This is a genomic window from Hymenobacter cheonanensis (assembly GCF_030581075.1).
Taxonomy (GTDB): Bacteria; Bacteroidota; Bacteroidia; order Cytophagales; family Hymenobacteraceae; genus Hymenobacter.
Genome location: NZ_JAUQSW010000002.1, coordinates 285495 through 400837, shown reverse-complemented (window position 1 = coordinate 400837; position 115343 = coordinate 285495). Strand labels below are relative to the sequence as shown.

The 115343-nt window shown below is 63.2% G+C and carries 99 protein-coding genes and 2 pseudogenes (2 of these 101 cut by a window edge); 54 read left to right on the top strand and 47 right to left on the bottom strand.

From position 1 onward, the window contains the following. From Q5H89_RS05305 to Q5H89_RS05250, 12 genes are all read left to right on the top strand, one after another. On the top strand, positions 1–78 hold the final stretch of the coding sequence (locus tag Q5H89_RS05305; RefSeq protein WP_305018260.1) for a S1/P1 nuclease. Its footprint begins 708 nt before the window's first position; 78 of the gene's 786 nt are visible here — the last part of the coding sequence; the start codon falls outside the window, past its left edge; its stop codon occupies positions 76–78. A 682-nt stretch (positions 79–760) separates the two neighbouring features. Continuing rightward, positions 761–1516: an orotidine-5'-phosphate decarboxylase gene (pyrF, locus tag Q5H89_RS05300; RefSeq protein WP_305018259.1), complete on the top strand. Its 756-nt coding sequence runs from the start codon at positions 761–763 to the stop codon at positions 1514–1516. Between the two features lie 6 nt (positions 1517–1522). Beyond that, entirely contained in the window at positions 1523–1819 is a 297-nt protein-coding gene (locus Q5H89_RS05295) for a hypothetical protein (RefSeq protein ID WP_305018258.1), read from the top strand. Between the two features lie 13 nt (positions 1820–1832). Beyond that, positions 1833–2456 carry an orotate phosphoribosyltransferase gene (gene pyrE / locus Q5H89_RS05290; RefSeq protein WP_305018257.1) on the top strand — a complete coding sequence of 208 codons (624 nt, stop codon included), beginning with the start codon at positions 1833–1835 and terminating at the stop codon, positions 2454–2456. 68 nt (positions 2457–2524) lie between these two features. After that, positions 2525–5569, top strand: coding sequence for a phosphoribosylformylglycinamidine synthase subunit PurL (locus tag Q5H89_RS05285; RefSeq protein WP_305018256.1), 3045 nt, complete (start codon positions 2525–2527; stop codon positions 5567–5569). A 43-nt stretch (positions 5570–5612) separates the two neighbouring features. Then, entirely contained in the window at positions 5613–6947 is a 1335-nt protein-coding gene (locus Q5H89_RS05280) for a phosphoribosylformylglycinamidine synthase subunit PurQ (RefSeq protein WP_305018255.1), read from the top strand. Positions 6948–7034: 87 nt separating this feature from the next. Then, positions 7035–8435 carry a phosphoribosylaminoimidazolesuccinocarboxamide synthase gene (locus Q5H89_RS05275; RefSeq protein ID WP_305018254.1) on the top strand — a complete coding sequence of 467 codons (1401 nt, stop codon included), beginning with the start codon at positions 7035–7037 and terminating at the stop codon, positions 8433–8435. Positions 8436–8536: 101 nt separating this feature from the next. Continuing rightward, entirely contained in the window at positions 8537–9820 is a 1284-nt protein-coding gene (gene purD / locus Q5H89_RS05270; RefSeq protein ID WP_305018253.1) for a phosphoribosylamine--glycine ligase, read from the top strand. Further along, positions 9821–10441 carry a phosphoribosylglycinamide formyltransferase gene (gene purN / locus Q5H89_RS05265; protein ID WP_305018252.1) on the top strand — a complete coding sequence of 207 codons (621 nt, stop codon included), beginning with the start codon at positions 9821–9823 and terminating at the stop codon, positions 10439–10441. A 21-nt stretch (positions 10442–10462) separates the two neighbouring features. Next, entirely contained in the window at positions 10463–11959 is a 1497-nt protein-coding gene (gene purF / locus Q5H89_RS05260) for an amidophosphoribosyltransferase (RefSeq protein ID WP_305018251.1), read from the top strand. Positions 11960–12474: 515 nt separating this feature from the next. Then, positions 12475–13572 (top strand): AIR synthase-related protein, encoded by a 1098-nt coding sequence (locus Q5H89_RS05255; RefSeq protein WP_305018250.1) that lies wholly within the window; start codon positions 12475–12477, stop codon positions 13570–13572. A 33-nt stretch (positions 13573–13605) separates the two neighbouring features. After that, positions 13606–14184: a hypothetical protein gene (locus Q5H89_RS05250; protein WP_305018249.1), complete on the top strand. Its 579-nt coding sequence runs from the start codon at positions 13606–13608 to the stop codon at positions 14182–14184. Positions 14185–14199: 15 nt separating this feature from the next. Here Q5H89_RS05250 and Q5H89_RS05245 read toward each other — a convergent pair whose 3' ends face one another. Further along, on the bottom strand, positions 14200–15696 hold the full coding sequence (locus Q5H89_RS05245) for a nicotinate phosphoribosyltransferase (protein ID WP_305018248.1): 1497 nt from the start codon (positions 15694–15696) through the stop codon (positions 14200–14202). A 93-nt stretch (positions 15697–15789) separates the two neighbouring features. Here Q5H89_RS05245 and Q5H89_RS05240 point away from each other — a divergent pair, with 93 nt between their 5' ends. Next, positions 15790–16476: a DUF1345 domain-containing protein gene (locus tag Q5H89_RS05240; protein WP_305018247.1), complete on the top strand. Its 687-nt coding sequence runs from the start codon at positions 15790–15792 to the stop codon at positions 16474–16476. A 37-nt stretch (positions 16477–16513) separates the two neighbouring features. On the opposite strand, the gene Q5H89_RS05235 is transcribed toward Q5H89_RS05240, so the two are convergent. Continuing rightward, a complete protein-coding gene (locus Q5H89_RS05235; protein WP_305018246.1) occupies positions 16514–17428 on the bottom strand; it encodes a DUF72 domain-containing protein in 915 nt (304 codons plus the stop codon). Positions 17429–17837: 409 nt separating this feature from the next. Between Q5H89_RS05235 and Q5H89_RS05230 the strand changes: the two genes are divergently transcribed. Further along, the gene (locus Q5H89_RS05230; RefSeq protein ID WP_305018245.1) at positions 17838–18767 is read left to right on the top strand and encodes a septal ring lytic transglycosylase RlpA family protein; all 930 of its coding nucleotides are present in this window, start codon (positions 17838–17840) and stop codon (positions 18765–18767) included. An 80-nt stretch (positions 18768–18847) separates the two neighbouring features. On the opposite strand, the gene Q5H89_RS05225 is transcribed toward Q5H89_RS05230, so the two are convergent. The 6 genes from Q5H89_RS05225 to Q5H89_RS05200 form a co-directional block, all read right to left on the bottom strand. Further along, the gene (locus Q5H89_RS05225) at positions 18848–19084 is read right to left on the bottom strand and encodes a hypothetical protein (protein ID WP_305018244.1); all 237 of its coding nucleotides are present in this window, start codon (positions 19082–19084) and stop codon (positions 18848–18850) included. Between the two features lie 126 nt (positions 19085–19210). Then, entirely contained in the window at positions 19211–20788 is a 1578-nt protein-coding gene (locus Q5H89_RS05220) for a DUF1501 domain-containing protein (RefSeq protein ID WP_305018243.1), read from the bottom strand. A 161-nt stretch (positions 20789–20949) separates the two neighbouring features. Further along, complete coding sequence (locus Q5H89_RS05215; protein ID WP_305018242.1) at positions 20950–22677, bottom strand: DUF1800 domain-containing protein; 1728 nt, start codon at positions 22675–22677, stop codon at positions 20950–20952. Between the two features lie 119 nt (positions 22678–22796). Beyond that, entirely contained in the window at positions 22797–23687 is an 891-nt protein-coding gene (locus Q5H89_RS05210; protein WP_305018241.1) for a hypothetical protein, read from the bottom strand. 125 nt (positions 23688–23812) lie between these two features. Then, positions 23813–24970, bottom strand: coding sequence for a S1C family serine protease (locus tag Q5H89_RS05205; RefSeq protein ID WP_305018240.1), 1158 nt, complete (start codon positions 24968–24970; stop codon positions 23813–23815). A gap of 45 nt (positions 24971–25015) precedes the next feature. Then, positions 25016–25612, bottom strand: coding sequence for an RNA polymerase sigma factor (locus tag Q5H89_RS05200; RefSeq protein ID WP_369810638.1), 597 nt, complete (start codon positions 25610–25612; stop codon positions 25016–25018). Between the two features lie 146 nt (positions 25613–25758). Here Q5H89_RS05200 and Q5H89_RS05195 point away from each other — a divergent pair, with 146 nt between their 5' ends. Then, entirely contained in the window at positions 25759–26022 is a 264-nt protein-coding gene (locus Q5H89_RS05195) for a hypothetical protein (RefSeq protein ID WP_305018239.1), read from the top strand. Between the two features lie 115 nt (positions 26023–26137). Here Q5H89_RS05195 and Q5H89_RS05190 read toward each other — a convergent pair whose 3' ends face one another. Together Q5H89_RS05190 and Q5H89_RS05185 are read right to left on the bottom strand one after the other, a co-directional pair. Beyond that, positions 26138–27169, bottom strand: a complete 1032-nt coding sequence (locus tag Q5H89_RS05190) for a 5-methylcytosine restriction system specificity protein McrC (RefSeq protein WP_305018238.1) — start codon at positions 27167–27169, stop codon at positions 26138–26140. Next, entirely contained in the window at positions 27170–28468 is a 1299-nt protein-coding gene (locus Q5H89_RS05185; protein ID WP_305018237.1) for an McrB family protein, read from the bottom strand. A gap of 112 nt (positions 28469–28580) precedes the next feature. On the opposite strand from Q5H89_RS05185, the gene Q5H89_RS05180 reads away from it, so the two are divergent. Beyond that, positions 28581–29978 carry a sensor histidine kinase gene (locus tag Q5H89_RS05180; RefSeq protein WP_305018236.1) on the top strand — a complete coding sequence of 466 codons (1398 nt, stop codon included), beginning with the start codon at positions 28581–28583 and terminating at the stop codon, positions 29976–29978. 6 nt (positions 29979–29984) lie between these two features. Next, positions 29985–31640: an FAD-dependent oxidoreductase gene (locus tag Q5H89_RS05175; RefSeq protein ID WP_305018235.1), complete on the top strand. Its 1656-nt coding sequence runs from the start codon at positions 29985–29987 to the stop codon at positions 31638–31640. Between the two features lie 24 nt (positions 31641–31664). Here Q5H89_RS05175 and Q5H89_RS05170 read toward each other — a convergent pair whose 3' ends face one another. The 3 genes from Q5H89_RS05170 to Q5H89_RS05160 all read right to left on the bottom strand — a co-directional run bounded on the left by Q5H89_RS05170 (position 31665) and on the right by Q5H89_RS05160 (position 34764). Continuing rightward, positions 31665–33014, bottom strand: a complete 1350-nt coding sequence (locus Q5H89_RS05170) for a lysophospholipid acyltransferase family protein (RefSeq protein ID WP_305018234.1) — start codon at positions 33012–33014, stop codon at positions 31665–31667. 78 nt (positions 33015–33092) lie between these two features. Then, on the bottom strand, positions 33093–33932 hold the full coding sequence (locus Q5H89_RS05165) for a hypothetical protein (protein ID WP_305018233.1): 840 nt from the start codon (positions 33930–33932) through the stop codon (positions 33093–33095). Positions 33933–34026: 94 nt separating this feature from the next. Continuing rightward, entirely contained in the window at positions 34027–34764 is a 738-nt protein-coding gene (locus Q5H89_RS05160; protein WP_305018232.1) for a DUF421 domain-containing protein, read from the bottom strand. Between the two features lie 141 nt (positions 34765–34905). Between Q5H89_RS05160 and Q5H89_RS05155 the strand changes: the two genes are divergently transcribed. Then, a complete protein-coding gene (locus tag Q5H89_RS05155; protein ID WP_305018231.1) occupies positions 34906–35637 on the top strand; it encodes an SDR family NAD(P)-dependent oxidoreductase in 732 nt (243 codons plus the stop codon). 30 nt (positions 35638–35667) lie between these two features. Here Q5H89_RS05155 and Q5H89_RS05150 read toward each other — a convergent pair whose 3' ends face one another. Continuing rightward, a complete protein-coding gene (locus tag Q5H89_RS05150; protein WP_305018230.1) occupies positions 35668–35976 on the bottom strand; it encodes a hypothetical protein in 309 nt (102 codons plus the stop codon). 321 nt (positions 35977–36297) lie between these two features. Between Q5H89_RS05150 and Q5H89_RS05145 the strand changes: the two genes are divergently transcribed. Continuing rightward, a complete protein-coding gene (locus Q5H89_RS05145; RefSeq protein WP_305018229.1) occupies positions 36298–36996 on the top strand; it encodes a C40 family peptidase in 699 nt (232 codons plus the stop codon). Between the two features lie 115 nt (positions 36997–37111). Further along, positions 37112–37522: pseudogene (locus Q5H89_RS05140) on the top strand (YkvA family protein); the annotation flags it as partial. A gap of 554 nt (positions 37523–38076) precedes the next feature. Here the strand turns inward: Q5H89_RS05140 and Q5H89_RS05135 are convergent. The 5 genes from Q5H89_RS05135 to Q5H89_RS05115 form a co-directional block, all read right to left on the bottom strand. Further along, entirely contained in the window at positions 38077–38337 is a 261-nt protein-coding gene (locus tag Q5H89_RS05135) for an acyl carrier protein (protein ID WP_305018228.1), read from the bottom strand. Positions 38338–38452: 115 nt separating this feature from the next. Continuing rightward, positions 38453–41893, bottom strand: coding sequence for an efflux RND transporter permease subunit (locus Q5H89_RS05130; protein ID WP_305018227.1), 3441 nt, complete (start codon positions 41891–41893; stop codon positions 38453–38455). A gap of 45 nt (positions 41894–41938) precedes the next feature. Further along, on the bottom strand, positions 41939–43066 hold the full coding sequence (locus Q5H89_RS05125) for an efflux RND transporter periplasmic adaptor subunit (protein WP_305018226.1): 1128 nt from the start codon (positions 43064–43066) through the stop codon (positions 41939–41941). Positions 43067–43189: 123 nt separating this feature from the next. Beyond that, the gene (locus Q5H89_RS05120; protein ID WP_305018225.1) at positions 43190–44860 is read right to left on the bottom strand and encodes a TolC family protein; all 1671 of its coding nucleotides are present in this window, start codon (positions 44858–44860) and stop codon (positions 43190–43192) included. Positions 44861–44905: 45 nt separating this feature from the next. Next, positions 44906–45520, bottom strand: a complete 615-nt coding sequence (locus tag Q5H89_RS05115) for a TetR/AcrR family transcriptional regulator (RefSeq protein ID WP_305018224.1) — start codon at positions 45518–45520, stop codon at positions 44906–44908. 315 nt (positions 45521–45835) lie between these two features. On the opposite strand from Q5H89_RS05115, the gene ispF reads away from it, so the two are divergent. The 7 genes and pseudogenes from ispF to Q5H89_RS05085 all read left to right on the top strand — a co-directional run bounded on the left by ispF (position 45836) and on the right by Q5H89_RS05085 (position 57760). Then, entirely contained in the window at positions 45836–46315 is a 480-nt protein-coding gene (ispF, locus tag Q5H89_RS05110; protein ID WP_305018223.1) for a 2-C-methyl-D-erythritol 2,4-cyclodiphosphate synthase, read from the top strand. A gap of 35 nt (positions 46316–46350) precedes the next feature. Continuing rightward, complete coding sequence (locus Q5H89_RS05105) at positions 46351–48027, top strand: M28 family peptidase (protein ID WP_305018222.1); 1677 nt, start codon at positions 46351–46353, stop codon at positions 48025–48027. A 204-nt stretch (positions 48028–48231) separates the two neighbouring features. Then, a pseudogene (locus Q5H89_RS23240) lies at positions 48232–48873 on the top strand (Ig-like domain-containing protein); the annotation flags it as partial. Positions 48874–48999: 126 nt separating this feature from the next. Continuing rightward, the gene (locus tag Q5H89_RS05100; RefSeq protein ID WP_305018221.1) at positions 49000–53847 is read left to right on the top strand and encodes an FG-GAP-like repeat-containing protein; all 4848 of its coding nucleotides are present in this window, start codon (positions 49000–49002) and stop codon (positions 53845–53847) included. Between the two features lie 133 nt (positions 53848–53980). Beyond that, entirely contained in the window at positions 53981–55357 is a 1377-nt protein-coding gene (locus Q5H89_RS05095) for a LutB/LldF family L-lactate oxidation iron-sulfur protein (RefSeq protein ID WP_305018220.1), read from the top strand. 34 nt (positions 55358–55391) lie between these two features. Beyond that, on the top strand, positions 55392–56453 hold the full coding sequence (locus Q5H89_RS05090) for a hypothetical protein (RefSeq protein WP_305018219.1): 1062 nt from the start codon (positions 55392–55394) through the stop codon (positions 56451–56453). Between the two features lie 125 nt (positions 56454–56578). After that, positions 56579–57760, top strand: a complete 1182-nt coding sequence (locus tag Q5H89_RS05085; protein WP_305018218.1) for a hypothetical protein — start codon at positions 56579–56581, stop codon at positions 57758–57760. Positions 57761–57839: 79 nt separating this feature from the next. On the opposite strand, the gene sdaAA is transcribed toward Q5H89_RS05085, so the two are convergent. The 4 genes from sdaAA to Q5H89_RS05065 form a co-directional block, all read right to left on the bottom strand. Then, positions 57840–58736, bottom strand: coding sequence for an L-serine ammonia-lyase, iron-sulfur-dependent, subunit alpha (sdaAA, locus tag Q5H89_RS05080; protein ID WP_305018217.1), 897 nt, complete (start codon positions 58734–58736; stop codon positions 57840–57842). A 59-nt stretch (positions 58737–58795) separates the two neighbouring features. Further along, on the bottom strand, positions 58796–60688 hold the full coding sequence (locus Q5H89_RS05075) for a M48 family metallopeptidase (RefSeq protein WP_305018216.1): 1893 nt from the start codon (positions 60686–60688) through the stop codon (positions 58796–58798). A gap of 64 nt (positions 60689–60752) precedes the next feature. After that, a complete protein-coding gene (gene msrB, locus Q5H89_RS05070; RefSeq protein WP_305018215.1) occupies positions 60753–61214 on the bottom strand; it encodes a peptide-methionine (R)-S-oxide reductase MsrB in 462 nt (153 codons plus the stop codon). Positions 61215–61275: 61 nt separating this feature from the next. Beyond that, on the bottom strand, positions 61276–61857 hold the full coding sequence (locus tag Q5H89_RS05065; protein WP_305018214.1) for an RBBP9/YdeN family alpha/beta hydrolase: 582 nt from the start codon (positions 61855–61857) through the stop codon (positions 61276–61278). 3 nt (positions 61858–61860) lie between these two features. Between Q5H89_RS05065 and Q5H89_RS05060 the strand changes: the two genes are divergently transcribed. Continuing rightward, positions 61861–63405: an NAD(P)H-hydrate dehydratase gene (locus tag Q5H89_RS05060; protein WP_305018213.1), complete on the top strand. Its 1545-nt coding sequence runs from the start codon at positions 61861–61863 to the stop codon at positions 63403–63405. Positions 63406–63464: 59 nt separating this feature from the next. On the opposite strand, the gene Q5H89_RS05055 is transcribed toward Q5H89_RS05060, so the two are convergent. The 4 genes from Q5H89_RS05055 to pafA form a co-directional block, all read right to left on the bottom strand. Next, positions 63465–64745 (bottom strand): tetratricopeptide repeat protein, encoded by a 1281-nt coding sequence (locus tag Q5H89_RS05055; protein WP_305018212.1) that lies wholly within the window; start codon positions 64743–64745, stop codon positions 63465–63467. Between the two features lie 301 nt (positions 64746–65046). Further along, on the bottom strand, positions 65047–65907 hold the full coding sequence (locus Q5H89_RS05050) for a hypothetical protein (protein ID WP_305018211.1): 861 nt from the start codon (positions 65905–65907) through the stop codon (positions 65047–65049). 188 nt (positions 65908–66095) lie between these two features. After that, positions 66096–66644 (bottom strand): inorganic diphosphatase, encoded by a 549-nt coding sequence (locus Q5H89_RS05045; RefSeq protein WP_305018210.1) that lies wholly within the window; start codon positions 66642–66644, stop codon positions 66096–66098. Between the two features lie 67 nt (positions 66645–66711). Next, on the bottom strand, positions 66712–68412 hold the full coding sequence (pafA, locus tag Q5H89_RS05040) for an alkaline phosphatase PafA (RefSeq protein ID WP_305018209.1): 1701 nt from the start codon (positions 68410–68412) through the stop codon (positions 66712–66714). A gap of 82 nt (positions 68413–68494) precedes the next feature. On the opposite strand from pafA, the gene Q5H89_RS05035 reads away from it, so the two are divergent. After that, a complete protein-coding gene (locus tag Q5H89_RS05035; protein WP_305018208.1) occupies positions 68495–69196 on the top strand; it encodes an HAD family hydrolase in 702 nt (233 codons plus the stop codon). Positions 69197–69219: 23 nt separating this feature from the next. Here Q5H89_RS05035 and Q5H89_RS05030 read toward each other — a convergent pair whose 3' ends face one another. After that, on the bottom strand, positions 69220–70881 hold the full coding sequence (locus tag Q5H89_RS05030; protein ID WP_305018207.1) for a hypothetical protein: 1662 nt from the start codon (positions 70879–70881) through the stop codon (positions 69220–69222). A gap of 139 nt (positions 70882–71020) precedes the next feature. Here Q5H89_RS05030 and Q5H89_RS05025 point away from each other — a divergent pair, with 139 nt between their 5' ends. The 3 genes from Q5H89_RS05025 (at position 71021) to Q5H89_RS05015 (ending at position 72407) form a co-directional block, all read left to right on the top strand. Continuing rightward, complete coding sequence (locus Q5H89_RS05025) at positions 71021–71605, top strand: 2'-5' RNA ligase family protein (RefSeq protein WP_305018206.1); 585 nt, start codon at positions 71021–71023, stop codon at positions 71603–71605. Positions 71606–71722: 117 nt separating this feature from the next. Then, positions 71723–72016: a hypothetical protein gene (locus Q5H89_RS05020; protein WP_305018205.1), complete on the top strand. Its 294-nt coding sequence runs from the start codon at positions 71723–71725 to the stop codon at positions 72014–72016. An 85-nt stretch (positions 72017–72101) separates the two neighbouring features. Beyond that, entirely contained in the window at positions 72102–72407 is a 306-nt protein-coding gene (locus Q5H89_RS05015; RefSeq protein WP_305018204.1) for a hypothetical protein, read from the top strand. Positions 72408–72423: 16 nt separating this feature from the next. Here Q5H89_RS05015 and Q5H89_RS05010 read toward each other — a convergent pair whose 3' ends face one another. Genes Q5H89_RS05010 through Q5H89_RS05000 form a run of 3 tightly spaced genes read right to left on the bottom strand, consistent with a single transcriptional unit; the run spans position 72424 to position 74298 of the window. Further along, positions 72424–73545, bottom strand: coding sequence for a glycosyltransferase family 39 protein (locus tag Q5H89_RS05010; protein ID WP_305018203.1), 1122 nt, complete (start codon positions 73543–73545; stop codon positions 72424–72426). A gap of 21 nt (positions 73546–73566) precedes the next feature. After that, positions 73567–73758 carry a hypothetical protein gene (locus tag Q5H89_RS05005; RefSeq protein ID WP_305018202.1) on the bottom strand — a complete coding sequence of 64 codons (192 nt, stop codon included), beginning with the start codon at positions 73756–73758 and terminating at the stop codon, positions 73567–73569. A 9-nt stretch (positions 73759–73767) separates the two neighbouring features. After that, a complete protein-coding gene (locus tag Q5H89_RS05000) occupies positions 73768–74298 on the bottom strand; it encodes a 3-hydroxyanthranilate 3,4-dioxygenase (RefSeq protein WP_305018201.1) in 531 nt (176 codons plus the stop codon). Between the two features lie 93 nt (positions 74299–74391). Between Q5H89_RS05000 and Q5H89_RS04995 the strand changes: the two genes are divergently transcribed. Continuing rightward, positions 74392–76185, top strand: a complete 1794-nt coding sequence (locus tag Q5H89_RS04995; RefSeq protein WP_305018200.1) for a hypothetical protein — start codon at positions 74392–74394, stop codon at positions 76183–76185. 177 nt (positions 76186–76362) lie between these two features. Here Q5H89_RS04995 and Q5H89_RS04990 read toward each other — a convergent pair whose 3' ends face one another. The 6 genes from Q5H89_RS04990 to Q5H89_RS04965 all read right to left on the bottom strand — a co-directional run bounded on the left by Q5H89_RS04990 (position 76363) and on the right by Q5H89_RS04965 (position 83153). Then, on the bottom strand, positions 76363–78231 hold the full coding sequence (locus Q5H89_RS04990) for a hypothetical protein (protein WP_305018199.1): 1869 nt from the start codon (positions 78229–78231) through the stop codon (positions 76363–76365). 39 nt (positions 78232–78270) lie between these two features. Then, the gene (locus tag Q5H89_RS04985; RefSeq protein ID WP_305018198.1) at positions 78271–78831 is read right to left on the bottom strand and encodes a hypothetical protein; all 561 of its coding nucleotides are present in this window, start codon (positions 78829–78831) and stop codon (positions 78271–78273) included. Positions 78832–78942: 111 nt separating this feature from the next. After that, on the bottom strand, positions 78943–79494 hold the full coding sequence (locus Q5H89_RS04980; protein WP_305018197.1) for a carbohydrate binding domain-containing protein: 552 nt from the start codon (positions 79492–79494) through the stop codon (positions 78943–78945). A gap of 48 nt (positions 79495–79542) precedes the next feature. Next, entirely contained in the window at positions 79543–81126 is a 1584-nt protein-coding gene (locus Q5H89_RS04975) for a glycosyltransferase family 39 protein (protein WP_305018196.1), read from the bottom strand. A 57-nt stretch (positions 81127–81183) separates the two neighbouring features. Then, positions 81184–82665: a hypothetical protein gene (locus Q5H89_RS04970; protein WP_305018195.1), complete on the bottom strand. Its 1482-nt coding sequence runs from the start codon at positions 82663–82665 to the stop codon at positions 81184–81186. After that, complete coding sequence (locus Q5H89_RS04965; RefSeq protein ID WP_305018194.1) at positions 82665–83153, bottom strand: hypothetical protein; 489 nt, start codon at positions 83151–83153, stop codon at positions 82665–82667. The genes Q5H89_RS04970 and Q5H89_RS04965 overlap by 1 nt, the downstream gene beginning before the upstream one ends. Before the next feature lie 194 nt (positions 83154–83347). Between Q5H89_RS04965 and Q5H89_RS04960 the strand changes: the two genes are divergently transcribed. From Q5H89_RS04960 to rfbA, 10 genes are all read left to right on the top strand, one after another. Further along, a complete protein-coding gene (locus Q5H89_RS04960) occupies positions 83348–84106 on the top strand; it encodes a class I SAM-dependent methyltransferase (RefSeq protein WP_305018193.1) in 759 nt (252 codons plus the stop codon). Positions 84107–84292: 186 nt separating this feature from the next. Beyond that, complete coding sequence (locus Q5H89_RS04955) at positions 84293–85636, top strand: hypothetical protein (RefSeq protein WP_305018192.1); 1344 nt, start codon at positions 84293–84295, stop codon at positions 85634–85636. Between the two features lie 144 nt (positions 85637–85780). Next, positions 85781–86752 (top strand): glycosyltransferase family 2 protein, encoded by a 972-nt coding sequence (locus Q5H89_RS04950; protein ID WP_305018191.1) that lies wholly within the window; start codon positions 85781–85783, stop codon positions 86750–86752. A 40-nt stretch (positions 86753–86792) separates the two neighbouring features. Next, positions 86793–88292, top strand: coding sequence for a DUF2079 domain-containing protein (locus tag Q5H89_RS04945; protein ID WP_305018190.1), 1500 nt, complete (start codon positions 86793–86795; stop codon positions 88290–88292). Between the two features lie 138 nt (positions 88293–88430). After that, entirely contained in the window at positions 88431–89060 is a 630-nt protein-coding gene (locus Q5H89_RS04940; protein ID WP_305018189.1) for an acyltransferase, read from the top strand. 32 nt (positions 89061–89092) lie between these two features. Then, positions 89093–90394 carry a nucleotide sugar dehydrogenase gene (locus tag Q5H89_RS04935; RefSeq protein ID WP_305018188.1) on the top strand — a complete coding sequence of 434 codons (1302 nt, stop codon included), beginning with the start codon at positions 89093–89095 and terminating at the stop codon, positions 90392–90394. Between the two features lie 93 nt (positions 90395–90487). Next, a complete protein-coding gene (gene galE, locus Q5H89_RS04930; RefSeq protein WP_305018187.1) occupies positions 90488–91510 on the top strand; it encodes a UDP-glucose 4-epimerase GalE in 1023 nt (340 codons plus the stop codon). A gap of 90 nt (positions 91511–91600) precedes the next feature. Continuing rightward, the gene (gene rfbB / locus Q5H89_RS04925) at positions 91601–92656 is read left to right on the top strand and encodes a dTDP-glucose 4,6-dehydratase (RefSeq protein ID WP_305018186.1); all 1056 of its coding nucleotides are present in this window, start codon (positions 91601–91603) and stop codon (positions 92654–92656) included. A gap of 125 nt (positions 92657–92781) precedes the next feature. Then, positions 92782–93789 (top strand): SDR family oxidoreductase, encoded by a 1008-nt coding sequence (locus Q5H89_RS04920; protein WP_305018185.1) that lies wholly within the window; start codon positions 92782–92784, stop codon positions 93787–93789. Positions 93790–93798: 9 nt separating this feature from the next. Beyond that, positions 93799–94677 carry a glucose-1-phosphate thymidylyltransferase RfbA gene (gene rfbA, locus Q5H89_RS04915; RefSeq protein WP_305018184.1) on the top strand — a complete coding sequence of 293 codons (879 nt, stop codon included), beginning with the start codon at positions 93799–93801 and terminating at the stop codon, positions 94675–94677. Positions 94678–94809: 132 nt separating this feature from the next. Here rfbA and Q5H89_RS04910 read toward each other — a convergent pair whose 3' ends face one another. Then, the gene (locus tag Q5H89_RS04910) at positions 94810–96018 is read right to left on the bottom strand and encodes an ATP-binding protein (RefSeq protein WP_305018183.1); all 1209 of its coding nucleotides are present in this window, start codon (positions 96016–96018) and stop codon (positions 94810–94812) included. A 173-nt stretch (positions 96019–96191) separates the two neighbouring features. On the opposite strand from Q5H89_RS04910, the gene hemA reads away from it, so the two are divergent. Next, a complete protein-coding gene (gene hemA, locus Q5H89_RS04905) occupies positions 96192–97472 on the top strand; it encodes a glutamyl-tRNA reductase (RefSeq protein WP_305018182.1) in 1281 nt (426 codons plus the stop codon). 255 nt (positions 97473–97727) lie between these two features. On the opposite strand, the gene Q5H89_RS04900 is transcribed toward hemA, so the two are convergent. Beyond that, a complete protein-coding gene (locus tag Q5H89_RS04900) occupies positions 97728–98048 on the bottom strand; it encodes an ArsR/SmtB family transcription factor (protein WP_305018181.1) in 321 nt (106 codons plus the stop codon). A 436-nt stretch (positions 98049–98484) separates the two neighbouring features. Here Q5H89_RS04900 and Q5H89_RS04895 point away from each other — a divergent pair, with 436 nt between their 5' ends. The 4 genes from Q5H89_RS04895 to Q5H89_RS04880 are packed head-to-tail and all read left to right on the top strand — an operon-like array spanning position 98485 to position 101956. Next, a complete protein-coding gene (locus Q5H89_RS04895) occupies positions 98485–99597 on the top strand; it encodes a mechanosensitive ion channel family protein (protein ID WP_305018180.1) in 1113 nt (370 codons plus the stop codon). Between the two features lie 32 nt (positions 99598–99629). After that, on the top strand, positions 99630–100112 hold the full coding sequence (locus Q5H89_RS04890) for a GAF domain-containing protein (protein WP_305018179.1): 483 nt from the start codon (positions 99630–99632) through the stop codon (positions 100110–100112). An 11-nt stretch (positions 100113–100123) separates the two neighbouring features. Beyond that, positions 100124–100540 carry a hypothetical protein gene (locus Q5H89_RS04885; protein WP_305018178.1) on the top strand — a complete coding sequence of 139 codons (417 nt, stop codon included), beginning with the start codon at positions 100124–100126 and terminating at the stop codon, positions 100538–100540. A 42-nt stretch (positions 100541–100582) separates the two neighbouring features. Continuing rightward, on the top strand, positions 100583–101956 hold the full coding sequence (locus Q5H89_RS04880; protein ID WP_305018177.1) for an FAD-dependent oxidoreductase: 1374 nt from the start codon (positions 100583–100585) through the stop codon (positions 101954–101956). A gap of 70 nt (positions 101957–102026) precedes the next feature. On the opposite strand, the gene Q5H89_RS04875 is transcribed toward Q5H89_RS04880, so the two are convergent. Next, a complete protein-coding gene (locus Q5H89_RS04875) occupies positions 102027–102893 on the bottom strand; it encodes a hypothetical protein (RefSeq protein WP_305018176.1) in 867 nt (288 codons plus the stop codon). Positions 102894–103118: 225 nt separating this feature from the next. Here Q5H89_RS04875 and Q5H89_RS04870 point away from each other — a divergent pair, with 225 nt between their 5' ends. Further along, positions 103119–104096 (top strand): isopenicillin N synthase family dioxygenase, encoded by a 978-nt coding sequence (locus Q5H89_RS04870; protein WP_305018175.1) that lies wholly within the window; start codon positions 103119–103121, stop codon positions 104094–104096. Positions 104097–104312: 216 nt separating this feature from the next. Beyond that, entirely contained in the window at positions 104313–105542 is a 1230-nt protein-coding gene (chrA, locus tag Q5H89_RS04865) for a chromate efflux transporter (protein WP_305018458.1), read from the top strand. A 21-nt stretch (positions 105543–105563) separates the two neighbouring features. Here the strand turns inward: chrA and Q5H89_RS04860 are convergent, their stop codons facing one another. Genes Q5H89_RS04860 through Q5H89_RS04850 form a run of 3 tightly spaced genes read right to left on the bottom strand, consistent with a single transcriptional unit; the run spans position 105564 to position 108391 of the window. After that, on the bottom strand, positions 105564–106691 hold the full coding sequence (locus Q5H89_RS04860; protein WP_305018174.1) for a lipocalin family protein: 1128 nt from the start codon (positions 106689–106691) through the stop codon (positions 105564–105566). Between the two features lie 50 nt (positions 106692–106741). Then, positions 106742–107557 (bottom strand): carboxypeptidase regulatory-like domain-containing protein, encoded by an 816-nt coding sequence (locus Q5H89_RS04855; RefSeq protein ID WP_305018173.1) that lies wholly within the window; start codon positions 107555–107557, stop codon positions 106742–106744. Positions 107558–107590: 33 nt separating this feature from the next. Then, a complete protein-coding gene (locus tag Q5H89_RS04850; RefSeq protein WP_305018172.1) occupies positions 107591–108391 on the bottom strand; it encodes a carboxypeptidase-like regulatory domain-containing protein in 801 nt (266 codons plus the stop codon). Between the two features lie 114 nt (positions 108392–108505). Between Q5H89_RS04850 and Q5H89_RS04845 the strand changes: the two genes are divergently transcribed. Then, entirely contained in the window at positions 108506–110287 is a 1782-nt protein-coding gene (locus tag Q5H89_RS04845; RefSeq protein WP_305018171.1) for an amino acid permease, read from the top strand. 7 nt (positions 110288–110294) lie between these two features. Here Q5H89_RS04845 and Q5H89_RS04840 read toward each other — a convergent pair whose 3' ends face one another. Next, positions 110295–110933 carry a DUF1684 domain-containing protein gene (locus Q5H89_RS04840; protein ID WP_305018170.1) on the bottom strand — a complete coding sequence of 213 codons (639 nt, stop codon included), beginning with the start codon at positions 110931–110933 and terminating at the stop codon, positions 110295–110297. Between the two features lie 88 nt (positions 110934–111021). On the opposite strand from Q5H89_RS04840, the gene Q5H89_RS04835 reads away from it, so the two are divergent. Together Q5H89_RS04835 and Q5H89_RS04830 are read left to right on the top strand one after the other, a co-directional pair. Beyond that, positions 111022–111393 (top strand): hypothetical protein, encoded by a 372-nt coding sequence (locus tag Q5H89_RS04835; protein ID WP_305018169.1) that lies wholly within the window; start codon positions 111022–111024, stop codon positions 111391–111393. Continuing rightward, the gene (locus tag Q5H89_RS04830) at positions 111390–111626 is read left to right on the top strand and encodes a hypothetical protein (RefSeq protein WP_305018168.1); all 237 of its coding nucleotides are present in this window, start codon (positions 111390–111392) and stop codon (positions 111624–111626) included. The genes Q5H89_RS04835 and Q5H89_RS04830 overlap by 4 nt, the downstream gene beginning before the upstream one ends. On the opposite strand, the gene Q5H89_RS04825 is transcribed toward Q5H89_RS04830, so the two are convergent. Then, entirely contained in the window at positions 111607–112599 is a 993-nt protein-coding gene (locus Q5H89_RS04825; RefSeq protein ID WP_305018167.1) for a DMT family transporter, read from the bottom strand. The genes Q5H89_RS04830 and Q5H89_RS04825 overlap by 20 nt on opposite strands. Before the next feature lie 91 nt (positions 112600–112690). On the opposite strand from Q5H89_RS04825, the gene rpiA reads away from it, so the two are divergent. After that, complete coding sequence (gene rpiA / locus Q5H89_RS04820; RefSeq protein WP_305018166.1) at positions 112691–113443, top strand: ribose-5-phosphate isomerase RpiA; 753 nt, start codon at positions 112691–112693, stop codon at positions 113441–113443. Between the two features lie 152 nt (positions 113444–113595). Here rpiA and pgl read toward each other — a convergent pair whose 3' ends face one another. Both pgl and zwf read right to left on the bottom strand, forming a co-directional pair. Continuing rightward, the gene (pgl, locus tag Q5H89_RS04815) at positions 113596–114336 is read right to left on the bottom strand and encodes a 6-phosphogluconolactonase (RefSeq protein WP_305018165.1); all 741 of its coding nucleotides are present in this window, start codon (positions 114334–114336) and stop codon (positions 113596–113598) included. After that, positions 114323–115343, bottom strand: the 3' portion of a protein-coding gene (gene zwf, locus Q5H89_RS04810; RefSeq protein ID WP_305018164.1) for a glucose-6-phosphate dehydrogenase. Its footprint extends 494 nt past the window's final position; the window shows 1021 of its 1515 coding nt (coding positions 495–1515); its start codon lies off the right edge, out of view — the gene reads right to left on this strand; its stop codon occupies positions 114323–114325. The genes pgl and zwf overlap by 14 nt, the downstream gene beginning before the upstream one ends.

The following is a 115343-nucleotide window of genomic DNA, read 5'->3' as shown; positions in this document are numbered from 1 at the left end:
CACGCCGACCTCATGAAGCAGCGCATTCAGCAGGCCGGCGTGCGGCTGGCCGCCGTGCTCAACGAGGCCTTTAAATAGGCCCGCTAACCACGTAAAAGCCCGCCGCATCTGCGTGATGCGGCGGGCTTTTTTGTTGCCAGGCCGCTAATTGCCAGGGGTTAAGTTACCAGCACATTAGCGGAATAAACAGCCAAAGTTACGGCAGCTACTGCCTGATGCGCAAGCAGTTGAAAATTGCCCAATTTTTTTCAGCTGCTAAAAACAAGCGAAAAACGTGTTTTTGACCATCTTAACCCCCAAAAAGTGAAACTGAAAAATCCGGCCTGAAAGCTTTTTGCAAATGATAATACTACACCTGAAAAGGGCATCGTAATTTTGCACCGTGAACGCAATCAACCACCAGTGGATGAAGCACGGAACGGCCAAACAAGCCGTTTTGCGGAAAGACCGGCCGGCGGCTGCCGCCGTTTTTTATTCGTCCTGCGATTCGGTTTTTGTATTTTTTGCTTCGCTCTTTTGGTTGCCGCCCCATTCGCTTGAGGCGGTTTTTTTGTGCCCGGCCGGCGCTCCTAGCATCGTGCGTGCATCCAGCGCTTGCCCAAACGCCGACCGGGTGAGCCACTACAACGTACTATAAACTGCTGACTACGAAGCGCCCGGCCCTGCTGGGCGCTTTTGTTTTTGCCTGATTTCAAGTTGCGTGGGCTTTGCAGTCCGCGACCCCCTAGCCAATTGCGGACTGCAACGTCCGCGCAACCGTATGCAAAAGCTCCTCACCCGCGTTGCCCAGGCCAATACACTGCTTTGCGTGGGCCTCGACCCCACCGGCTCCGACGAAGACGTGACGCGCCGGCTGCCGCAGGTCATCGCCGAAACGGCGCCCTACGCTGCCGCCTTCAAGCCCAACCTGGCGTTTTTCCTGAGCCGCGCCAACGGCGTGCAGCTGCTGCGCCAGGTGATACGGAGCGTGCCCGACGGCATCCCGGTTGTCCTGGACGGTAAGTTTGGCGACATCGCCAACACGGCCATGCACTACGCGCAGTTTGCCTACGACGTGCTCGGGGCCGACGCCGTGACGGTGAACCCCTACATGGGCGCCGATGCGGTGGTGCCCTTCGCCAGGCCGGGCAAGTTCGTCTTTGCCCTGGCCAAGACCTCGAATCAGTCGCCCATTCAGGAAGCAGTGTTGCAAAGCGGCGAGCCCGTGAGCGATTTCACCGCTAAGCTGCTAGCCGACCTCGACGCTACGCACCGCAACATCGGCCTCGTGGCCGGCGCTACCGACGCGGCGGCCCTGGGCCGCCTGCGGCAGCTGTGCCCTAGCCAGTGGTTTCTGGTGCCCGGCATCGGCGCGCAGGGCGGCGACCTGGCGGCGGTGCTGAAAGCGGGCCTGCTGGCCGATGGCGGCGGGCTGCTGATTAATGCCTCGCGCAGCATTTGGCAAGCCGAGGATGCGGGCACGGCGGCGCGGGAATTGATGAATGAGATAAATGAGCATCGGACGGTGACAGCATAAAGAAGTATGCTAGAAGTGCAAGGTAAATTTCACGCGATTGACAGCTTTGCAATAAGAGCTAGAAAAGAATTTTACATCATCGGCCAGTTGGTAGAAGGCAAAGTAGAACCAAACTGGTTTGCTGGCATTCAGTTGAATCCATCGCTAGCCTTAACTGTGCGAATCAAGCAGATAGATACAGTTGAGATGTTTGGCGAGCAAGCAAGCTATCTGCTGCTTGTTGTTGAAGATGATGATTTTCTGTTATTAGGCTTGAACGTTGGTAGTGAGTTAATAAACATCACAGTCGAAGGCGAAGAATAACTAAATGGATACCATGAAACAACTATCTCCCGACCTCCCCCCCGCCGAAGTCGCTGCCATCCTCGAAGCGCAGTTGCGCGAGGAAGGCGCGCTGCTGAGCGGGCATTTTAAGCTCTCGTCGGGGCTGCACTCCGATACCTATGTGCAATGCGCCCGCTTTTTGCGTAAGCCTGAGCTAGCCGCGCCGGCCATGGCAGTGCTCGCCAAGCGCCTGCGCGACGCTGGCTTGCAGCCAGACACAGTGGTGGGCCCGGCGATGGGCGGCGTAGTCGTGAGCTACGAGCTAGCCCGGCAGCTCGGCGTGCCGTCACTTTTTACGGAGCGTGATGCGAACGGCGAAATGGTTTTGCGGCGCGGGTTCAATCTGACCCCTGGCGAAAGGGTAGTTATTGCCGAAGACGTAGTTACGACTGGCAAAAGCACCCTCGAAGTAGCACGGGTTTTACAGGAAATGGGGGTCGAAGTGCTGGCAGTGGTTTCTTTAATTGACCGCACCAATGGTGCCGCGCAGCTTCCGTTCCCGAACTTTGCCCTGTTGCCGGTGCAGGCGGCCGTTTTTGCGGCCGATGCGGTACCAGCGCACCTGGCCAAAATTCCGGCCGTAAAGCCCGGCAGTCGGCCGGACACGCAGGCCTAGAGGTTAGCAGCGGCAAGCGGCCGCTCGATTGCTCCACTTAACGGGCGGCTAGTTGTCGCCCCTCCAATTTGGAAACCACCCAGCATTCCATCCTCCTTACCCTCCAACCCGGCCGCCACGACGGCGACGGCCAGCGCGTGGCCGCCGACGCGGCCCGCCACCTGGGGCTAGCCACCGGCCAGGTGCGCAGCGCGGCGCTCTACGCCGTGCGCTACCCCGGCCTGAGCGCCCAGCAAGTGGCCGACTTCGCCGCCGCCTGCCTGCAAGACCCCGTGCTGCACACCGCCGCCATCGACCAGGTGGCCGCGCCCGCGGGTTTCAACAGCTACATCCTGGTGGCCAAAGGCCCGGGCGTGACCGACGACGAGGGCACCTCGGCCCAGAACGCGCTCGGCGACTTTCTTAACGAGCCCATCGATACCCGCACGCAGCACATTTTCTCGAAGCGGCTGTTCTTCGTAGAAAACGCGCTGCCTGCTGCCGACCTGCGCCGGCTAGCCGAAGAGCTGCTGGGCAACAAGCTCATCAACCGCTTTGAGGTAGGGGCCGTGGCCGATGGCATCCGCGACTACACGCCGCGCCCCGGCGGCGGCGCCGATGCCCGCACCGAAACCATCGTGCTCAGCGGCCTCAGCGATGAGCAATTGGTGCAGCTATCCAAAGACAACGTTTACGCCCTCAACCTGGCGGAGATGCAGGCCGTGCGCGACCACTTCGCGCAGGCTAGCCTGCGTGAGGAGCGGGTAGCGCTAGGCCTGCCGGCCGACCCCACGGACTGCGAGCTGGAAATTATCGCCCAAACCTGGTCGGAGCACTGCAAGCACAAGGAGTTCAGCGCCGTTATCAAGTATAAAAACCTGGAAACGGGCGCCGAGGAAGAGATTGACGGGCTGTTCAAAACATTCATTAAAGGCGCTACCAGTGAGGTAGATAGGCAGCTGCGCGCCAACGGCAACGACTGGCTCATCAAGGTGTTTTCGGACAATGCCGGCGCGGTGCGCATCAACCCCGAGTCGCTGTTTGTGTGGAAGGTCGAGACGCACAACTCGCCCTCGGCCATCGACCCCTACGGCGGGGCCATTACCGGCATTTTGGGCAACAACCGCGACCCGCTGGCTACCGGCATCGGCGGCGCCCGCTTGCTGTTCAATACCAATGTGTTGTGCTTTGGTAATCCTGATTACGACGGGGAATTGCTGACTGGCCAGCTGCACCCGCGCCGCATTTTTGAGGGCGTGCGCAAGGGCATTGAGGATGGCGGCAATAAATCGGGCGTGCCGACCGTGAACGGCGCCATCGTCTTCGACGACCGCTACGCCGGCAAGCCGCTCGTGTACTGCGGCACCGGCGCCGTGATGCCCATGCAGCTAGCCGGCCTCGATAGCTGGGAAAAGGTCATTCTGCCCGGCGACCGCATTATCATGGCCGGCGGCCGGGTGGGCAAAGACGGCATTCACGGCGCCACCTTCAGCAGCATCGAGCTGGATGAAGCCGCGCCCGCCACGGCCGTGCAAATCGGCTCGCCCATCACCCAGAAGCTGGCGATGGACTTCCTCATCCTGGCCACCCGGCGCGGCCTCATCCGGTGCAGCACCGACAACGGCGCGGGCGGCCTCTCGTCGAGCATCGGTGAGCTAGCCACTATCTCGGGCGGCGCGGTGGTGGAGCTGGAGAAAGTGCCCCTCAAGTATCCCGGCCTCAAGCCCTGGGAGATTTTCCTGAGCGAGTCGCAGGAGCGTTTCACGCTGGCCGTGGCGCCCGCCAAGCTCGATGAGCTGCTGGCGCTAGGCCGCGAAATGGAGGTGGAGTTGACCGATATCGGCTTCTTCAACGCCGAGGGCTCACTCGACGTACTGTTTGACAACCAGCCGATTGCCGGCCTCTCGCTGGACTTCCTGCACAACGGCGTGCCGCGCAAAACCCTGCTGGCCGAGTACGTGAAGCCCGCCGCCCAGGAGCCCGCGCTACCCGCCGGCCTCGACTACAACGACGTGCTGCTGAAGCTGCTAGGCTCGCTCAATATCTGCTCGCGCGAGTCGGTGATTCGGCAATACGACCACGAGGTAAAGGGCCGCACCGTAGTGAAGCCGCTGATGGGCGCCACCGGCCAGGCCCCGCAGGATGCCGCCGTGGTGCGCTTCAACTTCGAGAGCTGGGAGGGCGTGGCCGTGAGCAACGGCATCCTGCCCCGCCTGGGCGACCTGGATGCTTATCAGATGTCGGCCGGCTCGTTTGACGAGGCCGTGCGGCAAATTATTTCGGTGGGCGGCAAGCTGCCCAACCTCACGCCGGGCGACGGGATTTTCTGGTCGGTAAACGACAATTTCTGCGTGCCCGACTCGGTCTACGACCCCGCCAGCAACCCCGACGGCAAGCAGAAGCTCGCCAAGCTGGTGCAGATGTGCCAGGCCCTGCGCGACGCCTGCGCCGCCTACTGCATCCCGCTCACTTCGGGCAAGGACTCGATGAAGAACGACTTCAAGGCCGACGGGGTGAAAATCTCGGTGCCGCCCACGGTGCTCTACTCCATGACCGCCAAGGTCGAAGACGTGCGCCAGGTCGTGACCTCCGACTTCAAACAGGCCGGCGACGTGGTGTACCTGCTCGGCGAAACCTATGACGAGCTGGGCGGCTCGGAGTTTTACCAGCTGTATAATGAGCTGGGGGCCAACGTGCCCAAGGTTGATTTTGCCAAGGCCAAGGCGCTGTATACCCTGGTGGGCGAGGCCAACGACCAGCAGCTCATTCAGAGCAGCCACGACCTGAGCGATGGCGGCCTGGCCGTGGCATTGGCCGAATGCACCTTCGGCCGCGATGGGCTAGGGGCTGCCGTTGAACTGCCCCAAACTGGCTTGTCTTTAGTGGCTCAGCTGTTTTCGGAGTCACACTCGCGCTTTGTGGTGAGCGTGGCACCGGAGGACGTAACAGCTTTCGAGAGCATTTTGGAGGAGCGCGCCACCCGGCTAGGGGTCGTGACGGACGACGGGCAGCTGCGGGTGCAGCACGGCAGCCGCGAGCTGCTGCGCGCCGCCACCCACGCCCTGCGCGCCGCCTGGACCAACGGGCCCGTAAACCAAACCATTGGCCTGGAAGCCGCCGCGGCGCTACATTAATAAGTAATAGCAAATGGCGAGTACCCTAGCAGGGCCAGCATCCATGATAGCATCCGAAAACAACGCGCCCCGCGCCCTCATCCTTACCGGCTTCGGCATCAACTGCGAAGAGGAAATGGCCGCCGCCTACCGCCTGGCCGGGGGTGCGCCCACCATCGTGCACCTCAACGAGGTGCTGCACGGCCGGGTGAGCATCCATGACTTTGATATTCTGAATTTTCCGGGCGGCTTTTCGTTCGGCGACGACCTGGGCTCGGGCGTGGTGCTGGCCAACAAGCTGCGCTACCGCCAGACCGGCGCCGCCGGCCGCACGCTGCTCAGCGATATCCGCGAGTTTGTGGCCGCCGGCAAGTTTGTGCTCGGCATCTGCAACGGCTTTCAGGTGCTGGTAAAGCTCGGCCTGCTGCCCAACCTGGGCGGCAACTTCGAGCCCGAAGTGACGCTGACGCACAACGCCTCGGGCCGCTACGAAGACCGCTGGGTGCGCCTCGTGGTGAACCCGCAGGCCAAAACGCCCTTCCTGAGCGGCCTGACTACGCTGGAAGTGCCCGTGCGCCACGGCGAAGGCCGCCTGGTAGTGCCCGACGCCGCCACCCGCGCGCGCATCGTGGCACTCGGCCTCAACTGCCTGACCTACGCCGGCCACGACGACCTCGAAACCGGCACCTATCCGCTTAACCCCAACGGGGCCGACCTCAACTGCGCCGGCCTCACCGACCCCACGGGCCACATTTTTGGCCTCATGCCGCACCCAGAGGCTTACCTGGCCGGCTGCAATCACCCCGACTGGGGCCTGAAAAAGCGCCGCGGCGAGCTGAAGGACGAAGGGGAGGGGTTGGCTATCTTTAAGAATATCGTGCGGTATTTGCAGCCCTACCCCCCGGCCCCCTCCCCTGCGGGGGAAGGGGAGCCTGACGACGCTTTTTTGGTGGAGGAGGGACGGCCGCACTATGAGCGGCGGCAACAGCGGCCGGCTGGGCTGACTACTTCGGTTAAAGACGACGTTTTTACAGCCGATAAGGGCAAGTGGGACGCGCTTAAGCAGTATAGCCGCCAGATGCGTAAAGCGCCTACGGAAGCCGAAAACGAGCTTTGGCAGGCATTGCGCGGGCAAAAGCTGGGCGTGGCCTTCCGTCGCCAGCATGCCATTGAGGGCTACATCGCCGATTTCGTAAGCCTAGCCGATAAGCTGATAATTGAACTGGATGGCGGCTATCACAATGAGCCCGAACAAGCTGACTACGACCGGGGCCGCACCCAAGCGCTCGAAGAGCGAGGCTATCAAGTACTGCGCTTTGCCAATGAGCAAGTAATGAATCAGTTGCCCCAGGTATTGCAAGCAATTACGGCCAACCTAAATAAAAACACGCAAGCTTAATTCCAACCATAAACCGCCCAACCTAACATCTCCGTCAGGCTCCCCCTCCCCCGCAGGGGAGGGGGCCGGGGGGTGGGGCTGCCCGTTATGAACACCCTCCCGCATTTCGCTACCCCCCAGCTCCAGCTCCTGCACCGCGGCAAAGTTCGCGATAGCTACCGCATCGACGACCAGACGCGCCTCATCGTCGTTACCGACCGCCTCTCGGCCTTCGACTCGGTGCTCGACACGGCCGTGCCCCACAAAGGCGCGGTGCTTAATGGCCTAGCCAACTTCTGGTTTGAGAAAACGGCCCACATCATCCCCAACCACGTGAAGGCGATGATTGACGCCAATGCCATGCTGGTGAAGGAGGCGCAACCCATTAAGGTGGAGATGATTGTGCGCAACTACATCACCGGCTCGATGCTGCGCGGCTACCAGAAAGGCCAGCGCACGTTCTCGGGCGTGACCGTGCCCGACGGGCTGACCAAGCACCAGCAGTTCCCTACCCCCATCGTGACGCCGACCACCAAGGAGGAGTCGGACCGCGAAATCACCCCCGACAACCTCGTGAGTGAGGGTTGGGTAAGCCGCGAGCTTTATGATAAAATGGCCGAGAAGGCGCTGGAGCTGTTCAAAGTAGGCTCCGATTTACTGGCCTCGCAGGGCATCATCCTGGTAGATACCAAGTATGAGTTTGGCCTGCTGAACGGCGAGCTGATTCTGATTGACGAAATCCACACGCCCGACTCGTCGCGCTTCTGGAGCGCTGCCGACTACGCCCAAAACCCTGAGGGCGCCGAGCAGATGGACAAGGAGTACGTGCGCCAGTGGCTGATTGCCAATAAGGTAGACGGTAAGTACCCCCGCGCCCTCACCCCTGAAGTAGCTCAGGAAGCCACTAACCGCTACCTCGACATCTACCAGCGCATTGTGGGCAAGCCCCTGCCCACGGCCGACGAAACCGCCACTGGCGGCAACGTAGCCAACCGTTTGGTTAGCAACCTGGTAAAAGCCGGCCTGATGAAGGACGCCTGGGTGAACATCGTGATGGGCTCGCCCGCCGACAAAGAGCACTGCCAAAAAATCCGCTCGTTCTTCGATGGCTACGAAGTGTTCACGCAGCTGCGCGTGACCTCGGCCCACAAAAACGGTGAGGAAATCGGCCCGATGGCCGAAGTCTGGAACCGCTCGATTGAGCCCGGCGTGATTATCGCCGTGGCTGGCCTCTCGAACGGGCTAGGGGGGGCTCTGGCTGCCAACGTGAACGTGCCCGTTATCTCGTGCCCGCCGTGGAAGGACTACGCCGAGCTGGCCATGAACCTGAACTCGTCGGTTATCATGCCCAGCGGCACGCCTAACCTGACGGTAGTTCGCCCCGACAATGCTGCCCAAGCCGCGTTGCGCGCCCTCAACACGCCGCGCTTGCGCGAGCGTCTGCGCCACGAAATTGCCCAGACTAAAGCCAAGCTGCGGGCGGCGGACGCTGAATTAAAGGCGCTTTAATTTTTAACGCGAAGTCTCGCGAAGTGAGGAGGGCTGGTAAAGCCGAACTGCCTGACGTTGTGAGTCTTCGCGTTATCCTTCGCAAAACCTCGCGCTATTCCATGTCAAAACCTCTCGTCCTCCTTGGCTCCGGTGCCCGTGAGCACGCCCTGGCTACCAAGCTCCGCCAGGATGGCGCTACCGTGCATGTGCTGCCCGGCAATGCAGGCATCCCCGGCAGCGTGGCTAGTATCAGCGCCACCGATTTTCCGGCTATCCGGGATTTCTGCACTGAGCACGCCGTTAAGCTGATTGTGGTGGGCCCCGAAGCACCCCTAGCCGCCGGTGTGGCCGATTTCTTTCTGAATACCGACATCCGCGTGTTTGGCCCACGCCGGCAGGCAGCTACGCTGGAAAGCTCGAAGGTGTGGAGCAAGGACTTCATGCGCCGCCACGGCGTGGCCACGGCCCGCGCCTGGAGCTACCGCAGCGACCGCCTGGCCGAGGCCCAGGCCAAGGTAGAAGAGCTGGCCGGCCACGTAGTAGTAAAGTACGACGGCCTGGCTGCTGGCAAAGGCGTGTACGTGTGCAGCTCGGTGGCCGAAGCCACGGCCGCCCTAGCCGAACTGCGCGAGCTGCACGAAGGCTGGTTTTCGGTGTTGCTCGAAGAGAAGCTGACCGGCCCGGAGGTCAGCCTCATCGGCCTGACGGATGGTAACCGCATCCGCCTGCTAGCCCCGGCCCAGGACCACAAGCAGCTGCTGGCTGGCGATGAAGGCCCCAACACGGGCGGCATGGGCGCCTACTGCCCGGTGCCTTTTCTGGATGATAACTGGCTGGCGGCCATTCGCAAAGATATCATCGACCCCACACTGCGCGGCTTGCAGGCCGAGCCGTTCGACTTCGTAGGCTTTCTCTACTTTGGGGTGATGCTGACGCCTGGCGGCCCCAAACTGCTCGAATACAACGTGCGCCTCGGCGACCCCGAGGCCGAGGTTATCCTGCCGGCCCTCGAAACGAGTTTGCTCGAACTAATAGAGGCGACGCTCGACGGCAACCTGGCCCAAACCGTGGTGCGCCAGCGCCCCGGCGCGTTTGTGGGTTTGGTGCTGGCCTCGGGTGGCTACCCGGCGGCGCAGTTTCCGACGGGGTTTCCCATCCACGGCATTGGTAATCAAGGAGAAGGTACCCAAGTATTTGTAGGTGGTGTGAAAGCGGGCGAACAGCCCGGCGAGCTGCTCACCAACGGCGGCCGGGTGGCCGTGCTCGTGTCGCACGGGCCCGACCTGCCCACTGCCATTCAGCTAGCCTACGCTGAGGTCGAACTGGTTTATTTTCAGGATAAGTACGTGCGCGCTGACATCGGCCAGCGCCCCGCCCCGCAGCTCGAAATGAGCGCTTACTAAATGACCCACCAACGTCTTGCCCGCCTCGCTATCCTGCTCTCCGGCCGCGGCTCCAACATGCTGGCGCTGGCCGAGGCGGTGCGCGCCGGCGTATTGCACGGGCTGGCCGAAGTAGCCGTGGTATTTAGCAACGACCCGGCCGCGCCCGGCTTAGAAGCAGCGGCCGCGCTGGGCTTGCCCACGGTTAGCCTCCTCTCCAAAGGCCGCAAGCGCGAAAGCTTTGACCTGGAAGTGGCTGATATATTGCGGCAATACCGGCCCGATTATGTGGTGCTGGCGGGCTACATGCGCGTGCTTTCGCCGGCCTTCGTGCGGGCGTTTGCGGGCCGCATTATCAATATTCACCCCGCCGATACGCACCAGCACCAGGGCCTGCACGCCTACGAATGGGCGTTTGACAACCGCTTGCCCGCAACCAAAATTACCGTCCATTTGGTTGACGAAGGGCTTGATACGGGGCCAATTCTGGCGCAGCAGGTTGTAAATTTGGAAGGAGCCGCTACGCTGGCCGAGGTGCAGCGCCGGGGCCTGGCGGTGGAGCATGTGTTGTATGCGCAGACGCTGGCGAACCTCCTTACGGAAGCTGCTGCCCCCGCACCTTCCCCAACTCCTAATTCATAATTCTTAACTCCTACTTAAATTATGTGTGGCATCGTAGGTTTTCACGGCCCCGAGCGCGTGGTGGGCGATATGATTATCGGCCTCACCGCCCTTCAGCACCGGGGGCAGGATGCCGCCGGCATTGCCACGTTCGACGGCGACGCCTTTCACCTGCACAAGGGGCAAGGCTTGGTCAATGACGTTTTTAAGCCCAAGCACACTAAAAAGCTCACCGGCAACACCGGCATCGGGCACGTGCGCTACACCACGCAGGGCGCCAACGATTCGGACCTGGCGCAGCCGTTTACCACGAGCTACCCCTTCGGGCTAGCCATGGTGCACAACGGCAACGTCATCAACTTCCGCGACGTGGCCAGGCTGCTGCACGAGAAGTACCACGTGCTGCCCAAAACGACCAACGACCTGGAACTCATCATGTACACCTTCGCGTCGGAGCTGCGCGTGAAGGACCTGGACCGGCTCTCGGTAGTCGATATCTTCGACGCCGTGGAGACGACCCAGGAGTTGGTGAAGGGCGCCTATGCCACCGTTACCATCATTGCCGGGCACGGCCTGCTGGCCTTCACCGACCCGCTAGGCATCCGCCCGCTAGTGATGGGCCGCCGTGACACGCCCGATGGCCCCGTGTACGCCTTCGCGTCCGAAAGCACCTGCTTTGACTACCTCGATTTTGAGTTTGTGGAGAACGTCGGCCCCGGCCAGGCCGTGTTTATCGACAACGATTTCAAGGTTCACTACAAAAACCAGAACGAGCTGCCGAAGGCCTTCTGCGTATTCGAGCAGATTTACTTCGCCCGCGAAGACTCGACCATCCACGGCCGCCTGGTGGCCCGCGAGCGCGTGCGCCTCGGCAAAATCATCGCCCGCAAGGTGGTCGATGCCGGCCTCAAGCCCGATATGGTGATTGACGTGCCCTCTTCGGGCTACTTCTCAGCCTCGGGGCTAGCCGAGGCCATCGGCGTGCCCTACCGCCGGGCGCTGGTCAAAAACAACCACATGGGCCGCTCGTTCATCGTGCCTACCCAGGCAGGCCGCGAAGACGTGGTGAAGAAAAAGCTGAACCCCATCCGGGCCTTTGTGGAGGGCAAAAAGGTGGCCGTGGTAGACGACAGCATCGTGCGCGGCACCACGTCGCGCCGCATCGTGCGGCTGCTGCGCGAGGCGGGGGCTAGCGAGGTGTACTTCATTTCGAGCGCGCCGCCGCTGGTGTCGCCCTGCATCTACGGCATCGACATGGCCATGAGCACCGAGCTGATTGCGGCCAACTACACGGAGGACGAAATATGCCGCTATATCGAGGCTGATAAAGTTATTTATCAGGATTTGAGCGACTTGCAGGACCTTTTTGCCGAGGAGCGCGGCCACGGCGGCTCGTGCTTCGCCTGCTTCACCGGCCAGTACCCGACCGGCGACGTGACCCACTACCTGCGCCACGTGCAGGAGGAGCGCCTGAGCCACCGCGGCCCCAAAAACACGGCCTCGGTGAGCGCTAAGGCGCCCGCGCCGACCGAGCACTAAATACTTAATAGTAGACTTCATGAACGGCTATCTTGCTCTCGGGATACTACTGATGGAGTTCGGGCTTTTGATGGAAATTCAAAAGCGACTAGGTTTCTGGGCAGCTCTGGTTATCTCACTGTTCATTAGCCTGACGATAGTATTCAGCTATTTTTACTTGAGATACTTCATTCCGCTCCGAAAAAAGGAGACAGGATTCGAGTATGTGTATGTAGAAGATGATGGCACAGTTCGAGAAGTATCGGAAGATGACCAGACGTATCTGAACACGCATTTTCACCCTAGCGACGGTGCTAGGCCATACATAAAAACGCAGTACAAGAGCAGAAATGGCTGGGGCAACATAAGTGGCTTTATTCCTCGGCGTAGAGTCCCGCGTCGGCTGCCAATTAGCCCATATGTCCCAAGCGACAAGCCCTAAGAAGACGCTTTTTATTGTCAATAACCTCATTTATACCCATGCCGCCGTGGTTCCCCTCTCCCGAAGGGAGGGGGCCGGGGGTGGGGTCCACCGCATGAACAACGCCCAAACCCCCGACGCCGGCTACTCCATCGACCTCGGCAACGCCGCCTCGAAAAATGCCTACAACTGGTCGAAAAAAACCTTCGCTACCCGCGCGGGCCTGCCCGGCGAGCCCGCCCGCGACCTCGACGGCGGCTTCAGCAACGAAATCCGCTTCGGCCAGGAGCGCCTGGGTATCAGCTCGGATGGTATCGGGACCAAAATCGAGTTGGGCGAGCGCCTCGATAAGTACGATACGCTAGGGTATGACCTGGTGGCTATGACCGCCGACGACCTCATCGCCGCCGGCTTCGTGCCCACCAACCTCTCGAACATCATCGACGTGAACACCCTCGACTACGACGTGGTGGACGAGATGATGCGCGGCCTGCACGACGCCTGCCAGTTCTCGAAAATTGCCATCACGGGCGGCGAGATTGCCGAGCTGGGCAACCGCATCGGCGGCTTCCCCGGCGCCCGCATGAACTTCAACTGGTGCTCTACGGCCATCGGTGTGCTGCACCCTAGCCTCGACCAGCCCCTGAGCGGGGCCACGGCCCAGGCCGGCGATGCGGTGGTGGCCCTGCGCTCGCCCTCGTTCCGCTCCAACGGCTACTCGCTGGCTCGCAAGACCTTGCAGCGCCTCTTCGGCGACAACTGGCACCGCCAGGCCTACGACGGCACCGACGCCGACCAGTACGCCACCTGGGGCGAGGCCCTGCTCGCGCCCTCGCTCATCTACGCGCCCGCCCTCACGGCGGTGCTCGACGCCGGCCTGCCCCTGCGCGGCGCGGCCCACATCACGGGCGGCGGCGTGGCCGACAACTTCAAGCGCGTGCTCAAAAACGGCCTCGGCGCGGTGCTCGACAACCTCTTCGCGCCCCTGCCCGCCATGCAGCGCCTCTGCGAAATCGGCGGCATCAGCCCCGAAACCGCCTACCTCTACTGGAACATGGGCAACGGCATGCTGCTCGTAGTAGCCCCCGAAGCCGCCGAAGCCACCGTGCAGCAGCTCGCCCAAAGCGGCTACCAGGCCCAGCTAGCCGGCTACCTCACCACCGAGGCTGGCGTGACGCTGCGCGTAGCGGCGGGGGAGTTGAAGTATACCTAATATTTACTTTAAACGATTGTGATGAGGGGTTGCTTGTCGCTGTTTTTTGGAGCTATAGGAGTTCTCACTATAGTCTTACTCTTCATCAGTGTATTTGGTGGAGTTCAAATTCCCGAAGACAAAGCCCTACGTAAGACGATAACTAAAAGTATCGGCGTAATAAAGAACAAGCCGCTATCAGACAGCCTCACCATCGATATGGTGAGGCTGACTACTTTTCAATGGGATACTTTATATGTTTTTAGCGGTGATAATAGTGAAGATTTTATTTCTCAAGCAATAGGGGTTTCTTGGAATAAGGGAGAGACTTCAGGTTGGTATGATGCCAATCCTGATAATCTCTTTATTTTTAAGCATAAGGGGAAAATAGTGTCATATGTATGGTATGAAGGTTTCGGGGGTGAGCCGACAGAACCGGATTTCATTCATTTCCAAATGCATCTTAGCAATGCAGAGCTATTCACGCCTACTACTGCTAGATTCAACATATTCAGAGAAAAACGCGACCCAAACTTTATTCAACTTATCGATAGTAAAAGGAAGAATTCTATTTATAGACCAGGCTTTAATCCTCAAAATGTTAGCCGCATAGATTGGCGTTACCATGGCTAGAATCCCCTCTGCCCCTTACGCCGGCCGCACCGGCCGCTTCGCCAGCATCAACTGCGTGCGGAACTCGTGCAGCCCCTGCTCTAGGCCCACCGGGTACACGTGCGGGTTGAGGTAGCGGCGGATGCTGGCGTCGAGGCTAGCCACCTGCTGGCGGGCGTGGGCGCGGCTCTCGGCCAGGGTGGGCAGGGGCTGCACGAGGCGGCCCTGGTGCAGCACGGAGGCTAGCAGGTCCACGTAGGGCGCGCCGGGGCGCACGGGGCGGCGGCGCGTGGCATCGGCGGGGTCGAGGAGGATGGGCGCGGCGGGCAGCGGCTGGGCGGCGGCCACGTTGTAAATCATGTCGGCGCGGGGCTGGCTGGCCTCGCCCAGGTAGCGGCGCACCTGCAAGATGCCGGGGATGCTGGTTTTGGCCTGCTGCTCGGAGAGCTTGATGGTGAAGTCCCAGCCCTGGCCGTCGGCGGTGCGCAGGGCGGCGAGCTTGTACACGCCCCCGAGGGCCGCCTGGTTGTAGGCCGTCACGAGTTGGGTGCCCACGCCCCAGGTATCGATGCGGGCGCCCTGCTGCTTGAGGCTGGTGATGAGATTTTCCTCTAAGTCGTTGCTGGCCACGATGCGGACTTTTTCCAGGCCCGCCGCGTCGAGCAGCTTGCGGGCTTCTTTGGAGAGGTAGGCCAGGTCGCCCGAGTCGAGGCGGATGCCGCCTAACTCGTGGCCGTTTTGCCGCATTTCGAGGGCTACTTCGATGGCGTGGCGCACGCCGTCGAGCGTGTCGTAGGTATCGACCAGGAATACCGAGTCGTCGGGGAAGGCGTCGGCGTAGGCGCGGAAGGCATCTGCTTCATTCTCAAACGTCATGACCCAGCTGTGGGCGTGGGTGCCGCGCACCGGAATGCCGTAGCGCTGGCCGGCCAGCACATTGCTGGTGGCATCGGCCCCGCCGAGGTAGGCCGCTCTGCTAGCCCCCAGGCCGCCATCGGGCCCCTGGGCGCGGCGCAGGCCAAACTCCAGCACGGCATCATCGGGGCCGGCGGCGTCGCGCACGCGGGCGGCCTTGGTGGCAATAAGAGTTTGGAAATTAACGAGCGTGAGCAGCGCCGTTTCCACCAGCTGGGCTTGCAGCAGTGGGCCCTGCACGCGCACTAGTGGCTCATTGCCAAATACTACCGTGCCCTCGGCCACGGCATCCACGTCGCAAGTGAACTTCAAGTCTTTCAGGTAAGCCAGAAACTCATCGGGGAAAAGCCGGCTGCCCTTGCTGCCTTGCAGGCTAGCCAGGTACGTAATATCATCGTCCGAAAAGCGTAGCGTTTCCAGATAATCCACGGCCAGCGCTAGCCCTGCCGCCACCGCGTAGCCCCCATTAAAAGGCGCCTTGCGGAAATAGAGGTGAAATACGGCCTCGCGCTCATGCAGGCCCTGCTTCCAATAGCCATAGGCCATGGTGAGCTGGTAGAGGTCGGTGAGCAAAGCCAGCGAGGGCTGGTAGAGGCCGGAGAGGGGGGCGCTGTTCATGGGGCAAAGCAAAGCAGCAAAAGCTGAACCGGCGCAGCTACCCGTATTCGCGCATTCATGCGCAACGCCGGGGCGGAGTGCTACCTTGGGGGCGTGAAAGATTCTGTTGCTTCGCTGGCGTGGTGGTACCCGCTAGCCCATATGCCAGCCACCCTGCGCTTGTTGGCGGGGCTGTTAATAGGCGTGGCCGCCTGGGCGCTCAGCCCCGCGCACTACCACGTGCTGGTTCGGCTTATTATCGGTTGGGATGCTTTTAGTATTACCTCGCTCTCGCTTATCTGGGCCGGTATTTACACCGCCGATGCCGACCGCATCCGGGCCGTGGCGTCTTCCGAAGACCTGAGCCGCTTGTTGAGTTTCCTATTTGTGCTGGTGGCGGCGGCAGCTAGCCTACTGGCCGTAGTAGTGCTGCTGGGCACCAGCCACGGCCTGCCGCCGGCGGTGCTGGCCCGCCACATTGCGCTCAGCGGCGTGGCCGTGCTAGCCTCCTGGCTGCTGGTGCACACGGTATTCACGCTGCGCTACGCCCACCAGTACTACGATGCTAACCCCGACGGTTCCGACATGGGCGGCCTCGAATTTCCGGGCGGCGAAAAAGAGCCTAACTACCTCGACATCGCCTACTTTGCCTTCGTAGTGGGCATGACCGCCCAAACGGCCGATGTTAGCATCAGCGGCCGGCCCCTGCGCCGGCTAGCCCTGCTACACGGCCTTCTCTCTTTCTTCTTTAATACGGCCCTGGTAGCGCTGGTTATCAACGGCGTAGCAGGCATACTTTAACTAATGAACAGTGAGTAAGTGACAACTACTCACCGCCTTAAAACAGGCTGCCCTGCACCTGCTGCGGAATAAGCCGGGGCGGCGGCACCACAATACCCGTAAGCTCGCGCATGCGGGCCAGAAAGTGCTGCGCCCAAATGGGCGCGTGGCGCACATCCTTCTGATGAATAAAGACATACGCCGTTTGCAAGCCCTGCGCGTACCACGCGGCCAGGCGCTCGGCCCAGGCGTCGGCGCGGGCGTAGTCGCTGGGTATCAGGCCGTGGCCATTCAGGCGCAAAAGGGCCGTGGGCGTGGTGAGGCGCTGGGCCAGCACATCGCGCCGGCCCGCCACATCCGTGATAACGAGCGTTTTGTTGAGGGCTTCGAGCGTGGCAAAAACGCTGTCGGCTAACGCCTTGTCCGAAAACCAGCGCGGGTGGCGCAGCTCCACAGCCAGGGGCACCGCGGCGGGCCAGTCGAGCAGGAAGCGCTCCAGGCGCGGCAGCAGCTCGGGGCCAAAATGCGGCGGCAGCTGCAAAAAGCAGGTGCCCAGGTTATCGCCCAGCTCCTGCACGGCGCGCGTAAAGCTGAGCGTGAGTGCATCGGTATTGTACAGCTCCCGCTCGTGGCTGATGCTGCGCGGCAGCTTGGGGCAAAACTTGAAGCCGGGCCCCACCAGCTCGCGCCAGCGCCGCACAGTGGGCGCGTCGGGAATGCGGTAGTGCGTGGTATTCAGCTCAATAGAGTTGAACTGCTGGGCATAGTACTTCAGAAAATCGGGCTCCTTGGCGCCCAGCGGAAAGTAAGAGCCTAGCCACTCCTTATTCGTCCAGATGGGGCAACCCACGTACAGGCTGGGCGCCGCCGGGGCTGGCTGCCCGGCCCGGCCTAGTACCTGGGCGGTGTCGGGGTGGTCGGGGGACAGGCGAAAATCAACGTAGCGCAGGTCGGGCAGGCGGCCAAAATCCATGCGGCGAAGGTACGGGCTTTTACGGAATCGCGGGCGCGGGAACTTACAACCAATTTAGCAATCTGGCAACAGGCCCGCAGGCTTAAACTAAAGCTTTAAGCCAAAATTTTACACGCGCCGGATAATCGCATTTCACTAGATGTATTGTAAAAGTGCAAAAACTAACGATAATGCGCCTTAACTAAACACAATTGCGCCTTTCTCGCCCTAGCAGCACACGTCTTAAATACAAGATTTATAAGCAAAGTGCAATTATTGGGTGAGGTTAAGCAGCTTAGTATTGCCAAGGTGGTTGTTTTAAAAAAGCTGGCCCTACATTCGGTTAGTTCACCATCCTATCAAGCGCATGCCGCTTACGCGAATAAATTATTTACCTTCCGCTTTTCTCATTCAATGCCTTTGCTGGCTTGTGCTGGGAACCGGGCTAGTACTGCCGGCCGAGGCCCGCACGAACCGGGCGCACAAGCTGCACCGCCGGCACGCACGCCGCCGCATCCACATTCCGCGGATGCTGCCCACCTTTATTCCGGCAGCCCGCGAGGGATACGCCACCATTTTGCGGGGCCGCGCCTCGTGGTATGGCAAGCGTTTCCAGGGCAAAAAAACCACGAGCGGCGAGCGGTTTAATCGCCACGAGTACACCTGCGCGCACAAAACACTGCCCTTCGGCACCCGCCTGCGGGTAACCAACCTTGACAATGGCGTGACGGTGGTAGTGCGCGTCACCGACCGCGGCCCGTTCCGCCACGAGCGTATCATTGACCTGGCTGAGGTAGCCGCCCGCCCGCTAGGCCTCGTAGAAGCTGGGGCGGCCACCGTAGTAGCCGAAATAGTAGAGCCTACCACGCCGCTAGGCCTCACCGACACGCCCAGCAACCTGGAGCAGCTGCAAGCCGCCGACCCCAATCCGCACGCGCCGTTCACGGCCTACCTGCTGCCAGAGTTCAACGCCCCGGCGCTGGCGGCAGCTCCGGCCGCTAGCCCTGCACCCGCTGGCCCGCTGGCAACTGATGCGGCGGCTTCGCCTTCGGTCGCCCCGCGCTTTTTGGTGCAGGCTGGCACGTATGCCGAGCCGCAGAGTGCCCGTGCGGCCCTCGCCCGCATTCTGACCATCGACCAGTCGCTGCCGGCCGAAATCGTGACCACCACCGTAGATGGTCGCCCGCACAGCCGCGTAGTGATAGGCCAGCTCGACAGCTGGCTGGCTGCCGAAACCGTGCGCCGCAACCTACAGCTGTGGGGCATGGCCGCCTTGGTGTGCCAGCTGCCAGCCGGCGCCACGGTTGCCAGCACCGAAAAAGCAACAGCTACGCTGGCCGTAGCCGGCCCGCTTAAATAAAGCTGGGCTAGCCCAGCCAATGCACAAAAAGCGGCTTCTCTGGGTAGAGAAGCCGCTTTTTGTGTATACTGCTTAAGAGCTTATTCCTCCGAAGCGCGCTTAATAACCACGATGGCTACCACCGCCACGGCGGCCACGCTCAGGATGAGCTGCGTAGAGGAGAAATTTTTAGAAGCCTTGCGCAGCAGGGTGCCGCCATTTTTGAGCAGGTCGTCCATGTGCTCGGTTTTGCCCTGAAACACGTTCACGGCCGCCTCAAAGGTGCGGGCGATGTCTTCGGGAAGAATTTTTTCGATTTGTTGCAGCTGGTCAGCCATGAGAAAAGCAGATTGGGGGTGAATTGGCAGGTGGCCCGGCGAGCAAGCCAGCCTTCGGGAGGCTTCTACGCAAAAGGGCGGCTAGCGTTCCTGCGCAGCTTACTTCCGGGCGGCCTGCGTGCTCAGCTACTCGGCCACCACCAGCACCAGCGAGCTACTGCGGCCGCCCTCGCGCACCACGCAGTGGTAGGCACCGGGCGCCAGGCTGCCTACCTGCAGCGGCACGCGCTGCACGCCGTGGCCCAGCGTGCGGCCATCGACGGGCCGGCTTACCTCGCGCCCCAGCCCGTCGAAAATGCTGACTTGCACCGCCTCGCCCTGGCTCTCAAACAGCGCCGTAGCCTGCACGCGGGCCGGGTTGGGATAGAGGCTGAAGCCCGGCACCGGCGCGGCGCCGGGCGTGGTGGCCAAGGCCGTTTGCCTGATAACCGGCACGTAGGGAAAGGCTTGCCCAAAGAGCTGATTGAGCGTGGCTTGCGGCACCAGAAACCAGTCTTTAAGAATGCTCGTGTATACGCTGCGGAAGTCAATCTGCATGGCTACATTGTCATTCACGCCGGCATTGGTGGGCAAGGTGGGGTTGGCACCGTGCACCAAGGGGTTGGCCTGCGAGCCAAATACCAGCAGCGGGGCCGCCGCGCCGTGGTCGGTGCCATAGCCCGAGTTGGCCTTGATGCGCCGCCCAAACTCCGAGAACGTAATTCCGATAACCCGGTCTTGCACCCCTAGCCGCCGCAGGTCGTCCTGAAAGGCATTGATGCCGTCGGCCAGCTTGCCCAGCAGCGTGGCGTGGGCGCCGGTAGTGGTGCTGCCCGTGGTGGGCACCTGGCCTGAGTGCAGGTCGAAGCCGCCGAGCTGGCACACGTAAATACGCGTTTGCAGCCCGCCCGCCACGAGCTGGGCCACGATTTTGAGCTGGTCGGCCAGGGCATTCTGGCCGGCGGTGGGGTAGAGGGGCGACAGGTTTTTGGCCTTGCCGGCCGCCGTCTGAATGGCTGTAGTGTACACCTGCGTCTGGCTCACCACCTGCCGGATAAACGTGAGTTCGTGCCCGGCCTGGGTGGCCGGCGCGGCATCCACGCCGCCGCTCAGCAGCTGGTAAAAGCTTGAGGTACTGGCAATGGCCATGCCCATATTCACCACCGGGCCCTGCACGCAGTTGCTCACCACCGAGCCAATGCTCACGGCCAGCGGGTCGGGGTTGGCAGCGCTGGGGTAGCCGGTAGGGTAATTCGGAAATTCGCCATCGAGGTAGCGGCCACCCCAGCCGGTGGTCCATACCACATCCGAGCTGGAGCCGGAAGTCCAGATATCCGTGGCCCGGAAGTGCGAAAAATTCGGGTTAGGATAGCCCACGCTCTGCACCACCCCTAGCTGGCCATTCTTGAACAACTGCTGCGCCGTGGCCATGGCCGGGTGCATGCCGGTGGCCGTGGTGAGCGGCAGCACCTGGCTCTGGGGCAGCATGATGCTGGGCCGGGCCGCCGCCAGCGCGGCGTACTGGTCCACCGGAATTATCATGTTCAGCCCGTCGTTGCCGCCCTGCAATTGCACGATTACCAATACCTTATCGGTAGCCGTGGCGGCGTTGGTGAGCGCTGCCAGCTCGGGCGAGTAGCCGTAGGCCCCGATGGGAAAGCCACTGAGCAGGGCCACGCCCGTAGTGGCCGCGGCAGAAGTCTGAAGAAAGGCGCGGCGTTTCATAAATGTAGTAAACGGTCATTGCGAGGAGGCACGACGAAGCAATCTTTCCTTGCTGGGTGTACCGATGAACTAGCAGTAGTTTTTTAGGAATTGCGAGGCAGCCCCGACGGTAAGGAAAGATTGCTTCGTCGTGCCTCCTCGCAATGACAATCCCGCATCAGTTAGCTCAGCTGATACTCGGCTAGCCCCGCCAGCGCCTTGGCCATGGCCGAAAGCTTGGTAGCTACCGCGTTGCGCTTGGCCGTATTGGTGGGCGCGGCCTGAAACTGGTTCCACTCGGCCGTCCATTCAAAATCGGGCAGGCCAGGAATGAGGGCATTTTTGAGGAACGCCAGCTGGTTGGCCGTGAGGTCGAGCGGCACCATGAGCTGTGCAAACTCGGCAATGACGAGGTTGGGGTCCTGGGCTGTGGCCGGGGGCAGCGCCTGCACCCAGGCCACGAGGTCGGCCTTGATGGTGAAGCCGTTGCGCGTATAGCCGGTGGTGGACAGAAAAAGGTCGGTAGCTTGGTTGCGGCGCGGCAGCGTCACGGCATTTATCCACAGCTCGTGGAACTGTGGCGTTTGGTAGTAAGCCGCCCAGCCGGCCACATTGGGCGGGTCGCCGAGGGTTTGCTGCTGCACCAGGGCTAGCGAGTAGAGGTAGTCCCACATACCGTACTGCGCCACCGGGCTGCTGGCGGGCGGAAAAACCAGCTCAAACTGCCGGCACGCTCCGATAGTGAAATCGAGCGGACTCTTAATGAGGCAGCCCACATTGGCCGTGTCAAAAAAATGCTGCGAGCCCAGCAGCGCCCGCAGCACCGGCGCCACCTCATAGTTGCTGCTTACCAGCAGGCTGGCCAGCGGCTGAATGATGTCGCTTTCCACTTGGGCATCAATCACATAGTACACAAACCACCGGTAAAGCTTGCGCACCAGAAACGCCGCCGTGGCCGACTGCTTGAAAATCAGGTCCAGCAAATCCTGGTATTCGCTAGCCCCGTTGGGCGCAATCTTGGCGTTGCCGAAGGCCGCCGAAAACTGCTTGGTGCTCGTGTCGTGGCGGCTGGCCGTGAAGTAGCCCTTTACGGTGGTGGCATCGTCGCGCCAGCCAGTGAGCACCTTGGCGGCGGCCTGCACGTCGGCCTCGGTATAGGTGGTGTAGTTGCCAGCCGCAATGAGTGGCCCCTTGCCCAGCGTAAACAGTTCCAGCAGCTCGCGGCCGTAGTTCTCGTTGGGGGCGCTGGCCGTGCTGGCATTGCCATTGAGGTAGCGTAGCATGGCCGGGTTAATGGTCATGTCCTTAGCCAGTTGCTTGACATTGCCGAGCGCATATTGGCGCAGCAGCCGCACGTACTCGTAGCCATACTGCGCGCTGTTGATGTCGCCAAACTCCACCACGAAGTGGTTGTGCCAGAACAGCGTCATCTTCTCGCTCAGCGATGCGCCCTGCCCTAGCTGCTGGCTCAGCCACCAGTCGCGCAGCGAGGTGCGGCGCGCGCCCTCCAGCGTTTGGTCGAAGGCCTGGCTCACCCACGTCTGGCCGATGGCCACGGTGGTGTCGGCCGTGCTCACGCTCACGGGTGGGCTAGGGGTGGCCGGCCCGGTCAGCAGCCCATCGAGCACCGCCGCGAGCGAGGAGCCGGCCGCCGCCTGAATCTCGCCCCGCGTGGGCCCAAACAAGCTGCGCCGCAGCAGGTGCGCCGCCTGCGCCGCGCCCCAGGGCCCGGTATAGGGCGCCAGCGTAGCGGCCGTGGCGCTGAGGCGCGTCGGCAGCACTTTGTTGGCGAAGGGGCTGACTTTTTCGGGTGGGTCGCCGGGGCCGCTGGCAGGGGCCAGCACGGCGGCCGCCGTGGCCGTTGTTCGTTGTGAGAAAGCCTTGGGTTGAAGTAGCGCTCGGCGGTTCATAGGCGGCAGCTAAGCAGGTGCTTGGTAAAGATGCCGTTTTTTAAGCAAAGTTTAATGCCTGTAAGACAAAATTTTACTTGGAATTTTGTGAGCTGTGGCCCCTTGCTGGCCAGCACCCGCTAGGCCCCGGAAAGTAGCAAATCGGCCGGCAGCTGCCAGCCCCGCCCCAGCCAGCGCCGCACCGCCCGCTGCCACCCCGGCAGCGCCCGAAACCGGGCCTTGCCCTCGGCTAGGGCGGGCACGTCGAGGCCGGCGGCGCGGGCCTGCCAGTCGGCCAGGGTGCGGCCGGGCGCGGGGCTGAAAAGCCGGCCCAGCACCGGCCTGATTTCCTTTAAATTCCAGTAGTGGTACACCCACGGCGCGGCCGCGCGCACCGGCCCCGAGCGCGCCCATACCACGCTGAAGGCCAGCTGCTCCATCACGTGCTTGGGGTAGAGACGGTACAGCTGCTCGGTGAGGGCGAGTACCTCGACCAGTAGCGGCGCATCGGTGGGGCTGCACAGGCCCAGCACGCCCGCATTATACATGTGCGTTTCGGGGCCGATGGTGCCGCCCACCAGCGCTGGCCCGCCGCTGGCCTGCTGCAAGGCCCGGTTTATCTTGCGGTTCAGGGGGTTGCCGTCGCCGAGGCGGCCTTCGCCCACGTGCATAAAGCGCTCGCCCTGGGCTAGCGCGGCAAAGATGGCGGCCGGCGACTGCGTGAAAATGGTATCGGTATCCACGTACAGCAGCTGGCCCGCGTAGTGCGCCGCCGCGTGCTGCAATACTTTGATTTTGACCCGGTGCACAAAATCTATTTCGCCGCGCCAGGCCCGCCACTGCGCCGGCTCGATAAAGACGTAGGCCACGCCTGGCGCATCGCCCAGCACCGCCCGAAAATGCGCCGGGTTGTCGGTGTATACGAGCACAGTGGCCCCGGCCGGCTGCCGCAGGTAGGAAAGAATACTCAGCAAGGCCTCGTTGAGAATGTCGGGGCTGCCGTAAGCTTGGTAAAGGAGGTAATTGCCCATGCCCGGCAAAGGTCGGGGCAAACTGCCGGGCTAGCCGCAGCTTTCGGCCCGTGGCAGCGGCAGGCTAAGGCCCAAAAAAGCCCCGCCAACCGGCGGGGCTTCTCACGCTTTTTGCAGAAGGCAGGTTAATCTTGCTCGTACACCTTCACCACGAATACGAAGTCTTGCAGGCGCTTCACCTGCTGGGCGCGGCCGGCGCCGGCCAGCTGGTTGGCGTGGGGCATGCGGTAGGGCTGGGTCGTTTGCTTGTTTTTAAGCGAATCGACCAAGCGCACCAGGTACGATGACTTGGTAGCGAAAGCTGCGCTCTGCACATCGTCCTGGCGGCCGCTGAGCACCCCAATGAGGTTGCCCTGGCCATCGAGCAGCGGCCCGCCCGAGTTGCCGGGGTTCACCGGAATGCTTACCTGGTAAAACGCCGTGTCGCCGCCAAAGCCCGAGCGGGCGCTCAGCGCGCCTTCGCCATACACCACGTCTTCGCGCGGGTACCCTAGCGTGTACACCCGCTCGCCGAGGTCGGCCTGCCCGCCCTTAAAAGTGTAGGGCAGCCGGCCGAAACCCGCGAACTTGGCATCCTTAATGCGCAGAATGGCCAGGTCGTGCTTCACGTCGGAGTACACCGTTTCGGCGTGGTAGCGCTGGTGGTTGCGGCTCTCAATCAACAGCGAATCAGCGCCTTGAATGACGTGGGCACTGGTTACCAGGTAGCCATCGGCCGTGAGGGCGAAGCCCGTACCGCCAAACTTGCCCGGGTCAACTGTGGTCGGTACACTGCCATCAATCTTGGCGTTGAGTACCCGTTGGTTACGCTTGAGCTTATCAAGCTCGCGGCGCAGCACCGTGTAGCCGTAGAGCGACGGCTGGGTGCGGGCCGAGCGCCACAAATCGAGCCCTAGCAGCGTGCAAAACACGGCCAGCACGGCCACCGAGGCGGCCACGCCCACCGTGGCGCGGTGCCCGCTCCAGAACTCGCGCAGCCGGCGCTCGGTGCGCGAAATGCGCAGCATGGGGTTCACGGTGTGCGTGAGGGCCGGGGCCGTCTCAACCACCGGGGTGGCTTCGGCGGCGAGCATGGCCTCGTGCAGGGCGCTGATTGTGTGGCGGGTGCGGCGGCGCTCGCCGTAGGCGTGCAGCGTGCCCGTGAGGTCCAGAAACTCCGTATAGAGCTGCTGAAACCGGGGCTCGGCGCTGAGCCGGGCTTCGAGGCTAGCCCGCGCGCCGGCCGCCAGCTCACCGCGCTGGTAAGCTTCAAAAAGGGCGTAGTAATCGGCTTCGGTTTGCATGGCGGGGCGTCGGGCGGGGCGGGGGCTCAGGCCGACTGGTTAAGCTTAAACTTCTTTATAACTGGCAAAAAACAACTTCTTCAGGCGCGTTAAGCACTTGTATTTCTGGGTTTTGGCGGTGTCGGCGTTGGTGTAGCCGTGCTCCGCCGTGAGGTCGAGCATCGATTTGTCGAGCAGGTAAAAGCCTTCGAGCAGCGAGCGGCAGGGCTCGCCCAGGTGGGTAAGCGCCTCGCTCATGGTGGCAAAGCGCCGGTCGCGCTCCTCGGCTTCCTGCAAGTCATCCTCGGCCCCGGTGTTGAGGTAGGGGCCGTACTCTTCCTCGTCGAGCAGGCGCACCCCGTGCAGCCGGCTCTTGGTAGTCAAGCGCTTGAGCCACAGGCGGCGGCACACGGCGTAGAGGTAGGTTTTAATCTGGCAGCTCAGCTCCAGCGAGCCTTCGCGTACCTTTTCATAAAACACCATCACGCCCTCCTGGTACACGTCGCGGGCATCGTCCTCCGAGCCGCTGTTTTGCAGCACGAAGTGCGAAACCATCGGCCAGTGCAGGCGGTAGAGCTGGCTCAGGGCCCGCTCGTCGCCACCGTGAATGGCTTTGATGAGTTGGGCATCGGCTGCCAGCGCCGTTGTGCTATCCATGTTCATTCGCTTCGGGGCTTAATGCCGGCTAACGGGCAGTAGTAACCCATGAAAAAAACTTTTAAAAATTTTTGCAACCGGCGGGTTACCTATCCGTAGCGGTGGCATTAAGGGCAGCTTTTTCGCTAATCCCTTTTCAAATTTACCCCAAGATGAACAACCTGCTGAAAGTATCTGCCCTGTTCCTGGCTGTTGGCCTGGCTTCGTGCGAGTCGAAATCGACCACCGAGTCGACCACCACCACTCCTGCTACCACTGAGTCGACTTCGACCATGAGCACGAGCACGGACTCGACGGCTACCGCTCCGGCTGCTGACGCTACTGCTGCTCCGGCCGCTGGCGCTACCACCACTGATGGCGCTATGGCTCCTGCCGCTGGCACCACCACCACCACGACTGAAGAAGTTAAGAAGTAATTAGGGCTGGGCCTGGCCCAGCGTAGTTTCTGCAAAAAAGGCCCGCACAGCAATGTGCGGGCCTTTTTTATGCCATCCGCTGACGGCGCTTATCCTACGGGCATCTGCCTTGTAATCAATCAATCAGCCCTAGCAAGCTGGCCGCGATGCCGGGCCAGGGCTGGTGCAGGTCGAGCGTGACGATGCGCACCGGGTGGCCGCCCAGCGCGTAGCGCACATCCACGGCGGCCGTGGCGGCGGGGTAGAGCAAGATGCCTTCGAGCGCCTGGCCGGGCGCCGGGCGCAGGTTTTGGAGGTAGGCGTAGAGCTGGTAGAGGTGCGGCGCAATAAGCCGCTGCTGGTCGTAGCGCGGGCGCAGCGCGGCGGCGTAGTACTTGGTATCGAGGATGATTTTGCGGCTAGGGCTCTCCAAGGTAGTGTCGGTGAGCATGGTGGGCAGCAGGGCCAGGTCGGGCGCGTGGGCAGCTTCAGCCTGCCAGGCAATAGTTTCGGTAAATACGCGGTACTGGCGCTGCTCGCGGCGGTAGAAATTGCGCACGGCCTGCTCGAAAAGCCGGGCCATCAGCCGCTCATCGCGCCGAAAATCGGCGAAGCGGCCCCGGCTGCCCTCGGCCGGGGCAGGCAGCGAAGTTTCGTAAATCAACTCGCAGATGTGCAGCAAAAAAGCCTCGGCCGAGGCTAGCCGCTGGCGGCGCAAGGCGGCAAAAACCGGCGCGGCCGGGGCCAGCGGCCGCACGCTGGCCGGCAGCCGGCGGCGCAGCTGGCTTACCTGGCGGCGCAGGGCCAGCGGCAGGCCGGGGTGCGGCACCAGCGCCGCCAGGGTGCCGGCCAGCAGCTGGTGCAGCGGCTGGTTGGGGCTCAGCTCGTCGAAGCTGCACACGGCCCGGCCCCGCGGCAGCAGGCCGCGGCCCAGCGTGGGGGCTAGCTCGATGCGGCCGCGTAGCTGATTGGTTTCCTGCTCGTGGGCTAGGAAGGCTAGCGGCAGCCCGGTGCGGAGCAGCCGGCCGGCGGCGTGCAGTAGCATCTGGGTCAGCAGCTCCAGCGGGCGGTGGAAGGGCGCGGCCTCGGTGGCTTGCAGCACGGCCGGCTCGGGCAGGCGCTGCCAGGCGTAGCACAGCAGGTAGTAGAGCGTGGCGAGCGGAATCATTTATAAATCAGCTACTAGCAACCGTAGCTGGGCCGCGGCCTTATCGGGCTGCTCGCGCCAGTAGTCGGCTAGCAGCGGGCCGATTTCCTGCTCGAAAACCAGGCGCAGCCACGCCCTGGCCTCGGCCGGCGGGGCCGGCGGCACGCAGAAATAGCTGTGGCCAATTTCAAAGTCGGGCCCTAGCTCGGGGTCGGCCGCGATAACGTGGTTGAGGGCCGCCATGCGCTCGGCGAGCAGCGCGATGAGCGACGCCGGAACCTGGCTGGTCTTCAGCAGCTTCTGCAGCGGCGGGCCAAACTGCGGCGCCAGGCCCACGAAGGCGAAGCGCCGCCGCAGCGCGTAGTCGAGCGGGGCCAGCGAGCGGTCGGCCAGGTTGAGCGTGCCGATGACGTACAGGTTTTCGGGCACAAAAAAGCGTGGCGCGCCGGGCGGCGCATAGGGTAGGCGCAGGGCGTGGGCGGGGCCGCGCTTGTCGGGTTCCAGCAGCAGCAGTAATTCGCCAAAAATGCGCGCCACGTTGCCCCGGTTCAGCTCGTCAATCAGCAAGAAGTAGGGCTGCCCAGGGTCTTGGGCGGCGCGTTGGCACAGCAGCGGCAGCACGCCCGGCACCAGCTGAAACTGGCCCTTGGCGCCGGGCCGGAAGCCGAGCATAAAATCTTCGTAGCTGTAGCTGGGGTGAAACTGAATAAGCTCGATGCGGCGCTCGTCCTGCGCCCCTAGCAGCAGCCAGGCCAGGCGCCGGGCCAGAAAAGTTTTGCCGGTGCCGGGTGGGCCTTGCAGCAGTAGCGCCCGGCGGCGGCGCAGGCCGGCCAGGGCTGCTTCCAGCTCATTGGCAGCTATAAACAGCTCGGTTAACGCCTCGGCTTTGGTATAGGCAGTGGGCGAGATGGCGTAGGCGGCGCCGGGCTCGGCGGCCAGCGCGGCCGAGCTGAGCAGCGACGCTTCGGAGCCGGTATACAATTCTTCGGCCTGCTGCTCGGCAGCCTGGCCCTGGTCTTGGGCCGAGCCGGCGGCCAGCACCGGGCGCTTGGCCACGATGGTGAAGTCGAGGGCTTCGAGCAGGGCATTGGTGGGCTGGCCGGCGCCGTGGGGCCAGCGCGCCTGCGGGTCGGACTGCGCCAGGCGATACGCCAGCTCGGCCACGGCGCGCGGCGGGTAGCGGCGGCCCCGGTACAGCAGCTCGTACACGGTGCTGGGGGGCAGGCGGCGGCCTTCGCGCTCCACCAGGCGCAGGGCGCGCAGCACTTGCTCGCGGGTGAGGGGGGAGGCTGGCGGAGAGGAGGTGAGAGCGGTAGTCACGGTGCAAAAGAACACGTACTGGCAAGGAGTGGTGCCGGTTGCCGATGAGTAACTTAGGCGCCGCCCGGGGCCCGGCTACCAACCAAGCCGGCAACTAGCTGTTATTGGCTGTATGGCTCAGCAACTTCCTCCCGACCCCGCCGCGCTCAGTAGCATCACGGCGTTTCAAAACCTGCCCGCCGAGGTGCTGGCTTGGCTCAGCCAGCACGGCGAGCTGTGCCGCTATGCCGATGGCGAAACCGTGGTGCAGCCTGGCGAGCCGGCTAGCCGCATGATTGCCATCGTGGCCGGCGGCCTGCAATACTACCGCCCCGACAATGGCCGCAACGAGCCGGTGTTTCGGGTCGAGGCGGGGCGCGTGACGGGCATACTGCCGTACTCGCGGCTGCAAACCTCTAAGGGCCAGGGAGTGGCAGTGGGTGAGACGACGTTGTACCTGTTGCCGCGCACCGAGTTTCCGGCCCTGGAGCAAGTGAGCCCCGAACTGGTGCAGCGCCTGGTAGGCATCATGAGCGACCGTGCCCGCGACGAGGTGCGCGCCCAGGAGCGCGACGACAAGCTGCGGGCGCTGGGTAAGCTCTCGGCCGGCCTGGCCCACGAGCTTAATAACCCCGCAGCGGCCATTGCCCGCGCCGCCGACACGCTAGGGGGAATGCTCAAAGACAAGCCCGTTTTACTGAAAAACCTGCTGCTGGCCTGCCCGCCCGCCGAGGCCGTGGCCACGCTGCTCAGCGCCGGGGTGCCCGAAACGGCGGCTCCCTTCCGCTCGGCCCTGGCCCGCGCCGATGCCGAAGACGAGCTTGCCGACTGGCTCGAAACCCAGGGCTGCCAGGATGGCTACGCGCTGGCGCCCAGCCTGCTCGATGCCGGCCACACCGCCGCCACCCTAGCCCCCCTGGTCGAGCCGCTGCCGGCCCCGGCCCGGCCGCCGGCCCTGGCCTGGCTCGAAGGCCACCTGGCCGTGGTGCGGCTGAGCCGCGACATCCACGAGGCCAGCCAGCGCATCAGCACCCTGGTGGGCAATGTGAAAGCCTACTCGCACATGGACCGCGCCGGGGGCCGCGAGCCGCTCGATGTAGCGGCGGGCCTCGACAGCACGCTCAATATGTTTGACTATGCGCTACGCCAGAAAAATGTGCAGCTCACCCGCGCCTACGCCCCCGGGGTGCCGCCGGTGCTGGCCGAGGCTGGCCAGCTCAACCAGGTGTGGACCAACCTGATAGATAATGCCATCGACGCGCTGCCCACTGCCGGTGGTACCTTGGCGGTGCAAACCGTAAAGCAACCGGGCGGCGTGTGCGTCAGTATTATTGACAACGGCAGCGGCATCACGCCCGAGGTGCTGGGGCACATGTTTGAGCCATTTTACACCACCAAGCCGGCCGGCGAGGGCAGCGGCCTGGGCCTCGACATTGCCCGGCGCATTGTGCAGGAGCACGGCGGCCGGCTCGAAGCCCGGTCGACGCCCGGCCGCACCGAGTTTTCGGTGTGGTTGCCGGTGGCTAGCTAACTCTTTATGAAAAAACCCATTATCCTCGCTGTCGATGACGATGCCCAGGTGCTGGCGGCCATCACCCGCGACCTGCGCCAGGAGTTTCGCGCGGGCTACCGCATCCTGAGCGTGGGCTCGGGCCCCGAGGCCCTGACCACGCTTACCGAGCTGCGCGCCCGTGCCGAGCCGCTAGCCCTCGTGCTGGCCGACCAGCGGATGCCCGAGGTCGAGGGCGTGGAGGTGCTCACCCGCGCCCGCGAGTTGTTTCCGGAAGCTAAGCGCGTGCTGCTCACCGCCTACGCCGATACCACGGCCGCCATCAAGGCCATCAATTCGGCGCAGCTCGATTACTACCTGCTCAAGCCCTGGGACCCGCCCGAGCAGCTGCTTTACCCTACTTTGCACGACTTGCTGGCCAGCTGGCAGGCCGAGTATCGGCCGGCGTTTGCGGGCCTGCGGCTGATTGGCTTTCAATGGTCGCCGCTCTCGCACGAGCTTAAGGATTTTTTGAGCGGCTACATGGTGGGTTACCAGTGGCTTGATTATGAGAAAGATGCTGAAGCCAAGGTGCTGCTCGAAGCCAACGGCTTTAAGGCCGAAGACCTGCCGGTCGTTATTTGCCCCGACGGCAAGGCCGTGGCCAAGCCCGACAAGCTCGACCTGGCCCGGCACCTGGGCTTGCTGGTTGATGCGCAGCAGGAATTGTACGACGTGGTGGTGATAGGGGCCGGCCCGGCCGGGCTGGCTGCTGCCGTGTACGGCGCCTCCGAAGGGTTGAAAACGCTCATCATCGAGCGCCAGACGCCCGGTGGGCAGGCCGGCTCGTCGTCGCGCATCGAAAACTACCTGGGCTTCCCCACCGGCGTGAGCGGCGCCGAGCTGGCCCACCGGGCCTGGAGCCAGGCCACCCGCCTCGGCGCCGAGTTTATGGCCCCGCAGGAAGTAGTCAGCCTGTGTATTCAGGACGGCTATAAGGTATTGACGCTGAGCGATAAGAAGGAAATAAAAGCCCGGGCCGTGGTGCTCACGACCGGCGTGAGCTACCGCGTGCTGAATGCGCCGGGGCTAGACCGCCTCAGCGGGGCGGGCGTGTACTACGGGGCGGCCCGCACCGAGGCGCGCAGCTGCAGCGCGCAGCCGGTGTACATCATTGGCGGGGGCAACTCGGCGGGGCAGGCGGCCATGTACCTGTCTACCTACGCCTCGCGGGTCTTTATCGTCATTCGGGGTGAGAGCCTGGCGGCCAGCATGTCGGCTTACCTTATCGAGCAGATTGCCCAGACGCCCAACATCGAGATTCTGCCCCGCACCCAGGTGCGCGAGGCCTGCGGCCAGCAGGCACTCGAAGCCGTGGTGATTCAGCAGGAAGGCCACGAGCCGGAAAAGCGGCCAGCGCGGGCGCTGTTCATCTTCATCGGGGCCAAGCCCAGCACCGAGTGGGTGTGCCACCTGGCCCTCTGCGACCCCAAGGGCTACCTGCTCACCGGCCGCGACCTGGTGAGCGACCCGCGCTACAAGGCATCCTGGAAAAAAGACCGCGAGCCCTACCTGCTGGAAACGTGCGTGCCCGGCATGTTTGCGGCCGGCGATGGCCGGGCCGGCGCCATGGCCCGCGTAGCCTCGGCCGTGGGCGAGGGCAGCATGGCCATCAAGTTCGTTCACCAGTACTTAGATGAGTAAACGTAGCGTGCCGCCTGCCTGGCACTACTTCGCCAGGTAGGCGGCGCGGGCTTCATCGAGCAGGCCTAGCACGGCAGCGCGCTTGCCCTGCAGGGTGGCGAGCGTGGCGGCCGGCAGCCGCCGCACCCGCAGGCGCCGGAGGCGGGCGCGCAGCGTTTGCCAGTAGCCGAGCGCGTAGAAGCCGGCCAGGGGTAAGCTTAGTACAAACAAGGCAGTAAGCCGCCAGTCGTGCGTGAGCCAGTGCTGCACGGCGGCGGCTTCCACGGCGTAGGCCAGCGGAAAGGTGACCATGCCCACGCCAAACATGATGGCGGCGATAAATTCGGTATCCTTAGTAGCGCGGTAAGCTACTTCGGCGGGTATTTTATAAGGTAAATAATTGGTAATGAAACCATAGAGCCAAATGGGAAAGCCAAGAATCAAATTCAGGTAGTCGGCCAGCCGGGTGCCGGGGCGCTGGCCCTGGTCGAGGGCATCGTCATCGAGCCGGTATTTTTCGAGGCTGGCCAGGTAGGTGCCGAGGGCCGCGCGCAGGGCGGCTAGCCGGCCGGCGTCGTGCTGCTCAAACCAAGCCACGGCATCGAGCAGGGTGCGGCTGAGCTGGAAGTTGTCGTAGAGCGTGGTGGGGTCATCGTCGGGGTTGAGGTGGTCGCCAAAAGTGCGCTCAACCTGCTGGGCCAACTGGTCATCTTCGGCGGCCCGGCCGATGACGAGGCGGCGCGTGAGGCGCTTGCGGATTTCCTCGGTCAGCTCGTCGGCGGCAGCGTCGGGGTCTTGGTGGTAGCTGGCGGCGTAGTCGGCCACCACAATGGGCGGGGCCACATTCAGCAGCACATCGGAGCGGAAGCGCGTGGGGTCGAAGTAGTTGGTGCCCACGCACACTATCGTGAGGCCCAGCTTGAAATCGTGCCGGGCCTCGGTGCCCAGCGCAATGCGGGCGGCCCCGGTTTTGAGTGGGCGCAGGCGGCGCTCGCTCACGCTGGTGCCTTCCGGAAAAATCATGACCGTGCCGCCGCGCTCCAGATAATCGTAGCAGCGCCCAAAGCTGGCCTCGTTGCTGGCCGCCAGCTGCTGCGCGCTAGGGGCATTGGCGCCCTCCGCATCTTGCCGCCGGTAGATGGGAATGCAGTTGCCCGAGCGCATGATAGCGCCAAGAAGGGGGTTTTTGAAAAACGTGCTCTTGGCCAGAAACGCGATGGGCTGGTGGCGCTGCACGGCCGTTACGAGCGGGTCCATGAGCGTGTTGGGGTGGTTGCTGCACAGCATGAGCGGCCCGGGCAGGCGCAGGCGCGCGCGATGGCGCACCTCCAGGCGGCGAAAAAACACGCGCAGCCCCACGCGCACCAGGGGCTTCATAACGGTGTAGAAGAGCATAGGCGAGCAAGTTTACGCAAAAAGGGCCGGCTGCACTGGCAGCCGGCCCTTTTCAGGTACTATGCAGCTAAGCAGCGCCTAGTAGGCGCTGCTTAGCTGGTCGAGATTGTTCGGATTCTGGCCGCCCGACGACTTGGCGTCGTAGTAGCTGCCCGAGGCCGGGCCCTGGTCGCGGCGCTGGCCGCTGCCGGGCTGCGCATCGCTGCCATAGCCAGCGTGGCTGCTACCATACGAGCTACTGCCCACGCTGGTGCTGCGGTTGCTTGGCTGGCGGCTGTCGCCAAAATCATTGCTGTGCGAGGGCGACGACGAATAGCCGCTGCCCGACATTACGCGGCTGCGGCCGGGCTGCTGGCTTTGCTGGCCCGCGGCCGAGCCGTAGCGCGAGGCACCCCAGGGGCGCTGGCCCCGGCGGTCGTAGGCATAGTCGCCATCTTTGGTGTGCGGCTGGTGGTCGAAGGGCGAGCGGTGCGCCTTGTGGCGGTAGTCGCCGTCGTCCTTTTTATGCTTTTTCTTTTTGCCGCCGCGCGTTACCAAAAAGGCTACACCCGCCGCCAGCAGGCCTACGCCCACGGCTTTTTGGGTCGTGCTGAGGCCGTTTACGCTGCTAACGGCCTTGTTGCCAAGGTCTTTGGCAGCCTGGGGTAATTGCTGTGCCTTATCGCTGATGCCCGATTCGTTGAGCCATTTCTTGCCGCTGGCCAGGGCATTGTTCAGGGTGCCCTGCACGCCGCCGGTAGTGGGCTGGCTGTTGGGCGTGGTGTGGTCGGTGGGGTATTTGCCGGTGCCCGTGGCGTGGGCCGCCGTGGTCGAAAACTGGCTGTCGCCGGTGGGCGACGAAGTGTTTGGCGAGCCGATGTAGGGCGAATTAGCCGCGCCGGAAGAGCCGTGCGCCGGCTGGGTGGGAGTGGGTTCCATGAGCGAAGAAAAGGAAAAAGTAAGGTGGGTGGGCTGCCGCGCCAGGGGCGGCTGGCCCTGTATTCGTAAGTTGTCACTCGTAGGTTGCGGCGGGCTAGGCCGTGCGCGGCACCGTGCAGGCGGGCAGCCAGCCGTGGGCCTGCTGGCAGCGGGGGCACTGGGCCGGCACTGGCCCGGCGGGCAGCTCGCGCACCGTGGCGCAGGCGTGGCAGGCATATTTGCCCGGCCGGGGCAGCTCGTAGAGCGGCTGGTGGTAAACTTCGGGCCAGATGGGCAGGCCGGCCCGCTCGTGCTCAGGCGCAAAGAAATAGACGCTTACCTCGCCGGTAGCCTCCAGGTACAGGCGCCGTACCTGGCCCAGGTGCTCGACCTGGTACTGGCGCAGCTGCCCAAACAGCTCCTGCGCCGTGAGGCTGGCCTTGGTGAAGGCCGGCAGGTCAATCTCGCCCTCGATGATAATCAGCTCGGGGGCGCCCTCCATCAGGCGCTCGATGCGCGGGTTTCTGTCAATTAAGTAGTTAGCGGCGACATAAAGCGCCATTACCACGGCAAAAACCACCACCACGTATAGCAGCGGCACGTCGTGGTAAAAGGTGGCGTCGCCGCCCGCCGAGCCCAGCACCAGTATCAGCCCAAACTCGAACAGGGACAGCTGCCGCACGCCGCGCTTGCCCGTGATGCGCAAGGCCCCGATAGTGAGCACGAAGGCAAAAATGCTTCGTACCAATACTTCCCAGAGAAAGCCCACCGGGGCCTCGTTTGAGATAAAGAGTCGCTGCCAGTCAAACGGGGCAATGTCGGCCGCTAAAAGCGCCAGGCAAGTGGTTGTCATACCTTCTGATACGGCCGGGCTGCTTCATCGGCTGTTCATGCCGGGCCTAGCTGCGCGGCTTGCCTTCTTCATCCGGCACTCAAACAACTACTTGCCCTGGCCGTTTCCCTAGCGTAACCTCGTCTTTTAGTGCGCTAGCCCATGTTTCGTTTTCAAAATAAAGTTTGCCTCGTCACGGGTGCTACCTCCGGCATTGGCCGGGCCACGGCCGTGCGCCTGGGCCGCGAAGGCGCTACCGTGGTGTGCCTGGGCCGCGAGGCCAAGGCGGGCCACGCCGTGGAGGCCGAAATAAAAGCGGGCGGCAGCGAAGCGCTGTTCATCAAAACCGACGTGGGCCGCGACGCCGACCTGGTACACGCCGTCGAAACGACCCTAGCCCGCTACCAGCGCATTGATATCCTGATAAATGACGCGGCCATGATGACGTTCACGCCCATCATGAAGCTCGACCCGGCCGACTGGGACCGGGTGATGAATGTGAATTTGCGGGCGCTCTTTCGCCTCTGCCAGCTCTGCGTGCCGCACATGAAGGGCGGGGCTGTGGTGGCCATTAGCTCGGTGCACGCCTTCCAGAGCACGCCCAACGTGGCGCCCTACGCCGCCAGCAAGGGTGGCCTCGAAGCGTTTGTGCGCGGCCTGAGCCTCGAAATTCCCTATACCCAGGCTCGCATCAACTCCATTGCGCCGGGTGCCGTCGAAACGCCCATGCTCCGCAGCAACCCCAACGTGGTGAACGGCACCGAAACCATTACGGGCCAGATTGGCACGCCCGACGAGCTGGCCGCTGCCATCTGCTTTCTGGCTTCCGACGAGGCCAGCTTCATCAACGGCAGCACCCTGGCCGTGGATGGTGGCCGGCTAGCCCAGCTCTAGCTACCCAGGTTACTTCTTGATTACCAAGCACTACCGGCCTTCCATGAAGCGCCGGGCGCCTTCGCGCGCCTCTACCTCATACTTGTTTTGGTAGTAGCCCACGCGCGCCGACTCGACCAGGTACTTGTATAAAAAGCGGAGCGTACCCAGGTCACGCACCTGGCGCAGGTGCACTTCTTCGTGCGCCACCCACTCGGGGTCGGCCAGAAATTCGGCGCGCGTGGCCCCGCTCAGATGCACGGTTTGGCCCAGCACCATGGCCACGCGCGGGGCGCGGCCCAGCACCAGCCGCGCAATGCGAGCCAGGGGAGAATTTACAAAAGTGCGGGGCTCAGACATTGTATAAAATTCGGGCTAAGCTACGAGCAGAAATAGCGGATGGTTGCAAGCTGCAATGATAAATATCAACTTTATTTCGGTATTTTTCGAAGAATAGCTGGCTTTTTCCAAGAAATTGCTAAGTTGCTTCGAAATTTATTGCTTAGCTTTGGACGACCACTACCCTATAAGATTTCTTTAAAAAGGTAGTAATCACGCTTTCATTCACCCTTAATTCTGGCTGCTTTAGCAGCACTGCCTAGCGCAACAGTCTACACCTTTTTCTGCATCCCGGTCAGCCAGCTTGAGGGCGCTGGCCGGTGCCCACCCCAACGACGGACAATGAAGAATACCCTGCTGTGTTGCCTCGCCGCTGCTTCCCTGGCGCTCTCCTTCTGCTTCGAAAAAATGCCCGTTGCCCCGGCTTCGGCTGGTGCCTCGGCCCCGGCGGTAGCCGAGGCATCCTTGCTTTCGGGCCTCACCAGCCATGATGGGCCAACGGCCGGCGTAGAGCCGCCCGCCATCAAGGCCTCGCGCGATTCGCTGGCCTACGGCTACTACGACCAGACGCTGGGCCTCAAGCTAGCCCACACCGAGAACAAAAGCCTGCTGCAAACCGTGACCGACTGGCTGGGCACGCCCTACAGCTACGGCGCCAGCTCGCGCCGGGGCACCGATTGCTCGGGCTTCGTGACCCAAGTATTTAAGAAGGTATACGGCATCACGCTTAAGCGTAGCTCGCGCTCCATGTTCTCGACGGTGCAGCGCGTGGCCAAGAGCGATATGAAGGCCGGCGACCTGGTATTCTTCCGCCACGGCAAGGGCGCCATCTACCACGTAGGCATCTATCTGAAAGACGGCAAGTTTGCCCACTCGGCCTGCAACGGCGGCGTCATGGTAAGCTCGCTCAACCAGCCTTATTATCGCCACAACTTCTACTCGGCGGGCCGCGTGCGCGGCACCGACGAGGTATCGCCCGATGCGTCGGCTTCCGACGTGGTAGGCATGCTGGCGGCGGCGGCCAATGCCCGCCCCGAGTAAGCACCGCGTTTCATCCTGATTTCTGCAAGAGCAGGCGGCTTCCGGCGGGTGCGCGGGGAGCCGCTTTTTTGTGAGCGCATAACTTGAAGGCGGCGATTGCAGTAAACAGCCGTAAATGAGCGGCGGCGTTTGGCCGCGGCGTTCTCTTCCCCTTTTTTCCGCAATGGCTACTACTAGCTCACCTCCGCCCACCGGCGACAATATTGCCGCTTCGGCCATCTTCAAGAAGTTTTTGGCTGCGGCCGAAGGCTACATCACGCAGCCCTCGCGCCTCAAAAAGCTGCTTCTCGATGCCTTTAATAAGGCCCGCGAGAAAAAAGAAATCGGCACGCTAGCCCACGAAGCCTGGGAAACGCTGCAAAGCCTGTTCCGCCTCATCAAGCTAAGCGTGGCCGGCGAGTACACGGGCGTGCCCACTACCACGGTAGTGGCGGCCGTGGCAGTACTCATCTACTTCCTATCGCCGATTGACTTGATTCCCGATTTTATTCCGGTTGTGGGCCTGCTCGATGACATGGCCCTAGTGGCTTGGTTCTCTACTTCCATCAAGCACGAACTCGACAAGTTTCACGAGTGGGAGGCCACCAAGGCTTCTACTGTGGTAACTGATGAGGAGCTGCGCCAAACGCGGGGCACCCAGGCCAGCAGTTACGCCAGCAGTGCCGGGCAGTGGCCCCGCAGCCAGGCCTCGGCCAAAAACGCGGGCACCATTGAGCTGCCCAGCGCGCCGGCCGGCGCCGGCCAGTCGGCCACCGATGCCGGGCTAGGCTCGCCCACCAGCACTACGGCCCGCCCGGTGCACGACACGGCGCCCGATGTGCAGCCCGCCGACCAGCCCTCGACTGATGCCACCGCCAACACCACCGATGGCAGCCGCGATGGCAACGATGGCCGCGAAGCTACCGGTGGCAACGTGCGCTAAATCACGGATTACGCGGATTGTAGCGGATTGCACGGATTTTGTGGACGACCGCTTTTAGACCTGACAACAAAAAGGCCACCCTAGCGGGTGGCCTTTTTGTTGCAGTGGTGGCGTCTACAAAATCCGTGCAATTCGCTACAATCCGCGCAATCCGTGATTTAGGCGGCGTGGGCGGTTACGTAGCGCACGAAATCGCCGACGGTGTAAAAGGGTACCTCGTCGGGCACGGTAATGTGGAAGTTGCGCTCCAGCTCGATGATGATATCCACGAGGTCTACGGTGTCGAAGCGCAGGTCGCGGCTCAGGCTGGCGGTGCGGCGCAGGCGCACGGCCTTAATGGCTTTGCGCTTGCTGATAATACGTAGTACCTGTTGCTCAATGCTTTTGGTAGGGGCCGTGGTAGAGATTGCGGTAAGCATAATCTTTGCAAGAAATAGGTGAGTCGGGTAGGCAGGCGAAGTAACGCGGCCGGCGGTCGGTTTCTTTTGGCCACTCGCTGAGCAACCAGAAGAAACCGACGAGCCGCCGCAAACTTTAGGCCAGCACCGCCGGCGTCGCGGCTTCCACTTCCTCGTGGTCAACCTCGGCCGGGGGCGGCGGGCTGTTGTAGCTGCGGCCGGTAATACGGGCCCGTAGCTTCTCATTAAGAAGATACATGACCGGGACTACCAACAGGGTAATAAGGGTTGCAAACGTCAACCCGAAAATTATTGTCCAGGCTAGCGGGCCCCAGAACACCACCGACTCGCCGCCCAAGAAGAAGTGCGGGTGGCCCGAGTTGAAAAGCTCATAGAAGTCGATATTCAGGCCGATAGCCAGCGGAATGAGGCCGAGCGTGGCGGCCGTAGCCGTGAGAATAACCGGGTTGAGGCGGGTGCGGCCGGCCGTCACGATGGCGTCGTGCAGGTTCATACCCTGGGCGCGCAGCATGTCGGTGAATTCGACGAGTAGAATACCATTTTTCACCACGATACCGGCCAGCGCGATTACGCCCACGCCCGTCATGACGATGGAGATATTCATGCCCGAGATGGCTAGCCCCAGCATCACGCCGATAATCGAGAAAATGATTTCGGAGAGGATGATGAGCGGCTTGCTCACTGAGTTGAACTGCGTAACGAGCACCAGGAAGATGAGGGCGATGGCCCCTACGGCGGCCACGCCGAGGAAGTCGCTGGTTTCCTTCTGGTCCTCCTGGGCGCCGCCCATGCGCACGGTGTAGCCCGGCGGCACGGGGAAGCTCTTGAGGGCGCGCGTCACGTTGGCTACCACGTCGGGGCCGGTGAAGCCGTTGAGCACGTTACTCGAAATCGTGATGAGGCGGTGCGTGTCCTTGCGCTTGATGCCGCCGTAGGTGGTGCCGTAGTTCACATCGGCAATGGCCGAGATGGGCACCTGGCGCACCGCGCCGGTGGCGTCGCGGAAAGTCAGCGGGGCGTTCACGATGGCGTTCACGTTGTCGCGGTAAGGCTTGGCGTAACGCACCTGGATGGGGTATTCATCGTCGGGCGTTTTGAATTTGCTAGCCTCGAAACCGTAGATGGCCGTGCGCACTTCCGAGCCAATCTGGGCTGTGCTGATGCCCTCGCGGTTGGCGCGGGTGCGGTTGATGCGCACCCCGATTTCGGGGTTGCGGTCTTGCAAGTCGGAGCGCAGGTCTTCGATGCCGCCAATCTTGAGCGAGTCCACGTAGCGCTCCACTTTTTTGGAGAGCGCGGCTAGCTTCGGATAGTCGTCGCCGGCTACCTCAATAGCCACCGGCTTGCCCTGGGGCGGGCCGCTAGCCTCCTGGTCCACCGACACCTCGGCGCCGGGAATGCCTTTCACCGCCTCGCGAATCTGGTCCATGTAGATGTGCGTGGCCTGCCCTTTACGCTCGGCCAACTCTTTGAATGCGATGCCGACCTTGCCCAGGTGCGACTGCGACGTGCCGGCCGCGGTAGCTTCGCTAGGGTCGCCAGCGCCGATGGCCACGTTGGTAATCACCGATTCCACGTCGGGGTTGTTGCGGCCGATGACCTTATACATCCGGTTTTCGATGATGCGGGTAATCGAGTCGGTCACCTCTACGCGGGTGCCGACGGGCATGCGCAGGTAGGTGTAGATAAACTTGGGGTCGCCTTTCGGGAAGAAATCTACCTTGGGCTTGCGGGCGCCCACGGCCATCACGCTCAGCACCCCGAGCACCAGCAGGCCACCCACGATGCCCGCCTGCCGCCACACCGTGCCGCCCACGGCCAGCTCTACCAGCCGGGCGTAGCCGTTCTGGAGGCGCGGCAGGATGCTGCGCTGAAAGCCGGCTATCATGTACACAAACACGTACTTATCGAGGAAGCACAGCACGATGAGCGTCACCATCAGGTTGCCCAAAAACTTCGAGCCGGCCGCGTAGCCGCCAATGGCGACCAGCAGCAGCCCGCCCATGCCGAGCAGGAAATTGCGCGTCAGCTTGGGTGTTTCCACGCGGTCGAGGTGCTCTTCGCGCTCCATGAAACTCACGGCAAACACCGGGTTCATGATGAAGGCCACCACCAGCGAGGCCCCTAGCGTGAGGATAAGCGTAACCGGCAGGAAGAACATGAACGAGCCCACAATGCCGGGCCAGAACAGCAGCGGCACAAACGGCGCCACCGTAGTGAGCGTGCCCGCCAGCACCGGCACGAATACCTCGCCGGCCGCGTATTTGGCGGCTTTGGCGGTGCTTAGCTCGGGGTGCTCGTGCAGCAGGCGGTGCGTGTTCTCAATGACCACAATGGCGTCATCCACCACGATACCGAGGGCTAGCAAAAAGGCGAAGAGCACAATCATGTTCAGCGAGAAGCCGAACATGGGCAGCATAATAAAGGCCAGGAACATCGACAGTGGCACCGACAAGCCCACAAACAAGGCGTTGGTGGTGCCCATGAAGAACATCAGAATCAAGGTCACTAGCAGGAAGCCGATGATGATGGTGTTAATCAGGTCGTTAAGCGTATTGCGCGTCTCGTTCGATGAGTCGCCGGTAATCGTGATTTTCAGGCCCTTGGGCATGCTAGCCTGGGCATCTTTCACAATCTGGTGAATCTTATCGGAAGCGTCGAGCAGGTTCTCGCCCTGGCGCTTCACCACGTTCAGGGCAATGGCGGGCTGGCCATCGAGGCGGGCAAAGCTCTCGCGGTCCTTGAAGCCGTCGGTGACGGTGGCGATGTCGCCGAGCCGCACCGGCGAGCCACGCAGGTTCTTCACCTGAATGTCGGCAATGTCGGCGGCGTTCACGTACTGGCCGGCCACGCGCACGGCGCGCTTCTGCGCGCCCACGTCGATAGAACCACCTGATACCGTGATGTTTTCACGGGCAATGGCATTCTCAATATCGCCGAAGCTCAACTGCGAAGCCTGCAGCTTATACAGGTCCACGTCCACGTTCACCTGCTGCTCCAAGGCGCCCACGATGTCGACGCGGGTGATTTCGGGCAGGGCCTCAATCTTGTCCTGGAAGTCGTCGGCTAGCTTTTTGAGCTGGGCGGCGGGCAGGTTGCCGCTCAGGTTGACGTACATAATCGGCTGCTCAGAGATGTTAATCTCCTTCACGAGCGGCGCCGAGGGCAGGTCGTTGGGCAGCTCGGTGCTGGCCTTGTCCACGGCATCTTTGATGAGCTGCTTGGCGGCCTGCACGTCCACGCCGGAGTTAAACTCCACATCAACAATACAGTAGTCCTGGTTGGAAGTCGAGTTAATCTTCTTCACCCCGTTCACGCCCTTAATCTCCTTTTCGAGCTGGCGCGTCACCAGGTTCTCGATATCGGTGGGCGAGGTGCCGGGATACACCGTGGCCACGATGATGCGCGGAATCACGATGTCCGGAAACTTCTCCTTGCCGAGCTTGATGTAGGCAAAGATGCCTGCTATCGAGAGCAGCAGCGTGATGATGTAGATGCTGGTCTTGTTGTTAATCGACCAACTGGTGGGGCCGAATTCTTTTTCTATGTCCTGCATATTCTTAAGCTGGATGAGCGTGGACAACTACTTTAAAATCAGCCCCTAGCTGATTTTGACAATCTGGCCTTCGTTCAGGTTCTGGTAGCCGGCCGAGATAACCTCGTCGCCGGGCTTGAGGCCGCTGGTTACTTCCTGCTTGCCGTTGTAAGTCTGGCCGGTTTTGATGACGCGCTTGGCCGCCACGGCCTTGCTACCCTCGCGGTTCACTACCAGCACGTAGGCGTTTTCCTCGTCGTGCTGAATGAGGTCGACGGGTAGCACGGTGGCGTTGGCCTGGCCGTAGTTCTGGATGTGCACGGTGGCTACCATGTTGGGCCGCAGCTTGCTAGCCTGGTTGGCGGGCAGGCGCAGCTCCACGGTGAAGGTGCGGCTGTTGGCCGAAATGGTGCGGCTCACGGTGCGCACCGTGCTCGGGATTTCCTCATTGCCGATGTCGGGCAGCGTCACGAGGGCCTTGTCACCGGCCTTGATGCTGCCCGCGTAGGCTTCCGATACATCAGCCAGGATTTTGCCGCCCTGGCCGCTGTTGAGCTGCACCACCGGCGCGCCGGGCGCCACGGTTTCGCCCAGCTTGGGCAGTACGTTATCCACCACGCCGCCGTAGGGTGCCACTACATTGTAGAGGGCGCGCTGCTGGTTGAGGCTGGCCAGGTTGCGCTGCAACGCCTCGTAGTTATTCTTGGCTTGCAGGTACTGAATTTCGGTGCCAATCTGCTGCTTCCACAGGCCGGCTTGCTTTTGGTACACCACCCGAGCGAGGTCCATGCGGGTGCGCAGCTCGGCAATGTTGGCATCCAAGATGCTGGCATCCACGGTGGCTAGCACCTGGCCTTTGCTCACGCGGTCGCCGCGCTGCACGCGCACGCTGGTGAGCGTGCCGGCGGCGCGGGCGCCTACGGTGGCATTCTGGTCGAAGTCTACGCGGCCCTGCACGTCGAGGTAGCCGGCGAAGTTCTCCGGGGCCACTTTCAGCACCGATACCGGCACGGCAGCGTTGGCCGAGTCGGCCTTGCCGGCGCCGGTTTTGGCTTCAAGGTCAGCTATCTTGGCCTGCGTAGCGGCCTGGTCGGCCTTGAGCTTGGCTAGCTCGGCCTTGGGGTCTTTGGCACCGCCGCAGGAGGCTAGCGCAACGGCGAAGGTGGCGGAAAGAAAAAGAGAAGTAGGGCGCATAAATAAGGAGGAACTGTCAGGCTGAGCTTGCCGAAGCATCTCGCGCGGGTTGGTAACTCAAGTAGGCTAACGAGTCACGCGAGATGCTTCGGCAAGCTCAGCATGACGTTCTTTTTTAAGGGTTTACTTGGCCTGCGAATACAATTCGCCGGTAGCCTTATCGCGGTCTACCTTGGCCACCAGCACATCGTAGATGGCGGCGTAGTAGTTGGTCTGGGCTTCGCGCAGCGAGGTTTCGGCCGTGATTACTTCCAGGTTGGAGCCCACGCCGGCGTTGAACTTGATGCGCGTGACGCGGGCCACGTCGGCGGCCAGGTCGAGGTTGGCCTTCTGGTTATCCAGCACATCGAGCGCGTTCACCAGGTTGGTGCGGCTCTGCGTGTCTTGCAAATCAATGCTTTGGCGCAGGGTTTCAAAGCCTCGCTCAATAGTTTGCTGCGCAATGCGCGCCTGCTGCACCTGGTACTTGCGCCGGAAGCCATCAAACACCGGAATGTTGAGGGCCAGCCCCACGTTGCCGAAGCCAAACCAGTTCTGGTTGATAAAGCCGGCCGAGTTGCGCGAGTCGGGCCCGCGGAAGGCAAACAGGTCGCTCACCTTGTTGGCCGAGCCCGTGAAGCCGTAGGCCGCCGTGAGCGACAGGCGCGGGTAGGCGCCAGCCGTGCGGCTGCGCAGGTCGAGGCCAGCTAGAGCCTGCTGCGTTTGCAAGGTCGAAAACTCGATGCGGTTGTTGTAGTTGAACGCCGCCTGCGCCTGCACCGGCTGGCCGTTGTTGATGCCCGGCGTGGGCGGGCCACTGGCAGCGCCCTGGCCGAGGCCGGCCGGCGCGCTGGGCACGTTGCCGAGGCCGTCGGGCCCGCCGCCCGTGCTGAGGCTAGCCACGCCCAGGTTGCGGCGCAAGGTGCCGGCATCGACCACGGCCGCGCCGAGCGAGTCGGTCAGTGTCACGGGTTGCGCTTGGGGCAGGCCCATCTGAAACTTGAGCAGGGCCACGCTCAACTCGGTGAGGCGCTGGGCTTTCTGCTGCTCCACCACCAGGTTATTGCGCTGCACGCGCAGGCGGTCCACGTCGAGCTTTTCGGCAAAGCCAGCCTTGAAAGTCTGGTTGGTTTGATACAGCACCGTGTCGAGGCGCTGCACGTTGCGGGCCAGCAGGGCTAGCCGGGCGCGGGCCACCAAGGTGCTGTAGTACGCCTTGCTCACCTGCTCCACCACGTCGATTTCGGCCTGCTGGGTCTGCTTCTTCGCCAGGTCGGTATACACCTTAGCGGCCTTCAGGCCAATGAGATACGAGCCGTCAAAAAGCTGCTGCGAAAAAGAGGCCGACGTATTGCCCGCGTACTGCAGGCCGAAGGCCAGCGGCGTGGGGCCGGTGGCCGGGGCCACGCCGTAGGCCGGCGCCAGCGTTACGCTCTGGCCGGCCTGGGCCTTGGCCAAGTCGGCTTGCGTGAGGGTCGTGCCATTGAGCGGCGCGCCCCCAAAGCTCGAAAAGTCTACCAGGCTCTTCTGGAGCTTGAAGTTATCAGCCACGTTGGCGCCGATATTGAGCTGCGGCAGGCCCTGGGCTTTGATTTCGCCCACTTTGGCGGCGGCCGTTTGCTCGGCCAGGCGCGTGCCCAGCAGGCTGGGCTTGTTGGCCACGGCGTAGCGCACGGCCTGTTGCAGGCTCAGGGCCATGGGGCCAGCGTTGGGCTGGGCGGGCAGCGCCGCCGGGGTTTGGGCCAGGGCCGGAGCCAGCGGTGCCAGGGCGAGCGCCGAGGCCGCCAGTAGTGTCCCCAGAGTAAGGTTTTTCATGGGTTTGTGAAAGAAGGAGCTTGTCTAAATAGCCTGGCAGCCAGCCTATTCCTCTTCCGTAATGTGTTGGTACTTATTAAAAAGCCGGTGCCCCTTGAGCGTGGCAACTCCCAGCAAAAAATGCTCATCAAACACCTTGTTGACGCGCATGGGGCTAAACTGGGCGGGTGGGTAGATGTCGGGGTCGAAGGTCAATTCAATCTGCGACAGGTTGAGGCGGGCTAGCACGTCCACGTCGAGGTCAGCGCGAAACAGCCCTTCGGCAATGCCCCGGCGCAGATTTTGGGTTATCTGGTCGAGGATAAACGTGCTTTTGTGCGCCGAAAACAGTTCCCAAGCCGATGGGTAGTACTTGCGCAGGTCGTGAAAAATACTCGGGTGAATGTTGCTGAACTGCTGGTCGGCCCAGGCCGAGATGGTGAGCATCTCCTGCACGGCATCGGCCGCGTGGCTCGCCACCCGGGCGCATTCGCCCTGGGCATTGCAGAGGTGGGTCGTCATCACGCCCAGCACTATTTCATCCTTGTTGGTGAAGGTTTTATACAGGGTTTTTTTCGACATGCCGAGGTCGGTGGCGATGTCGTCCATGCTCACGCTCTTGATGCCATTGCGCATAAACAGCGCGGCGGCGCGGGTCAGAATACGGTCTTTGGTTTCCATGTTTGGCACGGCAAAGATACAACGGAAACTTTTGGTGGGTTCAGAGTTTCCGAAGTTTCTTTTGCTGTTTCCGCTACCGCCATTCGCTAGCCCGTTTATTGACGCGGTAGCCACCCGAATACTTTAGCCGTCGGCATAAAATTTTGGCAAGTTCATAGCGCGTTTGCTGTGAAGAGGTTCGATAGCGTAAAGCTAATAAATTTAGTTAAAAGTTGTATGCTTTTCTCGCCAATTTTTTTAGCATAGGTTGTCTGGTGGCTAGCCCCGCGCCGGGGTAAATACCTTTGCAGTCCATCCTGCTTATTCTGTATGCCCATGAAAATCCGCGTTGGCTTCGGCTACGACGTCCACCAGTTGCAGCCCGGCCTGCCGTTTTGGCTCGGCGGCATAGCGGTGCCGCACACCCACGGCGCCCTCGGCCACTCCGATGCCGACGTGCTCATTCACGTCATTTGCGACGCGCTGCTAGGGGCCGCCAACCTGCGCGACATCGGCTTTCACTTCCCTGACACCGACCCGCAGTACAAGGGCATCGACAGCAAGAAGCTGCTGGCCCACACCATGCGCCTGCTGCGCGAAAGCGGCTACGAGCTAGGCAATGTGGACTCGACCATCTGCCTCGAAAAGCCGAAGGTGAACCCACATATTCCGGCCATGCGCACCACCCTGGCCGAGGTGATGGGGGTGCCCGAAGACGACATCTCCATCAAGGCCACTACCACCGAAAAGCTGGGCTTCGTGGGCCGGCAGGAGGGCGTGGCGGCCTATGCTACCGTGCTGATTACGAAGCCCTAACCAACCTATTGCTGCCTTTCCGCGCTGTGCCCTTTATGAAATACACCGCCCTGCTGCTGGCGGCGCTAGCCTTGCCCGCGCCGCTGCTCGCCCAGAAAACGCCCACCAAGACTAAAACCAAGCTCAAGCCGGGCACTACCGCCAGCCCCGTTGTGCGGCCCCACGAGCCCCTGCCCGCGCCGCCCGCCGACTACGCCGTGCCCTACGCCGACCGCTACATCACGCAGGAGCACCTGCGGCGCGACCTCTCGGTGCTGGCTTCGGATGAGTACGAGGGCCGCGAAACCGGCACCAAGGGCCAGAAAATGGCCGCCGCCTACATCAGCCAGCAGTTCAAGGATGACAGCCTGCAAGCGCCCGTGGCGGCCAACGTGGCCAACCCGTACCTGCAAACCTTTGGCATGGAGCGCAGCGCCTGGCAGCCGGGCGGCACCCTCACGGTGGGCGGCAAGGCCTACGAATGGCTGAAGGATTTTTACGCCTTCGGGCGCACGCCCTTCGACCAGGCCACGGCCGTGCAGCCGGTTTTTCTGGGCTACGGCATCGAGCAAGAGGGGTATTCTGATTACGCGGGGCGCGATGTGAAGGGCAAGGACTTGCTGATACTGCTGGGCGAGCCAATGAACGTGGATGGCCGCCCAGAGCTTAGTAAAGATGGCAAGCCTACCAAGTGGGGCGTTGATTTCCGGGCTAAGGCCGCGCTGGCCGCCCAGAAAGGGGCGCGCAGCGTTTTCTTCATAACCCAGGAGCCGGCCGACAAATTTGAAAAAATGACCGCCCGGCTAGCCCCGCGCGTGATGCAGCCCACCATCGCCTTTGCCGACCAGCCCGGCAGCCGGGCGCCGGCATTCTTTCTCTCGCCCGCGCTGGGCCTGAAGGTGCTGGGTACCACCGCCGCCCGCTTGTCTAAAGAGTATGCGTTGGGTGCGGCTGCTTCAAAACCGTTGGCTGCCGGCATATTTAAGCCGATTAGATTCAGCATCAGCGCGCCGCAGCAGCGCTCGGCCGTGACTACGGAGAACGTGCTGGGCTTTTTGCCAGGCACCGATTTGAAGGATGAAATCGTGGTGGTGTCGGCGCACTACGACCACCTGGGCGTCATCGGTGGGGAGGTGTATAACGGGGCCGACGATGATGGTTCGGGCACGGTGGGCATGCTCAGCATCGCGCAGGCGTTTGCCAAGGCGGCGCGCAGTGGGCACGCGCCGCGCCGCAGCCTGCTGTTTCTGGCCAATACGGGTGAGGAAAAGGGCTTGCTAGGGTCGGAGTACTACACCGACCACCCGGTTTTTCCGCTGGCGAATACGGTGACGGACCTGAACATCGACATGATTGGCCGCACCGACGTGGCCCACGAGGGCAAGCCGAACTACGTGTATGTCATTGGCTCCGACAAGCTTTCGTCGCAGCTGCACGAGGCGCTGCAAACGGCCAACCGCCAGCACGGCAACCTCGACCTCGACTTTCGCTTCAACGACCCCCAGGACCCGAACCGATTTTACTACCGCTCCGACCACTACAACTTCGCCAAAAAGGGTATTCCGGTGGCGTTCTTCTTCAGCGGCGTGCACGCCGACTACCACGAGGCGAGCGACGAGATTTCCAAGATTGAGTTCGATAAGCTGGAGGCGCGGGCGCGGCTGGTGTTCTTCCTGGCCTGGGACTTGGCGAATCGGGACGCGCGGCCGGCGGTGGATTCGAATAAGCCATAGTTGTCTAATGGGCTATCGTTTTGGTCACGATACAAAGGGGGTAGCCTTGATTAGTTGGTAGTTAGTATGTGCTACCGCACGCCGTAGCTAGACTGAAATACCAATTAGCAACAGTATCTTTAGGGGCTCAATAGTTCGGCTTGTCTCGGTTTGCCCGTTAGGAAGCAGTGTGCTTTCTGCCGGGCAAACTTTATTTATTTACCTATGATGCAACGCTACTCCCTACTGCTTTTTGTCTGCTCTATTTTGGCCGCGCCAGCCCAGGCGCAGGCGCCGGTAGTTACGGCACGTACGCCCCTGCGCAACGCAAACGCCGCCTCGCCGGCGTCTGGCGTGAGCGTGACTTTTTCGCAGCCGATAGAAGCGACAACTGCGCCCGGTATGAGTGTCTATTCGGCGCAGGCAGGCGGTAAAAAAAAAGGTGCTTATGCCACGAGTGCCTCTACGATTACCTTTAGCCCAACCACTGGTTTTAAGCCGGGGGAGACGGTGCTCGTATCGGTGCCGCCTGCGGTGCGCAGTACTGCCGGGGTTGCTGCGGCCCGTCAGGTTCACCAGTTTACAACGGCCGTAGGGGGGGCTGGCCGGGCGCAAAATTTCAAGCTAGGTAGTGATTATTACGCCGGAGGCTCGTGCTTTGGGCTCGCCACCGGCGATATAGATAATGATGGAGATATAGATGCCGTAACCTGCAATTTGTATGGTGGTGCTGCCGTAGTAATAAAGGTTAATGGTGGCGACGCTACCGGGTCTAATACGGGGGTGTTTAGTAGCGGCATTAGCCTTTCAACTGACCTTGGCCGGCCGCGCCACGTATCGCTGGCAGATATTGACGGCGATGGCGACCTCGACATACTGGCCCTCTGCGACGGGGTATACATCTACCAAAATGGCGATAGCAAGGGGGGGAACACCGGTAAGTTCGCGATTAAGGATGTCGTGAAAACCGGGTATGGGCCTTACAGCCTGGCCATGGGTGACGTCGACGGCGACGGCGACCTGGACTTTGTTACGGCCAATGAAAATGGGGTTTCGGTGAGTGTGCGCCTGAATGGAGGCGATAACTCGGGGTCAAACACCGGGGAATTCAAAAACGGCTCTGAGGTGCCCATCACAGGGAGGCCAACGGCAGTGGTGCTGGCGGATGTGGATGGCGATGGCGACCTCGATATGCTGGTAAGCCACAGTGTGAGCACGCTGAGCGTGCGCCTGAACGGAGGAGACGCTACGGGGTCCAACACTGGTACTTTTTCGGGTAGCCAGGAAGTAGCCTTGCAAGGCAATACCGCTAGCTATGCTAATCTGGCCGTTGGCGATGTTGACGGCGATGGGGACATCGATTTAGTAGTAGGTGTTTCTAATTTGAATGGTGTAGGCTGGACGGCGAGCGTGCGCCTGAATGGTGGTGATGCGTCGGGCTCCAATACGGGGCAGTTTAGTGGTACCCAAAATGTGCCAGTCGAGGCCTATAGCGTAGCGCTGGGGGATATGGATGCCGATGGCGACCTAGACCTGGTTACCTCTACGGGTTATGTTCGGCTGAACGGAGGGGATGCCAGTGGCTCCAATACGGGTGTTTTTAGTGGTGCTGGTAGCTTTTCTACCGGGAGCGGCCCCTATGGCGTGGGCCTTGCCGACGTAGATGGCGACGGCGACCTCGACATCCTGACTACCGATTTCTACTCTGGAATTGGCGTGCGGCTAAACCAGCCGCCCGCTCCCGTTATTACGAGCCTTAGCCAAACTACCGCCCCGGCGGGCACGGCCATTACCCTGGCCGGCGCAAACCTGACCGGGGTTACGCTCTCGGTGGGGGGCAAGGCGGCGGTTATCACGAACAATACCGGCACGAGCCTCACCTTCACGGTACCCGCGGGCAGCTCAACCGCGGGTACCGTAAAAGTGAGCGGGCCGGGAGGGAATGCAACTACTCCGTTTACCGTAACAGTAGTGTTGGTGGCGGCCACGCCCAAAGCCAACAGCCGCAATGGCACGCGGTTGCTTTATAATGCCCGCCTGACTTTTTCGGAGCCCATAAGCAGTAATTCTGCTTATAGCATCGCCTTATACTCGGCCGTGGCTGGCGGGGGCAATCTGGGTACCTTCTTTCCAAGCGGCGCCGCAACTTATTTCTCCCCTTCAACAGCTGCTGCTACCAACCCGTATCTTCAGCCCGGGGAGCTGGTGAGCGTAACAGTGCCGGCCTACGTGCAGAGTGAAGGGGGCATCGCAATAAGCAAGCGCGTATACCGGTTTACGGCCGCGGCAGGGGGCATTGGGCGTGGTAACTTTCAGCCGGGCTCAGAAAACAAGGTGGGGCCTCAGCCCCAGCGGATTGTAGCGGCCGATATTGACCGCGACGGGGACCAGGACCTGCTGGCGGCTGCTTACGACAACGGAGCCGGAAAAACGGTGAGCGTTCGGCTGAATGCCGGCAATGGCACGTTCGCTGCGGGCCCTGACCTAACCCTGCCTGGTACCAGCCAAGGGGTGCACGATGTGCTGGCAGTGGACCTGAATGCAGATGGGGCCCTGGATGTAGTAACGGCTAATACCACAACGAGTGACGTAAGCACTTTTCTCAACAATGGCCGGGGTAGCTTCACCGCCGGTACAACCCTGGCCGTGGGGGCTTCGCCCCAGCAGCTTGTGGCGGCCGATGTGGACGCCAATGGCACGCAGGATTTACTGGTTGTGACGGCTAGTGGCACAACCGTGTGGCTGAATGCGGGGTACGGAGGTTTTTACACCCGCCTGGAAGTGAAGATGAGCCTTGGGGAACAAGCCTTGGCCACTGCCGACGTAGACAACGACGGCGACCTGGACCTGCTCACCACGAACGGCAGTGCCAACACGGTCAGCATCCGCCTGAATGATGGTACCGGCTCCTTCAGCGGCATCGCCAGCCTGGCAACGGGCCGGGTGCCCAGCGGCTTGGTAATGAACGACATAGATGACGATGGCGACTTGGACTTGCTGACGGCTAATGCTGGCGACAACACCGTGAGCGTGTTTGTGAATGATGGGCTGGGTAATTTTAGCAGCCGCGCCGCGGTGGCCGTGGGCCTGGCCCCGGCCAGCCTGGCGCTTGCCGACATTGATGCCGATGGGGACCTCGATTTATTGACTGCCAATGGCGGTGATAATACCGCTAGCGTGCGGCTGAACGATGGCGCCGGTGCTTTCGCCGATGGTGGGCTGCTCGCGATAGGCCAAGGACCGGCGGGCCTGGCCTTGGCCGATGTGGACAATGACGGCGACCTGGACCTCCTCGCCGCTAACAGTGGGGCTAATACGGTGAGCGTCCGCTTCAACCAGGCCGGTGCCCCCACCTTGCTCAGCCTTTCGCCCACTAGCGGCGCCGTCGGCCAGAGTATTACGCTAACAGGTACCAACCTGGCCGGGGCCACCGGGGTCAGCTTTAATGGCACGCCCGCCAGCTTCAAGGCAAGCTCGACGACCAGCCTGAAAGCGACTGTGCCCGTGGGAGCCACCACGGGCACGGTAACCGTGACCACTCCCCAAGGCACGAGCAACGGGGTACTCTTCACCGTGACTGAGCCACAGCTAGCCGTAGCGCAGGCTGCTACCAGCTACCCAAATGGTGGGCTGGCTTACAATTTCGGCAGCTACCGCCCGGGTACTGTCAGCCCAGCGGTCGTATTTACGCTCCTTAATGCAGGTACGGCCGACCTGGCCTTGGCCGGAACAGCTACTACTGGCGACTTCAGCCTCGTTGGGCCGGTGCCAGCGAGCGTGCCAGCGGGCAGTACCGCCACGGTAGCCGTGAGCTTTGCCCCCACCACTACTGGTGTCAGAGACGGCGTGTTGACAATTACCTCCGTACTGGGCACCTACACCGTAAGTCTGGAGGGCACCGGAGACGGGGGCAAGACTAATATTGTCGTTACGACCTCCCAAAATCTGGCTGGTGACTACAATGATGTGACAATCACTGGCACCGGCGTGGCTACGCTCTCCGGCCCCCTCACGGTAAATGGTACCCTTAGTGTGGAGCAGGGTGGCACCCTCAATCAAAATGGGCAGTTGCTCACGGGCCCGGGTACTATGCAACTGCAAGCAGGAGCCACGCTCGTCATCGGCGATGCCGCTGGCATCACGAGCAGCGGCGCCACGGGGGCCGTGCAACTAACGGGTGGACGCTTCTTTGCGGCCGATGCCAGCTACGTATATGCCGGTACGGGGCCACAAACTACCGGTGATGGCCTGCCGACGCAAGTGCGTAACCTGACTACGTTGAATACGAGTGACGTGACGCTTTCTGCGGACGTAGCCGTAGCGCAAGTGCTGACTGTAGGGAGTGCGGGCAACCTGCTAACGGCGGGGCACACCCTGACGCTGCTCTCCTCAGCCAGCGGCACGGCGCTGGTCGTGAATGCCAGCACGGGCGTAGTAAGCGGGGCCGCTACGGTGCAGCGCTACATCGACCCGAGCACCAACCCTGGGCTGGGCTACCGGCACTATGCCCCGCCGGTCACTAACTCAACGGTAGCCGACTTCAGCACGGCGGGCTTTATCCCGGTTGTTAATGCGACGTACAACACCAGCGCTACGCCGGGGGCGGTTACGCCTTTTCCTACCATTTTTAGCTACGACCAACGCCGGCTAGCTACAACTGCGAATACGAGTTCTGCCTTCGACAAAGGCTTCTTCTCGCCGGCTAGCCTAAGTGAAGCCTTGGTGCCGGGGGGAGGCTATACCGTTAATATCGGCGCGGCCCAGCTAGTAGATTTTGTCGGTACGCTGGGCACCGGCGACCAGACCGTGGCGTTAGCGCGTGGTGCCGACGCCGACGCTGGCTGGGCATTGGTAGGTAATCCATATCCGGCTCCGCTCGACTATTCTTTGGTAGCGGCCGCAGACCGCGAGAATGTAGATGCGGCCATCTACGTGGTGCAGAGTACCGGCCAGTACGCTGGGCACTACCGCAGCTACGTGAACGGGGTAGGGGGTAATCCTATTTTATCAGTGGCGCAGGGCTTCTTCGTGCGTGTGCAGGCAGGGCAGACCAGTGGCCACCTGACATTTCGCAACAGCCAGCGCCTGACCACTCCCGACGCTACTGCCTTTCAGCGACTGGCGGCTGACCCTCGGCCGCTCGTGCAACTCGACCTGCGTGGTCTTAGTAGTGTCGATGCATTTTACGTTTATGCCGAAGCCGGGGCTACCACTGCTTTCGACAGCCAGTACGATGCTGCCAAGTTGCCTAATTCGACCGGTCTGAACTTAAGTAGTCAGTTGGCCAACGGTCAGCAGCTTGCCATTGATGGGCAGCCGGTTTTGGCCGCGGGTACCACGCTAGCCCTCGGCGTGGGAGTGCCGGGCGCTGGTACTTACACGCTCGTCGCCGCCCAGCTCAAGAACCTGCCGGTGGGCTTGGAGGCCTACCTCCACGATGCGCTCACCAATAAAATGGTGAAGCTGACGGCAGGAAGCACCTATCAATTTGCTGTAACTGCCGAGCAAGCCAAGACGACGCTCACGGGCCGGTTTACGTTGGTATTTCACCCGCAGGCTGCATTGGCTACTTCGCCTGCCGCCTTAGCCGCCTTGGTGCAGGTATACCCAAATCCGGCACATGAAAGCTGCACGGTGGTTGTGCCAAGTATGGCTGGCGCTACCACCGTGCGTATCGAGCTACTCAATGCGCTGGGGCAAGTAGTGCTTCGCCAAGCTACTGCCTTGTCTGGCAACGGGGCAACGCTTACGCTGCCGATAGAAGGGCTGGCCCCCGGTGTATACGTACTACGTCTGCAAGCCGCCGCCAATACACTGATAAAACGAATTGCTATAAACTAAATCATGAGTGGTAGTACCGAGCGCTTCGTGCCGAAAGTAAAAAGCGATAGGTATCTTCGGTAAGTCTAAAAAAATAGGTGCAGCGCCGCTAGCTAGTCTGCTCTACCCTGCCCTCGCAAAATCTCCTGTACTCTTGCGAAACCTCGCGCTCCAGTTCCAGACCGACGCCGAACGCAAAGCCTTCGACCTCGAACACCGCCGCAAAATCCGCTTCAATATCGGCAAGTACGACGCGGCCGTGAGCGCCGGCCTGCAGCACTATGCCGACCACGAGCTGGCCCGCGCCCGCGCCGCTAGCCTCAAGGCGCAGGTGCTCGAAAAGCTGGATGAGTACCTGCTGGAGTTCGAAAAGAATTTCACCGCCAGGGGCGGCCGCGTGGTGTGGGCCAACGACGCGCAGGAGGCCCTGGCCGAAATCGGCCGCCTCACCGAGGCGCGGGGCACGCGCACCGTGGTGAAGGCCAAGAGCATGACCACCGAGGAAATCCACGTTAACAAGTATTTACAGGGCCGGGGCATAGAGTCGGTGGAGACGGACCTGGGCGAATACATTGTGCAGCTCAACGGCGAGCGGCCTTATCATATCGTGACGCCGGCCATGCACCTGAGCAAGGCCGACATTGCCAACATCTTCGTGAAGCACCTCGGCATCGAGCATACGGACGATGCCCAGCAACTCGTGCTCACGGCCCGGCACCTGCTGCGCGATAAGTACACCTCGGCTGAGGTGGGCATCACGGGTGGCAACTTCCTGATTGCCAAGGAAGGCGGCGTGGCCGTGACGGAGAATGAGGGCAACGCCCGGCTCTCGGCTACGTTCCCGGGCCTGCACATTGCAGTGGTAGGCATCGAAAAGATTATCCCGCAGCTTACCGACCTCGACCTGTTTTGGCCGCTGCTCAGTACCAGCGGCACGGGCCAGCAGGTCACGGTGTATAATACGGTATACTTCGGCCCGCGCCAGCCCGGCGAGCCCGACGGGCCCGCAGAGATGGTCGTGATTCTGCTTGATAATGGCCGCACCAACCTGCTAGCCCGCCCCGACCGCCGCGAGGCGCTGCGCTGCATTAGGTGCGGGGCCTGCCTCAACGTGTGCCCGGTGTACAAAAACATCGGCGGCCACACCTACGAAACCACCTATTCGGGGCCCATCGGCTCGGTTATCAGCCCGCACCTGAGCGGCCTGAAAGAGCACCAGCACCTGAGCTTTGCCAGCAGCCTGTGCGGGGCGTGCACCAGCGTGTGCCCGGTGCGCATTAACCTGCACAACCTCTTGCTGCTCAATAGGCAGCAGAGTGTGGCCGAAGGCCACAATGCGCCGGTCGAGAAAGTCGCCATCGGCCTCTGGCGCTGGAGTATGCGCCACCGCTGGGCGCTCGATGTGCTGCCCGGCCGCCTCAAGGATTTCAGCCTCGGCTACCTGCTCGACCAGGCCGGCTGGCGCAAGCGCCGCGAAAGCCTGAAGGTGGCCGACAAGTCGTTCCGGCAGCTGTGGCAGGCTAGCCACTAGCAGCGATTTAGGAGGCTGGCCCGTACAACGGGCCATGTCATCACCTGTTGAGTATGGGGTACGCCTGCTGGCGGGGCTAGCCGGCGGCTGGCTCGTTATTACCACCGTGTCGGGGGCCATCCGCTCGTTTGTGCTGCCGCGCAACGAGTCGGTGCGGCTCAACGTGTTTGTATTCAGCGGGGTGCGCGCCTTGTTCGATTTCGCCGCGCGGCGGGCCAGCAACTATGCCCACCGCGACCGCATCATGTCGCACTACGCGCCGGTGGGGCTGGTGGCGCTGCCCATTGGCTGGCTGGCGCTGGTGGGCCTGGGCTACACGGGCATTTACTGGGCGCTGGGCGTCGAGGATTTTACCAAGAGCTACGAGCTTAGCGGCAGCTCGCTGCTTACGCTGGGCACCACCAAGCAGAATGGGTTTGTAGTCAACGTGTTCAGCTATTCCGAGGCCACGCTGGGCCTGCTGCTGCTTACGCTGCTCATTTCGTTTCTGCCCACCATCTACCAGGCGTTTTCGCGGCGCGAAACGGTGGTGGCCCAGCTAGAGCTGCGGGCCGGCATCCCCAACTCGGCCTGCGGGCTGCTGCGCTGGCTAGGGCACGACCAGAGCTTCGAGAACGACGACCAGCAGTGGCTGGCCTGGGAGCAGTGGTTTGTGGAGATTGACGAAAGCCACACCTCGCTGCCGGTGCTGGCCTTCTTCCGTTCGCCGCAGGCCGGACGCTCGTGGGTCACGGCCGCCGGCCTCATCCTCGACGCGGCCAACCTGCTGTTCTCGGCGCTCGACGTGCCGCGCTCGCGCCAGGTCGAGCTTACGTTCGAGGCTGGCTGCCTGGCGCTCAATCGCATTCACCGCTTTTTTAATAAGAAGTCGGGCACCGAGCCGGCCGAGCTGCGCTCCGAAACCGAGCAGGCCAACGCCACGCCCGACCGCCACACGTTTGCCCTGGCCTGGCAAGACCTGCGCGCCGCCGGCCTGCCGCTGCGCCCTAGTGAGGAGGAAGCCTGGCAACACTACTACCAGCGCCGCCGGCGCTACGCCGAGGCGCTCAATTTTCTGGAAAAGCTCCTGATGGCCCCCAACCCGGCCAGTAAGTAAAAGAATACATTCGCATGCCGGGCTGAGCAAAGTACTGAATTTTCAGAGAATACTCATAGGGGCGGGGTATTTTTAAGGCTGCTTTTTCAGGCATTCTACCCAACCCCTATTCCCACTTACTTAGTATGCGCCATTTGGTACCTTTGGCTAAATCGGGTTATGTTACAACTGCACTAGGTAGCAAGTATTTGCTAGGCATTATGTGCGTGCTGGCCTGCCTGCTACATCACCCGGCTTGGGCAGCATTCGGCATTTACCAAGACTATGCGATTGTCAATCCGAACGGCGCTGGCTTTCAGTATTATGCGGGCGGGGCCAACAGTGCTGGTAGCACTGCTTTCAGCGGGAAAGACTTCGGGGCATTCACGGCCGGGCAGTCGCTGGTGCTGGGCGAAGAAATCAAGACCTTCAAAAATAATGGCAGCAATGTAACGGGCGCCCGGCTCTACTATCGGGTCTACCTCGTGGGCAATACCCCAGGTGGTTTTACGCAAACCAACCCAGCCTTTTCTGACGATAATATTGACGGTACGAACGGCAATCAGAAATGGACGAATGTGTCTAATAGCCAAGGCAATAACACGCCTGCTCCCGTTGATTTGCTGGCTGGCCTTACCGCAAGCGGCACTTACACCATTGAAGTGTACTGGACGGCCCAAGCCAGCAATGAAGCCGATGTGGTTGAGAACAATGCAAATGCCAACTACAAGGCTACTTTCAGCTTCACGGTTGCGCCCATGCCCGTGGCGCTCACCGCCTTCACGGCCCAGCGCCAGGGCGCCGATGCCCAGCTGAGCTGGACTACCGCTACCGAAACCGATAACGCCGGCTACGAGGTGCAGGTAAGCCTGAGCGGCGAGGCTACTGATTTTCGGGTACTTGGCTTCGTGGCAGCACCTACCCCCACCAGCCAAACGGCCCGCACCTACACCTTCCGCGACCAGGAGGCCGGCAAAACCGGCCTGCGCTACTACCGCCTGCGCCAGGTAGACCTGAGCGGCCCGAGCACGTTTTCGCCGGTGCGCAGCGTGCAGTTCGATGCGCTGGCGGCCGCGCAGCTGGCCGCCGTCCCCAACCCGTTTGGCGACAAGCTGGCCCTGCTCGTGACCTTGCCGCAGGCGGCCACCGCGGCCACCCTCACCCTCACCGATGCGCTGGGCCGCGAGGTGCTGCGCCAGCCAATAGACACGCTGCCGGCTGGGGCTAGCAAGCTCATTATCAGTGCCGGAACACTGCGCGCCGGCGTGTACGTGGCGCGGCTAGCCTTGCCCACCGGCCCCCAAACGCTGCGCGTGCTGAAGCAATAAGCCCTGACTGCACCAACTAAAAAGCGCTCCCGGCCACTGGCCGAGAGCGCTTTTGGTGTATAAAAACAACATTCGCTTTCTATTCGTCGGGCAGAATATTCACGTCCTGCACCAGCACCAGTTTCTCAATCTCGCGGCCCCGCTTAGTGTTGGCCAGGCCGCCGAGGGCGGTTTCCTTGTAGCGGGTTTCCATGCTCTGGCCCACCTCGCCGAGGGCCGCCACGCACTGGTCGACGGGAATAACCGGGTCGACGCCCGCGATGGCAATCTGGGCCGACGAGAACGCGATGGCCGCCGCCGAGGCGTTGCGCACCACGCAGGGCACTTCTACGAGCCCCGCCACGGGGTCGCACACCAGCCCGAGCATACACTGAATGGTAATGGCCACGGCGGCAAATGTTTCCTCTACCGAGCCGCCCAGGCAGTACACAATGGCGCCGGCGCCCATGGCGGCCGCCGAGCCGGTTTCGGCCTGGCAGCCGCCCACGGCGCCGGCCAGCGAGGCGTTTTGCTCGATAATGAGCGCGATGCCCGCCGCCACCAGCAAGCCTTCCAATATTTTACGGTCGTCGAGGTGGTGCAGCTTTTGAATGGTGGTGAGCACGCCGGGCAAAATACCCGAGGCGCCGGCTGTGGGCGCGGCCACCACGCGGCCCATGCACGAGTTTACCTCCTTGGCCCCTAGCGCGCTCACAATGAGCTGCTTAAACTCGGGCGAGAGCACCGTAACGGGCGAGGCGGCAATCTTCTTGGCCCCGTTGTTTATCATGCCCGAGCGCGAGGTCATGTTGCCGGTCTGGCCCTCGTGCACGGCGTCGCGCATCACATCGTAGGCCCGCTGCAAGGTGGGCCAGATGGCTTCTTCGGTGGCGCCTTTCTGCTCAATCTCGTAGGCCAGCACGGGCTGGAAGAGGGGCTCGCCGGTAGCGGCGCAATGGGCCTGCCAGGAAGCAAAATCGGTGAAGAGCAAGGACATAAAAGGGTGGGCTAGGGGGTAGAAGCTACGGTAAGAGCCCCAACAGGCGGGCCGCGAAATTAGCTCAGCTGGCGGTGGTAAATTTCGCTTCCGGCCAGCGCCAGTGCCTTTTTGCCCACCCACATAAACTCGTTGATAATGGGCACTGCCAGGCCCGAGCTGGGTAGTACTATCTTGGGCGTCAAGAGGCTAGCCCAGTTGGCCACTTCCTCGTCGGTGTTGAGGCCCTTGCCTTTATCGGCCCGCAGCACCAGGATGAAATAGGGCTTCTCGGCGGCCAGGTGGGTGAGCTGCTTGCGCATGAGCCACGCCCGGCCCACGCGGTTGGCGGGGTCGGCCAGCACGGCGAGCACGGGGGCTAGCTCCTCGTCGGAGAGGCCGTGCGCCAGCAAAACATCTTGTTGGGTACAGCCTTGGCGCTCAGCCGCTACCAGGTCGGTGAAGTCGGCGTGGTGGTACTGCCGGCTCGCCAGCTGCCGGGCCGCGTCGCGGTCGCCCTGGCGCTGGTGGTAGCCCTGCTGAATGGCTAGCCCGGGCCCCACAAAATCAGGATTGCTGCGCATGGCTTCTTCCAGTAGGGGCAGGCCGGCGGGGTCATCCTGGCTAGCCAAAATGCGGCCAACCGCGAAGCGGGCCGGCGCACCGTACTTGGCCGAGTCGAACAACGCCCGGTACAGCGGCAACGACTCGGCCTCGCTCACGTGGTCTTCGGTGAGGTCGGCGTGGGTCCAGGCATCGGCTTCGGCCAGGGCGGTGCCACCGGCTAGCTGCTCGTTCAGCTTATTCAGGCTGCTAAGCTGGTCGCGCAGCACGGCGTGGCGCTCGCGCCAGAAGGAGGCGCGCTCCTGGCGCCACTTCGTGTCCAGCTCCTGAGCCAGGGCCGGCAGGCTGGCGCCCAGCCAGGCTTCGGCGGCCGTGGTGGCGGGTGGGGCGGGAGCCGCCACGGGCTGGCCCAGCGCGGCCAGGCGCTCGCCCAGCGTGGGGTGCGTGTCAAACGGGTCGGGGTCGGCCTCGGCGGCGCGGCGCAGCAGGGCGCTTTCTTCCTCGGCGGGCAGGCTAGCGGTGCGGGCCACCGCCAGCAGCCGGCTGATGGGGTCGGCGGGCGGGGCAGGCTCCACGGCCAGCGACTTGTTGAGGGGCGTCCAGTACAGCTGGTCGAGCGCCGGCTCGCGCACCTCAATGGCGCACAGCGCCCCGGCCAGCGCAGCGGGGCTCGTGATGCGGGCCGCCGCCGCGTCGGCCTCAAACTCGGCCGTGCGCCGCAGCGGGTGCGACCAGGCATTGAAGCGCGGCACGTACCACTCGGTGAAGCCCCGCACGATGCTGCGGCGCCCCGACTGCTCCAGATTGCCCACCAGCTGCGCCCACGACTGATTGACGCGGTACGTGAGCGCCGCAAACCGGCCGTGGCCACCGCGCAGGTGCCCTAGCTCGTGGGCCACCACGGCGGCCGCCTGCTCCGGCGTCAGGGTTTGCAGCAGTGGCAGGCCTACCAGCACGTAGTTGCGCGGCCAGCCCAGCAGGCCCAGCCGCGGCAGCTGCATGGCCGCGGCGTTGAAATCGGTAGTCAGGATGACGCGGTGCACGGCCGGGGCGCGCAGGGCGCGGGTTTGCGCGCGCAGCAGGTCGTGCAGCGGGGCAGCCTCGGCGCGGCTCAGCTCGCGGCCGGCCGGCGGGTCAAATTTCACCCACAGCGAGCGCAGCAGCGTCCACACAAAGTACACTACTGGTATCAGCAGCTTGAAAATAATGCCCGCTACGCCCACGGCTACCACCGCCCACAGCAGGCCGCCCAGCAGCGCAAAAGACCCTAGCAGCAGCAGCGCAATGAAGCCGTAGCCCAGCCACACCCAGGCCTGCACGCGGCGGCGGTAGGCAGTGGGGTTGGCCTGGGCTTTGGGCAGCAGGTCGGTGAGCTTGGCCGCGAAGGCCTCGTGGGTCATGCCGGGCATAGAAAAGGCGCCGACTGGCCATTGGGGCCAATCTGCGCCTAAACTACTACTTTGTTTGAATATACTAAGCGGCCGGCTCTTTAGTCGTTACCAGCTTGATGCTGGCCGAGTTGATGCACAGGCGCAGGCCGCTGGGCGGCGGGCCATCGGGGAATACGTGGCCCTGGTGGGCATCGCACACGTTGCAGAGCACTTCCACGCGGGTCATGCCGTAGCTGGTGTCTTTCTTGTACTTGATGGCGGCCTCATCCACGGGCTGCGTAAAGCTGGGCCAGCCGGTGCCGCTCTCAAACTTGGTGCGCGAGTCGTAGAGCGGGGTGCCGCAGCACACGCAGGCGTAGAGGCCGGCCTCGTGGGCCTCGCAATACTCGCCGGTAAAGGCACGCTCGGTGCCGTGCTCGCGCGTTACGTGGTACTGCTCGGGCGTGAGCTGGGCGCGCCACTCGGCGGGGGTTTTCTCCACGCGGCGGGGCGGGGTAGGGGCGCCGTGGTTGGCCAGGCGGATAACGTCGTTCCAAGTTTGCATAAAATCGGTTGCTGGGGGTTTGGTAGTAGTAAAACGTATGCCACCCCGGAGGGTTCAACTGCTAGGCCCACTCTTGCAGCAGCGCCTGACCCTCAGGCCATTCGCCGTGGCCGCTGGCGGCATTGATGTGGCCGGCATCGCCAATGGCCACCAGCGCACTGCCCCAGGCCTCGGCAAACTGCTGGGCGCGCTCCGGCGTCACCCACTGGTCGGTAGTGCTCGTTACTACTTTGCTCGGGAAAGGCAGCCGCTGCAACGGCATCGGCCCGAAGCCGGTGGTCGGAAACTCGGCGTAGTGGGCCGTTTCCACGTCGCTGGGCGCCACCAGCAGCGCGCCTTTGATGCGGTGGCCGTAGGTATTGGCCCAGTGCGCCACCGTTACGCAGCCCAGGCTGTGGGCGATGAGCACCACGTTGGCCAAATCTTCGCCGGCCAGGGCCTGCTCGATGGTTTCGACCCACTCGGCGCGGTCGGGGGCATCCCACTCGCGCTGCTGAATGCGGGTAAAATCCGGGTTCTGGCGCTCGAAATAGGTTTGCCAGTGGGCGGGGCCCGAGCTGCCCAGGCCGGGCACAATGAAAAAGCGAACGGTTCTTTGCATGGCCGAAAGTAGCCCGCGGGCCGCTTCCTGCGTAAAAAACACCCTATGAAACTCCTTTCCGCCGTTCAAATCCGCGCGCTCGACCAGGCCACCATCCGCGAGCAGCGCACCACTTCCACGGCCCTCATGGAGCGCGCCGCCATTGCCCTGGCCGGCTGGCTCTACCAGCACTACACCCCGGCCGAGGCGGGCGAAATTCTGCTGCTGTGCGGCCCCGGCAACAACGGCGGCGATGGCCTGGCCCTGGCCCGCCTGCTGTACCTGGCCGGCTACGCCGTGCGGCTAGGCCTGCTGCCGGCCGCCAAGTACTCCGACGACTACGAGTACAACCACCACGTGCTGCCCAAAGTCATTGCTATTCAAGAGCTAAGCGCTGAGCAGCTGCCTGATATTCAGCCCGGCACTTTGGTCGTGGATGCCCTGTTTGGCACCGGCCTCAGCCGCCCGCTCGATGGCGTGGCCGCCGCCGTGGTGCGGCACCTGAATGACCGCCACGCCCGCGTGGTGGCCATCGACCTGCCCAGCGGCCTGCTGGCCGATGCACCCCAGCCCAACCCCCAGGCGCCCGTGGTGCGGGCTAGCCACACCATCAGCTTCGGGCTGCCCAAGCTGGCCTTTTTGCTGCCGCAAAATGCGGACTACGTGGGCGAATGGCACGTGGTAGACATTGGCCTGAGCCCCGATTTTATTGGGCAGGCCGACACGCCCTGGCACTTCACGCGGCTGCCGGGCGCCGGCGGCTTCGATGCCGCGCTGGCTGCCCGGCAGCCCGATGTGACCCTGCCCAAGCGCGGCAAGTTTGCCTATAAAAACACCTTCGGCCACGCGCTGCTGCTGGCGGGCAGCCGGGGCAAAGTGGGCGCGGCCGTGCTGGCTGGCGGGGCCTGCCTGCGCGGCGGCGTGGGGTTGCTCACGGTGGCGGTGCCGGGCTGCGGCTACGACATTATTCAGACCACGCGGCCCGAAGCCATGTGCCTGCCCGATGCGCAGGCTGATTTCATTAGCGAGTTGCCGGAGTTGAAATCCTACCAGGCGGTGGGCATCGGCCCCGGCCTGGGCCAGGCCGGGGCTAGCCGCGCCGTGCTCGAAAAGCTGCTGCGCGAGGCCAGGGTGCCGCTCGTCATCGACGCCGATGCGCTCAACCTGCTCGGCGAGCACCGCGAGCTGCTCGCCTTACTGCCTGAAAACACGGTACTTACGCCCCACATCGGCGAGTTTACGCGCCTCACCGAAAAGGCCCGCGATGACTACCACCGGCTGGAGCTATTGCGCGAGTTCACCCAAAAGCACAAGTGTGTGGTCATTCTGAAAGGCGCCTACACGGCCGTGGGCGCGCCCGATGGCCAGGTGTATTTCAACAGCACCGGCAACCCCGGCATGGGCACCGGCGGCAGCGGCGACGTGCTCACGGGCCTGGTGCTGGCCCTGCGCGCCGACCAGCGCCTCGCTGCCCTGCTGGCCGCCCGCCTGGCGGTGCTGGCCCACGGCCTGGCCGGCGACCTGGCCGCCGCCGAAACCGGCGAAGCCGGGCTGGTGGCCGGCGACCTGGTGCAGCACCTTGGGCCGGCGCTGGCGGCGCTTACTGCTTAAGTAAAGGTGCAGCGTTAAAAGCAGGCTCATTCTTTTTAACGCTGCACTTTCAACTGTCTCTACTGCGGGTGTTTGCGCAGCCAGTCGCGGGCTTCCAGGTAGGCGTCTTCGCCGTTATCGCTGTGCTCGAGCACGGCGCGGTAGTAGCGGCGCGCCGTGGCGGGGTCGCTCTCATTGAGGGCGAGGCGGGCCAGCCCGGTTTCGGCAAAAATGTAGTAGCCCTGCCTGGCCATGCCGGCCTGCTCGGAGTAGGCCATGCAGCGCTGGTAGTAGTCTTTGGCCTGGGGGCGGTCGTGGTATTTGTACTGCATCAGGTAGCCCATGATGTAGGTGGCGGCCCGGCCCGAGTAGGCGTCGTAGCCCACCTGCCCGGCGGCATACTTGCGCAGCACCTCGCGGCTGGCCGCCTCGCTCTCCTCAAACTTGCCGAGCTTGAAAGCCAGCTTGGCATAGTCGAGCTGAAAGCGCGAGTTGTCGGGAAACTGCGTGGCGAGCTGCTGAGCCAGCGGGTAGGCCTCGGCGGCCTTCTTCTCGCGGTCGCTGTTGAGGATGGTAACCAAGAAAAAATTGGCCTCGGTGCCGGTGTAAAAGGCCGTTTTGCCCACCTGGCGCAGCTGGGCCAAGCCGCGCTCGCGGTCGCCCTTCGGGAAGAAAAACAGCACCGGCCGCAACCACTTGTATTCTTCGCCTATCCACACGGCGTAGTAGTTGAAGAGGCCGGCTCCAAACAAAAATTCCGAGCTTAAGCCGTTGGCTTCCTGGCTTTTCTCGAAGTAAACGAGGGCGCGGCGGCTCGCCACCGTGGCCTTGCGCCAGTTGTGGCGCTCGGCGTGCAGGCGGGCCTCCATGCCATAGGCCGCCGATAAGAAAAAGCAGGCCTCGTAGTTGTGGTTATCAGCTTTGTAGAGCGCCTCGGCGCGGGTCTGGGCCGTGTCGAGGTAGGCCAGAAAGGGCTTGTCGTAGCGGGTGTCCGTCACGTTGGTGGGCATCATCTTCCACCACGTGCTCAGGCCTAGCAGAAAGTAAGCCATCGGGTGCTTGGGATAGCGCCGCTGCAAGGAATGGAACTGCTTATCGGCCCGGTCAAACTTGAAGTTGTAGAGGTTTTGCACCGCCCCGCCCAGCTCCAGCTGAATGTCTTTGTCGAGCAGCAGCCAGCCGGCAATATCGAGCGCCTGGGGCACGGCCCGCACACTGTCGAGTGCAATTTCGGGCATGGCGGGCACGGGCGGCGTGCCGGGCTGCTGGCCCTGGGCGCGGGCGGTTTGGCTGCCGGCCAGCAGGCCTAGCACAAGCCCGCCAGTGAGCAGCCAGGGGCGCAGAAAAGTAGAGCAGTGCATAGGCTAACTGGCTTGGTGGCGTGGGCGCTAGGGGGCTACTCCATTTGGCCGGCTACGGTTGCCATTGCTGCGGGTATTTTGGGCCCCGGCCGGCCTGGCATACTCAAAAACGCGGTTTGCTAACTGAAATTTGCCAATAGCTACTGCCGGAGTAATGCAAAAAAGTAAGGGCGGCAGGCTGCTTGTGGAGAGAACTCGCCCGGCGCGTGCCGGCGCCGGCGGCTGGCAAAGTAGTCGGCACAGGGCAGCGCCCTGCGCCATCGATAGCCATCGATAACCGGCGGCCCAACCCAAACCGCTGCTACACCAGTAGATAAGCCACTGCCGGCAGCAGCAGCACGCCATCGGTGAGCAGGGCGAAGAAATAGTCGCCCCGCGTTTCCTGGGCGGCCAGCACCACGGCGGCGGCTAGGCCCGTGGGCAGCAGCACGGCCAGCGGCGGCGCAGTGCGGGCTAGCCCCAGCGCCAGCGCCCCGGCCAGAAACGCCAGCGACACGGCCTTGGCCCCGCCCACGCCCAGCAGCACCGGAAACGTGCGCAGGCCCACGGCCCGGTCGCGGCTATAATCCCGAATATCAAACACAATGGCCAGGGCCGTGACCAGGCAAAACCGCTGGCCCGCCAGCCCCACTACCGAGGCCAGCGGCTGGCGCAGCGCCAGCGCGGGCAGGCCCACCGTTACGGCCGTCCACACCCCGGCAATCAAAAAAACCTTCAGTAGCGGCACCTCGCGGATGGCCCGCCAGCGCCCCCGCCACGGCAGCACCGGCCACGAGTAGCCGATGGCCAGGGCCGCCAGCGGCAGCAGCACCGGCAAAAAATGCACCCAGCCATCGGCCAGCAGCAGGTAGGCGCCCGAGAGCGCCGCCGCGCCGGCCAGCGCCGCCAGGGCCAGGCGGTGCTGCTGCTGCCAGGCCTTGCGGCCCGAGGCGCCGGCCGGCTGCCGGTACTTGAAGGGCAGCGCCGCATCGAGGTTGTAGGTGAGCAGCGTGGCCGCAAACACCAGCACCACCACGTGCAGGCCTACCGCGCCACTGGCTAGCCCCGGCCACAGGCGCAGGGTCACGGCCGTTTGGGCGGCGGCGGCGGCGGCCAGCCACCCGCTGCTGAAGAGCAGCGCATCGAGCAGGCGCAGGGGCAGGGCGCGGCGGGCGGCGGGCATGGGCTAGGAATAGGGGAAAGAACGGGGCAACCCGCATTAAACTAAACGAACGTCATGCTGAGCTGGCCGAAGCATCTCGCTCGCGCCGTTGAGATTAGTAATCCAACGATGCGGGCAAGGTGCTTCGGCCAGCTCAGCATGACGTTCGTTTTTCGGCCGCCCGGCGCTAGCAAGGGCTAGCCACCCGGCTACTGCTGCTCGCCGCCGAAGGTTTCTTCGTAGAGCTTGATGCTCTCGTTGATGATGCGGTAGGCATCTTCGCGGCCCAGAAACTGCTTTACGATTACCTGCTTCTGCTCCAAGGCTTTGTAGTCTTCGAAGAAGCGCTGCATTTCGCGCATCATGTAGGGCGGCAGGTCGGCCAGCTCGTTGTAGTGGTTCACCGATACGTCGTGGGCGGCTACGGCGATAATCTTATCGTCTTCTTCGTCCTGGTCCAGCATCTGCATCACGCCGATAACCTTGGCCTCGACGAGGCACATGTGCGGGATATCGACCGAGCACAGCACCAGAATATCGAGCGGGTCTTTGTCGTCGCAATACGTTTGCGGAATGAAGCCGTAGGCGGCGGGGTAGTGCACGGCCGAAAAAAGCACGCGGTCGAGCTTCAGCAGGCCGCTGTCTTTGTCGAGTTCAAACTTACCCTTGCTGTTTTTCGGAATTTCGATGACGCCGGTTACGGTTTCGGGTAGGTTATCGCCGCGCGATACGTCGTGCCAGGGGTTGAATTGGGCCACTGTAGGGTAGGGAAAATGGAATGGAATTAAAACAATAACGTAAAGAAACGGCCTGGCGCCGAAGTGCCTATTTCATCACCTCCAAAAGCGGTACGCCGCTGCATCCGCTAGGCTCCTGAATGTGCAGGTAGCGGGCCACGGTGGGCGCGATGTCCACGATTTTAACTTCCTGGCTCGACTCGCCCTGGCGCACGTGCCAGCCCCACCACAGCAGCGGCACGTGGGTATCGTAGGCCCAGCTAGCGCCGTGGGTGGTGCCCTTCACCACGGGGTAGGAGTAGGCTTCGAGCCAGCCCGGCGACATCACAAACAGCACGTCGCCCGAGCGCGGGGCGTAGAAACCGTTGGCCTGGTACATGCTCAGGCCCACCGGCCAGGCGTTGCGCTGCAGGTCGGTGGCCGAGATGGCCTGCGCGATGTGCGGCTGCAGGCGCAGAATTTCGGCTACTTCATTCTGCACCTTGGCCATCTCCAGCTTCTTCTGGGCTAGCAGCTCGCGGTTGAGGTAAACCTGCTGATTCTCAAAGTCCAGTATCCACTGGCCGGGGCCGTGCAGGCGCACCAGGGCGCGCTGCACCGAGTCGCGTAGCGGGGCCACGCCCAGGCCGCCGCCCGGCAGGCGGTGCGCCTCCAGGAAGCCGGCGGCCTGGTCGGCGGCGTGGTCGGCGGTGAGGAACACGAGCGCCTGGCCCTTGCCCACTTGTTTGTCGAGGGCATCGAGGACCCTAGCCAGGTCTTGGTCGAGGCGCAGGTAGGTGTCCTCGGTTTCGATGGCGGCGGTGCCAAACTGGTGGCCCACGTAGTCGGTGCTGCTGAAGCTGAGGGTCAGAAAATCGGTTTGGCCGCGCTGGCCCATCTGCTCCTGGCGCAGGGTTTCGAGGGCAAAGTCGGCAGTGAGCGAGTTGCCGAAGGGCGTGGAGCGGATGAGGTCGAGGTTGCGGGTGGGCGCGGCGGGCTGCTTCTCGCCCGAGGCCTTTTCGTTGGCCTTCACGGCGGCGGGCGGCGTGGCGCTCAGCGCGGGCAGGTCGTGCGGGAACACGGGCTTGGCCTCGCCCTTGAAGGCGGCCTCCCAGGCCACGTCGTCGGGCGTGCTTTCGGTGTACTGCCCGATGGGCAGCAGCGTATTCCAGGGCTGGCTGAGGTACTCGGCGGCGTGGCCGGCGGCGTTGAATTTCTGCACCCACTCGGGCAGCGCCTGGGTGTAGAAGGTGCTGGTGATGAAGCCGCCGTTCGAGCCATCGTACCAGTAGGCGGCGTTGGCGGCGTGGCCGGCGGGCAGGATGCTGCCCCGGTCCTTAATGCACACGCCAATAACCTTGCTCTGAAAATTGGTGGCTAGCCGCAGCTCGTCGGTGATGGTGGTGGTGAGGTTGTGGCGCGGCGACATTTGGCCGGCCGCCGCCGTGCCGCCCACGGCCTGCACCGTTTTATCGTCAGTTACATACGTGGTTTTGCCGGTTTCGCGCTCAAACCAGTTGTTGCCCACAATGCCGTGGGTGGCCGGCGTGGTGCCCGTAAATACGCTCGTGTGGCCCGGCCCGGTGTAGGTGGGCACGTAGTTGTAGTGGCAGCTTTCGTAGCTAAAGCCCTCGCCCAGCAGCCGCTTGAAGCCGCCGCTGCCGAACTTATCCCAGTAGCGGTAGAGGTAGTCGTAGCGCATCTGGTCGACCACAATGCCCACCACCAGCTTAGGCCGGGCCAGCGCCGGGCCTTTTTTCTGGGCTAGCGCGGGCAAGGCTATTAAAGCGAGCAGCAATATCTTTTTCATCCAAAAGCCGGTAAAGAGAGGCTGGCAAAGATACCGTGCGGCTTATTCAGGCTGCATCATGCCAAGGTTACCTTCTCTGCTGATGCCCGATTTACAAGCTCTCATCTTCGACATGGACGGCGTCCTGGTCGATAATACCCCCGTGCAGGCCCGCGCTTTCCAGCTCTTTTTCCGCGACCAGGGCCTGCCAGTGGATGCTACCCAGCTGCTGCGCCGCCTGAATGGCGCCCCGGCCGCCGAAATTCTGAAAGAAGCTTTTGGCGACGAGCCGCAGCCCGCCGACAAGCTCGAAGCATTTGCCAGCCAGCGCGAGTTTCTCTACCGCACCCTGTACTGGGACGACCGCCGGCCCCTGCCCGGCCTGGTCGATTTTCTGGAAGCGGCCCGCGCCGCCGGCCTTAAAATCGGGCTCGGCACCGGCTCGGGCCAGGAAACCATCAGCTACATTCTGGATGAGCTTAACCTGCGCCGCTTCTTCGACGTGGTGATTACCAAAGACGACGTGGACCAGGGCAAGCCCCACGCCGACACCTACGCCGTGACCGCCAAAAAGCTGGGCGTGAAGCCCGAAAACTGCGTGGTATTCGAAGATGCCCTGCTGGGCGAGCAGGCGGCCTACCGCGCCCACATGCACTGCGTAGCCGTGGCCTCGACGCTGCCGGGCCGCGATTTTCAGGCGCCGCTGCTGGTCATCCGCGACTTCACCGAGCTGACGCCCGCTAGCCTGCGCACGGCGTTTGAGGCGGTAGGAGCCGCACCCAGGCCCGATAAAGGCCGGGCCTAGCGGCTAGCCCAGCCCGCAAAAGCCTAGCGCGGGCCGGGCGCCGCCACCCATTCCCAGGCTTCGGCCTGGCCGGTGCGGGGCTGGTACGTGATGGCAAGCGTATCGGCGCCGCGGCGCACGTGCAGGGTAATGGGCTGGCTGAAGCTGCCGTAGATGGGTATCAGGTTAACGGCTGCCGTCAGCTCGTCGCCCTCGTGCAGCCCTGCCAGTGCCGCCGGCGAGCCCGCCACTAGCCCCTTAATGCGCTTGCCAGCCTGCAGCGCCACCGGCTCGGCAAAGCCCAGGTCGAAAAAGCCGGTTGGCACCGGGCGGCTGGCCACCCCCGGCCCAAAGGCGCCCGGCGCGGGCCGCAGCAGCTGGCCGGCCACCATAGCCTGCCAGTCGGCCACGGCCCACGCGCCGGCCGCGCGGCGCAGCAGTGCTAGCCAGTCGTGGGCGGTGGGGGCGTGGCCGGCGCGCTGCATGTGCAGCAGCTCGTTGGCCAGGCTCAGCACGGTGTGCGGGCTGCCGGCCTGGCGCAGCTTAGCATCGAGGTTGGCGAAGTAGAGCATGCCGCGGGCGTAGGAGAGCGTCCAGGCGTTGCGGCCGGCCCACATGCCGGCGGGCACGTCGCGGTCGGGCGTAAGGCGCCGGGCATTGGTGTAGTAAAAGCTCGCGTCGGTATTAATCAGCGCCAGGTACTCGGCCGGGGTGTAGAGGCCCGCCGCGTAGGGCAGCGTGAGGGCCAAGTAATCGGCAATGCCTTCGGTGTACCAGTCGTCAACCATGGGGGCGGCTTTCAGGCTCAGGCCCCAGGCGTGCACCATTTCGTGGGCAATGGTGGCGCGCTCCTGCACGTCGGCCACCGACACACTCGGCGGCAGGTACAGCATAAAAACGCCCGGCGAGGCTACGCCGCTCGAAAACGGACTGCCCGGGTACGAGCGAAAGAAGAACCGGAACGACTGCGTGGCCGAGCCGCCAAAGGCGCGCCGCTCCAGCTCATACACGCGCTCGGCAGCGGCCATGGGGGCATCCAGCTCGGCGGCGGTTTTGCCCAGGCCATACACGCTGAAGCCCCGGCCGCTAGGGTGGGCCGGGTAGTGGTAGAGCGGGCCGGCCAGAAACTGGGCGGTGGCCAGCTCGTCGGCCGTGGTGCGGGCCGTGAGGTTGCCCGCGCCGTAGGAGCTGGCGGCCGTGGCGCCGGCCACCAGCTGCCAGGCCAGCCGCAGCGTAAACGCCGCGGGCAGGGCCGGCAGCAGTAAAAAGCCCTGCCCGGCGCCCGCCACCCCGCCGCCCGCCGCCTGCAAATCGAGGTGGGGCCCACGCTTGGGGGCAATGGCGCTGGCCACCGGCACCCGGTAGGCCACGCGCACGGTGCCCACCACCAGCCGGCTGGCCCGCCAGTGCTGAATACGCTGGCCATTCGCGGCCTTAACCGTGGGCCGGGCCATGGCCACCGGGCCGCGGGCATCCGTCACCACCAACTGGGTTACTTGGTCTGAGTTGCGCACCAGGAACGGCGCCAGCATATCAAAGCGCAGGTCCAGCGGCCGGGGCTGGGCCGTGCGGGGCGTGAGGCTGTAGGCCACGGCTAGCCCATTGGCCCGGCCCGGGTGGGCGTAGGTGGGCCGCAAGTGCAGCGCCAGCACCGGGCCGGCAGCCCGGCCGGCCAGCGCGTGCAGCAAGAAGAGTACGAAAAGCAAAGGAGGGCGCAACAACATAGGGCAGCGTAAAAACCAAGGCGGAGGCGAAAGTAATTCCGGCAGCTTCCGGCCTCCAGCAGTTCAGCCTTCTGGCTAGCCCTGCGCACAACCGGGTAGCGTGGCCCTGCGTTGCGCAGGTATGCAACCGCTTTACCTGGTAGCCCTGCTGCCGCCCGAACCCGTTTTTTCGCAAATCTGGGCGCTCAAGCAGGAGGTGCACGACCTCACGGGCAGCCGCAACGCCGTGCGCCTGCCACCCCACCTTACGCTGCTGCCCCCTACGCGGCAAGCGGCTGACTTTGAGCCGGCTTGCACGGGGGCGCTAGCCGCCTTTGCGGCGGGCGAGGCTGCATTTGAGGTGGCGCTGGATGGGTTTGCCTGGTTTGGCGACCGCACGCTGTTTGTGTGGGTAAGCGAGGGAGATGCCCTGCGGGCCCTGCACGCGCGGCTGCTAGCCTGGTGCGCCACCCACCTGCCCCAGGTGCGGCCCGAAAACCGCCCCTACACGCCCCACCTCACCCTGGCCACCCGCGACCTGCCCCCGGCCCAGGTGCCCGCGCTGCGCCAGCTTTTTGCCGGGCGCCACTACGCGGCGGCGTTTGTAGCGGCGCAGCTCACGCTGTTTCGCCACGATGGCCAGCAGTGGCAGCCGCGCGCCACATGCTGGCTGGGCGGCGGCTGGCAGCAGCCGGTGCTAAAGTGCCAGCTCAGGGGAAATACTTAGGCAGAAAATCAGTATAAAAACGTGGCTTTTACGCGTTTGTGAGTAAAAGCCAGTGCCCGTAGTTGCTTAAATTTGTTATCGCATACCACACACTTAGTACTTGAATACGGGGTAGCTATGTTGTCACTACAGCTGGACGAAGCCGGATTCTTTCCCATTCAGTGGGCGCCTGCCGAGCCGGGCACCACCTATGTGCGGCCCGGCGCCCGAGGCGTGCTGCGCGTGTTTGTGCCCGCCAGCAGCGAAGAGGTAGCGCTATACACCGGCAGCCTGGCGGCCGGCGAGCTGCGCTACCGGGGCCCCGTGCCGCCCGAAGCCGAGCTGCGGCAGCTGCTGGCCGGCGATTTCAGCCGGCCGCTCTGCCAGCGCCCGCGCCACTTGCCCGAACCCGAACCGGCTCGCGCTGCCTAGTAGTAGCCGGCTGATTAATAATAGGTTGCATTTAAATTGCTGCTGTGCATCGGCGGCTTTTTCGTACTTCTATTCTCTTTCCACTATGAACCCAACTGCCCACCTTTGCTCCATACCACCGGGGCCCATCGACCGTATTGCCACCGTCGACCTCGACAATGCCGATGCCGTGCAACGCCTGTGCGCCCTGCCCCAGTGCCCGCCGCTGTACATCGACTGCCGCAGCCTCGTTTGCCAGCGCACGCTTGGCGTCAGCCACGTGGTGTCGCAGCTGCTGCTACTGCGCCGGGCGGGCGCCCGCATCTGGCTGCGCAACGTGAATGCGCCACTCCGCCACTGCCTGCGCCTGCTGCAGCTGGAGGCTTTATTTCACTTGGCTGTGCCTGGCTAGCCCCTGGCGGCCCTGGCTAGGGAGTGGGCTGCGGTGGGGCCGGCGGAAACTTGCGCCAGAAAAACCGCTCCTTGTATAGCTTAGCCGTGTAGCCTTCGCCTTGCAGTACCCCGCCCACGTATTGCCAGGTTTGCCAGAGGTTCAGCACGATGCAGCCGGCCACCAGCGCCCGCACGGCCACGCCGCTGGCGGCGCCCGGCCGCAGCCCGGCCGCCAGCAGCGCCGCCAATGACAGGGCTAGCAGCGGATAAACGCTAACGAGCGGGCGGGTGCTGAACGTCCAGCCGTAGCCCCACTGCGTCCAGCTGAAAGTGAGGTACAGCAGCAGGGGCAGCAGCACCAGCGTGGGGGGCACGGCGGCCGGCACGTAGCGCCGCAGCCGCGGCAGGCCGGCCAGCAGCGCTACCGCCGCCAGCGGGGTGTAAATAAACCAGCCCTTTTCTATGCTGAATAAGCCTTCGAGTAAGTGCGGATGGCTAAAATCGAAGCCCTCGCCCTGGTAGCCATCGAGTAGCCAGTGCCCACTCACGGTATGCCAGAAAAACAGCTGAGTGCTAACGATGGCTAGCCCCAGCGCGGCCGTCAGGGCCAGCTGGTCGAGGTGGCGGGCCCACAGGGCCGGCCGCTGCCCCCAGGCCGCCGCGCTGCTCAGCCCCCAGGTGAGCGGCACGAGCACATAAAGCGCCTCGGTAAACCGGCACAGGGTGGCTAGCCCCAAAAACAGCCCGATGCCCGCTGCCCAGCGGCGGCGCGGCGCCTCGTACCAGCGCGCCGTGCAGTACAGCAGCGAGGCCTGCCACAAAAACAGCACCGCGTGCGAAAGCGCCGCCTCGTAGCTGGTGTACAGAAAGTAGTTGGTACCCAAGGCAATACCGGCTAGTGTCCAGGCCGCCACCTGGTCGCTGTAGTAGCGGCGCAGCAGCTTGCGCAACACCCACAAGCCCAGCAGGCCATAGAGCAGCCCGGCAATCATTACGGCCTGCTGGTAGGGCCGCGAGTAGCCATTGGGCGGGTCGCCGTGCAGGCGGGCAAACAGGTGCGCGCCCCCAAACCACGGCAGCTCGCCCACGGCCACCCCCAGCGGGTACTTGGTGGCGTAGCGGCCGTTGGGCAAGCGGTGAATGCCGAGCGAGGCCACCGAGTGGTCGCGGTCGGCGGGTCAGCGCTGCTGCACCAGCTTGCCCAACGAGTCGACCCGGCCGGGGTCGCCGTACAGGAAGGTGGCCGGCAGGTACGAATAGTACCCGCCCTGGTCCCAGTCAAATACTTCGAGGCCCTTCCAGCGGCGGTCCTGAAACTGCGCCAGAATGAGCAGCGCGGCGGCAAACCAAAAAACGAGGCGCGACTTCATGCTGGCTGGCTAGGCTACGGGCTTGGCCGGCGCCTCCATGTAGGTGCCGCACACCTGGCAGGTGCGCAGGGCATCATTGGCCCAAAAGCGGTCCATGATGGGCGGCAGCTGGGCCACGATGTCCGTTATCTCGGCGTACTCTTCGTAGAGCTTGTGGCCGCAGTTTTCGCAGTACCACTGAAAGCCATCCAGCTCGCCGGCCGTGCGGTAGCGCTCCAGCACCAGGCCCACGGTGCCGGCCGGGCGGCGCGGCGAGTGCGGCACGCCGGGCGGCAGCAGAAACATGTCGCCGGGGCCGATAACGATGTCAACCGGCCGGCCATCCTCAATAATCTTAACCGTCATCTCGCCTTCGAGCTGCCAGAACAGCTCCTCGCCCTCGTCCACGTGGTAGTCTTTGCGGGCGTTGGGGCCGCCCACCACCATCACGATGAAGTCTTTGTTGTCCTTGAAAATCTGCTGGTTGCCCACGGGCGGCTTCAGCAAATGACGGTGCTCAGCAATCCACTGCTGAAAATTGAAGGGGCGGGCAACGGGCATGGCGAGGGGCGCAAAAAGGCGAGAGGCGCAAAGCTAGCTACTGCGCGGCCGCTACTTTTGTTGAGGCCGGCCGGGTGGCTGGCCCCTTCGCGCATGCCCCATTCTCTACCTGCCAGCGCGCCAGCCAACACGCTGGGCTGGCGCAGCCTGCTGCTGGCCGGGCTGGCCTACGCGGCGCTGTTTTTCTGGTTTTCGTGGCCGCTGGGCCGCCAGTGGAGCACGGCCTTCGTGGGCAATCCGCACAGCGACGCCAACCAGTACATCTGGAACGCCTGGAATTTTCAGCACCAGGTGGCGGCCGGCCACAACCCGTTTTTTACCCCCATGCTGCTCTACCCGCAGGGCACCGGGCTGTGGCTGCACACCTACACGCCCGTGCTGGGGGCGCTCAATGTGCTGCTGCGCCAGGAGTTTTGGGCCGTAAACGTGGGCCTGCTGCTGAGCTTCGTGCTGAGTGGGCTAGGGGCCGCCCGGCTGGCGGGGCGCTGGGTGCGGCAGCCGCTGCTGTGCGCGCTGGTGGGCTTCGTGTTCGCGTTTTCACCCTTCAAGCTGGCGCACTGGGCCGAGCACTACCACGTGCTGCTCACAGCCACGGTGCCCTTTTATATCCTGGCGTTTCTGGATGGGCTGGCGTTTGCGCCCGGGCGCTGGGTGCCGCAGGTGCGCAGCCGCCGGCAGGTGGCGTGGGCAATTGTGCTGCTGCTAATAACCTTATTTAGTGATTATTACACCCTGGCGGGCTTGCTGTGGTTTTCGGCGGGCTACGCCGCGTGGTGGGGCCTGCGGCTGGGCGAGCTGAGCTGGCGCCGCTGGCAGCCCTGGGCCGGGCTGGTAATCGTGTTCGTGCTAGGCCATTTTATCTCGCGGGGCCTGGCCCTGGCCGGGCTCGACGACAAGGCCGGCGTGTGGTGGGGCGGCGACCTGGCCGGCTACCTGGTGCCTCCCAACGACAGCCGCTGGCTGGCCACCCCCGCCACGCAAGCCTTCTGGCAAAGCCCGCGCCTGCACAATCCGGCCTCCACCGAAAACGTGTCGTTTCTGGGCTACCTGCTGCCGCTGCTGGCACTAGGGCTGGCGGTAGCCGCCCGGCGTCGGCCCGGCGCCGCGGCGCCCGTGCCGGCCGAAACCCGGCCCTTCTGGTTTTTGCTAGCCCTGTTTATACTGCTTACCATGCCCGAGCTGCGCTGGCACGGCAAAGACTTGCTGCGGATGCCCACCAGCATTGTGCACTTCGTGCCGTTTCTCAATAATATCCGCTGCCCGGTGCGCTACGTCATGCTGGCCTCGCTGCTGCTGCCGCTGGCGGCCAGTATCGGCCTCGATGGCTGGCTGCGGCGCTGGCCGGCCGCTGGCCAGTGGGCCGTGGCAGGCGCCCTGCTGCTAGGGGTGCTGCTGGAGTTTCAGCCCACGCCGCGCGCCCTCATCCGCACTGCCGATGTGCCGGTGGCCTACCGCGTGGCGGCGGCCGGGGGCGGCCCGGTGGTATTCCCTATTCCGCTAGGGCTGCTTGATGGCTACCGGCAGGTGGGCCACATGGATGCCCAGGAGCTGTTTTACCAAACCGTGCACGGCCAGGCGCTGCGCGGCGGCTACCTCTCGCGGGTGCCGGCCGCCACGTTTGCGGCCTTCGCCCACGAGCCGGTGCTGCGCACGCTGCTACTAGCCCAGGAGCACCCCGACTCGCTGGCCCTGCAACCCGCGCCCACGCCAGCCGAGGTGCTGGCGTTTCGGCAGCGCTACCCGGCGGCGGTGTTTGTGGTGCACCCGCCCCAGGCCGGCCAGCCGGCCTACCAGCTGCTGCGCCGCTGGCTGCTGCCTGCCGGCTACATCGAGCAGGTGGTACCGGCTTATGAGGGTAACTACGTGGTGCTGAAGCCCGGAAGCTAAGAAGTTAAGGAGCAAGCGTAGAGGCGAGCGTCGGCAGGACGTCCGTCATGCTGAGCTTGCCGAAGCATCTTGCTCGCAGCACTAACCCCTAGCGTTAGAAATTACTGCCACAGGCAAGATGCTTCGGCAAGCTCAGCATGACGGACCCTTTGCCGATGCCCTCACTTCACCTCTTCCCTACTTCTTCACCTCTTCCATCGCCGTAGCTTCCACATCATCGACAAAGCAGGCGGCGCCGTTTTCGTTGATAGTGTACACCTTGAGCACATCGGTAGGCTGCACATCGGCGGGCAGGGGCGCGTCGAAATAAATGTGGTTCCAGGTGCGGTTGTGGCAGCCGGGGTTTTGGAGGCGGGCGCCGTACCAGGCCAGGTTCTGGCCGTTGCGCTCTACGGTTAGTACCAGCTTGTTGCCCCAGGCGCCGTAGTCGGAAAACACCTGGCAGGCGGCGCGCACGTACTGGCCGCCGTGCAGGCCGCTAGCCCCAATGGGCAGCGCAAGGGCCGGGCTGTATGCGTGGCCGCCATCGGCCCGGAACGACTGCCGGCTGTAGTAGCCCTGCTCGGCGCAGATGCCGCTGGCGGCATCTGCGGGCGCCTGGTCGAAGTCGAGCTTGCCGAGCTGGCGGGGGTGGTAGTGGCGCTCGGCGCGGGGCAGGCTGGCGGGCACGTCGAGCTGAGCGTAGTCGGCCTGGGTGGGCGAGATTTTGCCAAAGATGGCGAAGTAGTAGCGCCGGTTCATATCCTCGGCGTCGATGATGCTATTCTGTATCTGCCAGTGCTGCAAAAGGTTGAGGTCGATGAGCAGCACCGTGGACACGGTCACTGCGGCCACGGCCAGCCGGGCCCGGCCCGGCGCCAGCACCCAGGCCACGGCTGCCGCCCAGGGCAGGCTCAGCACGGCGTAGCTCTGCACCAGCGCCCGCTGCCCCAGGCTGCCGCCGTACCACCAGATGTCCCAGGCCGACACCACCCACAGATTCAATAGGAAATACGCCAGGGCTGGCACGGCTAGCCCCCGGTGCCGCCGCCACAGCGGCACAAAGCCCGCCAATACCACAATCAGCAGCGGCGAATACACCAGCCAGCCCTTGCGGAAGCTGAACAGCACCTTCAGTACGTGCGGCTTCAGGAAGCTAAAGTGTTGGTCGCCATAGCTGTAAAACAGCCAGTGCCCGGTAGCCCAGTGCCAGTACAGGGCCTGCGGCAGCACGCCCAGCCCGCCGCCCAGGCCCAGCAGCAGCACATCGGGCCAGCGCTGGCGCAGCAGGGCCAGCTTCTGGTGGGCGGCGGCCAGGCTGCCCACGCCCCACAGCACCGGCACCACCGCCGCCACCGCCTCGGAGGGCCGAATGAGCACCAGCAGCCCCAGCGTGAGGCCGATGGCAAAGGCGCCCGCCCTACTAGGCCGCTCGTGCCAGCGCACCGTGAGCCAGAGCAGCAGCGCGTAGCCGGCAAACAGGTAGTTGTGGGTCATGGCCACGTCGAACACCGCGTACTCCAGAAAATTGGAGCCCAGCAGCAGCGTCACGAGCACGAGGGCCACCACGGCATCGGAATAGTAGCGCAGCAGCACCCGGCGCAGCAGCCCCAGGCCCAGCAGCGTGTACAGCATGCCACCAAACGCGATGGCCACCTGGTAGGGTGCCGAAAAGCCATCCTGTGGGTAGCCGAGCCAGCCCGCCGCCCAGTGCCCTAGCCAGAAAAACGGCGTTTCGAGCACGGCCAGGCCCATCGTGTATTTCATCACGAGCTGCCCGGCGGGCGCGCCCGGCACCTGAAACGCCTGGTAAAACGAACTGCTGGGCCCGTACTCGCGCATGATGTCGGCCGCGAAGGCCTGGTGCCCCAGGTCGTGGTAAATGAAGTGGGCCGGCAGGTAAAGGTAATACCCCATCGAATCCCAGCTCAGGATGGCCAGCACGTTGTGCGTATCCCAGTTGGGCACCCACAGCCGCACCTGCACCATGAGCACAAACAGCACCAGCAGCGCCCCTAGCGACCAAGGGCCCCGGGCGGGCGGCGAAGCCAGCGAGCGAGCGGGCATAGCAAAAGCGAAGCGAAAGGCGAAAAGAAAAACGGGCCGCTACTGGCCCCCACGCCGCAGCACCACGTCGTCGAGGTAGGTGGGCGAGGTGCCGGCGTCGTTCCACAAATACAGCTTGAGGCGGTTGGCGCCGCTGGCCGTGGCGGGCAGCGTAAAGGGCAGCTTCACGGCTGTCCACTCGCCAAATTTGGGCACGGCCTCGGCCACCGGCAGGGCCGCGTAGAACACCCGGCTTTCGTCGGTGGCGCTGGCGTCTACCTGCACCACCAGGCGGGCCGTGCTGCCGGCCGCCGTGCGCAGCACCCAGCCCGTAAGCTCCAGCTGGGTAGGCACTTTGCCGGGGCTAAGCTCGTCGAGCGTGCCCGCATAGGTGTAGCTGAAAGGCACTTCGGGGCTGGCCAGCGCGGATACGCGCCCGCTGTGGGCCCGCGCCGTGGTTAGGGAAGGCTGCGGCCCGCCGCCCCAGCCCAGGCTGTGCTCAAAGTCGTTGTCGAGCAGCACGGCCGCGTCGGGGCCGGTGGGCTTGGCGCCCCCGCCGCAGGCAGTGAGCAGCCCGCTGGCAGCGGCGATAAGCAGACGGGTAGCGGAGAGAAATCGCATGGGTAAAAGCTGAAAACGGCGGCGCGCACCGCGCCAAATGTAAGCCTGCCTGGCCGCCCGCCGCGGGCCCCGGGCGGGTGCGCGGGGGCGGCCAGGCGGGCCGGCCAGGCACTACTCGATGGCCGTGAGCTGGATATCGTCGAGGTAGGCCGGGCCGGCGCCGTTGCCGGTGCCCCCGCCATTCCAGAGGTACATCACGAGCTGCGAGGAGTAGTTGGCCTTGGGCGGAAAAATGAAGTCCTTGCTCACCTTCACCCATTTGCCGTCTTCGGTTACCGCCGTACTGAACGGGATGCCGTCGCCCAGCATCAGCTGGCCACCGGGGGCATCGTTGAGGCCGATGCTGAGGCGCACGTTGGCGCTGGCCGCGTGGCTGGGGGCGTAGGCCCAGGCCTCGACGCGCACCCCGCGAATGTGCCCTTCGCTCAGCTGCCCCAGCAGCGAGTAGTAGGTGAGGCTGTAGGGGTGCGTGGGGTCCACTTTCAGGCTCACTTTGCCCGAGTGCGCCTGCTCGGTCGAGAGGCTGGTGGCATCGGCCACCCAGCCGGCGGCCGATTCAAAGTCGTTGTGCATGAGCGCATTTGGGGCGGGAAATTCCGCCGCGTCGCGCGAGCAGGCGCTCAGCGCGGTCGCACCTAGCAGGGCAAGTAGCAGGTAGTTCATCAGAAAGAAAAAAGAAAAAAGGTAAGGCGCCCAGTGCCGCGCCGCCGCCTACCGCCAGTGCGGAATAGCGTGCGGCGGCTTGAGCACTACGAACTGATTATTGGCCGTGAATTCGGAGAAGGTCGTGAGCAAATCGGCGTAGCGGGTGCGCATCTCCTCAAATACCGGCCGGGGCATGATGAGGTAATCGAGGCCCACCTGGGTCATTTGCTGCAGTAAGGCGCTGGGGGGCAGGTTCTGGCGGTCGGGGTTCCACACCAGGCCCCGGTGGTCGAAGTACACCAGGCTCAGGTTGGGTGCCCCGCTGCCCACCACCAGCAGGGTGGCCTGGGGCGGCACCCCGGCCTGGGCGAGCGTGGCGGCCCCGTTCATCATCCAGTGGTAGGTATAGTCGTTGCTGAAGCCTTGGTAAGGCTCGCTCATGCGCTCGCGGTAGCGGCGCAGGCCCGGCAGCAAAATGCCCAGCCCCAGCGCCAGAAACAGCACCCGCGGTACCCATTGCGGCAACTGTCCCATGTGCAGCGCCAGCTGCGTGGTAGCCAGCGCCACCAGCAGCACCAGGCCCGGCCAGAAGGGAGCCAGCACGTAGTAGTCGTGGTGCTGAAACTGCACGCCCATTAGCTTGAGAAACAGTAGGCTGCCCACCGTGGCCAGGCCTAGCTGCGCGGCCCACAGCCACTCGGTGCGCCCGATGCGCCGCCAGCTCAGCAGGCACACGAATAGGCTGGCGAGCAACACGGGGTACTGAAACGGCACGAAATACTCGTAGCTCCACGACTCGCGCACGCGGCGCACCAAGGCGTCGAACTGCTCCATGGTCGTCAGGGGCCGGGCCGCCGCCAGAAAAAGCTCGGAGTTATAAGTTTGGTTAAGGTAATCATTATAAAGCGTGTAGCCGGCAATAAGGCTCAGGCTAGCCCCCATAAGCAGTAGCAGCCATACGCGCTGCCGCAGCGTGAAGGCCGCCGGCCGCAGGTAGCCCCACAGCAGCAGCGTGCTGATGCCCGCCACCAGGTACACCGCCGCCGAGAGCTTGATGAGCGAGGCCAGCGTGTAGATGGCAATGGCCAGGGCTAGGTCGCCAAAGCGCTGGCTGCGCGGGAAGCGCAGCAAGTAATAAGCTCCCACTATGGCCAGCGAGGCACCCGCGGCATCGGGCAGAAAATTGCCGGCGTAGTAGGCAAACACCGGCGAGGCCGCCAGAAAAAGGCCCGGCACCAGCGCCGCCACAAACTGCCCCGTGCGCTCGAACACCAGCCGGAACAAGTAGTAGTAGGCTAGCCAGGCCGTAAGGCTGGTCAGCAGCCGGTAGAGCGGCACTATCAGCGAGCGCCCGCCCACCTTGGCCCCCAGCGCCGCCAGGTAAGGTATCAGCGGAAACTCCACGCCCGTGACGCCGTCGATGGACATCAGCGTGAAGGTGTGCGGCTTGAAAAAATTCATGCCGTGGTCGTAGAAGCCGAAAGCCAGGGCCAGCCGGTCGCCCTGCCCCCACTCGTGAATGCCGCGCGGTAGCCACTGCAACGACGGCCAGTAGTAAAATAAAACCAGCAGCAGAAAGAAGCCGCCCGCCAGCAAACGCTGGGTGCGGGCCGAAGCCGCGGGTAAAGGCAGGGTAGGAGAGGTGCCCATGAGGAACTGGCGCAGCGCCACGGCCGGCGCGCCCGCAGGGCGCCGCCGGGCCGGCGCTTATAGCGGGGGTTTCTGATAGTAAGTTTTTACGGTGGGCGTCACGTGCCAGTAGTAGAGCATCTGGCCGGCTATTTCCGATTGCTGGGGGTCGGTGGCGAGGCCCCAGGTAAGCACCGGACAGAAGCCGGCTACTTCCACTACGGGCTCGCCGGCCCGGGCCAGCTGGTCGAGGCTCCAGCGCTCGCAGTCGCTGGTGGGCGAGCCGTCGGGCAGGCCATCGGCCCGCAGAAAGAAGGCTGATAGTGCCAGTACCCCTAGCACATAGGCGCCGCGCCCGCGTCCGCCCAGCTGCCCTAGCAAAAAGTAGGTCGAGTAGCCATAGGCAAAAACGGCCCCCAGCACCACGGGCAGGGCCGTGTCGTTGCGTAGCAAATAGGGCCGGTACGAGCGGTAGCCCCCTAGCGGCAGCAGCAGCAGGTATAGCATCCCAAACACCCCCACCCAACCCAGCGTGCGCAGCAGCCGCTGGCGGCCTGCCGAGGGGGCTAGCCGCCGCACCAGTAGCACATTGAGCAGCGCGGCCAGCAGCAGCACCGGCAGCCCCGGCTGAAACAGCAGGTAGTGGGCCAGCCCGCCCGGCAGCAGCTGGTAAAGCTGCCACACGGTGTGGGTGTGGCTGTTCTCAATATTGTAGCGGCCGATGTAAAACGAGTACAGGCTAAGCACCCCCAGAATGGCCAGCAGCCCCAGCGTCTGCCCCGTCAGCCAGCCGGGGCTAGCCCCGGCCCGGCCCCGCCGGCGCCGCAGCTGCTGCCAGCCCCAGTACCCCGCTACCAGCACCAGCAGCACAGCCACCGTGGCAGTAGCCACCGGGCCATTGAACGAGACCACCACCATCAGGCCCACCAACAGCAGGGCTTGGGAGGCCGGCAGGTGCAGCGGCTGTTGCCACAAGGCCGCCCGGTAAAAGGGCAGCACCAGCACCAGCAGCAGCACCATGGCAAAGGCGTAGAAAAACGTGTAAGTAACGGCCCGGTCCGTAATGCCCATTTGCTCATAGAAGCCCCGGGCAGTTTGAAAAAAGGGCACGAGCAGCGCGGCAATCACCCACAGCTGCGCCCGCCCGGCGCCGGTGGCCAGCTGCACCAGCCTGGCCAGCAAAAACAGCAGCCCCGCCTGCGTAAGCGTGGTAAAGAGCGCGCTAGCCACGTACAAACTCGTAATGGGCGAGAGCACCCGCTGCAGCAGGCGCGGCCCCAGCTTCCAGTAGGCGCTCATGGCGGCGTGGGCAAAAAAACGGTTGGGCCCCGAGTACAGCTCGTGGCGCGTGAGCGCCGACCACCCAAAGGGGTCGTGCAGCACCTGCGCGTACCAGGGCGCCGGCAGCACGGTAGGCGCCAGGTCGCCATCGAGCGGCAGCTGGTAGTTGCGCCAGAAGGTGAAGGCCAGGTCGAGCAGCAGCAGTACCGCTAGCCCGGCCGGCCAGTACCAGCCGCGCCGGGCCCCGGCCGCGCCAGGAGAAGAAAGCGGAGTAGCCATCAGTCCAGAATCCGCAGTAGTACGTCGTCGAGCAGTACCGCGTCGGTGGCATCGGCCCGCCACAAAAACAGGCGCAGCTGCTGGCCCGGCGTCACGCTGGCGGGCAGCGTAATGTCCTTGCTGATGCGCACCCACTGGCCGTAGGTTTTCACGGCGTCGCGCAGCTTGATGTCATCGCTGAAAATTTGCTGGCTGTAGTCGGGCGACAGCAGCTGCACGCCCACCGTGCCGGTAGACCGCTCGCTGGCCATAAACGCCCAGGCTTCGAGGTGCAGCTTCTGAAACTTGGCCGCGCGAATGAGCCCTAGCGGCATGGCGTAGGTGAGGCTGTACTCGTGGTTGGCATCTACGCGCAGGGCGTAGCGGCCCGAGTGCGCCTCGCCCTTCTGCACCAGGCTGGTGTTGTGGTGGGCGGGGTCGCTGCTCCAGCCGCCACCGCTCTCAAAATCGTTGAACGTGACGACCGAGTCGTCGATTGGGGGGTGCAAGTCAGAGCCCGTGGAGCACGCGCTCACTAGAAGCAATCCAAGCAATGCCGCTAGGCTTTTCATGCAAATCTGGTAATCAAGGAGAAAAATGCGTAGCAACAAAAGTAACCGGCTCTGGCCTAATTGCTAGGAGAAGGGCAGCGCCGACGCCCGCTCCTGGTCTCGAAAGGTGGCCCCTGCTACCTTTGCCGGGCATGGACCTCACCTACGAAGCCAAATACCACCAGCTGGAAGAGCAGCACTGGTGGTTTGCCAGCCGCCGCGACGCGGTATTTGCCCTCATCCAGGATATGCAGCTGCCCACCACGGCCGCCATTCTGGAAATTGGCTGCTCGGGCGGCCCGCTTATGCAGCGCCTGCGCCAGCAGGGCTACGCCGACGTAACGGGCATCGACGTGAGCGCGCCCGCCATCGAGCTGGCCCAGGCCCGGGGCGTGCCCCACGTGTCGGTGATGGACGGTGCGGCCCTGGAGTTTGCCGACGCCCGCTTCGACCTGGTTATCGCCTCCGACGTGCTCGAACACATTGAGGATGAGGCTAAAGCCTTGCAGGAGTGGACCCGCGTGCTGCGGCCGGGCGGGCAGCTGCTGGTGTTTGTGCCGGCCCACGCCTACCTCTGGAGCGAGCACGACGTGGTGAACCACCACTACCGCCGCTACTCGCGGGCGGGCCTGGTGGCGGCTATGGTGCGGGCCGGCCTGCGCCCCCTGCGCAGCTCGTTCTGGAACGCGGCCATGTACCTGCCCACGGCCGCCCTGCGCCTGGGCAAGCGCCTGCTGAGCGGCCCGCCGGCCACCGTGGCCGCCCCCGGCTCTACCGGCGACCTGCACCACTTTGCCGGCCCGCTCAACAAGCTACTCTTTGGCTGGGTGCGGCTCGAAAACCTGGTGCTGCGCCGCGCCAACCTGCCCATTGGCGTCAGTGTCTTTGCCCTGGCTCAAAAGCCGGCCTAGCCCAAAAAACCTGGCCCGGGATGGTCGGGCCGTCGGTTATCCCGTAAGCAGCTAGGCCCCTCAATGGGGCCCACGGCAGCGCGCGGCACTTTTGCGGGCGCTGGCGGCTTCTTTAACGAACGCGCCTGCGCTGGTGCCGCAACCCTACTGCGGGATGCCGCTGGCGGGGGGCAAGCAACGAACGCGATGGTCATCAGAAAATTTATCGGCCTGAGCGCATGGGTTTATTTCCTGCTGGCCGCGCTGGCCACCGCAGGGCAGCCGCTAGCTACCCGGCGGGCGCCGGCCTCGCTGCCCGCGTCCGACTCGCTGGTGCGGCACTACCTGGCCCGCGCCATGACCATCCAAAACCTGCGCACCCTGCCCGTGGCCGAGCGCCGCGCCTTCACGCAGTGGGCCGGGGCGGCCGGCACCCGCTTTGCCGGGCGGGTGGGTGGGTTTTGGGCCACCCCCCACGATGCCGAGGCACTGCAAGCCAGCGCCGATACCCTGCGCCAGCTGGTGGCCGACCTGCACCGCGCCCAGCCGGCGATGGTGGTGCAGGGCGCCATTTTTGAGGTGATAGAGGCCCACGCGTCCAATCTGCCGGTGCCCAACGCCGCCCGGGCCGAGTTTGGCGAAGACACCCTGGCCGTGCCGCAGCGCAACTTTCAGTTTGCCAGCATGATGTACCCGGCCTATTTCGACGCCGAGGATACCAACCACTACCGCTGGGACGAGCGCCCGCCCGGCCAGGCGCCGGGCATTCCCGACATGAGCCAGCCCGAAACGCAGCTCTGGTTTTACACCCTGGCCTGCCAGCAAATTGATGCTGGCTGCGAGGCCCTGCACTTTGGCCAGGTGATGCGCATGGACGACCGCGACGCCGGCCACCACGCCTGGTGGCGCCTCTTGCAGCGGGTGCGCGCCTACGCCCGCACCCGCAACCGGGGCTTTGTGCTCTGCGATGCTCACACCCACGACGAGTACTACGACCCCGACCCCGCGCAGCCCCTGCCCCCCGGCCAGCGGCAGCTGCTGTTCGACTTTCACAGCTGCCCGGCGCGGCCCATCGAGTGCGATACCATTCGGCGGGGCGCGCACTCGGCCTACCTCGACTTTGCCGATGCCGGCGACCGCTCGGGCGCCATTTATGGGCGTAGCGGCGGCGGTGTGGCCCCCGATGGCACCTTCCGCGAGCATTTGCCGGCCCTGGTAGAACTCGATAATGGTACCCTGGCCCGCGTGGGCGAGCCCGGCCAGCGCGCCTGGGGCGTGGTGTGGGGCGTAGATGAGATTTCCTGGTTTGCCACCCAGCCTGCCGATTACCGCAACCAGTGGCTGGTGTACGCCGCCGCCCGTGTGCGCCAGCTCGACCCCGCTGTGTACTTCGAGATGCCCGGCCTGCGCGGGGTTAGCGTGCCGCCCCAGCCCGACTGGCTGTACCGCGCCGATGCGATGGGCCAGGGCCCCGTTATCGAGGCCATCTGGGGCGATAAGCTGCGCCGCCAAACCCGCCGCCTGCTGCGCACGGGGCCCTGCCAGCTTTAATTGGCCCTAGCCAGGCGGCAGTTTTTGGGCTCGCAGGCCACGAACGAAGTTCCTGTCAGCTTTAATTGGCCCTAGCCAGGCCGCCCGGCCAGCCGGCCGGCTCTACTTTTGCCGGTGCCCCGCGCTCAGGCGGCTTGTTTTAGCATGGATTTATCGGTCGTTATTCCCATCTTCAACGAAGAAGCTAATATTGGCGAGCTGCACCGCCGCCTCACGGCTCTGCTAGCCCCCATGCCCCTGCCCGGCGGCTACGAGCTGATTTTTGTGAACGACGGCTCGCGCGATGGCTCGCTGCCCCAGCTCATGGCCTTGGCCGAGCGCGACCCGGGCCACGTGCGCTACCTCAGCTTCAGCCGCAATTTTGGGCACCAGATTGCCGTTACGGCCGGCCTTGACCGGGCCGAGGGCCAGGCCGTCGTCATCATCGACGCCGACCTGCAAGACCCGCCCGAACTCATTCCCAGCCTCTACGCCAAGCTGCACGAGGGCTATGAGGTAGTGTACGCCAAGCGGCGCTCGCGCCAGGGCGAAAGCGCGGCCAAGAAGCTCACCGCTAAGCTGTTCTACCGCCTGCTGCGGGCCCTCACCCACATCGAGATTCCGGTCGATACCGGCGATTTTCGCATCATCTCGCGCAAGGTGGTGCTGGCCCTGCGCCAGATGCCCGAGCAAAACAAGTTTCTGCGCGGCCAGATTTCCTGGATTGGCTACCGCCAGACCTACCTCGAATACGACCGCGCCGAGCGGGCGGGCGGCGTCACGGGCTACACGTATTCCAAGATGCTGCGCTTCGCCCTCGACGGCATCACGGCCTTTTCCGACGTGCCGCTCAAGGTGGCCACCGTCAGCGGCTTTTTTGTGTCGGGGCTGGCCTTCGTGGTTATCCTCTACACGTTATATGCCCGCTTCATCACGCGGCAGTACCAGCCGGGCTGGGCCTCGCTGATGGTCAGCATCTTGTTTCTAGGTGGCGTGCAGCTTATCGCCGTTGGCATCATCGGCGAATACCTGGCGCGGCTAGGGGCCAACGTGCGCCAGCGCCCGCTCTACATCGTGTCAGACGGCAACCTGCCCGCGCCGGGCGAAAACGCGGCGGCCCACCTGCCGCGCCGCTAGCCCGTTTCTCGTGCGCATGTCGGTTAGTAGCCCCACTGCTTTGCTTTTGCCCCGCCGCCTGCGTGCCGGGCTGCTGGTGCTTTTTGGGCTGATTTACAGCCTGGTATCGCTGGTCAATCAAGTTAATTTTCGCACCGGCGCCCTCGATATGGGCTACGAGGCCCAGGCCGTAACCGACCTGGCCCACCTGCGTGCCCCGCGCGTGACGCTGCTGCCCGACGCGCCACCCACGGCCTTTTTGGCAGGGCATTTCAGCCTCACGCCGTCCCTGGCCGTGCCGCTCTACTACCTCGTGGGGCCGGTGTGGGCGCTGCTGCTGCTCCAGATTGGGGCCTTGCTGATAGGGTTGCTAGGCATATGGCGCTACGCCCGCTACGTAGGGGCTAGTGAAACGCAGGCCAACTGGGCGCTGGCCTTTTTGGGTAGCCAGTGGGCCTTGTTTTCGGCGCTGGGGTTTGATTTTCATGATAATGTGCTGGGGGCGATGGCCCTGCCCTGGCTAGCCCGCTGGGTGGCCCAGCAGCGCTGGGGCCGCGCCGCGCTGGCCGCCGGGTTTATCATCATCAGCAAGGAAAACCTGGCGCTGTGGCTGGCTTTTGTGCTGCTGGGCCTGGCCTGGCAGCACCGCCAGCACCGCGCCGTGGTGTGGCGCGCCGCCCTGGGCGCGGGGCTGGCGCTAGCCTACTTCGTGGTGCTGACGCGCTACCTAATGCCCGCCCTCGACACCAACCACCGGCCCTACACCCAGCTGGCGCGCTACGGGGCGCTGGGTGCCTCGCTGCCCGCCATTGCCGGCAACCTGCTCGCGCACCCCGGCCTGCTCTGGAACACGCTCTTTACCAACACCCTGCCCGATACGGCCTACGACTACATCAAGCTGGAGCTGTGGGTGGGGCTGCTGCTTTCGGGCGGCTGGGCGCTGCTGCGCCGCCCCTGGTACGCGCTCATGCTGCTGCCCATTCTGAGCCAGAAGCTGCTGGCTGGCGATGCTGGTCTTTGGGGGCTCAACTATCAGTACTCCATCGAAATAGCGCCCGTGCTGGCCCTGGCCGTGGCCGATGCCCTAGCCGGCGCGCGCCGCCCGGCTGCCGGCCGCTGGCCCTGGGCGCTGGGGGCGGTGGTGCTGTTTACGGTGGCAACGCTCTATACGCGGCGCAGCACCTGGTACGACCGCGCTACCACCAACTTTCTCATTGGCAGCCACTACCGCCCGGCCTACCCCAACCCGGCCGGCCTGCGCGCCGCCCTGGCCCGCGTGCCGGCCGATGTGCCGCTCAGCGCGTCTTCGACTTTAACCCCGCACCTCACCAACCGGCGCGACTTGTTTTTATTTCCGGTGCTGCGCACGGCCCGGCTGGTGGCCCTGCTGCGCGAGCCCGACGAAGCCGGCGCCTGGCCGCTCTCGGTAGCGAATGCCAAGCGCGCCGCCACCCAGCTGCGCACCGACCCCGCCTACCGTGTGCTCTACGAAGATGCGCAACTAGTGCTGCTGGCCCGCCAGCTGGCCCCGGCCGACTCGGCGGCCGCGTGGCGGCCCTAGCGCAATGGGTTTGTGTATGGGCAGTTCTATAGTAGGCAATTAGTTGACGTAGCGGCGCGGCCGGTTTTCAAAAAACGCGGCTTCTGCCCAACCCCGCTCAGCCTGTTACCTTTGCACGGCAAAACCCAATCCCGCTCCGTGGCCGAACCTGCTTCCGACTTCTACGCTCATCCCACGGCCGTGCTCGACGCGGGCTGCCGCGTGGGCGCCGGAAGCCGCATCTGGCACTTTTGCCACCTGGCGCCGGGCGCGGTGCTGGGCGAAAACTGCTCGCTGGGCCAGAATGTGTTTGTAGCCGACGGCGTGACGCTGGGCCGCAACGTGAAGGTGCAAAACAACGTGAGCCTCTACAGCGGGGTGGTGTGCGAAGACGACGTTTTTCTGGGCCCGTCGGTGGTGTTTACCAATGTCAAAAACCCGCGCAGCGCCGTGCCGCGCCGGGGCGAGGGCCACTACCAAACCACGTACCTGGAGCGCGGCGTGAGCATCGGGGCCAATGCCACTATTGTGTGCGGCGTGCGGCTGGCCCGCTACGCCTTCGTGGGGGCGGGCAGCGTGGTCACGCGCAACGTGCCGGCCTTTGCGCTCGTCTACGGCACGCCCGCCCGGCAGCACGGCTGGCTAAGCGCCGCCGGCCACCGGCTGGCCTTCGATGCGGCCGGCCGGGCTAGCTGCCCCGAAACCGCTGAAGCCTACCAACTTAGCCCTGATAAAAAATCGGTATCAATTATGAGTGAAGAAATTAGCTCGCTAACGGCCAACTCATAACTCATAATTCATAACTCATAATTCTACAAAAAGTGTACAACGAACTCCTCCGCAAAGAAGCCAAGCTGGCCGTGATTGGCCTCGGCTACGTGGGCCTGCCCATCGCCCTCGAATTTGCCAAGCAACTCTCGGTTATCGGCTTCGACATCAACGCCGGCCGCGTGGAGATGATGCGCAACCACCAGGACCCGAGCGGCGAGCTGGATGCCAGCGCCTTCGAAGGCACCGACATCACCTTCACCGACTCGCTGGAGGTGCTGCGCGAGGCCAGGTTTTTTATCGTGGCCGTGCCCACGCCCATCGACGAGCACGCCCAGCCCGACCTCAAGCCGCTGCTAGGGGCCTCGGGCTCGGTGGGCAAGGTGCTGAAAAAAGGTGATTACGTGGTGTTTGAGAGCACCGTGTACCCCGGCTGCACCGAGGAAGACTGCATTCCGGTGATGGAGAAATTCTCGGGCCTGAGCTTTGCCAACGGCGACTTCAAGGTAGGCTACTCGCCCGAGCGCATCAACCCCGGCGATAAGGAGCATACCCTGCGCCGCATTGTGAAGGTGGTGAGCGGCTGCGACGCCGAAAGCCTCGACACCATTGCCAAAGTGTACGAGCTGGTGGTAGATGCCGGCGTGCACCGGGCTAGCAGCATCCGGGTGGCCGAGGCCGCCAAGATTATCGAAAACACCCAGCGCGACGTGAACATCGCGCTGATGAACGAGCTGTCGATGATTTTCGACCGCATGAGCATCAATACCTACGAGGTGCTGGAGGCAGCCGGCACCAAGTGGAACTTCCTCAAGTTCAGCCCCGGCTTGGTGGGCGGCCACTGCATTGGCGTCGACCCGTACTACCTGACCTACAAGGCCAAAGAGCTGGGCTACGATGCCAAGGTCATCCTGAGCGGCCGCACCACCAACGACAATATGGGCGCCTACATCGCCCGCAAAACGGTGCAGATGATGATAAAGCGCGGCAAGGACGTGGCCAAGAGCCGCGTGCTGGTAATGGGCGCTACGTTCAAGGAAAACGTGGAGGACATCCGCAATTCCAAGGTGGCCGACGTGATTCAGGAGCTGAAAAACTTCTCCGTGAATGTGGACATCGTGGACCCGCACGCCGACTCCGACGAGCTGCACCACGAGTATGGCTTCCGCCTCACGGCGCCGGACAAAATCCGCCACGACTACGATGCCGTGATTGTGGCCGTGAGCCACCAGCCCTACGTGGACAAAGACGAGGCGTACTTCCAGTCTATCACGGCCGATAATGCCGTGCTCGTCGATATTAAAGGCCTGTATCGCAGCAAGCCAATGGAGGAGCTGCACTACTGGAGCCTGTAATCAATGAGTGAACAAGAGAATGAGCGAATGGGTGAATGCAACCCAAAATGCGTCATTTTCCCACTCACTCATTCTCCCATTCACTCATTGACTATGAAAAAAATTCTGGTTACCGGCGGTGCTGGCTACATTGGCTCGCACACCGTGGTGGAGCTGGCCCAGGCGGGCTACGAGCCTATTATCATCGACAATTTCAGCAACTCGGAAGAGTCGGCGCTAGGGGGCATCCAGGCCATTCTGGGCCGCGAGGTGCCGTGCCACCGCATCGACTGCGGCGACGCCGAGGCCCTGCGCCAGGTGTTTAAAACGGAGGGCGACATTGCCGGCGTTATCCACTTTGCGGCCTTCAAGGCAGTGGGCGAGTCGGTGCAGAAGCCGCTGGCCTACTTCCACAACAATGTGGGCTCGCTCATTACGCTCTTGCAGGTGATGAAAGAAGAAGGCGTTGAGAACCTCGTGTTCTCGTCGTCGTGCACCGTTTACGGCGTGCCCGACCACCTGCCCGTAACCGAGGCCACGCCCACCAAGCCGGCCAACTCGCCCTACGGCCGCACCAAGCAGATGTGCGAAGACATTGTGCACGACGCGGCCGGCGCGCCCGATAACAAGGTGCACACCATTTTGCTGCGCTACTTCAACCCCATCGGGGCGCACGAGTCGGCCAAGATTGGCGAGCTGCCGCTAGGCGTGCCCAACAACCTGGTGCCCTTCATCACCCAAACGGCGGCCGGCCTGCGCGAGAAGCTCACCATTTTCGGCAACGACTACGACACGCCCGATGGCACCAACGTGCGCGACTACATCCACGTGGTAGACTTGGCCAAGGCGCACATTGTGGCCGTGCAGCGCCTGCTCGACCGCAAGGCCAGCGAGGCGGTCGAAACCTTCAACGTGGGCACCGGCCACGGCAACTCGGTTCTCGAAGTGGTGGCGACGTTTGAGGAGGCTAGCGGCCAGAAGCTGAACTACGTTATCGGCCCGCGCCGCCCCGGCGATGTGCCCGCCATCTACGCCGACGCCACCAAATCGGCCGAAGTGCTGGGCTTTAAAACCACGACCTCGCTCCGCGACTCGCTGGCTAGCGCCTGGAAATGGCAGCAGACCCTAAGTAAGTAAAGTGTTCATTGCAGGTGGCTAGTAACTAAGGATTTGCCTTGGTTCTGGCGGCCGGTGGGCACGTATTCACCCTGTTTAGCTACTGCACCTATGAAAATTCTTATCACCGGCGGGGCCGGCTTCATTGGCTCGCACGTGGTGCGCCTGTTCGTTACCAAATACCCCGAGTACCAGATTCTGAACCTCGATGCCCTGACCTACGCGGGCAACCTGGAGAACCTGCGCGACATCGAAAATGCGGCCAACTACCAGTTCATCAAGGGCGACATTGCTGACCAGGCGTTTGTCGACCAGCTTTTTGCCCACCAGGAGCCCGATGCCGTGATTCACCTGGCGGCCGAAAGCCACGTCGACCGTAGCATTACCGACCCGATGGCGTTTGTGAAAACCAACGTCATTGGCACCGTCAACCTGCTGAACGCGGCCAAGAACCTCTGGAAGCCCAAAGGTTTTGAGGGCCATACGTTTTACCACGTGAGTACCGACGAGGTATACGGCTCGCTGGACTTTGGCCCCGAGCTGTTTACGGAGGAAACCAGCTACGACCCGCGCTCGCCCTACTCGGCCTCCAAGGCCGCGTCGGACCACTTTGTGCGGGCCTGGCACCACACCTATGGCCTGCCCATCAAACTCAGCAACTGCTCGAACAACTACGGTCCCAACCACTTCCCCGAGAAGCTGATTCCGCTCGCCATTCACCGCCTGCGCACCGGCCAGAAAGTGCCCGTGTACGGCAAGGGTGAAAACGTGCGCGACTGGCTTTTCGTGAAAGACCACGCCACGGCCATCGACGCGGTTTTTCACCGTGGCAAGCCGGGCGATACCTACAACATCGGCGGCGTAAACGAGTGGCAGAACCTCAAGCTCATCGAGCTGCTCTGCGATGTGGTGGACCAGAAAACCGGCCAGGCGCCGGGTACTTCGCGCCAGCTCATCACCTTCGTGACCGACCGCGCCGGCCACGATATGCGCTACGCCATCGACAGCAGTAAAATAATGAACGAGCTGGGTTGGAAGCCGAGCGTGACCTTTGAGCAGGGCCTGAGCCAGACCGTGGATTGGTACCTGGCCAACCAGGACTGGCTGGATAACGTGACCAGCGGCGCCTACCAGGACTATAATACCAGGCAATACGCAGGCCGCTAGCTTTTTAAGTAAACGTCATGCTGACGAAGGAAGCATCTCTACCGCTTCGTTGCATCGACCAGAGGTAGCTGTGCAGTAGAGATGCTTCCTTCGTCAGCATGACGTTTTGATAGAATACCTAATCGATGTACGAAATTCCTTTTACCGACCAGCCGCTCAACGAGCTGCATTTTCTCGTAACCGGCGGGGCCGGCTTTATCGGCTCCAACCTTGTGGAGTACCTGCTCAAGCACGGCGCTAAAAAAGTGCGCGTGCTGGACAATTTCTCTAATGGCTTCCGCAAAAACCTGCGTCTATTCGAGGGCAATGCGGCGCTCGAAGTGCAGGAGGGTGATATCCGCGACCGCGAGGCCTGCGCCAAGGCCTGCGCGGGCATCGACATTGTGCTGCACCAGGCCGCGCTAGGGTCGGTGCCGCGCTCCATCAACGACCCCGTTACGACCGACGAAGTGAACGTGGGCGGCTTCGTGAAAGTCCTGTTTGCGGCCAAGGAAGCCGGCGTGAAGCGCTTCGTGTACGCGGCGTCGTCGTCGACCTACGGCGACCACCCGGGCCTGCCTAAGGTGGAGGACCGCATTGGCAAGCCTTTGTCGCCCTACGCCGTTACCAAATACGCCAACGAGCTGTACGCCGACGTGTTTGCCCGCACCTACGGCATGGAGATTATCGGCCTGCGCTACTTCAACATCTTCGGCCCGCGCCAGGACCCGGGCGGGGCCTATGCGGCGGTTATTCCGCTCTTTATTGACGCCATTCTGGAAAACAACGCCCCCACGCTGAACGGCGATGGCGGCCAGACCCGCGACTTCACTTTCGTAGCTAATTGCGTGCAGGCCAACATCCGGGCGGCCCTCACCCAAAATCCCGAGGCGCTGGGCCAGGTGTACAACATTGCCGTGGGCGACCGCACTTCGCTGGTGCAGATGTACGACATCCTGCGCGAGGAGGCCCACTCGGAGCTAGCCCCCAAATTCGGCCCCAACCGCGCCGGCGATATCCGCGACTCGCTGGCCGACATTACCAAAGCCGAAACCCGGCTAGGGTACGCGCCGCAGGTGCGCATCCGTGAGGGCTTGCAGCAAACGCTGTCGTGGTTTAAGGCCAACCAGGAGTTTATCAAGGAGCGCAATTAATTTATTGCTATGAAAGGCATCATCCTGGCCGGCGGCTCCGGCACCCGGCTGCACCCGCTGACCCTGGCCGTGAGCAAGCAGCTCATGCCCGTCTACGACAAGCCGATGATTTATTATCCGCTGTCGATTTTGATGATGGCCGGCATTCGGGAAATCCTGATTATCACCACGCCCCACGACCAGGCGCAGTTCAAAAAGCTGCTCGGCGATGGCCAGAGCCTGGGCTGCAACTTCCAATACGTGGTGCAGGAGCTGCCCAATGGGCTAGCCCAGGCCTTCGTGCTCGGGGCCGATTTTATCGGCCAGGATAAGGTAGCCTTGGTGCTGGGCGACAATATCTTCCACGGCGAAGGCATGGAGGAGCTGCTAAAAGCCAACAGCGACCCCGACGGCGGCGTGGTATACGCCTACCACGTGCACGACCCCGAGCGCTACGGCGTAGTCGAGTTCGACAACAATAAAGTGGCCCTCAGCATCGAGGAAAAGCCGGCCAAGCCCAAGAGCAACTACGCCGTGCCGGGCCTCTACTTTTATGATAATGAAGTGGTTGAGATTGCCAAAAACCTTCAGCCCAGCCCGCGCGGCGAGTATGAAATCACGGACGTAAACCGCGAGTACCTGCGCCGGGGCAAGCTCAAAGTGGGCATCCTGGGCCGGGGCACGGCCTGGCTTGATACCGGCACCTTTGAAAGCCTGATGCAGGCCGGCGAGTTTGTGCGGGTGCTGGAGCAGCGCCAGGGCCTCAAGGTGGGCTCCATTGAGGAAGCCGCTTTCCGCCAAGGCTTTATCGACGCCGCGCAGCTGCGCAAAATTGCTGAGCCCCTGCGCAAAAGTGGCTACGGCGACTACCTCATGAACCTGCCCGACCAACTGGTGATGGGCGGCTAGCCGAGGCTAGTCAGTAAACAAAGAGAACGTCATACTGAACGCAGTGAAGCATCTCTACTGAACGTACCCTAGCGGCGCGGTAGAGATGCTTCACTGCGTTCAGCATGACGTTCTTTATTATTTGCGAGGTGTTTACTGATTGAGAATCAGTCGAAACGTGGTGCCTTTGCCTACCTCGCTGGCCTTCACGTAAAGCCGGCCTTCGTGGTAGTTTTCGATGATGCGACGGGCCAGGGCCAGGCCCAGGCCCCAGCCCCGCTTCTTGGTAGTGTAGCCCGGCATGAAAACGCTTTCGAGCTTGTTTTTAGGAATGCCCTTGCCCGTGTCGGTGATGTCGATGGCCACCTGGGGGCGCGGGGCGCGGCGGCGCCACCACTGGCGCGGGGGCTTCACGCGGCGCAGGCGCAGCGTGATGGAACCGCGCCCATCCATGGCATCCACGGCGTTTTTGCAGATATTCTCCACCACCCAGTCGAAGAGCGGCACGTTGAGGCAGGCCGGCGTGTCGAGCGGCAGCTCGGTTTCGATGCTGAACCTGACCTTGCGCGAAACCCGGCTTTCGAGGTAAGCAATGGCGTTGCGGGTGGTGTGGTACAGGTTTTCGGCCTTCAGCACCGGCACCGAGCCAATATTGCTGAAGCGCTCGGTGATGATTTCGAGGCGCTTAATGTCTTTGCCCAGCTCTTCCACAATGGGCTCATCGCGAAAGCGCTCCGACTCGCGCAGGTAGCTTTGCCAGCCCACCAACGAGCTGAGCGGGGTGCCTAGCTGGTGGGCTGTTTCCTTGGCCAGGCCCACCCACACACGGTTTTGCTCGGCCCGCCGCGAGTAGCTGAAGGCAATGTAGGCCATCATCGAGAGCGAGGCGATAACGGCCAGCGCCGCCAGCGGGTAGGTGCGCAGCTGCCGCAGCAGGCGCGAATCCTGGTAAAAGAGGTAGTTGCGGGTGTTGCCGGGCAGTTCAATCACGATGGGCGGGTGGCGCTGTTGCATCTCCAGCAGCACGGCCCGCACCCGGCGTAGCGAGTCGGCCAGGGGCAGGTGCAGCGGCAAGCCCAGGTTTTTGGTATCCACGATATTTTCCCCATCGGTGAGAATAACGGGGATAGTGGTGTTGGCCTCAATAATCTGCTCTTGCAAAAAGGGCAGATTTTTGGTGTCCTCCGTATTAATAATGTAGCGCTGCGTTTTGGCGTACAAATCAATCTGATGCTGCTCGCGCTCCGACAGGCGCTGCACCAGTACGTTGGTATACACCACAGTTGCCCCGGCAATAAGCAGCGCCAGCAGCAAGACCAGCAGCTTAATACGTGATTTTTGGTCGTAAAGGGGAGAAAGCATAGATGCGGTAAAGGTCGGGCGCGGCGCTTGGAGCGTCGCTAGCCTCGTTCAACGAGTGAAAGCGATAGTTTGTGCACTGGCGGGCGCCGCCGAACCCAATGGGGGTGCCGCCTGTTTCCACCGCAGTTATTTATACCGTAATTTTGCAGGCCGGCCCTGGGTCGGCCCGTGCTATGTCCCATCCGTTTAAGGCTGTTAGTTTATCCTTCCGCAATGCCCCGCTCGCCATTCGCGAGCTGCTGGCGTTGGACGAGGCCGCCTGCCGCCGCTTTCTCACGCAGCTGCGTAGCGAGCTGCACCTGGCCGATGTGCTGGTGCTGAGCACCTGCAACCGCACCGAAATCTACTACGCGCACGACGACGACTATTCGGCCGCCATCATTCGGGCGCTGGGCGAGCTTAAGCAGCGGCCCGACGCGGGCAGCTTCGCCGCGTATTTCGACGTGTACCCCGACGCTGAAACGGCCACCCGCCACCTTTTCGAGGTGGCGCTAGGCCTCGATGCGCAGGTAGTGGGCGATATGCAGATTATCAACCAGGTAAAGCAGTCCTACCAATGGGCGGCCGATGCCGACGCGGCCGGCCCCTTTCTGCACCGCCTGCTGCACACCATCTTCTTCGCCAACAAGCGCGTGCAGCAGGAAACGAGCTTCCGTGATGGCGCCGCCAGCATGAGCTACGCGGCCCTGGAACTGGTAGAGGAACTGACCGCCGATGTGGCTAGCCCCCGCGTGCTGGTAGTAGGCCTGGGTGAGATTGGCAGCGACGTGTGCCGGCACCTGGCTGATAGCAAATCCTTTAGCAGCGTTACGCTGTGCAACCGCACCCGCTTCCGGGCTGAGGAGCTGGCGGCCGAGTTTGCCCCTGGCCAGCTGCGCATCGCCGATTTTGATAACCTGGCCGACGCCCTACGCGAGGCCGATGTTATCATCTCCTCCATCAACCGCGAAACGCCGTTCTTCACCCACGAGCTGGTAGCGCGCCTCGATGTGCTGAGCTACAAGTTCTTTATCGACCTGGCCGTGCCCCGCTCCGTAGCCGCCGATGTGGAGCAGGTGCCCGGCGTGCTGGTTTACAACGTGGATGCCATCCAGAGCAAAGCCTCGGCGGCACTGGAGCAGCGGCTAGCCGCCGTGCCGCAGGTGCAGGCCATCATTACGGAAAGCCTGGCCGACTTTGCCGACTGGAGCCGCGAGATGCTGGTATCGCCGCTTATCCAGCGCATGAAGGCCGGCCTGGAGCAGCTGCGTCAGCAAGAGCTTGACCGCTTCCAGAAGAAAGCTACGCCCGCTGAGGTGAAGCTGCTGGATGACGCTACCCGGGCCTTCATGCAAAAGGTGCTGAAGCAGCACGTGCTGCACCTAAAAGCCGCCTGTCGCCGCGACGAAGCCGAGCAGCTGCTGCCACTGCTGACTGATATTTTTGATTTAGAGCATCAGGCAGCCAGCGTATAGGCGCTAAGCTGCCCGAAAATACCGCGCCCCACCGTGCTGAAACAGTCAGTAGGGTGGGGCGCGGTGTTTTCAGCTAGTTATCTCTGGCTTATGCTTCAGGTTTACTGCCTAATATGCAATTTTCAATAATACATAGGCCAGAAAACGATTGCATTATTGGAAAAAAGCAAGAGCCTGGTAGTGGTGCATAAATTATGGGTGGGTGTCGATGGCCCAGCCACCGTCACCCACCCATACAAAGCATTGGAGTGCGACTTAGATGCGGCCGGAATAATCCTCCAGCGTGTCGATAATCTTGAGCAGCTGCGGAACAGCGAGCGAGTAGTAAATCTTGGTGCCTACCTTGCTCGACTTTAGTACCCCACGGTCCTTGAGCGTGATAAGGTGCTGCGAGGCAATAGCTTGAGGAATGTCAAGGGCCTGATAAATTTCAGTCACCGACATCTGGTGGTCTTTGGTTTTGCTTTTGCCAAGCAAATCAACAATAGCTAGGCGCTTGGGGTGCGAGAGCACCTTGAGCATGGCCGCAGCGCGGTCTAGCTGCTCGGCCTCCACGCGGCTGTGCAATGGTTTCATGGTAATGTTAGCTTTAAAAATGGTAGAAGGGGAAATAGAAGAATGATTCCAATCCCCTATTGCTAGGGAGGTTGGAAATGCAAAGTAAGCGAAAGAATACTATTGTAGACTATTGTAGCCACACAAAAAGTATAGCAAAATTCGGGCGTACTCGCTTGGGTAAATGCAAGTTGTGGTCCTGTGTCCTGCATTGGCACTTTTTTGCCTTTTTTAAGCACTTAGCTAATACCTTATTTTTTTAAAATAACCCGGGTATTAATTAATGGTCGCTTAAGGCCCGCGATTTTCAGCCAGCCTTTTCGGCAGCTGAAAAAGCTGCGCTTCTCTAAAGCCCGGAGGCTTGCCAGGGCCCGCCGCCGGGCCGAAATTCAACGGCTGGTTGCTGCCTTGCGTATCAGCCCCGGGCCCGAGGTTAGGGCGGCCAAGCTTATTACGAATGGAAATCCCTGCATTCTTACACCGCGAAGTACTTGGTAATGAGTTGCTAGATTACCTCATTGCGGGGTTTATCTTATTGTTGGGAGCCACGCTCAACCGGCTGCTGTCGCGGCTGCTGAGCAAGGCGCTATTTCGCCTCACCAAGCGCTACACCACGGGCGTGTCGGAAAGCGAGTTGCACGACTTGCTGATTCAGCCGCTGGGCGCGCTGCTTTTTCTGATTTCTTTTTATTTGGCGTTCAGCGTGTTGCGCTACCCATTGCCGCCGCTGGCGGTGAAAGGCGTGGAGCCCTGGCCGAAGGTGATGCTGCTCGGGCTTTTTCACCTGGGTGTAATTGCCACGATAGTGTGGGTAATACTAAGCCTGATTGACTTCGCGCTGCTGGTGGTGCAGCGCCGCGCCGAGCTGGTGACGGCTGCCGCCGGCACGCGGCGGCTCGACAGCCAGTTTTTGCCCTTTGCCAAGGATTTGCTCAAGGTATTTGTGGTGGTGATTGGCCTGCTGGTGGCGCTAGGGCAGGTTTTTGGGGTGAACGTGACAGCCCTGATTGGCGGCCTCGGCATTGGGGGGCTGGCGGTGGCTTTCGCGGCCAAGGAAAGCCTGGAAAACCTGCTGGCGTCGTTCACCATCTTCATCGACCAGCCGTTTGGGGTGGGCGACCTCGTGACGGCGGGCACGGTGAGCGGCACGGTGGAGAAAATCGGCTTTCGGAGCACGCGCCTGCGCACGGCCGAAAAAAGCTACCTCACGGTGCCCAATAAGAGCATGATTGACAAGCCCTTGGATAACCTAAGCCTGCGCACGGCGCGGCGCGTCGGCTTCACGCTCTACTTCGACCAGAAAACGACCAGCGACCAATTGCAAGCCATTATCAGCGAAGCGGTGGCGGCCATGACGGCGCACTCGCTCGTGCAGGACGTGCAAATGAAGTTCAACTCCATCTCGCCCTCGGGCAAGGAAGTGACGGTGCAATACTTCGTGGAAACCACCAGCTACGACGAGTACCTCGACGTGAAGGAGACGCTGAACTACCGCCTGGTGGAGGCCGTCGAGCACCAGGGCGGTAGCTTTGCCACGGCCACGCCAGTGGCCACGCCCGCTGCCGCCTAGGCCGGCGGGCCGCTTTTATATTCGTTATTCTCATGTCCGAAACCTTGTTTTTGACGCCGGGCCTGCCCAAGGCGGCCCGCTACGCCGAGCTGCACCCGCAAGTGGCGGCCCTTACCGTGGGCGAGGCCGACCGCACGGCCAACCTGGCCAACACGGCCGCCGCGCTGCGGCAGGTGTTCGGCTTTTTTTGGGTGGGCTTCTACGTGGTGCAGGGCGAAGAGCTGGTGCTAGGGCCGTTTCAGGGGCCGATAGCCTGCACGCGCATCCGGCGCGGGCGCGGCGTGTGTGGCACAAGCTGGGCCGAGGCGCGCACCGTGCTGGTGCCCGATGTGGAGGCCTTTCCCGGGCACATTGCCTGTAGCTCCGACTCGAAGTCGGAAATCGTGGTGCCTATTTTCAAAGATGGCGCAGTAGTGGCCGTGCTCGATGTGGACAGCGATAAGCTCAATGACTTCGACCAGGACGACCTGGTGGCCCTGGAGCAGCTGATGGGGCTAGCTGCCAGTTGGTTTTAATAGAAAGCAGCATGAAAACATATTGGTGGGGACTGCTGGCGGTGGGCCTGACGGCCTGCGGCGGCCAAGTGGAAATAGCGCCTGGCGTAGCGTTGCGCCATGCCTACGATGCCGCCTTTCAGCGCCAGGCACACCTGCTGCAAGCCGAGCAGGTGAAGGTATCGGCCACGCCGGCCAGCGGGCCCGGGCCGCAGGGCCTCGCCATCATTACCCTGGAGGTGGTTAACCCGCGCAGCACGCCCGAGCAGCACCCCGACACGCTGAAGCAGCGCATGCGCAAGCTGGCCCACCTGGTAGTAGCCGACCTGGCTAGCCCGGCCAGCTACCAGGCCGTAAGCGCGCAGGCTACGTTTCGGCGCAGCCTGCTGTCGCCGGGCAATAGCTCTAGCTCCCAAACCTTTATTTACCCGCTAGCCAGCCTGCGCTAACCGCGCGCTGGCGCAAATTTTTCCTTAGCTATGATGGAGCCAATGCACGATGCTACTGCCGCCGCTGCCGAGCCGCTGGTAATAATGGGCGCAGGCCTGGTGGGCTCGCTGCTGGCGCTGTACCTGGCGCGGCGCGGCCACCCGGTGCAGATGTTCGAGCGGCTGCCCGACCCGCGCCGCCAGGGCCTGCTAGGGGGGCGCTCCATCAACCTGGCCCTGAGCGACCGGGGCTGGCGGGCGCTGGCCGGCGTGGGCGTGGCCGACGACATCCGGCAGGTGGGCATCCCGATGTACCGCCGCGTGATGCACGACGGGCAGGGCAACCTTACGTTTCAGCCCTACGGCCAGGAAAACCAGGCTATCTACTCCGTAAACCGGGGCAGCCTTAATTGCGCGCTGCTTGACCTGGCCGAGAAGGAGGCTGGCGTGCAGATAACCTTCGGCCAGAAGCTGACGCAGCTCGACCTGCCCGGCCGCCGCCTGCACTTGCAGGATGTGGCCAGCGGGCACGAGCTGGACGTGGCCTACGAGCGCCTGTTTGGGGCCGATGGCGCGTTTTCGGCGGTGCGGGCGGCCTTGCAGCGCACCGACCGCACCGATTATTCGCAGCAGTACCTGGAATATGGCTATAAGGAGCTGACCATTGCGGCGGGGCCTGGCGGGGAGTGGCAGCTGGAAAAGAACGCGCTGCACATCTGGCCTAGGGGCAACTTCCTGATGATAGCGCTGCCCAACCTCGACGGCTCGTTTAATGCCACGCTGTTCTTCCCCTACGAGGGCGACAAGTCGTTTGCCGCGCTGCAAACGCCGGCCGATGTGGCGAGTTTTTTCGCCGCTACCTTCCCCGACGCGGTGCCGCTGATGCCGCAGCTCACCGACGAGTTCTTTGACCACCCCACGGGCTCGCTCGTCACCATCCGCTGCTTTCCGTGGGCCTACCGCGATACCGTGCTGCTGCTCGGCGATGCCGCGCACGCCATTGTGCCCTTCTACGGCCAGGGCATGAACGCGGGCTTTGAAGACTGCACCGTGCTAAACCAGCTGCTGGAGCAGCACGGCGAGGCCAACTGGGACCGCGTAATGGACGAGTTTGAGCACCAGCGCAAACCCAACACCGACGCCATGGCCGACCTCGCTCTCTACAATTTTGTGGAAATGCGCGACCGCGTGGCCGACCCGCGCTTTTTGCTGCAAAAGCGCATCGAAAGCAAAATTGCCGCGCAGTACCCGGGGCAGTGGGTGCCGCTGTACTCGCGCGTCACGTTCTCGCCCGATACTTCCTATGCCGAGGCCTGGGCCGCCGGCCAGCGCCAGGAAGCCATTATGCAGCAGCTCATGCCGCTTATTCAGGCCGAGGCCGACTATGACAAGCCGGAAGTGCAGGCGCAGGTGCACCAGGCGATGCTTGCTAAGTAGCTAGCCCACCCAAACGCCAAAAGGGTCGTGCTGCTGAGCAACACGACCCTTTTGGCCTTAGTAAGAACAATTACGGGGCTACCGTAATCGTGCGCGTTACCGAGTTATACGGCCCCGGAATGAGCGTGCCGCTGCTATCCAGCAGCTCCAGCTTGATGGTAGCCTGGCCGGCGGGCAGGCCTTCCATCATGTAGGGCAGCCACTGGTTGAGCATGAACTCGTTGCCGTTGATGGTGGCGCGCACCTTGTTGCCATCGGGGGCTAGCGTGGTATTCACGAGGTAGAAGTCCAGCATAATCTTCTGGGCATCTTTGCCGGAGTACGTATCCTTGGGGCGGCTGTAGAACAGGTGCGGCGCCTTCAGGTCGAAGGGGTTGGGCGGGGTGCCGGCGGCCGGCGTGCCCACCGTAATGGTGCGCAGGTCATAAGCCCCCATGTGCTTGAGGCTCTCGTGGTACGAGCGCGACAGGAACGACAGCACAACGTGCTGGCCATCAGGAATGGGCTTGGTAAACTTCGTGTCGTAGTGCGCCGTGTAGGGCATGTTGTCCACAATATTGTGGATGTGCTGGCCCTTCATCGAGTTAGCCATTTGCATCCCGTGCTCGCTCTCCGTCATTTTGGTGAGCTGGAAGTTGGTCAGGTCATACGAAAAGGCCACCTCGCCGCTCGGCACTGTAGAGCCTTGGATGGGCGCATTGACGCGCATCTGGGCGGTCGGAAACTTGGGCGAGTCGTTGTAGGGCGTAAGCGTGATGCCGCCCTTGCTCTGGGCCTGGCCCGACACAGTAGAGGCCGTGGTGGGCGCCCCAATGGCGTTGGGGCGGTCGGCGGGGCTAGTAGTGGTTTCGGCCTGCTGGGTGGTGCTGCAGCTGCCGAGCAGTGCCAGAGCAGCCAGGGCCACCGGGCCACCAACGAGGGTGCGGGAGAAAAGCATGAGGGGCGAAGAAAGGTGAAAGAGATTAAGGTGAACCGTGAGTACGCAAGTAAGTAGCGGAAAGGTTTTTTTGTTACCTTCGTGGGTAGATAACTACTGGTTGCTGCTAGTGGGTTGGTGCCGGCGGCTGGCTGCTTTTGAGGGGCTGGCGGGCGGGCTGCCTGCTACCAGTGGTTACGGAGAGTAATCAGCAACTCATCCACCACCAACCACTTCGTTTACGTTATGGCTGATAACCTGCCTGACCACATTCCCTCGCTCGACCTCGCGGATTTCCGCTCGGGCGACCCCGCCCGCAAAGCCAAGTTTGTGCAAGACCTGGGGGCTGCTTACCAAAGCATTGGCTTTATTGCCCTCAAAAACCACGGCCTCAACGAACAGCAGACCAAGGACCTGTACGCCGACGTGCAGCAGTTCTTTCAGCTGCCCGACCAGGCCAAGCAGTCGTATGAAGTGCCCGAGCTAGCCGGCCAGCGCGGCTACATCAGCAAGGGCAAGGAGCACGCCAAGGGCCGCAACACCGGCGACCTGAAGGAGTTTTACCACGTGGGCCAGGAAGTGCTGGACGCCAACGACCCGGTAAAGAATGACTACCCGGCCAACATCTGGCCCCAGGAGGTGCCCCGCTTCGAGCAAAGCACCATGAAGGCCTACCGCACCCTGGAGGCCGCCGGCAAAGACGTGCTGCGCGCCATTGCGCTGTACCTGGAGCTGCCCGAAAACTACTTCGACGACAAGGTGAAGAACGGCAACAGCATCCTGCGCCCCATTCACTACTTCCCCATCGAAGACCCCGACGCGGTGCCGGCCGATGCCGTGCGCGCCGCCGAGCACGGCGACATCAACCTCATTACCCTGCTGATGGGGGCTAGCGCCGATGGCCTGCAAGTGAAGCGCCGCGATGGCCAGTGGATTTCAATCACGGCCCTGCCCGACCAGATTGTGGTAAACGTGGGCGATATGCTGCAGCGCCTCACCAACGGCGTGCTCAAGAGCACCATTCACCGCGTAGTGAACCCGCCCCGCGAGAAAATGAACACCTCGCGCTACAGCATCCCGTTCTTCATGCACCCGCGCTCGGAAATGAGCCTGGCCGCCCTGCCACACCTCGTAACCGAGGATAACCCCAAGAAGGAAGCCGACATCACGGCCGGCGAGTTCTTAAACGAGCGCCTCATCGAGCTGGGCCTCAAGAAGAAGTAAGTCTTCGCGCCACTGGCGCATAAAGCTACCCGAAGCGGCTGGCCCACCTGGGCTGGCCGTTTCTTTTTTGGGCTGGCCGCTGGCCGCTGGCAGTGGGCGTTGGCAGCGGCGGCTCTATCTTCGGCATAGCTACCCTGCTGCACTGTGCCCGACCATTTGCCCGCCCCCGCCGATTTGCCCGCTCCCCTGGTGCCGTTGCGCCGGGCCGGCCGGCGCATGCGGCGCACCCGCAACTTCATCTTTCTCAAAGATGTGGCGGCGCTGGCCTGCACGGCCTTCGGCGGGCCGCAGGCGCATTTGGCCATGATGTTCCGGCTGCTGGTAAACAAGCGCCGCTACCTCACGGCCGCCGAGCTGCTGGAGCTGCAGGCGCTGTGCGCGCTATTGCCCGGCCCCACCTCTACCCAGACCATGACGGCCATCGGCTTCCGGCTAGGGGGGCCCAACCTGGCGTACCTCACCCTGTTTATCTGGTGCCTGCCGGCAGTGGCAATTATGACCCTGGCGGGGCTGCTGCTCACGCACTTCGACACGGCGTTTACGGCGCGGCTGGTGCAGTTTGTGCAGCCGGTGGCGGTGGGCTTCGTGGCCTTTTCGGCCTACCGCATTGCCGAGAAAGTCATTCATACCAAAACCTCGGTGGCCCTGCTGGTAGTGGCGGCGATGGTGGCGTATTTCTTTCAGCGGCCGGGCGTGCTGCCGCTGCTGCTGCTGGCGGGCGGCGCCGTTACCACGCTGCGCTACCGCAAGCACGCCATTGTGCAGAATAAGAAGCCCATTCGGGTAGAGTGGGCCAATGGTGCGCTCTGGCTAGGGGTATTTCTGGTGGCGGCCCTGCTGGGGCACTACACGCAGCTGCTGCCGGTGCGCCTGTTCGAGAATTTTTACCGCAACGGCTCGCTGGTTTTCGGCGGCGGGCAGGTGCTGGCGCCGCTGCTTTTTGCCGAGTTTGTGGAGTACAAGCACTACCTCACGGGGCCCGAGTTTTTGTCGGGGCTAGGGCTGGTGCAGGCGCTGCCGGGGCCCAATTTCTCGTTTGCCTCCTACATCGGGGCGCTGGCCATGCGGCCGGTGGGCGGCGCCGGGCCGCAGCTGCTAGGGGCGGTGGTGGGCGCGGTGGGCATCTTTTTGCCCGGTACATTTCTTATATTCTTCGTTATTCGCTTCTGGGACAGCCTGCGCCAGTACCGCGTGGTGAAGGCCTCGCTGGAAGGTGTGAATGCCGTGAGCGCTGGCCTGGTATGCGCCGCCGCGCTGCTGCTCTACCACCCGCTGCCCGACCGCCTGCTGGCCCTGCCCGGCCCCTGGGCCAGTGCCCACGGCGTGGCCCTGCCCCTGAACCCGCTGCTGGTGGGCCTCACGTTTTTGCTGCTGCTTTGGGAAAAGGTGCCGAGCGTGGCGATAGTGGGCGCGGCGCTGCTGGCCGGGGCCCTGTTTAAGGGCTAGCGCGCCCGCATTACGCCGCCGCTAATTGGCCGCGCCGGTGGGCAGCACGCCTTTGGCGCGCTCGGCAGCCTCGGCCTGGCGGTTCGTGATTTCCACGTAGGCCTTGCCCGTTACGGGCTGGCCGCGGTGGGTGCCGGTTACCTTACACATGCCTTCCCAATAATACATGGTGAACGCGTGGAAGAAGCGCAGGCCCAGTTCCTGGTCGGGCACCAAGGGCTCCACCACGAGGTCGTAGCCCTGGCCAGGCACCTGCACGCGCCACTTGGCCGGGTACTTCTTCCTGGAATGCGGGCTGGTCCAGTAGGTGAGGGGCGTGAGGGTAAAGTCGTTGCCGCTCAGGTGCACATTCTCGTTGCTGGCGCTGAAAAACGAGCCGTTATTGAGCGTCTGGTTGGTTTCGGTATTGCGCAGGGCGTTGAGCATCAGCTCCTCGCGCGGCTGGTCGAGCTGGATGCTGAGCCAGTCCCAGCCCACACCTTTGCTTACGATGCTGGTGCAGTTCCACTGGCGGTCGTACCACAGCTCGCCGCTTACCTGGTGCGTTTTGCCCCCCACCACCAGCGTGCCGGTGGTGGCTAGCCGCGGGTACGAATAGTAGCCCGCCAGCACGCCGCCGCCATAGTTTTCGTAGCCGGTGCCGCCGTGCAGCAGCACCGGCTTGGTGGGCGTGGTGCTGAGGTTAAGGGCGTAGCCGGCGTTCTTTTTGCCGGTGAGCGCAGCCTGAAACTGGTACTTGCCCTCCTGGCCGTTGAAGGTCCAGGTCTGGCCAGCCTTGTGGTCGCGCAGGCGCAGGGGCAGCGAGTCGGCGAGCAGGCGCGGCAGCTTATCGAGCTGGTAGTCGTAGTTGAATTTCTGGCCTTTGGGGTCGGTAATGGCCACGTTTACCATCTGGTAGTCGTCCTTGCCATCCTTCAGGTTGAAGTGAAAAAAGACGTACTCGATGCCAAACTCCTCGCCGCTAGCCTGGTCGCGCAGGTGGCCGGTGAGGTACCACCACTCCAGCGAGTTTTTGGGGTGCACGGCCTCCTCGCGGGGCAGCTCGGCACGGGTGGCGGTGGGGTTGAAGCGGGTAGTCGGTACCGGCTTAAAAGAAGAGCAGGCCGCTAAAAACAGCGCAAAAAACAGGGCTAGGGGTAGGCGCATCATACCCTAGCACAAGGGTTTTTGGAGCTGAAAAGTTTGGCGCCGTGACTGATTTAGCTGCGCCGGAAAGGCCGCGTAAGCCACTGAAAAAAGCCGTGGGCTGGGCGAGCGGCGGGCGGTGGCGTTAGGGGAGTGTCAACTTTATCAGCGCCAACAATCGTCGTAACAGCGCCACCCATTACCCACCGCTTCTGGTCTGGGAGTATCCCCACCACCTCTGCGCCCGCGGCAGCAGGGTCGGCGCGCAGCGCTAACTCCAGCTGTCCGCCCGGCGCCAAAGGCAACTGGCGCGATAGGTAGCCCGCACGGTGCAGCACCAGCCGCCGGCGCCGGCCCGCCGGCGGCCCGGCAGGTAGCCGCAGGCTAAACCGCCCGGCCGAATCAGTAGTAGTTCTGCGATTCTCCCCCTTCAGGAAAATAGCCACGCCAGCCAGGGGCTCGTGGGTGGCGGCATCGCGCACGGTACCGTGCAGCTGCTTGGCTCCTCGGGCCGGCCGGCTGGGTTTATGCGTTTGGATGGAAGCGTGGCGACTGCTGGCAGCCGGTGCAGGGTGTGCCGTGGCCCCCAGGCTTTGGCTTTCGCGCGTGCCCCACAGCGCCAGGGCAGTGGCTAGCCAGGCGCGCCAGCGCGGGGCCGGCCTGGCTGGCAACGGGCTCACCAGCGGACGATTTTGTTGGTCAGACCACAGGCGACCGCAGGTTTCGCCGGAGGCGTTGGCCAGGAAAGCCAGAATTTCAGCGTCCGTTTTCCAGGTGAAATCGACGACCGTTTTCTGGCAGGCGGCGCAGTGGCGGCCGCCCTCGGTAGGTATCATCGCCTCCCAGCTTTCGGGGCAGGGCTGCGCAATTTGTAGCGATAGGATAGGCATGGCCAGAAAGAAAACAGGAGAAGAGACAAACTACTAGCCCGCTCGAAACGGCTTGGTAACCCAATACTTGCCCCAGTTGAAAAAGCGGCGCGGGTGCCAGGGCCAGGGCCGCTGCGAAACGCCTCCGATGACAATCACCTCGCCCATCAGCCCGTTCACATCAGTAGCCAGGGCAATGGCCAGCGGCTGGCTGCTGCCGGGCGCAAGCAGGCTCTCCTGCCCAACATAGCCCACAGAGCTAAAAGTGAGCACCGCCGGCGCCCCGCTAGCCGCCACCGTTAGCTCGAAGGCCCCATTGGCATCGGTCGAGGCGCCGGTAGTGGTGCCTTTCACGAGTACCGTAGCGCCCGGCACCCCTTCGTGCGTGGCGGCGTCCTGCACTACCCCGCGCACCGTAACTGCCTTGCCAGGAGCGGTTTCGGTGGCTGGCGGCGCGGCAGCGCGGCTAGGCTCAGTGGCGATTGCGTTGCTGGCGGGGCTGGCCGCGGGTAGCGGCTGGGGGCCAGCGTAGTAGCTGTTGCGCGCTTGCGCAGCCGCGCGGCCGGCGCCCAGCACGCTGCCCGCGGCCAGCACTGCCCCTAGCCAGGCGCGCCAGCGCGGCGCCGGGGCCGGCACCACCAGCGGCCGGCTCAGCTGGTCGGCCCGCAGGCGCCCGCAGGTTTCGCCGGCCGCCTGGCGCAGGGCAGCCAGGATTTCGGCGTCGGTTTTTTGGGTGAAGTCGACCACTGTTTTCCGGCAGGCGGCGCAGTGGCGGCCGGCGGCGGTGGGCATCATGGCGTCCCAGCGCTCGTGGCAGGGCTGCGGAATACGGACTAGGGTAGCACGTTGGGGCATAGCTCAGAAAAGCGAAGTGGTTTCTCTGCCGATGCCGCGCCGCGTCCGATTGCACACGGCCCGGCCGTATCTTGGCCGTTTACTAGTTTGCGCGCCCAATCTTCCCCTGGCCGAATGCCCCCCACTACTTCTTCACTCTTCCGCCGCAAGTCCATCGCGGCCATCCTAACCAACCCGCCCGCCGATGCCGAAGGCCACGGTGGCGGCGCCGCCGGCGGGCTAGCCCGCCACCTCACCGTGCGCGACCTCACGGGCCTCGGCATCGCGGCCATTATCGGGGCGGGTATTTTCAGCACCATCGGCCAGGCCAGCCTCAATGGCGGGCCGGCGGTATCGCTGCTGTTTGTGTTTACGGCGGTGGCCTGCGCGTTTTCGGCGCTGTGCTACGCGCAGTTTGCGGCTACCATTCCGGTCAGCGGTTCGGCCTATACCTACGCCTACACCTCGTTTGGCGAGCTAGCGGCCTGGATTATCGGCTGGGCGCTCATCATGGAATACGCGGTGGGCAACATCGTAGTAGCTATCTCGTGGAGCGACTATTTCACCGGCCTGCTCGATAGCGTGGGGCTGCACATTCCGCGCTGGCTCACCATGGGCACCCAGAGCGCGCATACCGGCTACCAGGCCGTAATGAGCCTGATGCAAAGCGGCCAGCCCCTGGCCGCCGCCACGCCCGCCCAGCTCGAAGCCTACTACGCCTGGGCCCAGGCGCCGGAGCTGTTTAATGGCCTGCGGCTGGTGGTCGATTTGCCCGCTTTCCTCATCACGGTGGCCATTACCGCGCTGGTGTACGTGGGCATCAAGGAAAGTAAAAATGCCAGCAACCTGCTGGTAGTGCTGAAGTTGATAATCGTGGCCGTGGTGATTGTGGTGGGCGCGTTCTACGTGAAGCCCGCCAACTGGTCGCCCTTCGCGCCCAACGGCATCGGCGGGGTGCTTAAGGGCGTGTCGGCCGTATTCTTCGCCTACATCGGCTTCGATGCCATCTCGACCACCGCCGAGGAGTGCAAAAACCCGCAGCGCGACTTGCCCAAGGCCATGATGTACGCGCTCATCATCTGCACGGTGCTCTACGTTATTATCACGCTGGTGCTCACCGGCATGGTGAGCTACAAAGAGCTGGGCGTGGGCGACCCGCTTTCCTTCGTGTTCGCCAAGGTAGGCCTCTCCAAGCTCTCGGCCCTGGTGGCTGTGAGCGCGGTGTTTGCCATGGCTTCGGTGCTGCTGGTGTTTCAGCTGGGCCAGCCGCGCATCTGGCTGACTATGAGCCGCGATGGCCTGCTGCCGCCCGTGTTTGCCCGGGTGCACCCCAAGTTCCACACGCCCTCGTTCAGCACCATCGTCACGGGTGTTTTCGTGGGCGTGCCGGCCTTGTTTCTGAACATGGACCTGGTGGTCGACCTCACGAGTATCGGCACGCTGTTCGCCTTTGCGCTTGTCTGCGGCGGCATTCTCATTATCGACCCCTACGGCCGCTCCGACGCCCGCTTCCGGGTGCCGTACCTCAACGGCCGCTGGCTGGTGCCGCTCATTCTGGTGGCGGCTATCTACTTGATAAAGACCTATAATGCAGTAGGCAACCACGAGTTCTGGCTCGACGCCACGGGGGCGCACGGCTGGCTGGTAACCGATGAGCTGACGGGCAAAGTAGTGGCCGGCTTCGCCCACCAGATTCCGACTATGGTGTTTATCCTGGCCTCGCTGGCCCTGGTGTTCGTCACGTTCCAGAAAAAGCTGTCGCTGCTGCCCGTGCTGGGCCTGCTCACTAACCTCTACCTGATGACGCAGCTGGGCATTAATAACTGGACGATGTTCCTGATTTGGCTGCTCATCGGGCTGGCCATCTACTTCACCTACGGGCACAAGCACTCGAAGCTGAACAAGGCAGCGGCCTAGCCAGCGGCTAATGGTCGCTTTGTACCCCGGCCGGAATGGCCACGGGCAGGCGGTTTTCGGCCGGTGGCACGGGGCAGGAATACGCCGGGCTGTAAGCGCACGACGGGTTGTAGGCGCAGTTGAAGTCGAGTAGCATCGTGTGTACGCCAGCTGGTGGCATCCGCAGGTCGAGGTAGCGCCCACCGCCGTAGCTGCCGTGGCCATTGGTGAGGTCGGTGAAGGGGATGAATAAGTAATCGGTGAAGCCCGGCTTGGTCATCAGGCTCAGGCTTTGGTACACGCTGAGAGTGAGCGGCCGGCCCGCTAGGGTAAAAAACACTTCGCCGTACTTGCGATACAGCGGCCGGCGAGGCGTACTGGTCATCATCTCAAATACCTGCGCCTTAGTGTCGCGCACAAGCTTGGCTACCACGCAGTAGCGGTAGCCAACGGGATAGTACGGCAATGTAGTAAAAGCCAGGCGCTCGGCGGCCGGCAGTGGCGACTCCTGGGGCGAGCGAAACTCCTGGTTCAGGTGCGCCTGAAACTTGGCTACCTGCTGCGCGTGGGCAGTTGAGTCGAGGCGTAATGGGGGCGCATTTTGGGCCAGGGCGCTGCTGCTGGCCAGTAGCAGGCCAGCCCCGGCCAGCATCCGAAAGAAAGACATAGTGCAAAGCTAGGGTGCCGCCTGGCTCGGCAGGGCACTTGGGCCATCTGGCCGGGCCAAGTCGTTGCTTCGCTTAGCTTTACTGGCTATGCTGCCCGCCGTCCGCCCCTTATTGCTTACGCTGCTGCTGGCTTTGCTGCCGCTGGCCCTGGGCTATTGGGTTAATGCCCACGCGCCACACCCGGCTGGCCGCGCCCACGCGGCGGCCTACTGCACCCGCTACTGCGCCCTGCACCACTGCACCCACGCCACGCGGGCCAACAGCCGGGCGTATTTCCTGCTGCGGCCGGTGTACGATGCTACCGTGCGGGCGCTGGCTTCGGGTGGGCGGGGCTGGTACGTGGCCACCAACATTGCGGTGTATCTGGGGTTGCTGCCGCTGCTGCTGGGCTGGCTCACCTACGGCGCGTTGCGCAACGCGCGCACCATTCGCCAATTACGAAACGCGCCCCGCTTATGAAGTCGCTCCTGCACTTTATGGCGCACGTAGGGCACCTGGCGTACTGGTACTGCGTCGATTTTATGGTGAACCTGGCCAATCGCACGCACACCTCTTATCCCGAGGCCAATACCTGGGTGCTGCTACTGCTGTTGCCCGCGCTGCTGGCCCTGCTGGTAGGAGTGCGGATTTGGCAGGCCCTGCTGCTCTACCGCCTTCGCCGCCGGCTGCCGGCTACCGTGCCCGGTGAATGATAAACACCCCGCCCAGAATAACAGCCATGCCCAGAGCGTGCCACAGGTTAAACGCCTCGCCGTCGAGGGCCCCTAGGCCCAGCGCCACAATCGGAATAAGGTAGGTGCTGGACGAGGCAAACAGCGCCGTGGAGCGCTGAATCAGCATGTTGAACAGCACCGTGGCTACCGCCGTGCTCATGGTGGCTAGCAGTGCAATGTAGCCAAAGGCCGGCCACGCGCCCGGCACTGTGGCCAGCTTGTGCACAAAGCCGGTGCCCAGCAGCAGAAAAGCCAGCGCCGGCCCCCCAACAAGCAGCAGCAGCAGTGAAGTAACGGCCACCGGCGTGAGGCCCTGCAAGCGGTGCTTTATTACGTTCACGCTGAGGCCGTAGCCAATGGTGGCCAGCACAATGTAGCCGCCGTACCAGGCATTGCCTGCGCTCCCGGCCGGGGTGCTGGCTTCGGCGCCGCTGCCGCCCAGCAGTAGCATCACCACCGTGCCCAGCAGCCCTAGCGCTATGCCCAGCACCCGCAGCCCCGTGAGGCGCTGCCCAAACAGCAGCGCCCCCACCAGCAGCACAAACACCGCCGTAAGCGCATTGAGCACGCCCGCCAGCCCCGAGGCCAGCCGCGTTTCGGCATACGCGAATAAGAAAGCCGGGATGAGCGTGCCCACCGTGCCGCTGAGGGCCAGCCACTTGAGGCGGCTGCGCTCGACGCGGCCAATCTCGCGCAGCGCAAACGGCAGCAGCAGCAGCGCCGCCACGCTCACGCGGGTGGCGCCCAGCTCCAGGGCCGAAAACACCACCAGCCCCTTCTTCATCAAGATAAACGAGGTGCCCCAAATGAGCGACAGCACTCCTAGCAGCCCCCAGGCCGCAGCGGGTGGCGCCGGGCTGGCCACGCCTACCTCGGGCGCGGCCGACACGGCGGGCGCACTGGCATCCTGGGAGGTGGCAACTGGGGAGTGGGGCAGGGTAGGAGCGGGCATCGGGCAAAATTACGCCCGGCGGCGGCCGGCTGGGCGGCCTGTAGCGGCGGGCGCGCCGTAACATTGCCCTCGGTTTTCATTTCTTCGCCTCATGTCCGCTAGCCCCACGCCCGCCCTCTCGCCCCAGGAACTCGAAAAACAACAGGCTGCCGCCGCCGCCGTGCGCTGGGTGCGCGATGGCATGGTGCTGGGCCTGGGCACCGGCACCACTTCGGCTCACTTCATCCGGCAGCTGGGCGAAAAGGTGCAGCAGGGCCTGAAAGTACAGGGCACCGCCACCTCAGTGGCTAGCGAGGCGCTGGCCCGCCAGCTAGGTATTCCGCTGCTGGAGCCGCGCCGGGGCCTCACTTTCGACCTGGCCGTGGATGGGGCCGATGAGCTTGATAGCCAGCTGCGCCTCATCAAGGGTGGGGGCGGGGCGCTGCTGCGCGAAAAAACCATCGAAACGGCGTCGCGCTACCTGCTCGTCATTGCCGATTCCAGCAAGGTGGTGCCGGTGCTGGGCCGCTTCCCGCTGCCCCTCGAAGTGGTGCCCTTTGCCCTGCCCTGGGTGCTCGATGCGGTAGAAAAGCTGGGCGGCGCGCCCGTGCTGCGCACGCAAAAGGACGACCCCGCCAGCCCCGTGTATTCCGACCAGCGCAACTTCCTGGTTGATTGCCACTTCAGCCAGATTCCGGATGCCGAGGGGCTAGCCCACCAACTTAAAACCATCCCCGGTATCGTAGAGCACGGCCTGTTTATGGGCCTGGCCAAAGCGGCCGTGGTTATCCAGGGCGGCGTGGCGCAGGTGCTCAAGCCCGGCCAGGCGGCCCGCCCGGCCGCCGAGTTTGACGAACTGCCATAAAATCATCTACTTACAGACGAATACGGTCGTCATGCTGAGCTTGCCGAAGCATCTTGCTCGCACCGCTAGGGCTGATAACCCCAACGATTCGAACAAGATGCTTCGGCAAGCTCAGCATGACGACCGTATTCGTTTGGTCGGAATAGTAAGGCCTAGCGTTTGAGACCTGAAGCCGCGGGCTCATCCAGAAACCAATCGACGGGCTGGCCCGCCAGCGCAATGAGCTGCGCCGGGTACTGGTCTACGTCGCGCGGCAGCTCCAGAATCTGATGCACGGCTTCGGCCTTGCCGGCGCCATATACCAAAAAGGCCACGGCCCGCGCCTGGTTGATGAGCGGCGCCGTGAAGGTGATGCGGAATACCTGCTCCACGGGCAGCCATACTTCCTTCACCCCCACCGCTTTATCATGCAGCACGGGCGTGTTGGGGAAAAGTGAGGCCGTGTGCGCGTTATCGCCCAGGCCCAGCAGCACGAGGTCGAAGCGGGCTTCCTGCTCCCCAAAAAACTCCTCCACATCCACCCCGTACTGCGCGGCCGCCTCGGCGGGGGCTAGCCGGGTGTCGACGGCAAAAACCTGGGCCGGGCGAATGCCCAGCGGGTCGAACAAGGCCTTTTTGGCCATCAGGTAGTTGCTGTCGGGCGAGGTCTGGGGCACGTTGCGCTCGTCGCCAAAAAAGAAGTAAATCTTATCCCAGTCCACCAACTCGTGGTAGGCCGGTGAGGCCAGCAGCTCGTACAGTTTCTTGGGCGAGCTGCCGCCCGACAGCGCCACTACAAAGCGGCCCCGCGCCACCACGGCCTGGCCGGCCTGGGCCACAAAGTAGTCGGCCAGGGCCCCTAGCACCGCGTCGGCGGTGGCAAAAACGTGCAAATTGAAGCTACTTCTTTCCATTGAGCGGCAAGGTAAACCAATGAAAGCCATCCTTCGCCACTAGGGCCTCAGCATCCTCAGGGCCCCACGAGTCGGCCGAGTAGTTGGGGAAATTCTGGCTGATGCGATTCTGCCACGAGGTCAGAATGGGCATCACCAAGTCCCAGGCCTCCTCCACCTGGTCGCCGCGCATAAACAGCGTCTGGTCGCCGAGCATCACGTCAAGCAATAGCGTTTCGTAGGCCTCGGGCGCCTGGTTGTTGTAGGTGCCTTTGTAGTCAAACACCATGTCCACGGTGTTCAGCATCATGTCCACGCCGGGGCGCTTGGCCTGCACTTGCAGCCGGATGCTCATCTCAGGCTGAATGCTAATAATGAGCCGGTTCTGGCGCATCGTCTCGGCCGTTTCGGGCGAAAAAATGAAGTGCGGCACATCCTTGAACTGGATGGTGATAACCGAGGCCGAGCGGTGCAGCCGCTTGCCGGTGCGCAGGTAAAACGGCACGCCCTGCCAGCGCCAGTTGTCCACAAAAAACTTCACCGCCGCGAAGGTTTCGGTGTTCGACTCGGGGTTGGCGCCGGGCTCCTCGCGGTAGCCGGGCACCTTGGTGCCTTCCAGCCAGCCAGTGCCGTACTGGCCGCGCACGGCCTGCTCGCGCACGGTTTCGGGCGTGAAGCGGCGCATGGCGCGCAGCACATCCACCTTGCGGTCGCGCACTTCCTCGGCCGTGAAGCGCACGGGCGGCTCCATGGCCACAATGCACAGCAGCTGCAAGAGGTGGTTCTGAATCATGTCGCGTAGCGCGCCCGAGCCATCGTAGTAGCCCGTGCGCTCGCCCACGCCCAGGTTTTCGGTCACCGAAATCTGCACGTGCTCGATGTGCTCGCGGTTCCAGAGCGGCTCCATAATGGCGTTCGCAAAGCGGAAGGCCATGATATTCTGCACCGTTTCCTTGCCCAGGTAATGGTCGATGCGATAAATCTGCTTTTCCTGGAAGATGCGGCCTAGCAGCGCGTTCAGCTCCCTG

Bases quoted from the DNA above. Each gene is read 5' to 3' on its own strand.
- Q5H89_RS05100 (WP_305018221.1), top strand. From the start codon at position 49,000: ATGGGTGACGTCGACGGCGACGGCGACCTGGACTTTGTTACGGCCAAT.
- Q5H89_RS04860 (WP_305018174.1), bottom strand. From the start codon at position 106,691: ATGATGCGCCTACCCCTAGCCCTGTTTTTTGCGCTGTTTTTAGCGGCC.
- Q5H89_RS05125 (WP_305018226.1), bottom strand. From the start codon at position 43,066: ATGCGCCCTACTTCTCTTTTTCTTTCCGCCACCTTCGCCGTTGCGCTA.
- Q5H89_RS05155 (WP_305018231.1), top strand. From the start codon at position 34,906: ATGTTTCGTTTTCAAAATAAAGTTTGCCTCGTCACGGGTGCTACCTCC.
- Q5H89_RS04845 (WP_305018171.1), top strand. From the start codon at position 108,506: ATGCCCCCCACTACTTCTTCACTCTTCCGCCGCAAGTCCATCGCGGCC.
- rfbA (WP_305018184.1), top strand. From the start codon at position 93,799: ATGAAAGGCATCATCCTGGCCGGCGGCTCCGGCACCCGGCTGCACCCG.
- Q5H89_RS05075 (WP_305018216.1), bottom strand. From the start codon at position 60,688: ATGCCCGGCATGACCCACGAGGCCTTCGCGGCCAAGCTCACCGACCTG.
- pyrF (WP_305018259.1), top strand. From the start codon at position 761: ATGCAAAAGCTCCTCACCCGCGTTGCCCAGGCCAATACACTGCTTTGC.
- Q5H89_RS05165 (WP_305018233.1), bottom strand. From the start codon at position 33,932: ATGGAACCCACTCCCACCCAGCCGGCGCACGGCTCTTCCGGCGCGGCT.
- msrB (WP_305018215.1), bottom strand. From the start codon at position 61,214: ATGCAAACTTGGAACGACGTTATCCGCCTGGCCAACCACGGCGCCCCT.
- Q5H89_RS04995 (WP_305018200.1), top strand. From the start codon at position 74,392: ATGCCCCATTCTCTACCTGCCAGCGCGCCAGCCAACACGCTGGGCTGG.
- Q5H89_RS05115 (WP_305018224.1), bottom strand. From the start codon at position 45,520: ATGGAAACCAAAGACCGTATTCTGACCCGCGCCGCCGCGCTGTTTATG.
- Q5H89_RS04895 (WP_305018180.1), top strand. From the start codon at position 98,485: ATGGAAATCCCTGCATTCTTACACCGCGAAGTACTTGGTAATGAGTTG.
- Q5H89_RS04960 (WP_305018193.1), top strand. From the start codon at position 83,348: ATGGACCTCACCTACGAAGCCAAATACCACCAGCTGGAAGAGCAGCAC.
- chrA (WP_305018458.1), top strand. From the start codon at position 104,313: ATGCGGCGCACCCGCAACTTCATCTTTCTCAAAGATGTGGCGGCGCTG.
- Q5H89_RS05060 (WP_305018213.1), top strand. From the start codon at position 61,861: ATGAAACTCCTTTCCGCCGTTCAAATCCGCGCGCTCGACCAGGCCACC.
- pafA (WP_305018209.1), bottom strand. From the start codon at position 68,412: ATGAAAAAGATATTGCTGCTCGCTTTAATAGCCTTGCCCGCGCTAGCC.
- Q5H89_RS05220 (WP_305018243.1), bottom strand. From the start codon at position 20,788: ATGAAACGCCGCGCCTTTCTTCAGACTTCTGCCGCGGCCACTACGGGC.
- Q5H89_RS05020 (WP_305018205.1), top strand. From the start codon at position 71,723: ATGTTGTCACTACAGCTGGACGAAGCCGGATTCTTTCCCATTCAGTGG.
- hemA (WP_305018182.1), top strand. From the start codon at position 96,192: ATGTCCCATCCGTTTAAGGCTGTTAGTTTATCCTTCCGCAATGCCCCG.
- Q5H89_RS05295 (WP_305018258.1), top strand. From the start codon at position 1,523: ATGCTAGAAGTGCAAGGTAAATTTCACGCGATTGACAGCTTTGCAATA.
- Q5H89_RS05175 (WP_305018235.1), top strand. From the start codon at position 29,985: ATGAAAAAACCCATTATCCTCGCTGTCGATGACGATGCCCAGGTGCTG.
- Q5H89_RS05195 (WP_305018239.1), top strand. From the start codon at position 25,759: ATGAACAACCTGCTGAAAGTATCTGCCCTGTTCCTGGCTGTTGGCCTG.
- purN (WP_305018252.1), top strand. From the start codon at position 9,821: ATGACCCACCAACGTCTTGCCCGCCTCGCTATCCTGCTCTCCGGCCGC.
- Q5H89_RS05235 (WP_305018246.1), bottom strand. From the start codon at position 17,428: ATGGATTTTGGCCGCCTGCCCGACCTGCGCTACGTTGATTTTCGCCTG.
- Q5H89_RS04855 (WP_305018173.1), bottom strand. From the start codon at position 107,557: ATGCCTATCCTATCGCTACAAATTGCGCAGCCCTGCCCCGAAAGCTGG.
- Q5H89_RS05160 (WP_305018232.1), bottom strand. From the start codon at position 34,764: ATGACAACCACTTGCCTGGCGCTTTTAGCGGCCGACATTGCCCCGTTT.
- Q5H89_RS04890 (WP_305018179.1), top strand. From the start codon at position 99,630: ATGTCCGAAACCTTGTTTTTGACGCCGGGCCTGCCCAAGGCGGCCCGC.
- Q5H89_RS05225 (WP_305018244.1), bottom strand. From the start codon at position 19,084: ATGGCTGACCAGCTGCAACAAATCGAAAAAATTCTTCCCGAAGACATC.
- Q5H89_RS04985 (WP_305018198.1), bottom strand. From the start codon at position 78,831: ATGCGATTTCTCTCCGCTACCCGTCTGCTTATCGCCGCTGCCAGCGGG.
- Q5H89_RS05035 (WP_305018208.1), top strand. From the start codon at position 68,495: ATGCCCGATTTACAAGCTCTCATCTTCGACATGGACGGCGTCCTGGTC.
- Q5H89_RS04910 (WP_305018183.1), bottom strand. From the start codon at position 96,018: ATGCTTTCTCCCCTTTACGACCAAAAATCACGTATTAAGCTGCTGGTC.
- Q5H89_RS04870 (WP_305018175.1), top strand. From the start codon at position 103,119: ATGGCTGATAACCTGCCTGACCACATTCCCTCGCTCGACCTCGCGGAT.
- pgl (WP_305018165.1), bottom strand. From the start codon at position 114,336: ATGGAAAGAAGTAGCTTCAATTTGCACGTTTTTGCCACCGCCGACGCG.
- Q5H89_RS05150 (WP_305018230.1), bottom strand. From the start codon at position 35,976: ATGTCTGAGCCCCGCACTTTTGTAAATTCTCCCCTGGCTCGCATTGCG.
- rfbB (WP_305018186.1), top strand. From the start codon at position 91,601: ATGAAAATTCTTATCACCGGCGGGGCCGGCTTCATTGGCTCGCACGTG.
- Q5H89_RS05200 (WP_369810638.1), bottom strand. From the start codon at position 25,612: ATGAACATGGATAGCACAACGGCGCTGGCAGCCGATGCCCAACTCATC.
- purF (WP_305018251.1), top strand. From the start codon at position 10,463: ATGTGTGGCATCGTAGGTTTTCACGGCCCCGAGCGCGTGGTGGGCGAT.
- purD (WP_305018253.1), top strand. From the start codon at position 8,537: ATGTCAAAACCTCTCGTCCTCCTTGGCTCCGGTGCCCGTGAGCACGCC.
- Q5H89_RS05025 (WP_305018206.1), top strand. From the start codon at position 71,021: ATGCAACCGCTTTACCTGGTAGCCCTGCTGCCGCCCGAACCCGTTTTT.
- Q5H89_RS05090 (WP_305018219.1), top strand. From the start codon at position 55,392: ATGTCATCACCTGTTGAGTATGGGGTACGCCTGCTGGCGGGGCTAGCC.
- Q5H89_RS05280 (WP_305018255.1), top strand. From the start codon at position 5,613: ATGATAGCATCCGAAAACAACGCGCCCCGCGCCCTCATCCTTACCGGC.
- Q5H89_RS04955 (WP_305018192.1), top strand. From the start codon at position 84,293: ATGGTCATCAGAAAATTTATCGGCCTGAGCGCATGGGTTTATTTCCTG.
- Q5H89_RS05050 (WP_305018211.1), bottom strand. From the start codon at position 65,907: ATGCCCGCCGCCCGCCGCGCCCTGCCCCTGCGCCTGCTCGATGCGCTG.
- Q5H89_RS04950 (WP_305018191.1), top strand. From the start codon at position 85,781: ATGGATTTATCGGTCGTTATTCCCATCTTCAACGAAGAAGCTAATATT.
- Q5H89_RS05005 (WP_305018202.1), bottom strand. From the start codon at position 73,758: ATGAAGTCGCGCCTCGTTTTTTGGTTTGCCGCCGCGCTGCTCATTCTG.
- Q5H89_RS05105 (WP_305018222.1), top strand. From the start codon at position 46,351: ATGAAATACACCGCCCTGCTGCTGGCGGCGCTAGCCTTGCCCGCGCCG.
- Q5H89_RS05180 (WP_305018236.1), top strand. From the start codon at position 28,581: ATGGCTCAGCAACTTCCTCCCGACCCCGCCGCGCTCAGTAGCATCACG.
- ispF (WP_305018223.1), top strand. From the start codon at position 45,836: ATGAAAATCCGCGTTGGCTTCGGCTACGACGTCCACCAGTTGCAGCCC.
- sdaAA (WP_305018217.1), bottom strand. From the start codon at position 58,736: ATGTCCTTGCTCTTCACCGATTTTGCTTCCTGGCAGGCCCATTGCGCC.
- Q5H89_RS05190 (WP_305018238.1), bottom strand. From the start codon at position 27,169: ATGATTCCGCTCGCCACGCTCTACTACCTGCTGTGCTACGCCTGGCAG.
- Q5H89_RS04980 (WP_305018197.1), bottom strand. From the start codon at position 79,494: ATGAACTACCTGCTACTTGCCCTGCTAGGTGCGACCGCGCTGAGCGCC.
- Q5H89_RS04975 (WP_305018196.1), bottom strand. From the start codon at position 81,126: ATGGGCACCTCTCCTACCCTGCCTTTACCCGCGGCTTCGGCCCGCACC.
- Q5H89_RS05215 (WP_305018242.1), bottom strand. From the start codon at position 22,677: ATGAACCGCCGAGCGCTACTTCAACCCAAGGCTTTCTCACAACGAACA.
- Q5H89_RS04825 (WP_305018167.1), bottom strand. From the start codon at position 112,599: ATGCCCGCTCCTACCCTGCCCCACTCCCCAGTTGCCACCTCCCAGGAT.
- Q5H89_RS04970 (WP_305018195.1), bottom strand. From the start codon at position 82,665: ATGGCTACTCCGCTTTCTTCTCCTGGCGCGGCCGGGGCCCGGCGCGGC.
- Q5H89_RS05135 (WP_305018228.1), bottom strand. From the start codon at position 38,337: ATGCTTACCGCAATCTCTACCACGGCCCCTACCAAAAGCATTGAGCAA.
- rpiA (WP_305018166.1), top strand. From the start codon at position 112,691: ATGTCCGCTAGCCCCACGCCCGCCCTCTCGCCCCAGGAACTCGAAAAA.
- Q5H89_RS05275 (WP_305018254.1), top strand. From the start codon at position 7,035: ATGAACACCCTCCCGCATTTCGCTACCCCCCAGCTCCAGCTCCTGCAC.
- Q5H89_RS05255 (WP_305018250.1), top strand. From the start codon at position 12,475: ATGAACAACGCCCAAACCCCCGACGCCGGCTACTCCATCGACCTCGGC.
- Q5H89_RS05015 (WP_305018204.1), top strand. From the start codon at position 72,102: ATGAACCCAACTGCCCACCTTTGCTCCATACCACCGGGGCCCATCGAC.
- Q5H89_RS04900 (WP_305018181.1), bottom strand. From the start codon at position 98,048: ATGAAACCATTGCACAGCCGCGTGGAGGCCGAGCAGCTAGACCGCGCT.
- galE (WP_305018187.1), top strand. From the start codon at position 90,488: ATGAAAAAAATTCTGGTTACCGGCGGTGCTGGCTACATTGGCTCGCAC.
- Q5H89_RS04840 (WP_305018170.1), bottom strand. From the start codon at position 110,933: ATGTCTTTCTTTCGGATGCTGGCCGGGGCTGGCCTGCTACTGGCCAGC.
- Q5H89_RS05170 (WP_305018234.1), bottom strand. From the start codon at position 33,014: ATGCTCTTCTACACCGTTATGAAGCCCCTGGTGCGCGTGGGGCTGCGC.
- Q5H89_RS05205 (WP_305018240.1), bottom strand. From the start codon at position 24,970: ATGCAAACCGAAGCCGATTACTACGCCCTTTTTGAAGCTTACCAGCGC.
- Q5H89_RS04990 (WP_305018199.1), bottom strand. From the start codon at position 78,231: ATGCCCGCTCGCTCGCTGGCTTCGCCGCCCGCCCGGGGCCCTTGGTCG.
- Q5H89_RS05055 (WP_305018212.1), bottom strand. From the start codon at position 64,745: ATGCACTGCTCTACTTTTCTGCGCCCCTGGCTGCTCACTGGCGGGCTT.
- Q5H89_RS04850 (WP_305018172.1), bottom strand. From the start codon at position 108,391: ATGCCCCAACGTGCTACCCTAGTCCGTATTCCGCAGCCCTGCCACGAG.
- Q5H89_RS04880 (WP_305018177.1), top strand. From the start codon at position 100,583: ATGCACGATGCTACTGCCGCCGCTGCCGAGCCGCTGGTAATAATGGGC.
- Q5H89_RS05210 (WP_305018241.1), bottom strand. From the start codon at position 23,687: ATGGGCAATTACCTCCTTTACCAAGCTTACGGCAGCCCCGACATTCTC.
- Q5H89_RS04920 (WP_305018185.1), top strand. From the start codon at position 92,782: ATGTACGAAATTCCTTTTACCGACCAGCCGCTCAACGAGCTGCATTTT.
- Q5H89_RS04885 (WP_305018178.1), top strand. From the start codon at position 100,124: ATGAAAACATATTGGTGGGGACTGCTGGCGGTGGGCCTGACGGCCTGC.
- Q5H89_RS05085 (WP_305018218.1), top strand. From the start codon at position 56,579: ATGCGCCATTTGGTACCTTTGGCTAAATCGGGTTATGTTACAACTGCA.
- Q5H89_RS04875 (WP_305018176.1), bottom strand. From the start codon at position 102,893: ATGCTTTTCTCCCGCACCCTCGTTGGTGGCCCGGTGGCCCTGGCTGCT.
- Q5H89_RS05145 (WP_305018229.1), top strand. From the start codon at position 36,298: ATGAAGAATACCCTGCTGTGTTGCCTCGCCGCTGCTTCCCTGGCGCTC.
- Q5H89_RS04830 (WP_305018168.1), top strand. From the start codon at position 111,390: ATGAAGTCGCTCCTGCACTTTATGGCGCACGTAGGGCACCTGGCGTAC.
- Q5H89_RS05245 (WP_305018248.1), bottom strand. From the start codon at position 15,696: ATGAACAGCGCCCCCCTCTCCGGCCTCTACCAGCCCTCGCTGGCTTTG.
- Q5H89_RS05120 (WP_305018225.1), bottom strand. From the start codon at position 44,860: ATGAAAAACCTTACTCTGGGGACACTACTGGCGGCCTCGGCGCTCGCC.
- Q5H89_RS05130 (WP_305018227.1), bottom strand. From the start codon at position 41,893: ATGCAGGACATAGAAAAAGAATTCGGCCCCACCAGTTGGTCGATTAAC.
- Q5H89_RS04835 (WP_305018169.1), top strand. From the start codon at position 111,022: ATGCTGCCCGCCGTCCGCCCCTTATTGCTTACGCTGCTGCTGGCTTTG.
- Q5H89_RS05000 (WP_305018201.1), bottom strand. From the start codon at position 74,298: ATGCCCGTTGCCCGCCCCTTCAATTTTCAGCAGTGGATTGCTGAGCAC.
- pyrE (WP_305018257.1), top strand. From the start codon at position 1,833: ATGAAACAACTATCTCCCGACCTCCCCCCCGCCGAAGTCGCTGCCATC.